The sequence below is a fragment of the Actinophytocola sp. KF-1 genome (assembly GCF_054661535.1).
Genome location: NZ_BAAFVK010000003.1, coordinates 401,253 through 516,595 on the forward strand (window position 1 = coordinate 401,253; position 115,343 = coordinate 516,595).

Here is a 115,343-nt window from a genome sequence, read left to right on the forward strand (position 1 = left end):
GCGGGCGTGACCGGCGACCGGGACCGCTACCTCGCGGTCCGCTCCTGGCGCCGGGCGCTCGGGCTGCCCGAGCAGGTGTTCGTCCGCGTCGACACCGAGCTCAAGCCCTGCTTCCTCGACCTGACCAGTCCGGTCTACACCCGGCTGCTGTGCACGCTGCTGCGGTCCGCCCGCGCGAAGGCGGGCGACGGCGCGGTCCTGACGGTCACGGAGCCGCTGCCGGGCCCCGGCGACGCCTGGCTCACCGACGCGGCCGGCGACCGGTACACCTCGGAGCTGCGCCTGCAGATCCGCGACCCCGCGCTACCGCTCCCCCGGTGACCACACGGCCGCGTCGGCGGGGGCGTCGGGGGTCAGGACGTCCAGCAGCCGGAGCCGCCGGAACCGGTACGCCCCGAGCGCCACCACCGCCAGCACCAGCCCCGCCACGATCATCGCGAACGCGAGCCCCCGGCCGGGCCCGGTGCCGATGACGGCGCCGACCGACCCGGCGAGCGCGCCACCCGGGGCGAACAGCGGCTCCAGGAACGCTCCGCTCGCGGGCACCAGGACGGCGAACCCGAGCGGCAGCGTCGCCCACGTCAGCGTCTGGATCGTCGCGAGGACCCGGCCGTGGAACCGTTGCGGCACCTTCACCTGGATGATCGACAGGTAGATGCCGTTGTGCAGGCCGAGTCCGAGACCGATGCCGAAGCTGCCGGCCGCGACCAGCAGCAGCTCGGGGCGCAGGCCGCTCAGCACGAGGCAGCACGCGACGCCGAAGGCGATGCCGATGATCGCGGGCATGCGGTGGCGGGTCGGGCCGCCCCACACGGCGATCACCAGCCCGCCGAGGACCGTGCCGGCGGCCTCCGCGAACGCCACCTGGCCGACCTGTCCCATCGTGCCGAACGCCAGCACCAGCGGCGGCACCAGCAACAGCGTGGACAGGCACAGGTTGTAGAGGGTGAAGAACCCGAGCATGGCGCGGAAACCGCGGTCGGCCCACGCCATCCGCACGCCGCCTGCCAGCTCCGCGAGGAAGGTCTCCTTGCGGCGGCGGCCCATCAGCGCCGGGAACCGCACCGCGGCGAGCACGCCGAGCGCGAACAGGTAGCTCACGATGTCGATCAGCAGCACGCCGGTCAGCCCGACCGCCGCCAGCAGACCGGCGGCCAGCAGCGGCACCGCGAGCGCGGACATGCCGCTCGCGAGCTGCGCGATGCCGTTCGCGTGGCCCAGGTACCGCTTGGGCATCACCTGCGGGATCGCGGCGAGGTAGGCGATGCGCTGGAAGACCGACGCCGCGCCGAGGACCGAGACGAGCACGTACACCGTGCCGAGGGAGTACCCGCCGGTCCACAGCAACACCGCCAGCAGGCCCTCGACCCCCGCGGACACCAGGCAGGCGAGGATCAGCACCCTGCGCCGGTCGTAGCGGTCCGCGACCGCGCCCGCGACCGGCAGGGTCAGCAGCGCGGGCAGGTACGCGATCAGCCCGGCCAGGCCGAACCACAGCAGCGAGCCGGTCGTCAGGTACACCCACACCGGCACCGCCCACTGCGTCAGCGCCGACCCGGTGAGCGAGATGAGCTGTCCCGCGGCGACCGCGAGGAACCGGCGCACCCCCGGCTGGACGTCCCCGGCGGGCGCGGTGGCGGTGTCCCCCGGCCTGCTGACCGCGGCGAGCCGCCAGCGCTCCCCGGCGGGCGCCGGGCCGTCCAGCTCCCGGTGGGTGCGCGTGACGATCTCCGCTAGCTCCTCGGCGCGGTGGTTGACGAAGTAGTGGCCCGCCTCGTCGAGCACCACCAGCGCGGTGGTCCCGCCGAGGAAGCCCCACTCCCGGTACCGCTCCTCGTGGTACTCGGTGAGCACGTCGTGGCTGCCGACCACCGAGATCACCGGGGCGCGCACGTCGACGGGCGGCTCGTCGAGCCAGCGCGTGAACACCTCCGCGCCGACGGCGGCCTCCCGCCGGACGTGGTGCACGAAGCGGTCCACCTGCGCCGGGTCCATGTCGCCGAGCTCGGCGCCGATGGACCGCAGGAAGTTCTCGTACCCCCGGTCGGCGCCGCGCTCGTCCACCCAGTCGACGAGGCGGCCGAGCAGCCCGCCGGGACGGGCGGTCGGGAACACCCCGCCCGCGTAGACCGCCTCGAGCGGGCGGCCCAGCGCCTCCAGCTCCCGCGCGATGCCCGCCAGCAGCGCCCCGCCGACGCAGTGGCCGTACAGCACCAGCGGACCGCGCACCCGCTCCTGGATCTCGGCGACGCACCGCGCCACCAGCTCGTCGAAGGGCAGTTCCTCGTCGGCCACGCCCACGTCGTGGCCGGGGATCGCCACCGAGTACAGCGAGTGCCCGGCAGGCAGGGCCTCGGCCAGGGGCTGGAAGACCGTCGCGAGCCCGCCGCCGTAGGGCACGCACACGTACGAGCACACCCGCCGCTCCGGGTCCACCGGCGGGGTCAGCTCGTACAGCAGCGGCCGCTCGCCGCGGTCGGGTCCGTCGGCGATGGCGGCGAGCCCGCGGACCGTCGGGTGGCCGAACAGGTCCATCACGGCGATCCCGGTGATGCCGTGGGCGTCCCGCAGGCGGGCCAGGACGGCGATGGCGAGCAGGGAGTGGCCGCCGAGGTCGAAGAAGTCGTCGTCGAGACCGACGGAGGTGACCCCGAGCACGTCCTGCCACACGCTCGCGACCACGCGCTGGGTGGCGGTCTCCGGCGCCGCGGTGCTCTCGGTGCGCACCGCGGGCGCCGGCAGCGCAGCGCGGTCGAGCTTCCCGTTGGGGGACAACGGGAGCGCGTCGAGGGTGACGAACGCCGAGGGCACCATGTACTCCGGCAGCCTGCGCCGCAGCGCCTCCCGCAGCTCGGTGACCGCCGCGTCGCCGGTGAGGTAGGCGACGAGCCGCTGCTCGCGCACGACCACGACGGCGGCGCCGACGCCGGGTTGTTCGCGGAGCACCGCCGCGATCTCCCCGGGCTCGATCCGCAGTCCGCGCAGCTTCACCTGGTCGTCGGCGCGGCCGAGGAACTCGAGCGTTCCGTCCGGCCGCCACCGGGCCACGTCACCGGTGGCGTACAGCCTGCCGCCCGGCGGCCCGAACGGGTCGGGCACGAAGCGTTCCGCGGTGAGCGCCGGGCGGCCGTGGTAGCCGCGGGCGACCTGCACGCCGCCCAGGTACAGCTGCCCCGCGACGCCCACGGGCACGGGTCGCAGGCGTTCGTCGAGGACGTAGGTGCGCACGCCGGTGATCGGTGCGCCGATCGGCACCCGGGACACCGAGGACAGCGCGGCGGGGGTGCAGTGCCAGGCGGTCACGTCGACGGCGGCTTCGGTGGGACCGTAGAGGTTGTGCAGTTCGGCGCCGGGGAGCAGCGCGACGCACCGCCGCGCGAGGTCCAGGGGGAGTTCCTCGCCGCTGCACACGATCCGCGCCAGGGCGGGGAGGTCCCCGGCACCGGCGGCGGACAGGAACGCGTCCAACATGGACGGTACGAAGTGGACAGTGGTGACGCGGTGCCGCGCCATGACCTCCCACAGGTGACCGGGATCGCGGTGGCCACCGGGCCGGGCCAGCACCACGCGAGCGCCGGTGGTCAGCGGCCAGAAGATCTCCCACACCGAGACGTCGAACCCGATCGGCGTCTTGTGCAGGACGGTGTCGTCCGGGCCGAGCGCGAACGCGTCCTGCATCCAGCGCAGGCGGTTCACGATGCCGGCGTGGGTGTTGACCACACCCTTGGGCCGCCCGGTCGACCCGGAGGTGTAGATGACGTAGGCGGCGTTCCCCGGCCCGGCGGGTCGCGGTGCCGCCTCCACAGCGTCCACATCGGACAGTGGCAGCGCGGTGGCTGGTACGTCCGCGCCGGACGGCAGCCCGTCGGTCAGGACGAGCGGCGCGCCCGCGTCGGCGAGCATGAACGCCAGCCGCTCCGCCGGGAGGTCCGGGTCGAGCGGCAGGTACGCGGCGCCCGCCTTGAGCACGCCGAGCAGGCCGGCCACCAGCGCCGTGGACCGCGGCGCGTGCACGGCGACGACGGTCTCCGGACCCGCGCCGTGAGCGGCCAGTCTGCGCGCCACGGCGCAGGCGGCCGCGTCCAGCTCGGCGTAGGTGAGCGCGCCGTCCTCGTCGACGACCGCGACGGCGCCGGGCGTCCGGCGGGCCTGTGCCGCCACCAGGTCGTGGAGCGTCGTGTCCGCTGGGAAACCGCCGGTGGCGTTCCACGCCACCACGACCCGCGCCAGCTCCTCCGGCGCGGCCACCGGCAGGTCGCCGACCCGCACGTCCGGGTCGGTGACGGCGGCGGTGAGCAGCCGCAGGTAGCGGTCGGCCATGGCCTGCGCGGTGGCGTCGTCGAACAGCGCGGTGTCGTACTCGAGCCGCACCTCGGTGCCCGCGACCTCCAGCGCCAGGTCGTCGGCGGCGACGCCGAACGCGGAGCCGCGGCCGGTGGGCAGGTGGTTGAACGTGATCTGGTACAGCGGCGGCACACCGGGCGCACGGCCGGGCGCGAGGTCCTCGACCAGCTTCTGGAACGGCATGTCCTGGTGCTCCCAGGCGTCCAGGACGGTCCGGCGGACGCGGCGGACCAGCTCGCGGAACGGCGGGTCCCCGGACACGTCGATCCGCAGCACCAGCACGTTGACGAACATGCCGAGCAACGGCTGTGCCTCGGCGCGGTCCCGGCCGGCGACCGGCAGGCCGATGACGATGTCGTCCCCGCCGCCCTGGCGGTGCAGCGTGGCCGCGAACGCGGACAGCAGCACCATGAACGGGCTGGCCGCCACCGCGCCGGCCAGCTCCGGCAGCGCCGCCCACACCCGCGACGGCACCTCGCGCCGCGCGTCCGCGCCCGCGAACGCACGCACGGCGGGCCGGGGGTGGTCGGTGGCGAGGGAGTGCACGGCGGGCAGCCCGGCCAGCGTGTCCCGCCAGTACGCCAGCAGCTCCGCCATCCGCGGGGTGCCGTCCCCGAGCCGCTCCCGTTCCCAGACGGCGTGGTCCGCGTACTGGACGGGCAGGTCGGGCAGTCGTGGTGCGCGGCGCTCGACGGCGGCCGTGCACAGCTCGAGCACCTCGGCACGCAGGTTGAGCAGCGCCGTGCCGTCGACGACGGCGTGGTGCGCGACGAGCAGCAGCCACCACGTGGTCTCGTCGAGGCGCAGCAGCCGGGCCCGCCACAGCGGGAAGCCGTCGACGGGCAGGTCGGCGCGGGCGTACCCGGCGATCGCGTCGGTGCACGCCGTCGCCCTGGCCTCGTCGGTCATGCCGGTCAGGTCCGTCACCGGCAGCTCCACCGCCAGGGCGGGGTGGACGACCTGGCTGAGTCGGCCGTCCTCGACCCGCAGTGCGGTGCGCAGCGTCTCGTGCCGGTCCACCACCTCGGCCAGCGCGGTGCGGGCGGTCCCGGCGTCGGCGCCCGGCGGCAGGATGATCCGGTCGACGACGTTGAACAGCGGTCGTCCCGCGCTGAGCTGGTCGGTGAACCAGACGCGTTCCTGCGCGTAGGAGGCCGGGACGACGAACAGGTCGTCCGCCTCGGCCGGTGCGGCGCCCGCCTCGACCTCGGTCACGACCGCCGCCCCGGGCGCGCGAGGCGCGGGATCGGCGTCTCCTCGGCGGTGGGCGCGGCGGGGGTGGTGCGGAGCCGCTCGATGCGAGCGGTCATCGTGGCGACGGTCGGGGCGTCGAAGAGCGCGCGCATGGACAGCCGGACCCCGACCGCCTGCCGGATCCGCAGCACGAGCTGGGCCGCGACGAGCGAGGTGCCCCCCGCGGCGAAGAAGTCGTCGTGCGGACCGACGTCCGCCACGCCGAGCACCTCGGCCCAGATCCGCGCGACGGTCCCCTGCAGGTCCTCCCCCGCCGCGGCGCTCGTGTCCACTGTGGCCGTGCCGGTGCCGAGCTGTGCCGCGACCTCCTGCTCGTGCTCGACGACCGCGGCGACCGGGTACGCCCCGATCGCGACCTCGGGTCCGCGGCCCGCGGCGAGCACCCGGTGCAGTGCCGCGACCGCGTCGGCCGGGGCGATGCCGTCCTGGTCGGGCAGCCCGGGTTCGCGCCACACGCCCCAGTCGACGGCCAGCACCCTGGTGCGCCAGCCGGGACCGCGGCGGGCGTGGGCGCCCAGGAACGCGTTCGCGGCGCAGTCGTCCATCCGGCCGAGGCCACCCGCGTGGGCGCTGACCGACGAGCACAGCACGGCGAAGTCCAGCGCCATGTCCCCGAACACGGCGCCGAGGGCGAGGGCCCCCACCACCTTCGGTGCCAGCTCGGCCGCCGCCTCCGCCCGGCGGTCACCCGCGACGACGCCGGTCTCGGGGCGGCGGGCGGCGTGCACGATGCCGTCCAGACCGCCGAGGGCGGCCTCGATCTCCGCGCGGACCTCCCGCAGGCGGGCCACGTCGGTGACGTCGGCCGCGACGTGCAGCACCTGCGCACCCGCGCGTTCGAGGCGGTCGACGGCCGCGATGGCGTGCAGGACGGGGCCGGCGTGCCCGTTGCCGTCGGGGGCGGCGAGCCACCGGGCCCACTCGGCGCGGGGCGGCAGCGCGGTCCGGGACAGCAGCACGAGCCGCGCGCCGTGCCCGGCCAACTGCTCCGCGATGGCGGTGCCGATCCTGCCGAGCCCACCGGTGATCAGGTAGCGGCCACCCGGGCGGACCGGCGGCGCGGCCGAGGGCAGGCCGACCGCGTCGAACCCGCGGTGCCAGCGCCTGCCCCGGCGCAGGGCCACCTGCGCGGGGCGCTCCGCCACGCACAGTTCGGCCGCCAGCGCGTCCGCCGCCGACGGGTCGCCGGTGGCGATGTCGGTCCACCGGACCGTGCTCCCCTGCCGTTCGAGCGGCAGCACCCGGACGACCCCGGCGAGCGTCGCGTGCTCGGGCCGCAGCAGGTCGCCGCCGAGCACGTCCTCGGTGTCGGCGGTGACCACGTCGACCCGCACCGGCGTGCCGGGCAGCGCCTCGGCGAGGGCGAGGAGGCTGAGATAGCCCAGCCGCTGGGCGGCCAGCACCGCGCCGGCGTCGTCCCCGGCGGGTTCGCCGGCCAGCGCCCAGGCGTGCACGACGTGGTCGGGCAGGCCGGGTCCCGCGCCGAGCGCGGCCAGCAGCCGCGTGCAGTCCGCTGGTTCCGCGGGCCGGATCCGGTACCCGTCGGGCCCGGCGGCGAACTCCGTGCCGGGCACCACGACCGTCACGGCGGTCCCGGCGTCGCGCATCCGGCCGACCAGCGCGTGGCCGCGGTCGTCGGCGGCGAACACCAGGCAGTGCCGGGGTGGTGGCCCGGCGACGGTGTCGGGCAGCTGGTGCCAGACCGGCACCTCGACCACCGTCTCCTGCCCGGTGGCCGCCGGCGCCGCCGCCGCGGGCCGCTCCTGCTCGGGGGCCGGGTCGACCCAGTGCCGGGTGCGTTCGTACGGGTAACCCGGGAGGGGGACGCGCCGCGCACCGCCGGCCACGCCCCGGTGGACCGGCACGCCCGCCACCCACAGCCCGCCGACCGCGTCCAGGCACGTCTGCTGGTCGGTGAGCCGCTCGTTCGCGGCGGGCAGGCTGCGCAGCGGGGCGCGGGCGCCGGCGGGCAGGTTCGTCCGCGCGAGGCCTGCGAGCTGCCTGCCCGGTCCGCACTCCAGCAGCAGCCAGTCCGCCGGGTCGTCACGCACGAGATCCGCCACCGAGGCGCCGAAGCGAACCGGGCCGCACAGCTGGTCCACCCAGTAGGCCGGGTCGGTGGCCTGTTCGGCGGTCACCGGCGCGGCGGTGAGGTTGGACCAGAACGGCACCTGCGGCGCCCGCAGCGCCACGCCGTCGAGGACCGCGCGGAACTCGGCACGCACGGGGTCGAGCACCGGTGAGTGCACGGCGTGGGTGGTGCGCAGCAGCGTGCAGCCGACCCCGCGTGCCCGCAGGGTCTCCTCGAACGCCGCGACGGGCTCCGGCGCACCGGCCACCACGCAGGTCCTGGGCCCGTTCACCACCGCGATCGAGACGCCGTCGGGCAACCAGGCGGCCACCTCGTCCGCGCCGTGCTGCACGGCGAGCATGCGTCCCGGCGGCGCCGCCTCGACCAGCCGTCCCCGCGCGGCCACCACCCGCAGCGCGCCGGGCAGGTCGAACACCCCGGCCACCGTGGCCGCGACGTACTCGCCGACGGAGTGACCGATCATCCCGGCAGGCCGCACCCCCCAGTGCTGCCACAGCACGGCCAGCGCGTACGCCACGGTGAACAGCGCGGGTTGCTGGTGGGCCGGCTCCTCGAGCCACGCGTCCACGTCCGGGCCGGTGGCCGACAACCCCTGCCGCAAGTCGTCCCCGAGGACGTCGGCGCACTCGTCGACCGCCCGCGCGAACACCGGCTCGCTCGCGTACAGGTGGGCCCCCATGCCCGCGTACTGCGCGCCCTGCCCGGGGAACAGGAACGCCACGCGTGGTGCCGTCGCCGCGTCACCGGTGACGCGGCGCTTCTTGTCGGTCAGCGCGGCGGCGGCGGCCCGGAGGTCCGCGGCGACCACGGCCGCCCGGTGCCGGTAGGCGGGCCTGCCGTCCGCCAGGGTGCCCGCGACGTCGCGCAGGTCCAGGCCGGGGTGCGCGGTGAGGTGCGCGGCGAGGCGCGTGCAGGCGGCGGTGAGCGCGGTCGGGGTGGCCGCGGAGACCTGGAGCAACTGGGGCCCGGCCGCCGCGGGTTCCGCCGACGGGGCCCTCGACGGCGCCTCCTCCAGGACCACGTGCACGTTGGTGCCGCCGAGGCCCAGCGAGTTGACCCCGGCCCGGCGCGGTGTCGTCCCGTCCGCCTCCCAGGCGGTGAGCGTCGAGACCACGTAGTACGGGCTCGCCGCGAAGTCGATCTCCGGGTTGGGGCGTTCGAAGCCCGCGGTCGGCGGGATCACCCCGTGCTCCATGGCGAGCACGGCCTTGATCAGCCCGATCACGCCGCCCGCCTGGCTGAGGTGGCCGATGTTCGACTTGACCGACCCGATGCCGCACCAGCCGCGTTCCCCGGTGCCGTCGCCGTACGCGGCGGACAGCGCGGCGACCTCGATCGAGTCACCGAGCACGGTGCCGGTGCCGTGCGCCTCGACGTAGCCGACCGTGCGCGGGTCGATCCCCGCGACGGCGAGCGCCTGCACGACCACCTCGAGCTGCCCGCCGACGCTCGGTGCGGTGAAGCCCGCCTTCGTGGCGCCGTCGTTGTTGACGGCGTTGCCGATGATCAGCCCGCGGATCGTGTCGCCGTCGGCCTGGGCGTCGGCGAGCCGCTTGAGCACGACGACGCCGACGCCGCTGCCGTACACGGTGCCGTCCGCGCGGGCGTCGAACGGCCTGCAGTGCCCGGCGAGGGAGGTGTAGCCCTCGTCGGCGACATACCCGGCGCGGTGCGGCAGTTCCACGCACACCCCGCCGGCCAGCGCCGCGTCGCACTCGCCCGCCCGCAGCGCCTCCGCGGCCAGGTGCACCGCCACCAGCGAGGACGAGCACGCGGTGTGCACGGCGAGGCTGGGTCCCCGCAGGTTCAGCCGGTAGGACACGGTGCTCGCCAGGTAGTCGGGCTTGTTGGCCAGCCCGATCCGCATGTCCCCGGCCGCGGCCACCACCCGCGGGTTCCGCCGGACGTTGAGCCAGTGGTACAGGTCGGTGTTGGTGCCCGCGTACACGCCCACCTCACCCGGGTAGCGGGCCGGGTCGCAGCCCGCGTCGAGCAGCGCGGCGTGCGCGTGCTCGAGGAACAGGCGCTGCTGCGGGTCGGCCAGGTCCGCTTCCTGCGCGGTCATGCCGAACAGCACCGGGTCGAAGTACTCCAGCCGGTCGAGCACGCAGGACACCGGGACGAACGCGGGGTCGTCCAGCACGGCGTCGGGGACGCCGAGGGCGGCCTGCTCGGCGCGGTCGAACACGGTCCTCGACTCGACGCCGTCGACGAGGTTGCGCCAGAACGCCTCGACCGAGTCGGCGCCGGGCACCTGGAGGCTGATGCCGACGATCGCGATCGGCTCCACTGCGTCGTCGGTCACCGCGGTGCTCCCTCTGGGTCGGCCGGATCGCGCACCTGCAGCCGCAGCTCGCTCACGTAGCGGCGGCCCCGCGCGTCGGGCAGCCACGCCTGCCCGGGTTCCGGCAGCGGCTCGGTGACCACCACCGGCACGTCGCCGCCACCCGCGCGGTGCGCGGCGCGCACCATCAGGCACAGCCGCGACGCGTACAGCGGACTGGTGAGGTCGACGTACGTGGGTTTGAGCTCGGTGGCGACGCGCACGAACACGCGGTCCGGCAGGCCGAGGTCCCTTCGCCAGCGGCGCACCGCGAGGTAGCGGCGGGCGGGGTCGGTGCCCTCGGCAAGGCCGGTCGCGGCGACCGTGGTCCGCCACGTCTCGCGGGCGAGCACGAGCCTGCCGACGGTGACCCGCGGCGTGTGCGGGCGGTCGGTCATGACCTTGAACGCCTCCGCGGCGTGCATGGCGACCAGTGCCGAGAACGCCTCGACGACGGGCCAGCGGTGGCCGTCGGGCGCGGTGACGACCAGCTCGCCGCCCACCTCGGACACGGTGGCCGCGGTCGCGGGCAGCAGCCGGGCCCGGTCGGCGCCCGGCGCGTCGGCGAAGGCCAGCTCCCGGTCGGCCGGCCCGGCCAGCGACGGCACCAGCCGTCCGCCGGTGCGGGGGTAGTCCGGCGGGTACAGCGGCCGCAGCCGGTGCGGCCCGAGGTCGGCCGCCAGCGCCGCGCGCAGGGCCGCGACGTCCGGGTGGCCGCCGGTGAACAGCGCGCCGTCGAAGGTGGGCCAGGCGGCGTGCAGCTCGCCGAGGACGGCCAGGACGTCGCCGCGTGCCACCGCGTCGGCCGAGTCGGCGCACAGCTGCAGGTCGGGGCTGTGGATCCGCCCGGCACTCCAGCCGGGGCGCGTCGCCGGGAACTCGGCGGCGACCCGTGGTGCCAGCTCCTCGGCGGTGAACGTCAACCGGGCCGTGCCCTCGGGCGTGCCCGCGAGCCCGAGCACCCGGTCCCAGCGGGCCGCGAAGTCCCGCGCCACCGCGTCGAGCGGCCGGTCACCGCTGCCGAACAACGGGCCCTGCGCGAGGAACCACAGGTCGGCGAGCCGTACCGGCCCGCCGTCGGCCGCCAGCTCGGCGTGCAGCTCACCCAGCGCGTCGCGGTACGCGGCGGCGAGGGCACCGGTGAGCCAGCGCGCCGCCCGCAGCGGCAGCGCGAGCGCCGGGGCCAGCGCGTCGAGCAGCCCGGAGCCGATGGTGACGTCCAGGTCGCGGACCGTTTCCTCGTGGCAGAGCGCCCGGCCGGCGTACGGCTGCCCGGCGCGGCGCCGGGGCGCCTTCCCGGTGAGCGCGGTGAACTCGGCGTCGAGCCCGGACAGCGCGGTGGTGAGCGCGGCCGCGTCACCGGCCGCCTCCGCGACCCGGGTCCTGGCGGCCGACAACCGCGCCAGCCCGGCCAGTGCCCGGTCGCGGACCTCGGGCTCGCCGATCGCGGCCAGCTTCGCGGCCAGCACCTGCTCCGCGTCGAAGCCCTGCGGCAGGTCGAGGTCCCAGCGCAGCAGGTGGCGGTCGACGAGGTTGGCCAGCAGCAGGTACCCGTCCGCGGGTTTGCGCACGCCCCCGCCGGGGTCCGCCTCGCCGTCCCGCAGGAACTCCTCGACGAGGGCGCGGGCCGTGCGGGTGCCGTCACACCGGCGCAGGAGCCGGGCCTCGGTGACCGACACGGGCGCCGGGGGCTGTGCGGGGCGCAGCACCGCGCGGTCGGTGACGGTCAGGTGCGGCGGCAGGACCGGCGCGAGCCACGGCCGCACCTCCGGGTCCGCCGCGACCCGGTCGGCGTACGCGGCGAGCGCCCAGTACTCGAGGTAGAGCCTGCGGTCGCGGACCAGACCGGGACCGGGGCGCGCGCACACGCCCGCCTGCCCTGGCTCGACCGTGCCCCAGCACACCGGGCCGAAGAACCCGATCGTCTCGGTCTTGGCGACGTAGCGCTGCCAGTACCCGGCGACCACGTTCTCCCGCTCCCGGCGCCGCACGTTGCGCGGGCCGGCGGGCCCGGCGGCCACGAGCCCGTCCAGCGCCACCAGGACACCCGGGTTCTGCCAGGCCACGGCCTCCCGGAACAGCGGGTCGGCGGCGATCGCGCACACGTGCGCCGCCGCGGCGCCGACCGCCTCGGCGTGGGCCTTGGCGAAGACGTCCTCGCCGACCTCGCCGGCCAGGTGCCGGTCGGCCGTGGCCGCGCAGTCGGGTGCCGCGAAGCGGGCGAGCCCGTCGGCCGGGAACCCGGCGCTGCGCACGAGCACGTCGCGCCACACCGACCAGCCGGTGTCCCCGAGCGGGACCAGGTGGGTCATGCCGGGCCTCCGGCCCGCCCCGGCTGTCCCCGCCGGGACCGCGCCCGCCGGACCGCGCCCCGGCTCGCCGCCTTGGCCACCGCCGGGTCCCTGGCCACGTCGCCGTTGCCGTCGTGCTCGGCGGCGTCGAGGTGTGCGGCGAGCGTGCGCACGGTCGGGTGGCGGAACAGGTCCATCACCCGCAGGTCGCCGCCGAGCACCCGGTTGACCCGCCGCTGCACCGCGGCCGCGGTCAGCGACGTGCCGCCGACGTCGAAGAAGTTGTCGGTGGCCCCGACGCCGGTCACGCCCAGCACCTCGCGCCACACGGCGGCCACCGCCCGTTCGGTCGGGGTGGCGGGCGCCACGGTGCCGAGACTGCCCCGGACGGCACGCGGCATCGCCCGCTCGACGCCGTCGAGCACGCCGTCACGCGGAACCGGCTCGGCACCCGGCAGGTCACGCACCGGCGTGTCCGGGTCGGCGACACCCGCGGCCACGACCCGCTGGACCGCGTCCAGCACGGCCGCCATCCGCGCGTGGTCGTAGACGTCGGTGCTGTAGAGGATCTCCAGCCGCAGGCGGCCGTCCCGTTCGACGCCGTAGAGGGTGAGGTCGAACGGCGAGCCGGGCGCGGTCACCGGGACGGGTTCACTCGCCACTCCGGGCAGCTCCAGCCGCGGCGCGGGGAAGGTGTACATGTTGAACAGCACCTGCACCAGCGGATTGCGGTCCAGCCTGCCGCCCAGGCCCAGCCCGTCGACGATCCGCTCCAGCGGCGCCTCCGGGTGGGCGAGCGCGGCCAGCAGCTCGTCCCGGGCGGCGCGGACGTGCCGGGCGAACCCCGCCTCGCCCGAGCACCGCAGCCGCAGCGGCGCGATGTCGATGAAGAACCCGACCATGCGCTCGAAGTCGGCGTGCCTGCGGTCCACCGCCGGGGTGCCGACCACGAGGTCGGGCAGCCCGCTCTGCCAGGACAGGACCAGGCCGAACGCGGCGAGCAGCACCGCGGCCGGGGTGGCGCCGAGCCGGGCGGCGAGGGCCGCGACCTCGGCGGTGCGGGTGGTGTCGAGCGCCGCGGTGACCGACGCGCTGGTGTAGGTCTGCTCGGCGGGCCGCACCCGCGAGCTGGGCAGCTGGAGCACCGCGGGCACGCCGGTGAGGTGGTCGACCCACCACGCCAGGTCCTCCGCGCCGCGCCGGGTGCTCCGGTCGGCGCGCCACGCCACGTAGTCGCCGTAGGTGGCGGGCAGTCCGGGCAGGTCGGCGGGCGCGCCGGTCCGGGCACGCGTGTAGGCGGCGGCCAGGTCGTCGTAGAGCAGCGCCTGCGACCAGCCGTCGAACACGGCGTGGTGGGCGTGGACGGCGAGGACGTGGTCCTCGGGCCCGAGCCGGTACAGCTCCGCCCGCCACAGCGTGTCGGTGGCGAGGTCGAACGGCCGCGCGACCCCGGCCGCGAGCAGCGCGGGCAGCTCCTCCGCCCGCGCGGGGACGACGGGCAGCGGTACCGGACCAGGCGGGTCGACGACGGCGTGCGGCCTGCCGTCGATGTCGGGGATGCGCCAGCGCAGCACCTCCTGGCGGGCGGCGACGGCGGCGAGCGCGACCGTCAACGCCGCGATGTCGAGTGGCCCGGTGAGTCGTTCCGCCAGCACCGCGTTGTAGGCCGCGCCCGCGGCGGCGGAGTAGCGGTCGAGGAACCACAGCCGCCGCTGCGCCGGGGACAGCGCGGGCGGGCGCCCGCGCACGGGTGGTTCGGTGCCTGCCGGCGCCGCGGCCCCGGCCTTGGCGGCGATCCCGCGCAGCGTGCGGCCGGTCAGCACGTCCTCGATCGCCACGTCGCGGCGCAGCCGGGCGCGCAGGTCGGTCACGAGCCGCATCGCGGTGATCGAGTGGCCCCCGCAGGAGAAGAAGTCGGTGTCGCGGTCCTCGGGCGGTGCGCCCAGCACGGCGGCCCAGCCGTCGGCGACCTGGGCCTCGACGGCGGTGGCGGGCGGCACCGGTGCCTGCCGCGCGGCCGGGGCCGCGGCGACCAGCTCGCGGACCTTCGCGAAGTCGACCTTGCCGTTGGCGTTCACCGGCAGCTCGGCGAGGACGTGGATCCGTGCCGGGACCGACGCGTCGGCGAGCCGTCGCGCGCAGTGGCCGCGCAGCTCGGCAGCGTCGACGGCCCGGCCGTCCGCGCCGCCGCTGACGTAGGCGACCAGTTCCGGTCCGGGGAGCGCCTCGACCGCGGCGTGGCGCACGCCGGGGTGCCCGCGCAGCACCGCCTCGACCTCACCCAGCTCGATGCGCTGGCCGCGGATCTTGATCTGCCGGTCGATGCGCCCGAGGAACTCCAGGTTGCCGTCCGGGAGCCGGCGGGCGAGGTCGCCGGTGCGGTAGAGCCGGGCGCCGGGCTCGCCGGAGAACGGGTCGGGCACGAACCGGGCGGCGGTGCGGGCCGGGTCACCGAGGTAGCCCCGCGCGAGACCGGGACCGCCGGTCAGCACCTCCCCCGGGGTGCCGTCGGGCACCTCGCGCAGCTCGGCGTCCACGACGTGCACGCTGTGGTTCGTGGCCGGGACACCGATGGGCAGCGGCCGTTCCCAGTGACCGCTCGCTTCGAACCAGGTCACGAGCACGGTCGCCTCGGTCGGGCCGTACACGCTGAAGAACCGCCGCCCGCCCGCGGTCCACCGCTCCACCTGCTCGGGCCCGGGTGCCTCGCCACCGGTCATGATCAACCGCACGTCGGGCAGGAGGGCCGGGTCCGCCACCGGCAGCAGCGCCGCGGGCAGGTACACCGTGTTGACGGCGTGGTCGGCGCAGAACCGGTGCAGCCGGGTGGGGTCGGCGCGGTGCGCGGCGCTCGCCAGCGCGACCGTCCCGCCCGCGGCGAGCGGCGCCAGGAGGTCGATGACCGAGGCGTCGAAGCTGATCGTGGCGAACCCGAGGGACCGGGTGTCGTGGTTCAGCCCGGCGAACGCGGCGAAGCTGGTGACGAACTCGGTGATGCCCCGGTGCTCGAGCACGGCCCCCTTGGGCCTGCCCGTGGAGCCCGACGTGAACAGCACGAAGGCGGTGGTGCCGAGCGTGGCGGGCCCGGACAGGTAGGGCGCCGGGTGCGCGGGCAGGGGCACCACCTCGACGTCCCCGCCGAACGGGTACTCCCCCACCACGGTCGTGAGCCCGGCCTCCTCCGCCATGGCCCGCAGCCGCTCGGGTGGGAGCGCCGGATCCAGGGGCACGCAGCCCGCGCCGGCGGCGAGCACGCCCAGCAGGGCGGCGGCCAGTTCCGGGCGGCGGTCCAGGCACACCCCGACCAGGTCGTCCGCGCGGACACCCCGCGCACGCAGAGCCGCGGCGACCGCGCCCGTGGCGCCGAGCAGGTCGCGGTAGGTCAGGCGGTGGTCGCCCTGTTCGACCGCCACCGCGTCCGGGCGCAGCCGCGCCTGGTCGGCGACGAGGTCGTGCAGGCACCGGCCGGGGTAGGCGAGCCGGGGACCGAACGCCGGTCCCGCCGGGTGCACCACACCGGTCGGTCCGGGGCCAGTCCGCTCACGCACGGTCGGAATCTACCTTCCCGAATGCGCGTTCCCGCTGGCTCGATTGGATCAAATTTCCGCCACATTTCACGCAGAACGGGCCGGGTGGGGCCATTTGGCTGATTGATCTCCCTTCCCTTTTCCTGGTCGTGTGTCCTGGTGCGCACCACCCCGGCCTCACCGGCCCGATGACCGACAGCCACCTCGTGCTCGTGGGCAGCGGCGCACTCGCCCGGTCGGTGTGCCTGTCCCTGGCCGCGCAGCCGTCGCGGACGCGGGTCACCGTCCTCGCGCGGAACGCGCGGGCCGCCGCCGACCTGGCGCTGGCCGCCGGGGTGCGGGCCGCGACCGCCGGGACGGGGGTCGCCTTCGCCGCGGAGCGGCTGGACACCGGGCAGGTCGCCGCGGCACTGGCCGCGCTGCGGCCGGACGTGCTGGTCTGCTGCGCGTCCGACCACTCCCCCTACGAACGGCTCACCCGTCCCTCCGCGTGGACCGACCTGGTCGCCAGGGCTGGGTTCGGCGTCACCCTGCCGCTGCAGGCCGGGTTGGTGGCCGATCTCGCCAGGGCGCTGCCCAGCGCCTGCCCGGACGCGGTGCTGGTCAACGGCTGCTTCCCGGACGTGGTCAACCCGCTGCTGGCGCGGCTGGGCCTGCCGGTGCTGTGCGGGATCGGCAACGTGGCGACGCTGGCCGCCTGCCTGCGAGCCGCTCTCGGCCGCCCGGCCGACCTCGCGGTGCTCGGCCACCACGCCCAGCTCGCCGCCCCGGCCGACGACGTGCTCGCCTGGGCCGGGGGTGTGCCGGTGGCGGACGTGACCGCGCTGCTGGCGCCGTACCGCGCGCTGCCCCGGCGCGAGCTGAACGCGCTCGGCGGGCACGCGGCGGCCGCGCTGCTCGTCGCGCTCGCCGAGGGCACCGGGACGTCCGCGAACCTGCCCGGCCCCAACGGCCTGCCGGGTGGCTACCCGGTCCGGGTGGCGGACCGCCGGGTCGAACCGGACCTGCCCGCCGGCGTGGCCCTGGCGGACGCCGTCGCGTGGAACCTGCGGGCCGGTCTGCCCGACGGGGTCGAGGTGGCCGAGGACCGGGTGTGCCACTCGGCGCGCACGGCCGCGGCGCTCGCCCCGCACCTGCCGGAGCTCGCCGACGGGTGGCCGCCGGCCGCGCTCGACGAGGTCGGCGACCGGCTGCGCGCCCTGCGCGACCACCTCCGCATGACCGAACCAGGCCCGGCCCACCCCTGACGGCCCGACGAGCACCGAGGGAGCGCGCACATGCTCGCACCGCACACCGACACCGGCGCGATCACCCGGAACCTGATCGTGGACTACTACGACACCATCGCGGCCGCCGCGGCGGCGTGCGGCGCGGAACCGGCCGGCGCCCCGGGCACGCCCGGGTTCGCACCCGCGTTCGCGCTGCCCGAGCCGGCCGACGACGTCCGGGCGTTCTTCGGGGCCGCGACCGCCACCTGGCGCGGGCTCGGCGAGTACCGGGGCCACCGGGTGTCGCTGATGGACCTGACGGGCAACCCGGGCACCCGCACGACGAAGACGTTCCCGTCGCTCGTGATCGTGGCCCGCGCGGTCGAGCACGTGCGGCGCACCGGTGACCGGGTCTGCATCGTCACCCCCACCTCGGCCAACAAGGGCGTCGCGTTGCGCGACGCGGTCGCCAGGGCGATCGCCGCCGGCCTCGTGACCGCCGAACAGCTGCGGGTCGTGGTGCTGGCACCCGGGTCGACCGCGCACAAGTTCCGCGCGGACGCCTTGAGCGCCGACCCGGTGCTGCGGGCCGCGAACCCGCTGCTGCGCTACCCGGGCAGCGACCCGGAGGGGGTCAAGCCGCTGGGTCGCGCGTTCGTCGACGCGCACGCCGAGCGGGCCTACCGCGAGCACGGGGTGGCGTTGTGGTTCTCCCTCGCTCTGCCGAACTACCTGGTGGCGGACGCGGCGCGGGCGGCGTTCGAGGCCGAGGTCGCGCCGACCGGCAGCGCCCCGCCGCGCTGGCACGCCCACGCGGTGTCGAGCGCGTTCGGCCTGCTGGGCTACAACCTGGGCCGGGACCTGCTGGAGGCGGTCGGCCGGGCCGACCCGGCCGACCGGCCCGGGTTCCTGCTGGTGCAGCACCTCGGCACCCCGGACATGGTGCTGAGCCTGCGGCACGGCTCGTTCTCCCGGGAGCACGTGCCCGCCTACCGGCAGGACGCGGCGGGTGCCGGGTGGACCCAGTCGGGTGACCGCCGTTTCCCGGCGGTCACCGACGACCCCGCCGAGGTGCTGGACCCGACGTTCTACACCCACCGCCCGGCGACCTCGCCCAGGATGAACGCGCTGATCGAGAGGTTCGGCGGCGACGGTGTGGTCGTCTCCCGCCGGGAGTGCCTCGACCGCTACCCCCTGGCCGCGCGGTGGCTGGCTGGCTCGGCCCTCGAGCTGCCCGCCGACCCGGCCGGACTGCGCGAGTGGTCGCTGCTCATGGCGCTGACGGGCGTGTGGAACGCGATCGACCGCGGTCTGGTGCCCGAGGACCGGGAGATCGTGGTGCACGGTTCCGGCAGCTACGCCGCGGACTACCCGCTGTGCCCCGCGGACGCCGAGGTGTCCACCGTGGACGAGATGGCCACCGCCGTGCTGGGAGGCTGACGTGCCGGAGGTCGTCGTCGACGCTGTCGCCCCGCTGGCCGCGCTCGCGGGCGAGGCGGGCAGGGAACGGGTCGTGCTCGCGGCCGTCGCGCTGCTGCTGCGCCGGTACACCGGCACGGCGGAGCAGGTGCTGTCCTGGGCGGACGGCACCGTGGCGGTGGACCTGACCGTGGACCGGCCGTTCGCCGACGTGCCGCCGCTGGTCCGGCCCGCTACCGGGCCGCCGCCCCCCGCCGAGCCGGGGCTGCCGCTGTCCGGTGTGGTGCGCTGCGCCCTGGAGGTGTCCGGTCCGGTGTGGACGGTGTCCGTGCCGGACTGCCCGGCCGGGCTGGCCGAGCCGCTGCACGCCGACCTCGCCGCGTTGTTCGCCGAGCTGGCCGCCGACCCGGCCCGGTCGACCGCGGACCTGCTGGCGGTCTGCGCGTACGAGCGGGCCCGGCCGGTGGTCGCGGACCCGCACCCGGACGCGGTGCTCCTGGCCGACCGGATCGCCGCGCACCGGTCGATCCCGGCCGCGTTCGCCGCGCAGGTCGCCGAGCACCCCGACCGGCCCGCCGTGCTGGCCGACGACGCGTGCCTGACCTACCGGGAACTCGCCACCGCGGTGGCGCGCACGGCGGCGGCACTGACCCCGGGCGGCGCGGCCGCGCTGCTGTGCGGGCACGGGGCGGCGACGGTGACCGCGCTGCTGGCCGCGCTGGCCGCGGGCAAGTCGTACGTGCCGCTGGACCCCGCCTACCCGCGCGCCCGGCTGGCCGACATCCTGCTCGACAGCGACGCGGAGGTGCTGCTCGTCGACGCCGGGCACGAGGGACTGGCCGCCGGGGTGCTCGCCGACACCGGCCGCGACCTGCCCATCGTCCACATCGGACAGACGGGGGACGCGGACCTGACCGGCCTCGCCGGCCCGGCCGCGCCGGACGACATCGCCTACCTGCTCTACACGTCGGGGTCCACCGGCAGGCCGAAGGGTGTGGTGCAGAGCCACCGCAACGTGCTGTTCGGGATCGCCAACCACGTCCGCAACTTCGGCATCACGCCGGAGGACCGGACCAGCGTCGTCACCTCGTTCGGGTTCGACATGGCCGTCACCGACACGTTCGGCGCGCTGCTCGCCGGCGCGGCCGCGGTGCCGGTGGACGTCAGGAACACCGGCCTGGACCACCTGACGTCCACACTGGACAGGCACCGGGTCAGCGTCTACCACTCGACGCCCACGGTGTACCGGTACCTGGCCGCCGGGCTCGGCGACACCGGGCGGCTGCCGCACGTCCGCGCGGTGCTGCTGGGCGGCGAGGAGGTCACCGCGCACGACGTCGCGCTGGCGCGGCGGCACTTCGCGCCCGACGTGGTGTTCGTCAACGGCTACGGCACCACCGAGGTCAGCTTCGTCGCACAGAACCACATCGGGCCGGACGAGCGGCCCGGACAGGCGGTGGTCCCGGTCGGCCACCCGATGGCCGGCATCGAGGTGGTGCTCGTGAGCCCGGCGGGGCGGCCTGCCTGCCTGCGCGGCGAGGTGCTGGCCCGCAGCCCGCACGTGGCGCCGGGCTACTGGCGCCGACCGGAGCTCACCGCGGCCCGGTTCGTCGAGCACCGGGGAACGCGGGCCTACCGCACCGGGGACCTGGCGGCCCGGCAACCGGACGGGCGGCTCGTCTTCCTCGGCCGCACCGACCGGCTGGTGAAGATCCGCGGGTTCCGGGTCGAACTGGGTGAGGTCGAGGCGCGGCTGGCCGCGCTGCCCGGCGTGGGACAGGCGGCGGTGGTGGCACGCCCCGCCACCGCGGGCGAGCGGGAGATCATCGGTTACGTGGTCCCAGCGGCGGGCCGGGACGTGGACGTCACCGAGGTGCGCACGCGGCTCGCCGCCGTGCTGCCGGACTTCATGCTGCCCAGGGCCGTGGTCGTCGTGCCCGCGTTGCCGATGACCGCGACCGGCAAGCTGGACGCCGCCGCGCTGCCCGCACCGGGGACACCCGCCGCGGAGTCCACAGTGGAGGGTACGGCGGACGGGCTGGAGCGCGTGGTGGGCGGGATCTGGTGCGCGGTGCTCGGTCTGCCGGCGGTGCCGCACGACGTGAGCTTCGCCGAGCTGGGCGGGCACTCGCTGCAGCTCGCCGTGGTGCAGCAGCGGCTGCGGGCCGCGCTGGGCACCGAGGTGCCGATGACGCGGCTGTTCGAACACCCGACGGTGGCCGGACTGGCCGCGTACCTGCGCGGCGCCCAGGCGGACACCGAGCACGCGGTGCGCAGGGCCGCGGACCGGATGCGCAGGCGGCGGGAGGCGAGGCGATGAGCGAGGACGACGCGGCCACCGACGGGATAGCCGTGGTCGGTCTCGCGTGCCGGGTGCCGGGCGCGGACGACGTGGCGGGGCTGTGGCGGAACGTGGTCGCCGGCGTGGAGTCGGTGCGCCGCCTCTCGCCCGACGAGGTCGCGGCCGCCGGTGGCCCGGACGGCGACCCGTCGTGGGTGCCCGCGTTCGGGGTGCTGGACGACCTGGAGGGCTTCGACGCCGGCCTCTTCGGCTACCCGGCGCCGGAGGCGGCGCTGCTCGACCCGCAGCACCGGCTGTTCCTGGAGGTGGCCTGGTGGGCACTGGAGGACGCGGGGTGCGACCCGGCGCGCTCCGAGGCGCAGATCGGGGTGTTCGCGGGCTGCGCCACCAACCGGTACCTGCGCCACCACCTGCTCGGCAACCCGGCACTGCGACCGGCCGGGGCGCTCGCCGAGGACTGGGACGACCTGCTCGTCGGCGGCACGTGCGACTACCTGCCGACCAGGGTCGCCTACGCGCTGGGTCTCACGGGCCCGGCGGTCGCCGTGCAGACCGCGTGTTCGTCGTCCCTGGTCGCGGTGTGCCAGGCCGCGCAGAGTCTGCTCGACTACCGGTGCGACCTCGCCGTCGCCGGTGGGGCGGCGGTCGTGTCGACCAGGCAGGCGGGTTACCGGCACCGCGTCGGCGGCACCCTCGCCGAGGACGGGGTGTGCAGGCCGTTCGACGCCGCGGCGACCGGGCAGGTGTTCGGCAACGGCGCGGGCGCGGTGGTCCTCAAACGACTCGCCGACGCACACGCCGACGGCGACCGGGTGCACGCGGTGCTGCCGGGCTGGGCGGTGAACAACGACGGCGCCGCACGGGCCGGGTTGCTGCTGCCGGGCGTGAGCGGCCAGGCGGCGGTGGTGGCCGAAGCGCTGGCCGCGACCGGTTGGCAACCGGCCGACCTCGGCTACGTCGAGGCGCACGGCAGCGGCACCCCGGTCGGCGACGCCATCGAGGTCGACGCACTGAGACGGGCCTTCGCGGGCAGCGGCCCGCGCGACGGCGCGTGGGTGCTCGGCTCGGTGAAGGCGAACCTGGGCAACCTGGACGCCGCGGCCGGTGTGGTGGGCCTGGTGAAGACGGTGCTCGCGGTGCGGGACGGGGTGTTGCCGCCGACGCCGCACTTCACCCGCGGCCACCCGGAGGTCAACCTGGCCACCGGCCCCTTCGAGGTGCTGACGACCGCCCGCGACTGGCCGGGCCCGCGGCGGGCCGGGGTGAGCTCGTTCGGCCTCGGCGGCACCAACGCCCACGTGCTGGTCGAGCAGGCGGCCCCGCGCCCGCCGTGCCCGGCCGGTCCGGAGTGGACGGTCCTCGCCCTCTCCGCCGCCGACGACCGCGCGCTGGCCGACCTCGCCCGCCGGCTGGCCACCCACCTGCGCGAGGGGCACGCGACGGTGCGGGATGCCGCCCACACCCTGGCCACCGGCCGCCGGGCCCTCCCCCGGCGAGCCGCGGTCACCTGCCGGGACGTCGACGACACGATCGCCGCCCTGACCGAGATCACGGCGGGCCGCGCGCCCGAACCGGACGGCCCCGCCCCGCTGCGGGAAGCCGCCCGCACCTGGCTGACGGGCGGCCCCGCCCCCGACGTGCCCGGCCGCCGCGTCGCACTGCCCGGCTACCCGTTCCACCGGGTGCGCCACTGGATCGAACCGCACTGAAGGGGCCGGACCGCAGACCACCGAAATGGATCGACCCGGCGATCCGCAGAAATCAAGATCACGCGGTGATTCACACCGGCGCCGCGACCGCAATTTCTCGTAAAATCTGCCGCTTCGAGCTTTCAGCGCGCCTGCGCGTGGAAGAAATACCAACAGACCACGGTATTCGAAACGCTTGCCCTTTGGGGAAGGCGGCTGAAGCGCACGTTCACCCTTTGAGGAGGCCGTCTTCGCGACACCGGGTGGTACTTTGCGTTGAATGTCCATCAACGGATCGACTCGCGCCGACGGGGTGGTGCGGCGGAGATCGAATCCGGTGTGAGGGGGCGGGCCGAATGGCCGACGAACGCGTCTTCCGGTTTTTGTCACTGAGAGCGGCGACGGCGGGTATCGATCGGGTGCCGCCGGGCGCCATCGAACTCAGGGTCAGCGAGACGAGCGGCACCGACCCCGTCATCACGCGCAGCGGTGCGGAGCGCGCGCGGGCGGCCGGCGAGATCGTCACCGACCCGGCTGACCTCCCGTTGAACCTGAAGCCGTTCCTGCGGTTCCTGATCGCCCAGGCGGGCCAGCAGCCGACGAGCGCCAAGATCACCGACGGAGTCCGGCAGGCGTTCAACCTCACCCCCGCCCAGCTGGTGGCCAAACCCGAGTTCGCGGCCACTCAGCGTGCGGTCGGGGACGCGATCGTCGCCCAGACGGTGGCGCCGGCCGCCGCCAGCCGACCTGACCAGCTGATGCTCTCCGCCAGAGCGTTGGCACTGGTGCAGGCGGTCGCGTCCGGGTCGGCGCCGGACGCGGCCACCATCGGCGACTACCTGGCCCGGACCCTCGTCGTGCTGCCCGAGCCGCCACCGCCCGCCCAGCCGGCAGGCGAGACGGACACCCCGGCCGGGGAACCGGACCGCCCGGGACCGCCCGCCCCGGGCGAGGCCGAGGACGACGACGAGGACGACGACGAGGACGACGACGAGGACGACGACGGGCGGCGGGATCGGCTGGCACGGGCGGTCGAGGAGCTCACCGTCCTGGGCCGCCGAGCCCGGACGACCTCGGCCGACGTGCCCGCACCCCCGCCGAGCGAGATGGCGGTGCTGCGCGAGAACGTCGAACGGATGCGCCAGGTCCTGGACGACGTCGTGGCCAACGCCCGTCAGGCGGGTGCGGACTATCCGGGCGGCGCACCCGAGCCGGGAGCGACCGGGCCGGTGAACGCCGTCCGCGTCACCCTGCGGGCGACGCCCGAGGACCTGGCCCGGCTGTCCGCGGACACCCGCACGGTGCTGGACGAACTGGGCCTGGACGTCGACGAGCTCGACCCGGACCGGGCCCTGCTGCGGGTCGCCGACGAGCTCGCCCGGCTCCCCGTCCCGAGCGTCGCGCAACCCGGCGTCATCCGGATCGCCGGCGCCGAACTCGACGCCGCCGTGCTCGCGGACGTCTTCGGCGGCGGCGCGGAACCGCTCGACGTCGCGCCGTTGGTGCAGCGCTGCCAGGCCGCCGCCAGCGTGGGCGACCTGCTGATCGTCAAACAGAAGCTGAAGTCCTACGAGGCAGGCGACTTCGCGCACGTGGAGAACGTGCTCTCCGGCGAGACACGCAGTCGCGAGCACCGGCGCCTCAACCGCACCGAAGAGACCACCACGACGGAGACCGAAACCGAGACCGAGAAGGAGCGCGACCTCCAGAGCACCGAGCGCGACGAGCTGCAGACCGAGGCCAGCAAGACCGTCGAGACGCAGACCAAGCTCGACGCCGGGCTGCAGGTGTCCGGCTCGTACGGGCCGGCGGTCAGCTTCAGTTCCAACCTGGACGTCGGTTTCTCCACCAGCACCACCGAGGCGCAGCGCAAGGCCGCCGCGTTCTCCCGCGAGGTGACCGAGAAGAGCGCGGAACGGACACGTGAGCGGGTCCGCACCGAGCGGGTGCGCAAGGTCGTGGAGGAGATCGAGGAGATCAACCGGCACGGCATCGAGAACACCGGCGCCGCCCCCAAGCACGTGCGCGGCATCTACCGCTGGCTGAACAAGATCTACGAGGCCCAGACCTACAACTACGGCCAGCGGATGATGTTCGACTTCGTGGTGCCCGAACCGGCGGCCTTCTGGCTCCACGCCCAGCTGAACCCGCTGCCCAAGGACGGGCAGCTGCCCAAGCCGCAGCCGCCGACCCTGAACGGCGCGCCGCTGCGGCCCGACCAGATCTCCGAGGAGAACTACCTCCAGCTGGCCGCGCCGTACCAGGTCACCAACGTGCCGGTGCCACCGCCGCTGGCCCAGTGGGTGACCTACTTCGACCGGCAGGACGGCACCACCAAGAACAACATGGGCCGAGCCGCGAAGATCGAGGTCCCCGCCGGCTACTTCGCGAAGACGATCACGGTGCACACCGCCTACCTGTGGATCGACGGCGACAACAACTCGTTCCACCTGATGGTGGGCGGGCGCGAGTTCAACCGGACGAACCTCTGGGGCGCGATCGCCGTCAACCTGCTGGACCAGCCGGAGAAGGAGATCAGCATCTCCTACACGATCCTGCAGTCGGTGGCGTTCGCGGTCGGCGCGGAAGTTCTGTGCATGATCACCCGGCAGGGCTGGCGCAAGTGGCAGCAGTCGGTCTACGACACGATCATCGAGGCGTACCTGCGGCAGAAGGCCGCCTACGACGAGCAGCAGCGGGTCGCCGCGATCGCCGACGCCAACCCGGTCACCGGCAAGAACCCGCTGGAGAACCTGCGCATCGTCCGGGACGAGCTGAAGAAGTGGGTCCTGATGCTGATGATCGGGAAGACCGACATCGCCAAGGACGGCTTCACCGAAGCGGACAAGCCGACGCTGGACCTCGCCGACGCCTGCGCCAACGGGTCCTACATCCGGTTCTTCGAGAACGCCTTCGAATGGCACAACCTGCTGTGGGTGTTCTACCCGTACTTCTGGGGCCGCGAGGCCAGGTGGGCGCCCGCACTGCACTTCACCGACCCGGACCCGGACTTCGCCGCGTTCCTCAAGGCCGGCGCGGCCCGGGTGCAACTCCCCGTGCGGCCCGGGTTCGAACGCGCGGTGGCGTACTTCATGCAGCAGGGCCAGATCTGGGAAGGCCAGGATCCGCCGCTGAGCGGCGGGAACGCCTACCTGCCGATCGCCGACGAGATCACCGAGAACCTGGGCAAGATCGAGGGCGGGGTGGTGTACCCGCCGGGCGCCCAGCCGTGGGAGGTCACCGTGCCCACGTCGTTGGTGCTGCTGCAGAACCTCAGCGAGGTCCCGGCCATCCGCGACATGCTCACCGGCCGGCCGATCACGGTCACGCCCACCCCGGGCGGCTGACGGTGGGTGTGTTCCACCTGGACGGTGACTGGGACCGCGACGGGAAGATCACCGGCACGCCTGCCGAGCGTTCCGCGCGGACCGCGGCACCGGGGCTGATCGTGCTGGCCAACCTGGACGTGGACGCGCGCCGCCTGCCCGCCTCGGTGAAACCCGAGAACACCCAGACGCCGGACGCCGAGCAGGCGTCGGTGCCCAAGGGCGACGACGACGCCCGGACCCTGCGCGTGGTGGCCGAGCCCGCCGCCCCGGGTGGGCCGTTCACCCTGTCGCTGCTGATCCCGGCCACGGCCGAGCAGACCTTCCGGCTGAGCACCGCGGCCGGGACCCGGATCGCCGGCCGCAAGGGCGGCCCCCTGGTGCGGTTTCCGGTGCCCACGGCCACCTCCGGCAAGCCCGCCTCGGTGCTGCTGGAGGCGCGGCTGCTGCCCGGGTCGCCGATCGCCGCGGCCGCGGGTGCGTCGATCGAGCTGGAGTGGATCGACGCGACCGGCCGGGTCGGCAAGGAGTCCGGCCTGGTCAGCGTGGCGCCGCTGGTGCTGGTCGGGGACCTCGCCACACCGGAGCGGCTGTACATGTGCGTCGACGAGGGTGAGAACGACCCGTCGGTGACCGAGGTCCGGGCCGCGTGCGGACTCGCCAGGGTGCCGTTCGTGCCGGTGCCCGCGAGCGTCCACGCCGGGGACACCTGGCTGCAGGACCAGTTCCAGATCGGGTACTGCCAGGGCCCGGACCAGCTCATGCGGGTGTTGCTGCACCTGCCCCGGGTGCGCAACGACTTCGTGCTCGGCCAGCTGGCGCCGAACCTGGCCGGCCTGGTCGAGGGCCACTTCCCGTCCACCGGGCTCGGTGTCTGCACCGACTTCTGGAAGCGCTCCGTCAAGGTCACCGACATCACCGGCACGGTGCGCGACCTGCCGTTCGCCGACACCGGCGAGCTGCTGTACAAGGTCGTCGGTGTCGGCGCCGTCTTCAGCCAGGTGTTTTTTCAGCTCGCGCTGCTCGGCGCACCGTTCACGGGCGCGATGCCGACCACGTTCTCAGCGGCGCGCCGGGCGCTGCCGCGCGCGCTCGCCGAGCTTCGGTCAGCGGTGGCGAAGGCCAAGTCCGGTGCCGCACCGCGCCGGGTGGCCGCGCTCGACGCGCGGCTGAAGACACTGGACACGTTGGTCAACGCCGTGATCAAGGCCATGCCGATCGTCGGCGGCGGGATCAGCCTGCCGGTCGGCGGCCAGGCGGTCGTGCTCAGCTTCTCCGAGGCCGACCTGTTCGCCACCAAGCTGGAGGTGCTGCACGACTCCCTCAACTACGGCGGCAACATCGAAGTGGGGCCGGCCGGCGCGAGCACGCCCCACGGGAAGATCGTGATCGGCGAGGAGCCGGCCGGGACGAGCACCACGGGGCAGCCCCGGGAGATCGACCCGCAGCTGTTCGCTTTCCTCACCGCGCAGGGCACCCAGCCGATCGTGAAGATCGACACGTCCTGGCTGGACGTGGGGCACGTGGACGAGCTGATCTCGTTCGTGCCGGACCGGCAGTCCGCCAACGGCACGGCCATCCTGCGGGCGTCCCCCCGGATCGCGCTGACGATCCTGCGGGAGCTGCGTGCCCGGTTCATCGCAGGCGGACCACTCGATCCGCCGCTGTGGGAGAACTACGTCTACCTGGGCATGCAACCGCGGCACACCACCAGCGGCAGCTTCCCGGTCACCCACCTGCTGCGCGGCAAGCTCTGGCGCCACGAGCACCGCACCGGCGACGCGTCGGCGTCCGAGCCGCCCCGGATCTACCGGCGCCTGGCCGAGGCCGACGAGAAGGAACCGATGTCCACGCACCGGATCGACTACGAGGTCGGCATGAACACCAGCCGCACCTACCCGGCCGGCATCAGCGTGTTCGAGCTGCTCAAGTTCGAGGGCGGCACGAACGACGACATCGAGAAGACCAGACTGGCCGGCGTGGACAAGGTCCTCGCCGCGGAGTTCCCCGGTTCCAGGCTGCTCGAGGTACCGGTGCTGTTCGACCAGAGCGACGACCTGAACACCACCCGCACCTCCGCGTTCACCCCGGACCTGGTGAACCTGCAGGTACTGGGCAGGGTGCTGGTCATGCCGCGGTCCTACGGCCCGCGGGTACCGCTCCCGGCGGCGGCGAACGTGCTGCGGGCAGTCCTGCCCGACGCGGTGAAGAGCCGGGCAACCACCGACGTCCTCGTCGGCAAGGGCCTGGACGTCACGGTGCACTGGGCCAAGTTCGGTCACGACATCGCGTTCGCCGAGACCTTCGCGGACGGCTTCCCCGGCGTCCCGACGACCGAGGTGGCCAAACGCATCCGGAAAGCGAACCCGGCACACTTCCTCAACGACGGCCGCCTGCGCGACGGGTGGCGACGGCTGATCATCCCCGAGCGGACGGTCGACCTGTTCCAGGCGTACACCACGCTGGTGCTCGAGCCGCTCGGCGTCACGGTCGCGTGGGTGGACTCGTGGTCCTACCACGTCCGTTTCGGCGGGATCCATTGCGGCACCAACGTGTTGCGCACACCGGCGCCGCCAGCCGTGCCCTGGTGGCGCACCCGGACCGCGCCCGCCGGCTGACCAGCGGCCCTGCAAGGACGTGACGTCGTCGCCGAAGGTGCAGTCTCCTGATCTGTCCCAGTTGATGGACCACGTCATCAGCCCCTTGAGTGCGCGGCTCAGCGGTCTGCCACCGGGTGCGCGGGTATCGCGTCAGCGACGACTGAGTCCAACACCGGGGAGCGGCCGCCGGACCAGACGACCCGTGGAATGCGGCTCCACCACAACCGTCGGCGACCATGGTCGCCCAGCACGCCGTCATCCTCCTCACCGACCTGCTATTGCGCGCGGCCGCCCCGTGCGCGGCTACCTGGAGGCCGCGTTCATCGAAATGGCGCGGCGGGAAACCGTCGAGCAGCCCTGAGCCGCACTCCTCCACACCTGTCGGCTCTCGCCATCAACTGCTGAGGCACGCCCACCGCGTCGTGCCGCTTGAGCCAGATCGGATAGCCCAACTGGCCTATTGTCCGTTGCGACAATCGAGATCGCATCCACGAAATGCCTTTCCGCGGTCTCCAAGCTGGATGACAAGATGCGGCAGAGTCACCGTGGGTAGTTCGCGTCCGGGCACATCAACGCACGTCGAGTCGCGCGTCGCCCGTTTGACGGATGTGCGCGGGATCGGCGGCATTCCACACTCGTAAGTATGGTCAACTCGGATCGCTCGCGCGGTGCCACGACGCAGCCAGCCATACGGCATTACCCGAGGCGCCGCGACGAGGATCTGGTTCCGCCACAGCTCACCGAACTTCTACGCCGAATCGCTCGCCAGGACCGCGCTCGGAGCGAAGCGACGCTCCAGGCGGACATCAGACAACTGCTGCTGACTGCCGACTTCGGTCTGACAGACGAAGATCTTACCGTCGATCTTGAAGCACCGGTCGGCGATGGAAGGCGTATCGACGTCGAGCTCGGTTGCGTGGTGATCGAAGTCAAGAAGAGCCTCGGGCGCCCCGGCACGCTGAAGAACGCCGTCGTCCAGTTGACCGGATATGTCCAGACGAGGATGGAGCGCACTGGGCAGCACTATCTTGGGGTTTTGACCGATGGTGCCGAATGGCGGGCCTATCACCTCGTATCCGATCGTCTGGTCCAGATTACTCGACACAAGGTGGCCGCCGCTCGACCGAACGCGATGGCCCTGTTCTTCTGGCTTGAGGGCGTGCTGGCAACCGGCCGAGGCGTGACGCCGACGCCGACCGAAATCGGTCGCCGCCTGGGTGCGGACAGCACCTCCCATGCCGTCGACCACGCAGCCCTCGCAGTCCTCTACAGGGAACACGCTGACAACCCGACCGTCGCCGTAAAGCGGCAACTTTGGGCACAATTACTACGCAGCGCACTCGGCACGCAGTTCATCGACGACGACAGCTTGTTCATCGAACACACGCTCTTGATGAACACGGCGGACGTGATCGCCCACCTGGTCGCGGGACTCGACGTGCTCGATCTGGAACCGGCCACCATCCTCAGTGGCCAACGTTTCGAGCGCGCCCAGATCCTGGGAGTCGTCGAGCCGGACTTCTTCGATTGGACAATTGAGGTCCCAGGAGGTGCCCCGTTCATACGCGGTCTGGCGCGCCGGATAGCCAGGTTCGACTGGTCCAAGGTCGAGCACGACGTTCTCAAGGTGCTGTACGAGTCCATCATCGGCCGTGAAACGCGCAAGCGGATGGGCGAGTACTACACACCCGACTGGCTTGCCGAACACGTCGTGGACACCTGTGTGCGCCAACCGCTCAAGCAGCGCGTACTCGACCCCGCGTGTGGCTCTGGGACGTTTCTGTTCCACGCAGTGCGGCGATACCTCGAAGAGGCTGAGCGCGAGGGCCTGCCGCTGGCGCAGGCACTGGCCAACCTGTCCTCCCAAGTGATCGGCATCGACCTACATCCGGTCGCGGTCGCGCTGGCTCGCGTGACCTATCTGCTGGCTATCGGGCACGAGCGCCTTGTCACGCCGAGCCGAGGCGCGGTGACGATTCCCGTATATCTCGGCGACAGTATGCAGTGGCGGGAGCGCCTGGACTTATTCACCGAGGACCACTTGAAGATCAGCGCAGGCCACGGCGAGTCCCTGTACGAGGATGTGCTGCGCTTCCCGGAAAAGCTGCTCGCTGACGCAGCGCAATTCGACCGGTTGGTATCTGGGCTGGCGAGCCTGGCGGCCAAGCCACGCGACCCCGGCACAGTGCCATCCCTCGCAGCCCTCTTTCGGCGACTTGCCGTCGCACCCGAGGACCAGCCGGTGATCTCCCAGACCTTCGCGGTGATGTGCCGGCTTCACGATGAGGACCGCAATCACATCTGGAACTACTACATCCGGAACCTTGCCCGACCGGTCTGGCTCGCAATGCAGGACAACCGCGTCGACATTGTGCTCGGAAATCCCCCTTGGCTGGCATACCGTCACATGCCGGCAGAAATGCAGGCACTATTCCAGCAACTGTCGAAGGAACGCGGATTGTGGCATGGCAGGCAGGTCGCAACACATCAAGACCTGTCAGCACTCTTTGTCGCGCGTGCTATCCAGCAATATCTAAAAGATGACGGCATGTTTGGGTTCGTGATGCCGAATGCCGCACTTGATCGTGACTACTACGGCGGGTTCCGCACCGGCTACTACGCGGACCCGGTTGAGCCAACGGCGGTAGCATTCACCAAGCCATGGGATCTTCGACGGTTGCGTCCTCATTTCTTTCCACGGGGAAGTTGCGTGGTGTTTGGTCACCGCACTGGCTACACCAGACGAAAGCCGATCCCGCAGATCGCACAGTGCTGGTCTGGCGTCCTGCCGGCAAGTGGTGGCTCTTGGGATGCGGTCAGCAAGTTCGTCAAGCGCACTGACGGTCGCCTCGTACGCGGGGAAGACAATGCAAGGCGATCGCACTATGCGACAAGATTCTCGCAAGGAGCTACGATCGTACCCCGTGTGTTGTTTTTAGTGGAAGGCGGCTCAGCTGGCCCACTCGGGCTTGGCGGAGGCCAACAGGTCGTACGCTCGGCGTCGAGCAGCTACGAGAAGCCACCCTGGAAGGATCTCCGGCGGCTCGAAGGAGCCGTGGAGGCTGAGTTTGTCCGGCCTGTACTGCTCGGTGAGAACATCGTGCCTTTCCGAGTCCTCGACGCTCGTGAGGCGGTGCTGCCAATCATCGATGACACTGTGGCCGACAGTGCTGATCCACGTATTGACTACTATCCCGGCCTATCGGAGTGGTGGCGACAGGCCGAAGAGACGTGGGAGAAGCACCGGAGCAGTAAGCGCTTCACCCTGAAGCAACAACTCGACTTCCGACAGAAACTGACAAATCAATTGCCACCGGCGAGGTTCCGCGTCGTGTACAGCAAGGCCGGCATGCACGTTGCCGCTGCCCTGGTGCAGAACAATCTCGCCATCATTGATCACAAGCTGTATTGGGCCGCTGTAACCAACCGCGACGAAGGCCACTACCTCTGCAGCGTGCTCAACACACCCGCGGTCACAGAACTGGTGCGGCCGCTGATGTCCTACGGTAAGGATGAGCGAGACATAGACAAGCACCTGTGGCGTCTGCCGATACCGCGGTACGACCCCAGCAACGCCGCGCACCGCCGTCTCGCCCAGCTTGGCGCTGAGCTCACCGAAGAGATCGCGGCGCGGCCGCTGCCCGACGCGAGCTTCGTCACCCTGCGTCGACGAATCCGCGAATTCCTGGCCGGTCACAGTACGGCCACCGAGATCGACCGGCTGGTACGCGGTCTCATCACCTAGAGCCGTGGCAAGGTGATCCTGGGTCTGCTGGCTGGGGTGGATGTTGATCCACGTCGTCGCCGATCCATCTTCGATGCAGAGCTGGTCCATGGGCGGGGGCAAGGATGCCCCCGGCCATACCGAAGTTCTGCTCCGAAAGGGGACCGCCCCACCATGTCCGATCTCATGAACAGCGTGCTCGGCCACGCCGGGAACGACCACCGGGAAGCCGGTGGCACCAGCACGATCGACGTCGAGCCGGCGGACGCGCTCACCCAGGAACCCGCCGACGCGGACGGCACGCCGGACGAGGCCGACGCGGACGAGACCGCGCAGTCCGCCACGGCCGACGTGCGTCCCGAAGCGGCGACGCGCGGCAACACCACCGTCAGCGACGCGGTCGTCTCGAAGGTCGTGACCATGGTCGCCGGCGAGGTGGACGGCGTGCACCGCCTCGACGACGAGGACAGCGAGGTCGCCGTCGACGGCCGCGTCGCCATGATCCGGATCTCGCTGGTGGTCGAGTACGGCCAGGCGGTCACGGCGCTGGCGAAGCACATCCGGACCGACGTGATCGACGCCGTGGAAGAGGGCCTCGGCCTCGACGTCGCGTCCGTGGACATCCACGTGGGCGACATCCACGTCCCCGACACCGACACCGAGACCGACACCGACGCCGAGACCGACGACGCCTACTGACAAGAGCCGGCAGCAGTGGCGGCCCTCCGGCGCTCGAACACCGCGGGCGCTGGCGAGTAGCGGCGGCAGCACCTCGATCTGCCCGAGCGGAACTTTCCCGCCCGGGCAGATCGACGTGGTTCCCGGCGCGACGTTCCTGGATCGACCCAGATGGTGCGTGGTCTAGACCTCTTCTGGCGTGACGGTTAACGTCAATGGTCTGGACCTCCTTACCCTGCAAAGGACCAGCCATGGGGCGCACCATGCTGCGGCTACTCAGTTCCGTCCTCTCCTTCCTCGTGGTGGCATCGGTTTCCGTCGCGGTCGGTCCGGCCGCGGCGGCCGCGGGCCCGCTCACCGCGACCTTCTCCGCAACCGGTTCCACCGGCTCGTACCAGGTCACGAACTCCAGTTCGGCGGCTGTCGCCAACTGGTCCATCACCTTCCGGTTGCCCGCGGGCGTGACCGCGTCCACCGGCGAGCACGGCACCGTCACGCAGACGGGCACCGAGGTGACGCTCACGCCCGCGTACTACATCGCGACGCTGCAGCCGGGCCGGAGCACCTATCCGTACAACCCGACCTTCCGGCTCACCTCGCCCGCGACCCCCACGGCTTGCCGGATCGCGGGCGCCAACTGCGACGGCTCGGCCGACACCACACCGAGCACGCCCGGCGGGCTTCGCGTCACGGTGACGACCACCAGGACGATCTCGTTGGCCTGGAACGCTGCCACCCCCGGCTCGCTGCCGGTCGCGGGCTACGACGTGCTGCAGGGTGGTTCCGTGGCCGCCTCGGTCACCGGCACGACGGCCACCGTGACCGGCCTCAGCCCGAACACCGCCTACAGCTTCACCGTCGTCGCCAGGGATACCAACGGCCTCGCGTCGGCACCGACGGCGCCGATCACGGCGCGCACCAACAACCCGGCTGACGACACCCAGCCCCCATCGGCGCCGGGCAACCTGCGGACCACCGGAAGTGACTCGGACAGCGTGGCCCTGGCGTGGAACGCGGCCACCGACAACACCGGTGTGGTCGCCTACGACGTGTACCGCGGTGGCGTACTCGCCACGACCGTCACCGGTACCACGGCGCGGATCGCGGGACTGTCGCCCGCCACGTCCTACACCTTCCTGGTCCGCGCGCGGGACGGTTACGACAACACCTCCCCCGCGAGCAACACGGTGACGGCCCGCACCGCTGACATCGTCGCCGGGTACGCGAAGGTCGGCTACTTCGTCCAGTGGGGGATCTACGGCCGCCAGTTCTTCGTGCGCAACCTCGACACGAACGGCGCCGCGGCGAAGCTCACCCACATCAACTACGCCTTCGGCAACATCGACCCGGTCAACCTGACGTGTCTGCAAGGCGTCACGAAAGGCACCTCGCAGAACCCGCAGGACCCCAACCAGGGCGACGGTGCGGGTGACGCGGACGCCGACTACGGCAGGCCGATGAGCGCGGCCCAGTCCGTCGACGGCGTCGCCGACACCGGCTGGGAGAAGTTGCGCGGGAACTTCAACCAGCTCAAGAAGCTCAAGGCGAAGTACCCGCACCTGAAGGTCCTGATCTCGCTGGGCGGGTGGACGTACTCCAAGTACTTCTCCGACGTGGCCGCCACCGACGCCGCGCGCAAGAAGTTCGTCAGCTCGTGCCTCGACATCTACATCAAGGGAAACCTGCCGGTCTACAACGGAGCGGGCGGTCCCGGCAGCGCGGCGGGCATCTTCGACGGCATCGACCTCGACTGGGAGTGGCCGGGTGCGGAGGGCCACGCGGGAAACCACGTGCGCGCCGCCGACAAGGCGAACAACACGCTGCTGATCGCCGAGTTCCGCAGGCAGCTCGACGCGCTGGGCGCCGCGCAGGGCAAGCGGTACCAGCTCACCGCGTTCACCCCGGCCGACCCGGCGAAGATCGCCGCGGGCTGGGAGCTCGGGCCGGTCGCGCAGCACCTCGACATCTTCAACGTGCAGGGCTACGACTTCCACGGCAGCGGCAGCGACAACTCCTGGGAGCCCAACCGGACCGGGCACCAGGGCAACCTCCACGCGGACGTCGACGACCCGTACAGCACCAGGTTCAGCGTCGAGAGCAGCGTGCAGGTCTACCTCGACGCCGGTGTCAGTCCACGGAAACTGACGGTCGGGCTGGCGTTCTACGGTCGTGGCTGGCAGGGCGTCGCCGACGGCGGGAAGCACGGTGAGTGGCAGCAGGCCACCGGTGCCGCGCCCGGTCAGTTCGCGGAGGAGGCAGGCACGCGGGGGTACGCCAACCTCGTCGCCTCGGTGCCGAACTGCGTGGTGTACCACGATGAGGCCGCCATTGCCTCCTACTGCCACACCGGCAACGGCGGGCAGTGGTGGACCTTCGACGACGTGTGGTCGATTCAACGGAAGACGGCCTGGATCAAGGCACAGGGACTGCTCGGCGCGATGGTGTGGGAGATGTCGGGTGACACCGGCACGCTCATGTCGGCGACGGATGCCGGGCTTCGGTGAAGGAGGCGGACATGCGTGTGCTCAGTGTGGTGCTGGCGGCGGTGCTGCTGGCGGCTCCCGTGGCGGTCGCCCCGGCGACCGCCACGGCGGCCGAGGTGTGCGCCGTGAAGTCCAAACCGGCCGGGAAGGTGCTGCAGGGCTACTGGGAGAACTGGGACGGCGCGGCGAACGGGGTGCACCCGCCGCTCGGCTGGATTCCCATCACCGACAGCCGGATCCGGCAGCACGGCTACAACGTGATCAACGCGGCGTTCCCCGTGATCCGCTCGGACGGCACGGTCCTGTGGGAGGACGGGATGGACTCGACCGTCAAGGTCGCGACCCCGGCCGAGATGTGCCAGGCCAAGGCGAACGGGGCGACGATCCTGATGTCGATCGGCGGCGCCGCGGCCGGCATCGACCTGTCCAACACGGCCGTGGCGAACCGCTTCGTCGCGACGATCGTGCCGATCCTGCGGACGTACAACTTCGACGGCATCGACATCGACATCGAGACGGGCCTCGTCGGCAGCGGGAACATCGGCACCCTGTCGACGTCGCAGGCCAACCTCATCCGCATCATCGACGGGGTGCTGGCCCAGATGCCGTCGAACTTCGGCCTGACCATGGCGCCGGAGACCGCGTACGTCACCGGCGGCAGTGTCGTGTACGGCTCGATCTGGGGCGCGTACCTGCCGATAATCAAGAAGTACGCGGACAACGGCCGCCTCTGGTGGCTGAACATGCAGTACTACAACGGAAGTATGTACGGTTGCGCAGGCGACTCCTACGAGGCCGGGACGGTGCGCGGCTTCACCGAGCAGACGAACTGCCTCAACCGCGGCCTGGTCGTCCAGGGCACGACGATCCGCGTACCGTACGACAAGCAGGTCCCCGGCCTGCCGGCACAACCGGGCGCGGGCGGCGGCTACATGTCCCCCTCGCTCACCGCCCAGGCATGGAACAGCGTCGGCGGCGCGCTCAAGGGCCTGATGACGTGGTCGATCAACTGGGACGGTTCCCGAAACTGGACCTTCGGCGACAACGTCAAGTCCTTGCAGGGCCGCTAGACGAGCAGTGCGTACGTCGAGGCCGTGGCTGAAGACGGGCGAAGGGTGTTCACGATCGGTTTGTGACGACCGACCTGAGCACCCTTCTGCCCGCACGCTACCGACCGTCCTACCGCAACCGAGGTCGTTGGTCGGTGTGACAGGTGCGGTACTGCCGTCCCGGTGGTCAGGCGCGCAGAGCTTCGGGCCTGCGGGCGGTCCGGTACAACCACCACTCCGCGATCGCGAGGTTCAGCAGCCAGGGCGCCCAGCCGACCACTGTCTGCAGCACTGCGAGATCCCCGGCCCACCCGGGAACCGCGAACGCCACGGTGAACGTCGGCCGGGTCCACAGGATGGCGATGCCCAGTGCGAAGCTGCGGATCATCCACCGGCGGTGTTCGGGGTACCTGCGCTGACGACCGGTGCGGAACCCGAGGAGCGTCGTGGACAGCCACAGGGTGGACAGCAGCACAGCGCCCAGGGTGCTGGCGTTCCAGACACTGGCGACCCCGAGCAGGGCAAAGATCAGAAGGGTCGTCGGCACCACCCCGGCGAAAACGTAGACCTGGCCGCTCACCCGGTGAATCGCGGGATATCTCTTCCGCAGCCACGGCCACATTTGCAGGCACAACGTCGCTATCGCCACCGTGCCGGAGACAATGTGCAGGACCAGAATCGTGTAGTGCGGCGCGAATCCCTCGCGCAACACGATCTGCGCCTTGGCCGGGTCGAAGGAAATGTAGTCGGGCCAGATGTAGTAGACCAGAAACGCGACCACGGCCACCGACAGGGGTATCGCCCAGGAGCGCCACCAGGCGCGGGTGTCCAGGGGCCGTTCGCTCGCATCGGAGCGCGACCGGGGACGGTGGTCGACCAGTTCGCGTTCGGCTGTCGTGTCGTCATTTCTGTGGATCGTCATACTTCCCCATCAAATGCGAAGAAGAAAGCCGCGATCTCAGGGTCGCGCGTGGCACGCGGAGTGACAACTCTCGGAATGCGATTTCCCCGCACTCGACGGTTATGTCGACTGCAGTGCCGGGCGCACGGCGTCCGGGAGGTCGTGTTCCACCGACATCAGGCTGCGCGAGCGCAGGGCGATCAGGTTGCCCGCCACGCAGGCCACGCCCAGCACGACGAACAGCAGACCGAGACCCCGCTGTGGGCCGACGCCGACGACGGCGCCCGCGGTGGTGGACAGTGCGCCATCCGCGCGGAGGAGGGGGATGAACACGTGGTCGGCGAGCGGGCCCGCCAACAGGTAACCGACCGGCGTGCTCGCCTGCGCCAGCATCCGGCGGATGGCGAACGCGCGGCCCTGCAGTTCCGGCGGGATCTTGAGCTGCCAGATGGCCTGACTGCAGGCGTTCACCACCGGCACGAGGAAGTGGAACGCGAACAGGCCCGCCACGGTGAGCACCACCGACGGCCGGGCACCCGCCGCGAGCAGGGCGCAGCCGATTCCCATGCCGCACAACACGATCGCGCGCACCCGCCGTGCCGGACCGCCCCACGCGGTCATCAGCACTCCCCCGGCCAGGAAACCGGCGGTGGCGAGGGAAACGGTCAGGCCGAGGTGGTCCGGTGTGGTCAGGGACAGCACCAGCGGCACGACCAGCACCGGCACGAACGAACACAACAGGTTCATCATCGCGAACTGGGTCAGCAGCCGGAGCAGGCCCGGGCGTTCGGACAGGTACCGCCATCCCACGCGCACGTCCGCGAGCAGCGACCCGTGTGGCCGCGGCGCCGGGTTGGGCACGCGCATCCCCAGCAGGCACGCGGCGGCGAACGCGAACGTCGCGCAGTCCACCAGCAGCACCGGGCCGAGGCCCGCCCCGACCACCAGCGCACCGCCGAGCAACGGTGAGATCGCCACCGAGGCCGCGCGGGCCAGTTCCGCCATCCCCGCCGCGCGAGTGAGGTGGTGCTTGGGCACCATCAGGGTGCTCGCCGCGGCGTAGGCCGGCCAGTGGAACGCACCCGCCAGCGCGGCGACGGCGCTCGCCACGTACACGTGCCAGATCGCCAGCCCGCCCGTCACGTGCAGCGCGTACAGTCCGGCCACCGCGGCCGCGGTGACGAGGTCGGCCGCCAGCATCGTGTACCGCCGGTCCCACCGGTCCACGAGCGTGCCCGCGAGCGGCGACAGGAACACCAGCGGGGCGCTCGACAGCACCGACATCAGCGCGAACTGCGTCACCGACCCGGTCTCCTGGTACACCCAGACACCGAGCGCGAACGTGGTCAGCCCGGTGCCGACGACCGACACGGCCTGGCTGAACCACAGGACCAGGAACACCATCAGGGCAACCAACCGCGGCGGGCGAGGTAGCGCATCGTGGTGGCCACGTAGCCGTCGTCGACCGGCACGCCCCGGTAGGGGCCCGCGTTGCGGGTGTCCACACGGGACATCGTGCGGTCCGCGGGACCGGCGAGGTCGTCGACCAGCGGTTCGAGCGGGTTGCCCTGCGCGTTGGCGGCGAGCGCGGCGTGCCACTCGTCGTACGGCACGCTCCGCACGTCGTACCCGGCCGCGCGGACCCGGTCGAACAGCGCGTTCCACGGCAACGGCTCGGGATCGACGAGGTGGAACGTCCCGGGTGGACCGAGCGACAGCGCGACCACCGCGGCGGCCACGGCGTCGACCGGCGCGACCGACAGCGGGTAGTCCCGCAGCGGCGCGAGTCCCAGCCGCACGCACCCGGTGATCATCTTGAGCACGTAGTCCTCGCTGTTCGCCACCCCCGTCCGGGAGTCCGGGAGCACGACGCCGGGCCGGTACACCGACACCGGGATCCCGCGTTCGCGGGCGAGCGCCACGACCCCCTCCGCGACCCACTTGCTCTCGCTGTAGCCGGTATCGTGCCCGGTCGGTGGCGGCAGCGGGGCGTCCTCGAACACCTCCGCCGCGCCGCCCGTGAACGCGCCGGCGAGGACGGCGAGCGTCGACACGTGGTGCACGGGCGTGACCCGGTGCCGGGTCGCGAGGCGCAGGACCTCCTGCGTGCCGCCCACGTTCGCCGGCTTGAGCGTGTGGTACGGCCGGGCGAAGTTCACCCACGCACCGCAGTGGTAGATCGCGTCGACCTCGTCGGCGAGCGCGTCGAACTCGCCGGGTGCGACCCCGAGCAGCGGCCGGGCCAGGTCGCCGGGCACGGCGTCGTACCGGTCGGGGTCCACCGCGAGACCGTACTCGGCGAACCGCGCGGCCAGCCGCTCCCGCCCGTCGGCCGCGGACTCGGCGCGGACGAGGCACCGGATCCGCGCGCCGGTGCGGGCGGCCAGCTCGGCGGCCAGGAACGGGCCGACGAACCCGGTCGCGCCCGTGAGCAGCACCGTCCGAAGTGGACCGGGGCGGGCGGGTGGCAGGCCTGCCGCGGTGATGTCCGCCGCCAGCTCGGGTTCGGCGGCCAGGTCGACGGCGGGCGCGACGTAGACGCCACCGGTCGCGCGGGCCTCGATCAGCTCGGCCAGCTGGGCGATGGTGGACGCCCGGTACACGTCGCCCGGGGTGAGCGGCACCCCGGCCGCCGTGCGCAGCCGCTTGACCATCTCGGAGAGCGCGAACGAGTTGCCGCCCACGGCGAAGAAGTCGGCGCCGGGCCCGAGCTCCGCGACGCCGAGCACCTCGGCCCAGGTGTCGCGGACGACCAGCTCCCGGGGCGTCAACGGTTCGGCCGCCACGGGCGCGGGGGCGTCCGCCTCGGGGTCCGCGGGGATCCAGTGCCTGCGGCCCTGGAACGGGTAGGTGGGCAGCGGCACCCGGCGGGGCACCGCGTCTCCGTGCACCGCTGCCCAGTCCGGTGCGCACCCCGCCTGCCACAGCCGGCCGACGGCGCCGAGCAGGTGCGCCACGTCCGACCCCGGGTCGCGCGGGTGGCGCATCGACGCGACCGCGACCGGCAACGGCGCGAGCCGCTGCGCGCCGACGAGCGACGTCAGCGTGTTGCCGGGGCCGACCTCCAGGAACACGCGGCCGGGCACGGCGGCGGCCTCGCGGACCGCCGAGGCGAAGCGGATCGGCTGCCGCAGGTGCCGCGCCCAGTAGGCCGGGTCGGTGGCGTCCGCCGGGGTGATCCACGTGCCGGTCACGCCGGACGTGAACGGGATCGTCGGCTCCCGCAGCTCGTAGCGGGCCATCTCGGCGGTGAACTCCGCGAGGTACGGCTCGACCAGGTGGGAGTGGCTCGCCAGCGCGATGTTGATCCGCCGGTGCTCCACCCCGGCCGCGGTGAGCGTGGCGGCCAGGTCCTCGACGGCCGCGCCCTCCCCGGAGACCAGGCTGAGCCGTGGCGCGTTCAGCGCCGCCAGCGAGAGGTCGTCGCCGAGCAGCGGCAGCACCTCGTCCTCGGACAGGCCGACCGCGAGCATCCGCCCGGTCGGCGCCCGCCCGAAGATCTCGCCGCGGGTGACGGCGAGGTCCAGCGCGTCGGCCGTGGAGAACACCCCGGCGACGCAGGCCGCCGCGTACTCGCCGAGGCTGTGCCCGACCATCCCGCTCGGCCGCACGCCCCAGGACAGCCACAGCCGGGCCAGTGCCAGCTCGACGGTCAGGATGCCGGCGAGCACCAGCCGCACGTCGTCCGGGTCGATCCCGTCCGGCGGGAAGAGCGACGGGAACAGGAACGCGCGCAGGTCCACGCCCAGCCTGCCGCGCACCAGGTCGGCGCACTCGTCCACGTCGCGGCGGAACCCCGCCTCGCCGCGGTACAGCTCGAGCCCCATGTCCGGGTACTGGCTGCCGCCGCCCGGGAACAGGAACACCACGTCGGAGCGGTGGTCCGGGGCGGTCGCGGTGGGCAGCGCGCGGTGGTCGCGCAGTGCTGCCGCCGCCTCGGCCGGGGTGCGGCACACCGCGAACCGGCGCACGTCGAACGCGTGCCTGCCGGCCTGCAGCGTGTAGGCGACGTCCGCGAGCCGCGTGCCGGCGTCGGTCACCCGGTCCGCGAGCCGCTCGCAGGCCTGGTCGAGCGCGCGGCGGTCGCGGGCCGACACCGTCAGCAGCTGCCACTCGCGTGCCGGGCCGGGGGCCGGCGGTGGCGGCGCCTCGCCGAGCACGGCGTGCGCGTTGGTGCCGCCGACGCCGAGCGAGGTGACACCGGCGACCCGCGGCGAGGCCCACGGTGTGGCGGCGGCAGGCACGTGGAACGGGCTGTCCTCGAGCTTCAGCTCGGGGTTGGGGCTCGTGAACCCCGCGACGGGCGGGATGACGCCGTGCTGCACCGCGAGCGTCGCGCGGATCAGCCCCGCGACCCCGGCCGCCGCGTCGAGGTGGCCGATGTTGGCCTTGACCGACCCGAGCGCGCACCAGCCGGTCCGGTCCCGTTCGCCCGCGGCGCGGAACGCCTGCGTCAGCGCGGCGACCTCGATCGGGTCCCCGACCGAGGTGCCGGTGCCGTGCGCCTCGACGTAACCGACCGCGCGGGCGTCGACGCCCGCGACCGCCTGCGCGGTGGCGACCACCTCGGCCTGCGCGTCGACGCTCGGCGCGGTGAAGCTGACCTTGCCGGAGCCGTCGTTGTTGATGGCGGAACCGCGGATGACCGCGCGGATCGTGTCCCGGTCGGCGACCGCGTCGGACAGCCTGCGCAGCACCACCGCGGCGCCGCCGTAACCGGGCACGGTGCCCCGCGCCCGCGCGTCGAACGGGCGGCAGTGCCCGTCCGGGGCGAACATCCCGGCACCGTCGGAGAGGTATCCGGTGTGCAGCGGGATGTTCAGGCAGACCCCGCCCGCGAGCGCCGCGTCGCTCTCGTACGCCCACAGCGACTGGCAGGCCAGGTGCACGGCGACCAGGCCGGTCGAGCACGCCGTCTGCACCGACAGCGCGGGCCCGCGCAGGTCCAGCAGGTACGACACGCGGGTGGCGAGGAAGTCCTTGTCGTTGAACGTCCGCGCGAGCGGCGCGTGCGGCGAGCGCATGAACGCCGCGTCGGCGTACAGGTTCAGCGGCAGGTACTTGTTCATGAAGCAGCCCGCGAACACCCCGACCGGCCCGCCGAACCCGCCCGGCGCGTGCCCGGCGTCCTCGAACGCCTCCCACGCGATCTCGAGGAACATCCGGTGCTGCGGGTCGGTGATGTCGGCTTCTCGTGGGCTGTAGCCGAAGAACTCGGCGTCGAACCGGTCCGCGTCCGGCACGACGGCCGAGGCGGGCACGTAGTCCGGGTCGGTGGCGGCCGGGTCGGCGAGTTCGGCCGGGTCGAACCAGGTGACCGACTCCACGCCCGCGCACTGGTTGCGCCAGAACTCGTCGAGGTCCCGCGCCCCGGGCAGCCTGCCCGCGATGCCGACGACGGCGATCGGCTCGATCTCGTCAGTCATGCGCTCTCCCGCCCTGCCGCGCCCTGGCGTGCCGGGCGAGCCCGGCGCGGCGCCGCCCGGCCAGCTCCGCGGCCTTGCTCGCGGCGTCGGCCGTGGCGGGGCCGGTGCGCTCCAGCGCGGCGGCGAGCGTGCCGATCGTCGGGTACCGGAACATGTCCACCAGCGACACCGGGGCGGGCAGCCGGTCGAGCAGCTCGGTGCGGACACCGAGCAGCAGCAACGAGTTGCCGCCCAGGTCGAAGAAGTTGTCGTCCAGTCCCACCCGGTCCAGCCGCAGCACGGTGCGCCAGACGTCGGCGATGGTGCGGGCGAGCCCGCTGTCCGCGGGCCGGAACACCGCCCGCACCGGCGTGTCGCCGTCGGGCAGCGCGGCCCGGTCGAGCTTTCCGTTGGGGGTCAACGGAAGCCTGTCCAGGACGGTGAGGCGGGCGGGCACCATGTAGTCCGGCAGCCGGTCGGCGAGGTGCGCACGCAGGGCGTGGGGGTCGGCGGTGCCGGTGTACCAGGCGGCCAGCGTCGCCGCGGCGCCCTCGCCGCGGACGGCCGCGACGGCCTGGCCGACGCCGGCGTGCTCGGCGAGCAGCGCCTCGATCTCGCCGAGCTCGATCCGGTGGCCGCGCAGTTTCACCTGGTGGTCGAGGCGGCCGAGGAACTCGAGCGTGCCGTCCGGTCCCCACCGCACCAGGTCACCGGTGCGGTAGACGCGGTCGCCGTCCGGGCCGGTGATGAACCGTTCGGCGGTGCGGGCCGGCCTGCCGAGGTACCCGGCGGCCACGCCCGGCCCGCCGAGCAGCAGCTCCCCCGGCACCCCGATCGGCGCCGGCCGCAGCTCGCGGTCGACGACGTGGGCGCGCACCCCGGCGAGCGGCCTGCCGATGCGCACGTCCGTGCCGTCGACCGGCGCCGACGTGGCCCAGATCGTGGCCTCGGTCGGGCCGTACATGTTGTGCACCGGTCCCGGGTGCGTGGCGAGCCGCGCGGCGAGGTCCTGCGGCAACGCCTCCCCGCCGACCAGCAGCGTGCCGACCGTCGCCAGCGCGGCCGCCGCGCCGGGGTCGTCGGTGAGCGCCCGCGCGAGCGACGGTGTGCACTGCAGGTGCGTGACGCCGTGCTCGCGGATGACGGCCGCCTCGGGCCGCCACGCCGCGCCCGCCCGGTGCCGCGCCTCGGCGAGGTCACGCAGCTCGGCGATCAGGGGCAGCGAGGCGAGCACGGCGTCCTCGTCGACGCCGAAGTCGACGAGGCAGGCCACCTCGTCCACGTCCGCCGCGGCGAGCCGTTCGACCACGGCGACCGCGTCCTCGGGGGTGCCGAGCAGGGCGGCGTGGCTGAAGAACCGGTCGAACGCGCGGTCCACCAGCGCGGTCAGCTCGTCGTCGGGCAGCGTCGCGATGTCGCGGTCGAGCCCACCGAGGTTGGACAGCAGGTCGATCGAGGTCCGCAGGTACGCCGAGAGGGGGCCGCGGACCCGTGCGCGCACCGCGTCGCGGTCCTCGCCGAGGAAGGTGTGCAGCATGACGGTGACGTGCGGTTCGCCCTCGCCGCGCCAGGAACGCCGGTACAGCGCGATCTTCTCGGCGAGCTGGTCGACGTCGTGGCCGAGGAGGTGGGTCAGCAGCCCGGCGCCGATCTCACCCGCGGTCCGGAACGTCTCCGGCGACTTGGCGCTGGTGAGCCACACCGGCAGCGACCGCTGCAGCGGGCGCGGGTACACGCGCAGCTCGACGTCCTCGCCGGTGCCGCTCCTGCGGTGGACCGGTTCGCCCCGCCACAGCGCCCGGACCTCCTCGATCGCGCGCAGCATCGCGGACCTGCGGTCGTCGTAGCGGTCCGGGGCGAGCGCGAAGTCACGTGCGTGCCAGCCGGACGCGAAGGAGATGCCGACGCGGCCGCCGGAGAGGTGGTCGACCACCGACCACTCCTCGGCCACCCGCAGCGGGTCGTGCAGCGGCGCCACCACCGAACCGGCGCGGACCGCCACCCGCTCGGTGATCGCGGCGACCGCGGCGCCGGTGACCGACGGGTTGGGGTAGAGCCCGCCGAAGGAGTGGAAGTGCCGTTCGGGCGTCCACACCGCGGTGAAGCCGGTGCGGTCGGCGAAGCGCGCGCCCTCCATCAGCAGCCGGTAACGCGGTCCGTCCCCCGCCGACTCGTTGCCGAAGTAGAACAGGCTGAACTCGGGCACCTTCCCGGGCGCGCCGGCGGCGGGCCGGTCGGCCTGCAGCACCACCCGGTAGCCGCGGGCCAGCGTCCACAGCAGCTCCAGGACGGAGATGTCGAAGGAGAAACTCGTCAGCGCGAGCCACACCCCGGGCTCGGTGCCGAGCAGTCGGTCCACGCCCGCGCCGAACGCGCCCAGGTTCCGGTGGGTGACCTGCACGCCCTTCGGTCTGCCGGTGGAACCGGAGGTGTAGATGACGTACGCGAGCCGGCCGGGATCGGCCACCGGGGACGGAGCGGTGCCCGCGGGCAGGTCGTCGACCGCCAGCACCGGCGCGGGCAGCGCGCGTGCTCGCCGGGCGAGGCCGCGACGCGTCAGCACCAGCGGGCAGCCGGAGTCGCGCACCATGAACGCGAGCCGCTCATCCGGGTAGGCCGGGTCGAGCGGCAGGTACGCGGCCCCGGCCCGCAGCACGCCGAGGATCGCGACGAGCAGCTCCGGCGTGCGGTCCAGGTACACGCCCACGACCGTGTCCCGGCCGATCCCGTCCGCGTGGAGGCGAGCGGCGACCGCGTCGGCGGCGGCGAGCAGTTCACCGCGGGTCATCGTGCGGTCGCCCGCGAGCAGCGCGGGCTCGTCCGGCGCCGCGGCCGCGTGCCGGGCCACGAGGTCGGTCAGATCCTCCACATCGGACAGCTCCGGCCCGCGGGACCACGAGGCGAGCAGCTCGCGCTCGTCCGGTGGCAGCAGGTCCAGCTCGGCGACGGGGATGTCCTGGTGCGCGGCGACGGAGCCGAGCAGCGTCCGGAACCGGGCGGCCACACGCTCCGCGGTGTCCGGCCGGTACAGGTCGGTGCAGTACTCCAGCCGCGCCGAGATCTCGTCGCCGGTCCTGGTCAGGCTCAGCGTGAGGTCGAACTTGGCCGTGTCGGTGTCCTCGTGCTCCTCGGTGACCGCGCAGCCGGGCAGCACGAGTGCCACCTCGTCCTCGTCCCGCAGGCTGAACAGCACGCCGAACACGGGGTTGTGCGCGAGGTCGCGGTCGGGGTGCAGCTCCTCCACGAGCCGCTCGAACGGCAGGTCGGCATGGGTGATCCCCGCGGCGACCTCCGCCCAGCACCGCCGCAGCAGCTCGGTGAACGTCGGCCTGCCACTCAGGTCGAGCCGCAGCACCAGGGTGTTGGCGAAGAACCCGGCCAGCCCCGTGTACTCCGGCCGGTCCCGCACGGCGACCGGCACACCCACCACCACGTCGTCCTCGCCGGAGCAGCGGGCCACCAGGACGCCGAACACCGCGAGCAGCGCGGTGAACAACGTCGTGCCTTCCCACCGGGCCAGCGCGGCGAGCGCCGCGACGGCGTCCGGTGGGAGCGGCACCGTCACCTGCCCGCCGCGGAAGGTCTGCACGGTCGGTCTCGGCAGGTCGGCGGGGAGACCGGACGGTGTGGCGCCGCCCAGGCGTTCCCGCCAGTACCGCAGGGTTTCCTCGGCCACCGGCCGCGCGACCTGCGCCGCGGCGAAGTCGGTGTAGCGGGCGGGCAGGGGCGGCAGCGGGGTGCCCGCGTAGAGCGCGGACAGGTCCCGGCACAGCACCCCCACGGTCGCGGCGTCGCACGCGATGTGGTGCAGGTTCAGCAACAGCCGGTGGTCCTCCGGCCCGTGCCGCACCAGCGCCGCGCGGAACACCTCACCCTCGGCGAGGTCGAACGGCTCCCGCGCCAGCGCCGCGGCGTCCCCGTCGGACACCACGGGCAGGGCCACCGCACGCGGTGGCAGGACGAGCTGGCGCGGCTCCCCGGCGACGACCCGGTAGGCGGTGCGCAGGACCTCGTGCCGGTCGACGAGCGCGGACAGCGCGGCACGCAACGCCGCGACGTTCAGCGGACCGCGGATGCGGTAGCCCAGCGGCACGTTGTACACCGGGAGGCCGGGCTGGAGCTGTTCGAGGAACCACAGTCTGCGCTGCGGGTAGGACAACGGGTGGGTCGGCGTGGACATCAGGCGCCTGCCGGGGTGAAGTGCCAGTCGGCCTCGCCGCCGCGCACGTCCAGCACCGAGCTGCCGCCGTAGGACTCCGTCGCACTGTCCACTTCGGAGGCCGAGACGCGCACCCGGGTGACACCGCTGGGTTCCCCGCGTGCCAGCCGGATCGACACGCCGGGGCCCACCAGCTCGTCGGCGGCGGTCTGCTCCCAGCCCAGCGCGGTGAGCGTCCTGGCCAGCCGGTCGGCCAGGTCGGCACGCAGCCGCAGCGCGATCGCGGTGACGTCACCCATCGGCAGGTCCGGCGGCGGCGCGCCGCCCAGCTGGGCGTCGAGGTAGCCCGCGCGGCTGAGCGACCCGTCCTCGGACACCGCGCCGATGTGCGCGTAGTACTCGGTGGTCACCTCCGCGACCATCAGCAGGAACGGGTTGTCCGGCCCCAGTTCCGGCCGGATCAGGTGGTACCACGGGCGCATCCCGGACTCGCCCTCCACCTGCCGCTCGACCAGCTCGTAGGTGAACGGGACCCCGGCGGCGGTGAGCGCGTCGCGCGCGGCGGCCGACGAACCGGGTTCCTCGAACGACAGCACCAGTCCCCCGGTGACGTCGGGCAGGGGCGGAGCGGTCACGTCGAACAGCTCGACCATCGTGCTGTGCCCCACCACCGTGGCACACGAGTAGCGGCCGGCGAGCGAACTCTCGGACTCCTTGACCGAGAACCGGCTGAACCCCGGGAGGAGGGCGGACGCCAGCACGTCGCGGTAGGCGTCCGGGTCGAGCATCACGATCACGTGGTCGAGGTGCGCGGTCAGCGTTGTCGTGGGCATGGCTCTCCTCAGGCTCGGACCGGCAGCGCGCGCAGCACCCGCAGGGACACCATGGGGTTCCACTCGGGCGTGCCGTCGGCGGTCAGGTCCGGGAAGCGTTCGAACACGGCCCGCACCGCGACCTCGCCCTCCAGCTGTGCGAGCGGTCCGCCGAGGCAGTAGTGGACGCCGACACCGAACGAGTGGTTGGCCCGCTGCGGCCGGGTGATGTCGAACCGCTCCGGGTCGGCGAACACCTCGGGGTCGCGGTTGGCGGCGGCGAACATCACGAGCACCGAGTCGCCCTCGGCGATGTGCCGCCCGGCCACCTCGACGTCCTCGTGCGCGATCCGGTTGGTGGCCTGCACGGGTGGCTCGTAGCGCAGCGCCTCCTGGACCGCGCCGGGCGCGAGGTCCCAGTTCGCGGTCAGCAGGGCGCGCTGGCCGGGGTTGGTGAGCAACAGGTGCAGCGCGCTGCCGATCAGCCCGGTGGTGGTCTGGAACCCCGCGCCGGCGACGAACAGGAACATGATGTTCGCGACCAGTTCCTCGTCGTCGAGGATCCCGTTGTCGTTCCCCGCGATCATCGCGGAGATGACGTCCTCGCCCGGGTTCCTGCGCCGCTCGCCGACCAGGCCCGTCAGGTACCCGGCGGCGCGGTCGATCGACGCACCCGCCCGGCGCCAGGTCTCGTCGCTGGTGAGCACGTCCACGGCCTGCCAGTCGCGGGAGCACTCGACGAGCAGCGCGCTGCCCTCGTCGGGTAGCCCGAGGATCTCCGTGATCACCCGGACCGGCAGCGGGTAGGCCAGCTCCGCGATGAGGTCCGCGCTGCCCCGCTCGGCGAGCCCGTCGAGCAGCTCGTGCGCGATCTCGGCGACCCGCGGGCGCAGCGCCGCGACGGCGGAGGCGGTGAAGTACGGCTGGAGCAGCTTGCGCAGCCGGGTGTGGTCGGGCGGGTCGCGGTGCACGATCCACAACCCCGAGGTGTCGAAGAACGTGCGTGCCGCCTCGGGCACGGCCGGAGCGTCCTCAGTGGACTCCGCGAACGTGACCGTCTTGCGTTCCTTGCCGAAGCGCGGGTCGCGCAGCACCGCGATCGCGTCGGCGTGCCGGAACAGGTACCAGGCGCCGGCGTACCCGGCGAGGCTCGTGTGTCCCCAGTGGACGGGGTCGGCCGCGCGGTAGCGGGCGTAGGTCGGGTAGGGATCGGTCTTGAGCACGTCGGCGCCCATGTCGAACCGGGCGAGGTCGGTCGAGGTCATCGGTGGCCTCCTGCAGGGGTCAGCGCGGCGGCCAGCGCGGCCACGGTCGGCTTCGTGAAGACGTCGGCGATGGTGATCTCGCCACCCAGCTCGTGCACGACCTTCACGGCGTTGAGCGAGTGGCCGCCGAGCGCGAAGAAGTTGTCGGCGCGGGACTCCACCCGCACGCCGAGCACGACCCGGAAGGCGGACGCCACCCGGTGCTCGGCCGGACCGTCCGGTGGGCCGTCGGTGCCTGCCGGTGCCTCCTCCGGCGCGGGGAGGGCGGCGCGGTCCACCTTGCCGTTGGCGGTCAGCGGGAGCCGGTCCAGCTGCTGCCACAGCGCGGGCACCATCACCGACGGGAGCACCCGGCCCAGGTCGTCGGCGAGTGCGCGGGTGTCGACCGGCCCGGCGGCCGGCACGAGGTAGCCGACCAGCCGCTTCCGGTCCGGGTGCACGAGCACCGCGGCCGCGCGCACCGCCGGGTGGGCGACCAGCGCGGCCTCGACCTCGGCGGGCTCGATGCGCACCCCGCGCACCTTCACCTGGTCGTCCAGGCGGCCGAGGAACTCCAGCGTGCCGTCCTGGCGCTGCCGGACGCGGTCGCCGGTGCGGTACACCCGTACGCCGTCGACGGTGGTGAACGCGGCACGCGTCGCGTCCGGCCGCCCGTGGTAGCCGCGGGCGAGGCTCTCGCCGGTGAGGCACAGCTCGCCGGGGACACCGGCGGGCACGGGCCGCAGGCGGGCGTCGAGCACCAGCGTCCCCACACCGTCGATGGCGGTGCCGATGTCCGGCAGCCCCGCACCGTCCGGCGACACCGGTCCCGCGGTGGCGACGACGGTGTTCTCGGTCGGGCCGTACTGGTTGGTGACCGTGAACGGCAACCCGGCCGGCGGGCGGCGGGTGAGCCGGTCGCCGCCGGTCATCAGGTGGCGCAGCGCGTAGCCGGCCGGCCAGTCGAGGCCGAACAGCAGCTCCGCGACGGGCGTCGCCACGAACGCGACGGTGATGCCCTGCGCGCACAGCCAGTCGCGGACCGCGGGCGCGGTGGCCCGCGCCTCGTCCGGTGCCAAGTGGACGGTCGCACCGGCCGCGAGCGCCGGGAAGATCTCCTCGACGATCGCGTCGAAACCGAGCCCCGCCAGGTGGCTCACCCGCTCGCCCGGCCCGAGGTCGTAGGCCCGGCGGTGCCAGCGCACGAGGTTGGCGAGCCCGCGGTGGGTGACGGCCACGCCACGCGGCTCGCCGGTGGAGCCGGACGTGTAGAGCACGTAGGCGAGCTGTTCCGGCGCCACCTCGGGCAACGCGGCGGCCGCGCGTGCGCCGGGCCGCAGCCACCGCACGTCCGTCCCGAGTGGAGCGTCGACGGTGATCCCGACGGTCGCGCCGCTGTCGGCGAGGATGCGTTCCCGCCGGGCGGCGGGCTGTGCCGGGTCGAGCGGGACGAACGCGCCACCGGCCCGCAGGACGGCGAGCAGCGCGACGATCCAGTCCGGGGTGCGGTGCAGGGCGACCGCGACCGGGGTGTCGGCGCGGACGCCCTCGGCCACCAGCGCCGCCGCCGTGGCGGTCACCGCGGCCGCCAGCTCCGCGAACGTCAGGGTCTCGCCCGCGGGCCCGGACACCGCGACCGCGTCCGGCCGGGTGGTGGCGTGCCGGGCGACCAGCTCGGCGACCGGCGGGCCGGGATCGGTCACCGCGGGCACCGCGCGGGCCGGGGACCCGGCTTCGAGCGGTAGGTCGCCGATGGCGGCGTCCGGGGTGGCGACGATCGCGCGCAGCAGCGCGACGTAGTGCCCGGCCATGCGCTCCACGGTGGCGCGGTCGACGACGTCGGTGCTGAACTCCCACCACAGGTAGGCGTCCTGTCCGGCGACGTCGTGCAGGCCGACCCGCTGTTCGGGGCGGGCCACCACGATCACGTTGAGGTCGGCCTTCGCGGTCCGGTTGGCGAAGTCGACCAGCTCGCCACGCACACCGGGCAGGACGAGGTCGGGCATCGCGGCGTCGTGGAAGCTGAACAGCACCTGGCTCAACGGGTTCACGCTCAGGTCCCGGTCCAGCCGCAACGCCGCGACCACGTCACCGAACGGCGCGTCCTGGTGGGCGTACGCGTCCTCGGTGACCCGGCGGACCCGGTCGAGCAGCACCGTGAAGCTCGGGTCGCCGGACGCGTCCAGCCGCAGCGCCACGGTGTTGACGAACATGCCGATCAGCGGCTCGGTCTCCGGCGTGCGGCCCGCGACACCGGTGGCGACGACCATGTCGGTCGCGGCGGTGTACCGGTGGAGCAGGACCTCGAACGCGGCGAGCATGACCATGAACGGCGTGGCGCCGTGCCGCACCGCCAGGTCACGCAGCGCGTGGAACAGCGGGCCGTCGAGCGGCACCGAGCACGCGTCGCCCGCGTGGGTGGGACGCGGCGGGCGCGGGCGGTCCAGCGGCAGCTCCAGCAGCGGCGGTGCGCCGCGGAGCCGCTCGACGAAGTAGGCGACGTCCTGCGCGTGGTGCCCGGCCGCGTGCCTGCGCCGCTGCCAGGCCGCGATGTCCGCGAACTGCAGGGGCAGCTCGGGCAGGACCTCGCCGCGGTAGTGCTGGGTCAGCTCGCGCAGGAACACGCCGAGGCTCCAGCCGTCGTGCACGAAGTGGTGTTCGACCTGGACGAGCAGGTGGTCACCGTCATCGAGCCGGTACAGCCGCCAGCGCACCAGCGGCAGCTCGCCGGGGTCGAGGCGGTCCCGGACGAACGCGTCGATCTCGCCCGCCGGGGCGTGCTCGACCACCGGCAGTTCGACCGGGAACGGCGGGTGGATCACCTGCCGGAGTTCGCCGTCGATCTCGGTGAAGGTGGTGCGCAGGATCTCGTGGCGGCGCACGATGGCCGTCAGCGCCGCGGCCAGCCGTGGGACGTCGAGGTCGCCGCGCCAGCGGATGCCGAACTGGTACTGGTAGGCGGCGGAGCCGGGTACGAGTTTCTGGAGGAACCACACCCGTTCCTGCACGAGCCCCACCGGCAGCGGCCGGTCCCTCGGCACGCGCACCGGCGGCTCGGGAGCGGGGCGGTCGTCCCGCTCGGCGACCGCGAGGAGCCCGGCGACCGTGCGCCGCTCGAACACGTCGGTGACGGTGAACCGCAGCCCGAGCCGGGTCCGTGCGAGGCCGACGAGGCGGGTCGCGAGCAGGCTGTGCCCACCCGCGGCGAAGAAGTCCTCGTGCTCGCCGACCTCGGCGCCGAGCAGCTCGGCGACCAGGCCGTGCAACCCGTCACCCGTGGGTGTGGCAGCGGTGGCGGGTTCGGGCAGCGCCGCCCGGTCGACCTTGCCGCTGGGCAGGCGGGGCAGCTCGGGCAGGGTCGTCAGGTAGGCGGGCACCAGGTGCTCGGGCACGCGCGCCGCCAGGTGTGCGCGCAGTGCCGCCGCCGACGGCTCGGTGCCCGCGCGGGGCACGACGTAGGCGGCCAGGCGGGTCTCCCCCGCCCGCGTCACGGGAACCACCGCGGCGACCCCGACATCGGGGTGACCGAGCAGTGCCGCCTCGACCTCCGACGGCTCGACCCGCAGGCCGCGCAGCTTCACCTGCTGGTCGACCCGGCCGAGGTAGCTCAGCGCGCCGTCCGGCCGTTCGCGCACGAGGTCGCCGGTGCGGTAGAGCCGCTCCCCCGGCGTGAACGGGTTCGGGACGAACCGTTCCGCGGTCAGCGCCGGTGCGCCGAGGTAGCCGCGGGCGAGCTGGACGCCGCCGACGCACAGCTCCCCGGGCGTGCCCGGCGGCACCGGCGCGAGCCGGTCGTCGAGCACGTGGGCCGTGGTGCCCGGGCCGGGGTGCCCGATGGGCACGTCGCCGCCGGGCCGGCACATCCAGGCGAGCACGTCGACCGCGGTCTCGGTCGGCCCGTAGCGGTTGGCCAGCTCGCACCGCGGGTGGCGGGCGAAGAACCGGTCGGCCAGCACGGGGTCGAGCGCCTCGCCGCCGGAGATCACCAGCCGCAGCGCGGGCAGGTCGGCGAACGACTCGTGGTCGACCAGCACGGCCAGCATCGACGGCACCAGCTGGACCACCGTGACCCGCTGCCGCGCCATGACCGCGACGAGGTAGTCGGCGTCCTTGTGGCCGCCGGGGGCCGCGAGCACGACGGTCGCGCCCACGGCGAGGGTCCAGAGCAGCTCGGAGATCGACACGTCGAAGGTCGTGGCCGTGTGGTGCAACATCCGGTCGCCGGCCGTCAGGTGGTGATCGTCCTGGCTCCACGCGACCTGGTTGGCGATCGCCCGGTGCTCGACGACCACCCCCTTCGGCCTGCCGGACGAGCCGGAGGTGAACAGCACGTACGCGGCCTGCTCCGGCCGCACGGCCACGGAGCCCGCCACAGGCAGCCCGTCGAGCGCGGTCAGCCGGTCGTCCACCTCGAGCACCGGCTGACCGGTGATCGCGCGCACCCGTTCGGCGAGGTGGGGCTGGGTCAGCACGAGCGAGGCACCGGCCTCCGCGAGGAACTCGGCCGAACGGGGATCGTCGACGTCCACCGGGAGGTGGCAGCCGCCTGCCCGCAGCACCGCGACCACCGCCACCGGCAGCGCCGCGCCCCGGTGCATGGCCACGCCGACCACGGTCTCGGCGCCCACCCCGGCGGACGTGAGCAGTCCGGCGAGCTGCGCGGCCCGGTGGCCGAGCACACCGTAGGTCAGCCCGGGACCGGGACCGTCATCGACCACCGCGAGCCGCTCGGGCTCCCGCGCCGCCCACCCGTCGACGGCCGCGGGCAACAAGCGGATCATCGGCCGTTCCCTCCCGCGCCCGCGCGTGCCCGCCGGGTATTCCGCTGGAGAAGCAGCCCGAGTTCTCGTGAAAACACCGCTGACACCGTTCCGGTGCCCATTTTCCCGAACGCGCCCGAGCCACCGCACATCACAGCCGAAACCATCCCGCCGCCGTCCCTGTCATTTCCGGAGCACGCGCCTGCCTGCGACAACGCAGCAGGCAGCGCGGCCGCTCCAGGCCTCCGCGACACAAGAATCCCGAAATCGCGCACGACAAATAAAGTCGTCTGCACCTCCGGGATAACGAGCCCCCCACACACCCGCCGATTTCGGGCGCCACAACTCAACCTAGTAGGACGGAGTGCCCGGGCAATCCTCCATTCGGGGGCAAAGCGGGGGGCGGCGACGAGGATTCCCGGAATCCCTCACATGCAGTAAGGCCACCCGATTCGCATCACGCTCGGTGACACCACGAACGCGCGAGTCCTCAGTGGACATCCCGGGCCGGCGACGGGAGGACCGGCCGTCAGTCCGTTGAGGACAGTGCGTGCTACCCCTTCACCGCACCGGTCAGGCCGCTGACGATGCGGCGTTCGAAGATCGAGAAGAAGACGAGCGCGGGGATCATCGACAACGACACGAACGCCAGCACGCGGGCGGTGTCGATCGAGTACTGCGACGCGAACGCCTGCACTCCCAGCGGCAGGGTGTACAGGTCGTTGTCGCTGAGCAGGAACAGCGGCAGCAGGTAGCTGTTCCAGCTCGCCACGAACGCCAGGATCCCCACGGTCATCACGCCGGGCAGGGACAACGGGATCACCATCCGGACGAAGAAGCCGAGCCTGCTCGCGCCGTCGATGAGCGCGGCCTCCTCCAGTTCCTTCGGGATGGCACGCAGGAACGGCACGAGGATGATCACGGTGGTCGGCATGGCGAACGCGATCTGCGGCAGGACGACCCCGGCCAGGGTGTCGGTCAGCCCGAGGTCGCGCACCATGATGTAGAGCGGGGTGATCGCCACCGTGACGGGGAACATGAGGCCCGCGGCGAACAGCGAGTACATCAGGTGCTTGGCCTTGAACGGGTAGCGGGCGATCACGAAGCTGGCCATGAGACCGAGCACGACGACACCGGCCGTGGTGCCCACCGCCGCGATCACCGAGTTGACCAGCTGCTGCCAGAAGACCTCGCCGGTCAGCAGCCCGGTGTAGTTGCCGACCTCCCAGGGGTCCGGCAGCCCGGCCGGTGACCGGATGATCTGGGAGTTCGTGCGGAACCCGCCCAGGATGATGTAGACGGCGGGCGCCAGGCACACGCCGACGAGGGCGAACGCCACCAGGTAGGCGGCCAGGCTCCCCCGCCCGGTCACGCCCGAGCGGTCACGCAGGCGAGCGACAGCAGCAGACATCAGGCCACACCTTCGGTCAGCGCGCCCTCGGTGTCGCGGCGCAGCACGAACCGCTGGTAGACGAGCGCGATCACCAGCGACACCAGGAAGATCACCACGGCGACGGCACTGCCGTAGCCGTACTCGCCGGACGTCCTGCCGTTGGCCACCATGTAGGTCGCCATCGTCGACGTCCCGGCCGTGTCGGCCACGTACTGGCCCCAGATCACGAACACCAGGTCGAACACCTGCAGCGAGCCGATGATGGACAGGAACGCCCAGATCCTGATGGTCGGCGCGAGCAGCGGCAACGTGATGTGCCACTGCGTCTGCCAGTACGACGCGCCGTCGATCGCGGCCGCCTCGCGCAGCTCGTCCGGGATCCCCTGCAGGCCGGCGAGCATGAGGATGACCGCGAACCCGATGTACTTCCACACCAGGATCAGCATCAGCGACCAGATCGCGACGTCCGGGTCGGCGAGCCAGTCCGTCGCCAGGCCACTGAGCCCGATCCGGTCCAGCACGTCGTTGACCGCGCCGGTCGGGTGCAGCATGAGGCTGAACCCGATCGCGACGATGACCTCCGAGATCACGTACGGCACGAAGATCAGCACACGGATGAGGGAACGCCCGCGCATCTTCCTGTTCAGCAGCAGCGCGATCCCGATGGCCAGCGGTCCCTGCAGGATCAGCGACATGACCAGGATGAACCCGTTGTGCGACATCGCTTCGAGGAACGCGGCGTCGGTGAGGATCAGCCCGTAGTTGCGCAGGCCGACGAACTCGGTCGGGACCCCGTACCCGCTCCAGTCGAAGAAGCCGTAGTACCCGGCCATGAGGACGGGCACGATCACGAACGTGACGAAGACGACGACCCCCGGGCCGGCGAGCAGCGCGATCTCCGCCCACCGCCGCCAGGGCACCCGGCGTCCCCGAGCCCGCCCGCGGGCCGGGGGCAGCGCCCCGGCCCGCGGGCTGTCCGGCACGGCGTGTTCCACGTGCGCGGCTGTCTCCATGTGGCCGGGCCCTACTTCCGGCCTGCCGCTTCGGTGATCGCCGAGACGAACCCCGCGGGATCGGTCTCCCCCGTCAGCAGCTTCACGACCGACTGGTTCAGCACGGTGCCGACCTTCTGGCCGTAGTTGGTGTCCAGGAAGTCCAACACGTAGGTCGCCTCGTTGAGGGCCTCGATCATCTGCTTGTCGTAGTCGTTCTTCACCACGTCCTGGGCGTCGACGTGCAGCGGTATCGACCCGAACGCGGTGTAGAAGCTCTCCTGGTTCTTCTCCGAGTTCATCAGCGCGAGGAACTCCCCGCACAGCTTCTTCGGCGCGCTCGCCGAGCAGGAGAAGCCGCCCTTGCCGCCCATGAGCGCGTTCGCGTCCCCCTGGCCGGACGCCACCTGCGGGAACGGGAACCAGCCCAGGTCGGGCAGCGGTTCCTTGTTCGGCGTGAGGTCCTTGACGACCCCGGGCTCCCACGAACCCATGAGTTCCATGGCCGCCTTGTGGTTGGCGAGCAGGCCGGCCGAGCTGCTGGCGCCCTGCTGCGCGGACGTGTTCAGGAAGCCTTCGTTGAACGGCTCGAGGGCGGCCAGGTCGACCACGTTCTTGGCCGCCTTCTCGTAGCACGGGTCGGCGAAGTCCAGCGACTGGTTCGTCGCCTCGAGGGTGTCGGCCGAGCACTCGCGCAGCGCGAAGAAGTAGTACCAGTGGGCGGCGGGCCAGGCGTCCTTGCCGCCGAGCGCGATCGGGGTGATGCCGGCGCTCTTGAGCTTGCCGATCGCGGCGGCCAGGTCGTCGACCGTCGTCGGGACCTCGGTGATGCCGGCCTGGGAGAACAGGTCCTTGCTGTACCAGATGCCGCCGGGCTGCACCAGCTGCGGCGCGGCCAGCAGCTTGCCGTCGACGGTGAGCGCGTCGTACGGCGCGTCGCCGAGCTTCTCCCGCAGCTCCGGCGAGTCGACCGCGCTGCCGGTGAGGTCGAGGAGCTGCTTCGCCTCGGCCATGTCCCGCATCTTGCCGCCGCCGCGCTGCAGGAAGATGTCCGGTGCGTCACCGGAGTTCAGTGCCGTCTGGAGCTTGCCGTCCAGCTCCTCGTTCTGGATGTGCTGGGCATCGACGGTGACGTTCTCGTGCGCCGCCTCGAACTCCTTGGCGACGCTGTCGAACCAGGCCAGGCCGGCCTCGCCGGTGTAGTTGGTCCAGACGGTGAGGGTGTACGGATCGCCTTCCTTGTAGTCGCTGGCTTCCGGGCCTTCCGAGCAGGCCGACAGCGCGAGTGCTGCCGCCATCGTGCCTGCCAGCACGCCGAGCGTCCTGTGCCTGCGTGTCATCATCGACGACTCCTTTGGTTGGTCGATGTCCGTCATCGGGTCAGGTGAGCTGGAGGTCGGCTGTGACGTAGGAGTGCGGCGGCAACTCGACGAGCAGGCCGCGCGGGTGCGCCCGCACCCCGTCGAACGCGGCGGGCGCCACAGTGGACGGTGCGTGCGGGGTGTTGTGTGACGCGGGCGCCGGTGCGGTGAGCACACGCGCGCCGCGGCACCGCGCGCCGCGCCCGCGCAGGTCCAGGACGACCTCGACCGGGGCGGCGACGTCCAGGTTGGCCAGCGAGACGAGCGCGCCGTCGTCCTTGGCCGACGCCGTGACCGAGACGAGGCCGAGCTCGCGCCCGTCCGACTCGACGACCGGCACGTCGCGCAGGTGGACCGCCAGCGACGCCGCGTCGTGGTGGCCGGTGCTCATCTCGAACACGTGGTAGGTCGGCGTGCGCACGAGCGCGCCGGAGTCCGGGTCGGTGAGCAGCACGGCCTGGAGCACGTTGACCGTCTGGGCGATGTTGGCCATGACCACCCGGTCGGCGTGCCGGTGGAAGGCGGCGAAGTGCACCGCGGCCACCAGGGCGTCGCGCATCGTGTTCTGCTGGTACAGGAAGCCCGGCTCGGTGCCCGGCTCGACGTTCCACCAGGTGCCCCACTCGTCGACCACGAGCCCAACCTTGCGGTGCGGGTCGTAGCGGTCCATCACCGTGCTGTGCCGGGTGAGGTACTCGTCCACGCGTGCGGCGCGGGACAGCGCGACGTACCACTCGTCGTCGGTGAAGTCGGTCGCCGCGCCCTTGTCCGACCAGGATCCGGTCATCGTGTAGTAGTGCAGCGACAACGCCTGGAACGGCGCCGCGGGCGCGGCCGGGTCGGCGGCGAGGTCGTCGAACGAGCGCATCATGGTCTCGGTCCACGCGTAGTCGCCTTCGCCGGGGCCGACAGCGATCCGGTAGACCTCGTTGTCGCCGTGGTCGCGCACGAACGTCGCGTAGTGGCGGGCGAGGGACGCGTACTGCTCGGCCCGCATGTTCCCGCCACAGCCCCAGGCCTCGTTGCCGATGCCCCAGAACGGGACGCGCCACGGCTCGTCGCGCCCATGCGCCCGGCGCAACGCGGCCATCGGTGCGTCACCGGGACGGGTGAGGTACTCGACCCACTCGGCCATCTCCCGCACCGAGCCCGAGCCGACGTTGCCTGACACGTACGGCTGGGCGCCCAGCAGCTCGCACAGATCGAGGAACTCGTGCGTGCCGAAGGAGTTGTCCTCGACGACGTCACCCCAGTGGGTGTTCACCATCCGCGGGCGCTGGTCGCGCGGCCCGACGCCGTCGCGCCAGTGGTAGGTGTCGGCGAAGCAGCCGCCGGGCCAGCGCAGGTTCGGGATCCGCAGTGCCTTGAGCGCCTCGACGACGTCCGCGCGGAGGCCGCGGACGTGGGGGACCGTCGCGTCCTCGCCCACCCAGAACCCGCCGTAGACGCACCTGCCGAGGTGCTCGGCGAAGTGGCCGTACACGTGCCGGGAGATGACCGGACCGGGCAAGTCCAGATTGATGATCGCCGTCGTGGTCATGGCGCCTTCCGGGGTGCGGCCCTTGAACTGCGAAACTTTCGGGTTTATCGTTACACTTGTTGGCGGGAAAGAATCCCGATCCGGCACTCCGCCGTCAACCCGAGCGCCGCGCATCGTCGCCGTTTCGTGACTGATCGACACCCGCACCACTGCCCGAGTCCCCCGCTCGGGCTGAGAGAGTGACCGCCATGGGACGACGCCCCGTCACGATGAGCGACGTGGCACGCGAAGCAGGCGTGTCGGTGATGACCGTGTCCAACGTGCTCAACGGCCGGTCCAACGTCGGGGCCGGCACCCGGCTGCACGTGCTCGACGTCGTCGACCGCCTCGGCTACGAGATCAACCTGACCGCCCGGCGCCTGCGCTCGGGGCGGACGGGCACGGTCGGCCTGATCGTGCCCAGGTTCGACCTGCACTACTATGGCGAGCTGGCGGCCCTGATCTCGGACGCGCTGGCCGCCGACCGCATGCACCTGGTCGTCGAACAGTCGAGCGCGAGCCGGGAGCGCGAACTGTCCGCACTGTCGCTCGCCCGCCTCCAGCAGTACGACGGCGTCCTGCTCAGCGCGGTCGGCCTGGACACGGCCGACCTCGACCGGATCCACCCGGACCTGCCGATCGTCCTGCTCGGCGAACAGGACGTGCCGGACCGCTACCACCGCGTCCAGATGGGCAACGTCGCGGGCGCACGCCTGGCCACAGAACACCTGATCGCCGGCGGCGCGCGCAGAATCGCGGTCCTGGGCGGGAAGCTGACGGCCCCCCACCCGGAGATGGCGACCTACCGCGCCACCGGCTGGTCGGAAGCACTGGCCGCCGCGGGCCTGACACCCAGCCCGGACCTCGTGATCCCACTCCACGACTACTCGATCGCGGAAGCCCGGACCACCGTCACCGAAGCCCTGGCAGCGGGCCTGACGCTCGACGGCATCTTCGCCGTCACCGACGAGGTGGCCATCGGCGCCCTGTCCGCCCTCCACGACGCCGGTCTGCGCGTGCCCGACGACGTCCAGCTGGCCGGGTTCGACAACCTCGAGATCTCCCGCCACCTCACCCCGGGCCTGACGACCGTCGACCCCGACCGCCCGACCATGGTCGCCGAGGCGCTGCGCTTGCTCCGCCGACAGTTCGAGGACAAGAACGCCGAGCCGGAACACATCGTCAGCACCGTCTCGCTCGTGGCCAGGGGTAGCACGAGAAATCGGCCCCCTGCACGCCGACAACGACGAACGCCGAAGGCTTGACGCTGCTGACCGTGAGCCGATGCGCTCTCGCGATTCCGGATCAGGATCGGTTCGGTGTGGTGTGGCGGTCCTCTCGTTCTGACATGGCGACAGCGCAGGAATACGACCGGGTTCTCGCGAAAGCGGAACTGAGTGGACCGTCCTCGTTGAACAGTCAGGAGAAGGAACTGTTCAAGCGCATGCTGAACGAGGCGGGTTCCCGGGGGAACCAGGCCCGTCGCATCATCAACGGCTGAGCGCGGACCGCACATGGGCTTCTTCACCAGCGACGAGACGGTCGTCCCCGTCCCGTCCGACGACATCAGCGTCGACCCGAGGGTCGTGGCGGCGCTGCCCGATCCCGGTGACTACCTCATGGACCTGCTCGGCGACCTGTCCCAGGAATCGCTGGACCTGGTGGCGGGGGAGATCGCGCGGGTCCGGCACCCCAACGGCGCGATCCCCTTCGATGCGCTCACCGGCGTCGGCGTGGCTGACTGGAAGAGCGGGCCGCTCACACTGCTCGTGTCGATCCACGCAGGGGAACTGATCGCGACGTCCGTGTGGGCGTCGTTCGGCCTGCCGAGGCGGCAGCGGAAGGCGTTCGAGAGCACGGTCGAGGAAATCGTCCGCGGGCAGGGTGTCCCCGCCGCCGCGACGTGGGCGTTGATGAGCCGTCCCGATGCGAAACCGCACCTCGATTTCCTCGCCGAGTCACTCCTCTCCTCCTACGGTGAAGCACGTCTCACGAACGGCGACGTGATCAAGGCGTTCCGGAAATGGCGGCGATGACGGAATGACCGCGGCGGCCGTGACCGATGTAGGTCACGGCCGTTGTCGTGTTCGGGACGTCAGTCGTCGATGTTCAGTTCCGGGCAGCGGCGCAACAACCGCTCGACGAGCAACGCGATGTCCCGCCGGTCCGCGTCTCCGGTGAGCTGCATCGACTGTTCGCTGGCGACCCATGCCAGCTCGGCGGGCAGGTCCTCGGCCCGCAGCCGGTTGCGCTGGCCGACCAGCACCGGCACGACCCGGACGCCGCTGTCCCTGGCGTACAGCAGTTCCTTGCGCACCCAGTCCTCGGGGTCGTCGAGGCACCGGGTGCCGGACACGGTGGTCGCGGCCTCCCACGTCGGGCCCACGACCGCCAGGAGCACCTTCGCACCGGCGACGTTCCGCATGATCACCGGTTCGAACTCGACGCCGAGCGGGATCGACGTGATGTCCCGGAACACGCCCCGTTCCCCGAACCGCGTCACGAGTTCGTCGTGCAGCAGCAACACCATCTGGTCCGCGATGCCCGTGCGGTAGTTGAGGAACACGCGGGCGGTCGTCGAGGGGCCCGGCCCGAGCTGCACCCCCCACCGGCCCAGGGTGTCGGCGAGCCAGTCCGGTGTGCCGGGCGCGCCGAGGTCGACGGTGAGGCCGGGCATCGCGGTCAGCGCGCCGGCACACCGGTCCTCGAACAGCACGAGCGTCGTGCTGGGCAGGTCCAGGATCGACGTCCACAAGATCCCCGCCGCCCACGGCGCCTGCGCACGCAACCACCCGGCCCACTCCCGGATCGCCGGGTAGTGCCCGTCCCGCTCGGTGAGCAGCCAGCTGCCCGCGTGCACGGACGCCAGGTCCGGGGCGGACGTCAGGCGCAACAACGGAAGGTCCCTGGTGGTGCGCACCGAGGAGAGGTGGAGATCCGCGAAGGAGGCCCGGGTGAGGTACCGGGGCGCGGACGGGCTGGCGTCGAACGCGGGCAGCACCTCCTCCGCGATCGCGGTCGCCCGGTCGGGGGACGCGTAACAGCACCGGTGCGGGCTCGCCGCCGTGCCGTCGAACCGCCTGCCGCCGAACACGTCCGAGGCGGGCGGGTCGAACGTCAGCGCCGTGTGGGGCCCGCGGTGCGTGCGCCAGAGCTGCGTGTGCGCGGGCAACGTGAACCGGACTGGAGTACCGGTGAGCCGGGCAGGCGGCGCGACGGGCATCATCGCGCACCTCCCACCGCTGCGCGGGCGGCGGCGAGGAGGTTGTCCTCGTCCGGCCCGTCCAGCAGCTCGACCGGCGCGTCGTGCAGCCAGACGTTGCTGCTGAGCCACCAGTCCGCGACACCCCACGGGTCGTCGTAGGCGTCCAACAGCACGTTGATCCGCAGCACGGTGGCGCGCGGCCGGCCGTCGTCCGCGAACTGGAACAACGGCACGACCACGGAGCCGTCCTGCCGGTCGAGACGGATCAGCGGCGGGAAGTCCGGGTCGATGCCGCGTCCGCGCAGCGCACGTGGCGTCTCCCAGTCGGCCATCAGTATCCGGTCGGCCGCCGGCAACGGCGCCTGTTCCGCAACTCGCATGCGCAACAACGTGAAACGTCCGATCGACGACCGGGTGTCCGCCGGCGCGGTGGTGAGCCGGTTGCCCATGACCACGACCGGGTGATACGCCGGAAGGCTGTCGAACAGCAGGAGGGCGATCCGCTGGCTCACGGCGAGCCGCGCCGGTTCGTCGGCTGCCTCCGCGAGATCCACGACGAGCTCTCGCAACGTGCGCTGCCGGTCCGGCGGCAGCAGCGGCACGACGTCGTCCCACCGCTGCGCCAGCGCGTCGATCATCTCCGGGACACTCACACCCCGGATTGTGCCCGCGGCACGACGAGTTCTCCCGTCAGTGACGACTTCCTGTCAAAGACAACATCCCTCCACCCGAGGTCGCCCTGTCGTCGTAACGGAGTCCGGTGGCACGTCGATGCGGGGGGCAACATATCTCGTCCAGCAGAAGGAAGTCGATGAGTTCCTCGGCCGGCTACTACGTGTCCCCCGTCGACCTCGCCGCCCAGCGCAGGCGGGAGCTCCGCGGCGAGATAGCGGCACTCCGGACGAGACTCGCGACGCTCGAACGGCGGGCCCGCGCCGTCCGCGTGCGCACCGAACAGGTCCACGGCGACGACGCGAGCGAGGACAACACCGTTCTGGAGAACACGGTCGAGCGGCTCCGTGACGCGATCTCCTCGGCACAGTCGCGGATCAGCGACGCGTGGACGAGCCGCTGGCAGGAAGAGATCGCCGCGGTCGCTCCCGCGGAACGGGCCCGGTCGCGTTCCGCGACCGCGGAGCTCCACGACAGCAGGCAACGACAACAGCCCGCCGACACCGGCGCGACGCGCCGCCGCGCCGCCATCGACGACGTGGCACGGTTGATGCGATCCGCGGGACCTCGGTGTGAGCCGGCCGACCTGGCGGAACTGAGCGGAAAACTCGCCGAGATGTCCACAATGGACAACCTGGGCGCGGTGCGGGCCGCCGCGCTGGACCTGTCGGTGACGATCCGGGATGCCGTCGAACGCCACAAGATCCGCGACGCGGGCGACGAACTGCGTTCCCGCCTGCTCGACCTCCTCGGCGAGGCACTGCCGGCGGACCAGGACCGGCTGCGCACGGAGATCGAGTCGGCGGACGACTGCCGCCCCCTGCGGGACCGGGTCCACCAGGCGGTCGAACGCGCGGATCTCCGCAAGCACCAGGATGTCATGGTGCAGGCGGTGGCCGACGCGCTCACCGAGGCAGGATGCGTGGTCGACAAGGCTTTTTCCGGCATGTTGCTGGCCCACGGGGAGGCCGTGGCCGGGCTTCGCGAGCCGGACGACGACTACGGTCTGCTGGTCCGGCTGCCCGCCGACGGCGGCAAGGTGCTCACCTCGGTTGTCCGCGGCGAGGACCTGCCACCGGATCCCGCGCACGACGTGCGGGTGCAGCAGACGTTCTGCGCGGCGACGCTCCCCGCGATCACCGCCTCGCTGGCCGAACGCGTGACGGTCGACCCGCATCCGTTCCTCATGATCGACCCCGGCCGGATGCCCATGGCCGCCGCCCCGCTCCCCTCCACCCGGCGCAGGCGGTCACCCGCGAAGCCGGCGGTCGCGCAGACCCTCAGGGAGCGCGGGCGGTGACGGTGGAACTCCCCGCGTGGATCAGGGAACTCGACCTCTCGCTGGTCACCCATCCGCAGATCCTGCTGGTCGGCAACGTCCGCGACCAGTACCTCCTCCCCGCCGAGAACGGCTCCGCACGGGCGCTGCCGCTCAGGCTCGTCGACGTCATCGAGCGAGTGTGCAGAAACCGGGAGTACGCCGCGCTCACCATGTTCGATCTCGTGCACGACCGGCTCGAGTCGTGGCCGTTGCGGGAGGAACCGGGGCAGCTGCCGGACTCCCTGTCCGCCATGGCGCTCGACGACGCGCTGTCCGGCCGCTCGCGCGAGGACGCCGACACCGACGTCGAAGGGCTCATCCAGCGCCGTCTGCGCCGGGTGCTGCGTGACGTGGTCGAGCATCGGGGCGCACCCATCGGACTGGTCTTTCCCTACGCCCACCGGCTCGGCTCACCGCGGGCGGAACTGGCGGGCGAGGCGAAGCTCGTCATGGGCGCGGTCGAGGTGCTCGGCCACGTCGCCCGCCAGGCGCTGGGCCCGGCCCCGGTGATGCCGTTCAACACGGTGTTCTGGGCCGCGGACCGGGAGGAGCAGCTGCCGACGGAGTTCCCGCTGGCCTCCACGTCGTTGCGGGTGATCAGCATCCCGCCCGCACCGGCGGACCAGCGCCTGGCCGCGGCGACCCACGCGGTCGAACACGTGCTGCGCGCGAACGGCGCCCCGGACCAGCCCCGGGAGGACGTCGCCCGTCACGCCAAGAACCTCCTCGCCGCGACGCACGGCATGACGAACGCCGAGGTCCTCACCGTCGGCCGGATCGCCATCGACCGGGCCATCCCGCCTGCCCGCCTCGACGAGGCCGCCCGTCTGTACCGGGTCGGTGTCCGCGACAACCCGTGGGCCAGCGCCGACATCCGCGAACGCATCGTCGCGGGCGAACGGGTGCTCACCGGTCAGGGCGGCGGGGGCGACGGTGACCCGATCGGCGTGCTCGGCCAGGAACGGGCGGTCCGCAAGGCGGTCGAGATCTTCATGCGCTCGGCGGCGGGCCTCACCGGGGCGCAGTCGTCCAGCTCACCCAACCGGCCCCGCGGCGTCCTCTTCCTGGCCGGACCGACGGGGGTGGGCAAGACGGAGCTGGCGAAGGGCGTCGCACGCATGTTGTTCGGCCGCGACGCCGAACCCATCCGGTTCGACATGAGCGAGTTCGCGCAGGAGCACGCGCGGGAACGCCTGATCGGCGCGCCACCGGGGTTCGTCGGCTTCGACGCGGGCGGCGAGCTCACCAACGCCGTGCGGGCCAACCCGATGAGCGTGCTGTTGTTCGACGAGATCGAGAAGGCGCACCCCCGGCTGTTCGACTTCTTCCTGCAGATCCTCGAGGACGGCAGGCTCACCGACGGCCGGGGGTCGACCGTGTACTTCACCGAGACCGTCCTGATCTTCACGTCGAACCTGGGCATGTCCGAGCCGGGGCCGGGTGGCCGTCCGGTGTCGGCCCTGTCGCACAAGACCGCGCCCGACGACGTCCGCCGGGTCCTCGAGGAGGCGTTCCGCCAGTTCTTCGACACCCAGATCGGCAGGCCGGAGCTGCGGAACCGGCTCGGTGACTCGTTCATCGCGATGGACTTCATCCAGCCCGAGGTCGTGCCCGCCTTGCTGGACAAGGCCCTCGCCTCGGTCGCCCGCCGGGCCGCGAACGTGCACGAGCTGACCCTCGAGGTCGCCGAGCAGGCGTACAAGGTGTTGCACGACAGGGCCGTCGAGAACCTCGACCACGGCGGGCGCGGGGTGAACAACGTCGTCGAGACGTTGCTCATCAACCCGCTGTCGCGGCACGTGCTCATGCACCCGCCCGCCCCGGGTGACGTGTGGACGGTCAGCAGGATCGTGCCCGGCGACACCGACTGCGAGCTGGAGGTGGACCGGTGCTCCGGGTGAGCCGCGTGCACTTCCCGGTCACCACACTCGGTCCCGGCAGCAGGCTCGTGATCTGGGTGCAGGGTTGCCCGCTCGCGTGCCGTGGCTGCATGTCGCGGGACACGTGGGACGAGGGCGGCGGCGCCGATCTGACGGAGCACGCGCTGCTCGGGCTGTGGTCGGACGCGTTGCGGCGGGGCGCGGACGGCATGACCATCAGCGGCGGGGAGCCGCTCGCACAAGCGGAACCGGTCGCCGCGTTCCTGCGTGCCGCCCGGTCGTGCCCGGCGCCGCCCGGCACCGAACCGGACTTTCTGCTGTACACGGGGTTCGAGCTCGACGAACTCGACCCCGCGCAGGACGCCGCGGTCGCGGCCGCCGACGCGGTCATCACCGGCCGGTACGAGGCGGGCAGCCCGACCCGCCTGATCTGGCGTGGCTCGGCGAACCAGCGGCTGCGCGCGACCACCGACCTCGGCAGGCGGCGCTACACGCCCTACCTCGGCGCCGAGCCCGACCGAGCGCCGGTGCAGATCGGCGTCGACGGCGAACGGCTGTGGGTCATCGGCGTACCACCGCCCGGTGCGCTGTCCCACATGGAACGTGCGCTGCGGGCGCGCGGCGTCCGGATCCAGGGAGCGACATGGCGGCCATGACCTACCGGTGCCCGGTGGATCCGGACGGGTGCGGTGACCACAGCGAACCCGGCTACTGCGACGTGCACGCCGGGACGGTGCTCGAGGCGGTCCGGTCGGCTGTGCAACCGCAGGCGCCGGACACCCCGCAGGCGCCGCCGGTCGACGTCGTTCCCCTGCGACGGCCCCACATCACGCTCGAGCTGCTGGGCAGGAGCGTCCAGGTGCCCCCGGACGGGGTGGTGCTCGGCAGGGAGGAACCACCGCTCGAAGCCCTCCCGGGCATGGCCGAGCTGACGCAGGTCTCCCGGACCCACGCGCGGCTGTACTGGCTCGCCGACCAGCTGTACGTCGCCGACTGCGAGTCCACGAACGGGACTTTCGTCGACGGGGAGAAGGTCACCACCGCGCGACGGCTCGCACCGGGCCAGCGGCTGCGTCTCGGCCTGGACGTGGACATCCAGGTCACCGCCGTCGAGGTCGACGAGTTCGGACTGCCACGATGACGCCGCCCACCGTCACGGTGACGGCGATGAGCGCACGCGGCCTCGTGCGGCCGGGCAACGAGGACCGCGTCGGTGTCTTCGGCTGGCTGGCACCGGCCGAGGCGTCCGGACCGGTCACGGTGCGCCAGACCGTCGAGGCTCCCCTCGTCGTCGCGGTCGCGGACGGCCTCGGTGGTCACCTCGCGGGTGAGGTGGCGAGCACGCGGGCCGTCGAGGCGTGGCAGGTCGCGCCGCCGGCCGACGACGACGCGGTCGCCGACCGCTTCCGGAGCATCCACGCCGATCTGCTGGCGGCGGGTGCGTCCCGCCCCGACTGGGACGGCATGGCCACCACGCTCGTCGTCGCGGTGGTGTGCGCGGACGAGGTGTTCGTCGCAGGCGTCGGTGACAGCCGCGCTTACCACGTGGAACCGGGTTTCGTCGAACAGCTCACCGCCGACGACCTCTCCCCGTCCGGCTCCGGCGAACTCACCCAGGTGCTCGGCGGACGACCGGGCCAGGAGATCTCACCCGGGGTCATGCGGTCGGAGCTGCGGGACGGGATGCGCCTGCTCCTCTGCACCGACGGCCTCCACTCCTACCTGGAACAGGCGACGTTGCGTGCGCTCGTGTCGCTGCCCGACCCCACGTCGGCGGTGCGCGAGCTGCGCGACGCGGTCTACGCGGAAGGCGCGCCCGACAACGTCTCGATATGCCTGGTCGACATCACGACGAACGGCTCACGGAGCGCGCCATGACCGAACCACACCGCCGTCCATCGACGCCCACCGTGCAGCAGGGACAACGCAGGACCGGCGTGCCGACCGTCCAACAAGGACACCCGCGTCACGGGGTCCGCACCACGCGGCAGGGCACACCGACCGTCCAGCAGGGTGTGCCACTCGCCGGCGGCGAGGATGCCGGCGACACGTTCCCCGCGCAGCTGCTCGACCGCTTCACCCCGCACGAATGCCGAGGGCGTGGCACGGAAGGCTCGGTCTGGCGCTGCACACGGGTGGGCGACGGCGCCGAGGTCGCGGTGAAGGTGCACTGGGCAGGCCGTCCCATGGACGCGAACCTGCTGGAACACCTGCGTGCTCCCGGCTTCCGCAGGCACGTCCCCGAGATCCACGACAACGGCACGCTCGTCACACCGCACGGCGAGATCGCGTGGGTCGCGATGGAGTACTTCGAGACCACGTTCGCCGAACTGGTCGACGGCAACGGCGTCGCTCCGGACCGGGCGAAGGAACTCCTCGCCGAACTCGCGGCCGCGCTCGACTTCTGGCAACGGGTCGTCGGCAGGAACCCGCTGGACTTCAAGCCCGACAACCTCATGGTCCGGCAGGGCGAGCACGAACAGATCGTGATCGCCGACTTCGGCGGCGTCTCGGCGTTCACCGCGAGCCAGCAGCAGGGCGGCACGTTCATGGCCGCGGTCGCGTACTCCCCTCCCGAGGAGGTGTGGCAGGAAAAGCGTTCCCCGTGGCCGTGGTGGAGCCTCGGTGAGATCGCCTACCTGCTGGTCACCGGCCACACCCGCTTCCAGCGGCCGGACGGCGGGTTCCTGCCCGACGCGGTGATCCGCCGCATCCGCCACGTCGGCGACCTCGAGCTCGACACGGTGCCGGACCCGCGCTGGCAGTTGTTGATCCAGGGGCTCCTGACCAGGGACCCGTACGACCGCTGGACCTACGACGAGGTCAGCGCGTGGCTGCGCGGCGAGAACCCGCCGGTGGTCGCGGCCGCCGTCCGGCTCCAGCCGAACACGCACCGCCCGATCACGTTCGTCGACGGCAGGACTTTCGTCGACCCCGGCGACCTCGCCGCCGCCATGCTCGACGACTGGCGGGCCGCCGAGGAGTGGCTCTCCTCGACGGGCAGGCAGGAACTGCTCGACTGGCTCACCAAGGAGGACCTCGACCGCCGGTTCGACACCAGCCACCTGCGCGGGCTCACCGGCGACAACTCCCGCGCGCACCGGGCGATCCTCGCGTTCGGCGCCGCGTTCGCGCCCACGGTGACGCCGAAGGTGCGTGGCCGGGTCGTGGACGCGGACGGGCTGGTCGCGCTGCTCGGCACCGGTGACCGGGGGTTCGCCGAGGCCGGCGGGCTGATCAAGGCGCGGATGCTGGGGCTCGCGGCGGGATACCGGTGCGGCCACGCACAGTGTGCCGGTGATCGGTGTGCGGTCCTGGCGCGCGCCGAGGCCGATCTCACCGGGCTGGTCGACGACGTCGAGGCGATGATCGCCACGACGGGTGCCGGGGCGAACGCCGACGGGTGGACGGCACTGTCCGAGGGCGAGCGCGACCGCGTCAACGGGCTCGCACTCCTCGCCGTGCTGCGCCCGGACCTCATGCCGGGCAGCGTCCGGCGTCCGGCCCACGAGCTCGTCGGCACGCCCCGGTGGTGGCGTGACCTGTACACCCGCGTGCGCACCGCGGATCCCCGCACCCACGCCGGCCGGGTCGTCCTCGTCACGGCCGGTGTCCTGTGGGAGCGTGCGTTCGCCGAGCGGGTCACGACACTCGACGGGGCACGTGGCAGGCTCGGGCTCGGCGCCACACGCATCGCCCGCGCGGTCGCCTGCTGTGCCCTGACGTTCGCGGGTCTGGTGCTCGTCGCGTGGCTCGTCGGCGCGTTCGGCCTGTCGGCCCTCGCCTTCCAGGAGGATCCGGTGGCCTCGGCACGGGCGCTGGCCGAGGAACCGGCGTTCTTCCGCCGGCTTGCCCCGGCGTTGCTGGTGCTGGCGGTCGACGTCGTGGTGCTGGCACGGGGCCGGGGTGCGTGGATCGTGGGCGCCGTGGTGCTCACCGCCGCACTCGCCGTCGTGGCGCCCCGGCTGCCGGGATTCACGGCGGTGGAACTGCCCGGTCCGGTCGAGGACCTCGTCGGCACCCTCCACGGCGCGTGGCAGGACAACCTGACCCTGGGCGCCGTGATCATGGGTGCGGTCGCGCTCGGCTGTCTGATCGGCGCGGCGCGGCTGTTGCCGGGCCGCGCACAGCGCCCGGCCGGGCCGTGGCTCGCGACGGCGCCTGCCGGGACGCGCAGACTGATCGCGTTCGGCCTGTTCGCGCTGCTGCTGCCCGCGGCGCTGTGGGCGGCCGCGGTGCTCCGGCTGACCGTGACCGACGGCTCGGCGACCACGTCGTGGATCGGCCAGCGGGCCGCTGGTGAGCAGTCCGCCTACCTGCTGGTCCTCCTGCTGGCCGCCGCGATCGCCGCGATCGGGTGGCAGCACACCAAGCCGGTGCTCGTCATCGCGCTCCTCGCGGCCGTGGCACTGGGACTCTGGGCCCAGCCCGTTCCCGGGATCGACGAGATCCGCTACCCGGTGGCGACGGACCTGCTGACCGGGATCGCCGGGCTGTGGGACGGCGGCGCGTTCTGGCTCGCCCTCCTGGTCCACGTGCCGCTGTGCGTGGCGACGTACCGGTCGGCACTCCGGTTGCCGGGCCGATGACCGTCCTGGGACCGGCGGAGGAGCCGTCGCCCGAGTCCGCCGACATCCACTCGTTGCGGCAGCTCCTCGTCCGGGCCGAGCCCGGGTCCGACGACGAGGCCGGCATCCGCCTGCGGCTGGCCGACCACCTGATCGACCGCTTCGAGTCGGCGGCGGGCGAACGGGACGTCGCGGACCTGGACGAGGCGATCTACCACGCGACGTGGGTGCTGGGCGACGTCCGGCCGATGACCCAGACGTGGTTCGACGCCCGGTTCGCGCAGCTGTGGGCGCGGATGGACCGCTGGGACGCGCTTTCCGAACGCGCGGACCTCGACCACGCGATCGAACTCGCCGAGGAGCTGGCGACGATGGTCGGCAGCGCGTTCCTCGAGCTGACGCACGGGGAGTTCCGCGTCCAGCGGTACGAACAGACGGACGACGCCGAGGACCTCGCCGAGGCGGAGCGCGCCTTCCTCCGCGCGCTAGACGCGGACCCGACCACCGAGCAGTACCACCAGGCCAAGGCACGGCTGGGGCTCATCGCGCTCGACCGCGTGCGCGCCGGGTACCGCGTGACCACCACGGTGCACGATCTCGCGGAGCCGATCAGCGTGCTGCAGGCCAGCATCGGGCAGCTGCCACCGTCCCTGCCGGTGCGGAACCTGGTGCTGTACCGGCTGGGCGAGGCGCACACGTTGCGTTACGTGAGCAAGGAGTTCGCCGAGGCCGGTGGCGACCCGGCGGCCGAGCTGACCGAGGCGATCGACTACCTGCGCGACGTGCGGCACGCGGGGATCCGCTCCCCGGAGGTCGACTACGAGCTCGTGCAGGCGCTCGTCATGTACCACGACGAGCGCCCCGACCCCGCCGACCGGGAAGACGCGATCACGCTCCTGCACGAGCTCGCCGACGAGATGGACACGGCGGGTCTCGGGGACGAGCACGCCGAGTTGCTCGGGCAGCTGTACCTCGCGCGAGCGGTCACCGACGATTCACCGGACGAACTGTGCACCACCATCCGTTTCCTGGAACGGACCGCGGACGGTGCCGGCGCGGTGAGCGAGACCATCACCTCGCTCCTGCTGGAAGCCTACGGCCGCTGCAAACTCGCCTCGTCCACCGAACGCGCGCGGGAACGGCGCATGGTCGCGCGCATGCTCGACGACGAGGCGGCCGCGGCGGCGATGGGTGTGCGATCGGGGCTCGGCGCGCTGCACGCGCTGGAGACCATGGCGCCTGCCGCCCTCGACGAGGCCGGCGCGCGGATACGTGCCGACATCGGCAGCGGCAGGGCGGACGACGACCTGGTCGTGTCGACGACGCTGCTCGGCCTGCTCGCCGTCGCGCGGTACGTGGGCGATCTCGTGCCCGCGGCCCTGCGCCCGACACGCCTGTTGTTCGAGCTGGACGACGACCTCGGCGCCGACCTGGTCGACTGGCTGGAGCGGTACCGGGACAGGGTGCCCGGCCCGGGCGCCGTCTGCCACCTGCTGGCGGTGGCCGTGCTGCGCATGCGGACGGTCGGTGACATCGACGCGCCGCCGGTGCCCGGCGACGAACCGGTGCAGCTGGCGGTCGTCGGTGATCTGGAGCGCGTCCTCGCCGCGCCGGACTGCGACGACCTCGCGTTGGTGGCCGCCACGCTGCTCGGCGCGCAGCACCTCGCGCTGCTGCGGCGCCGTGGGCACCCGGAGCACGCCAGGCGCGCGACGGAACTGCTCGAGGGTGTGCTCGCCGGCGCCGCGGCGGAACGCCCGATCCGCACGGACGCCGCGTTGTCGTTCAGCCTGACCGTGGTGCTGGCCAAGGTGCTGGGGTTCGCCACGTCCCGCCACGAGGCCGCCGCCGAGGCGTTGACGCGGCTCGCGGCCGACCGCGACCTGCCGAGCGACCGGCGCGCGGTGTTCCGCTACGTCCTCAGCCTCCTGAAGACGCTCAGCTGGCTGGACGGGTCGCCGGACCCGGACCTCGCGGGCCCGGTCGAGGACTGCATGGCGGCGGTGGCGCTGCTCCCGCCCGGCTACCCGGGACGCGACTTCTTCACGTTCGGGACCGCGCTCATCCTCGCCGACCGCTTCCTGCTCACCGGCGACCTCGCCGACCTCGACACCGCGGCCGCGTACCTGGACTCGTTGCCCGCGAACGGTGAGATCGCCGGGCATGACGTCGACGAGGCGCGCATGCGCATCGGCTTCCTGCGCTGGCAGTCCACGAGGGACGGCGACGCGACGACGGCCCTCGCGGACCACCTGCGCGCCCAGATCCGCAGGCAGGCCGCGCTGCCGACGGTGCCGGAGAACGCGGGGACGCTGGCCATGACGCACTGCCTCCTCGCGCAGGTGCTCATCGCGCAGCTCGCCTTGTCGGACGACCAGCGGCTCCTCGACGAGGCGGCGGACCACGCCTCCTCGGCACTGCGGTTGCTTCCCGGCAACAGCCCGCTCCGCGGCCGCGTCGAACTCACCTCGGCGATCCCGCAGGTCGCGCTCGCGGTGAGCCGCAGGGACCGGGGACTCTTCCTCGCCACGGTGCGGCGGCTCGACGACGTGCCCGTGCTCGAGGGCAGTCATCCGCTGACGCTCGACCGCGCGACGCACCACCTCGGCATGGCCATCGTCTGGCTGACCTGGGCGGTCGGCACCGACGACGCCGCTGCCCTGGACAACGCGTTCGACTGGTTCCGGCGGGGGACCGCCCCGGACGCGGGACCTCCCGGGCACATCGGCGCCGCGGTCGCCGATCTCCACCAGGCGTTCGCGGACGCGGCGTGGCGGCGCGGGCACGCGCGCGACGTCCCGTTCGCGCTGGCGACCGGGATGGCGGCGCTGCACACCCTGCTCTGGCGGGTGCTCGGCCAGTCGAGCACGGAACTCAGCCTCGAACAGGCATCGGAGGCCGCGGACCGGGCGCTGGCGATCGCCGTGCGCTGCCTGGTGGTCGGTGAGCTGGGCACCGCGGTCGAGGCGCTCGAAGGCGGCCGGGGGCTGGTCCTGCGGGCAGGGGCGGCGGCGGTGGGGTTCGGGGCGCTGTTGCGGCGCGAGGGGTTCACCGAGCTCGCGACGGAGTGGGAACAGGCGGGCGGGGACGACGCACCGGACCACGCTCAGCCGTCGGCGAGCGCCGCCAGACCGGACGCGTTGCGCCACCGCGTGCTGCGCACGTTGCGGTCGACGCCGTCCGCGCGGGAGCTGACCGGCACGTTGGACACCGGCGCCATCGCGGCCGCGCTCCGCGGGCTCGACATGGACGTGCTGGCCTATCTGGTGCCCGCTCGCGGCGCGAACTTCGGCCGTGCGCTGCTCGTGCACGCGGGCGGCGAGCTGGACCAGATCCTGCTGCCCGGTCTCCGCGCGGACGGCCACGGGCAGGTGACCGACTACGTCACCGCCCGCCGTGCGGTCGACGCGCACCCCACGATGCCCGCCGCGCTCGCCGCCTGGCACCGGGAGCTGGACTCGGTCGGCACGTGGGCGTGGCGGCACGCCGTCGGACCGCTGCGGGACCGGCTCAGCGGACTGGGCAGGCCACCCCGGGTGGTGCTCGTGCCGTGCGGTGAGCTCGGCGTCGTGCCGTGGCACGCGGCCCGGCAGAACCTGCTGTCCGGTCCCCGGTACGCACTCGAGGACATGGTCCTGTCCTACGCCGGCTCGGCGCGCCAGCTCGTGGAGCTGTCCCGTCGTCCTCGGCGCGTCCCCGGCGAACGGCCGGTGGTGATCGCGAACCCCACCGGGGACCTGCTCTCGGCACGGGTGGAGACCCGCTTCCTCGCCGGGTTGTACCCGTCGGCGCGGTTGTTCGGGTTGGTCGACGACGACCTGCCCGTGCTCGGTCGCGGTACCCGTGACGAGGTGCTCGACGAACTCGCGACGGCCTCACTGCTGCATTTCGGGTGCCACGCCGAGGGGCGTGCCACCCCGGCCGCGTCCATGCTCCGGCTGGCGGACGGGCAGGTGCTGACGGTCGACCGTCTCCTGCGGCGCGGGCACCGCGGCGGCGGCGCGACCGGCGCGACGGTCGTGCTCGCCGCGTGCCAGAGCGATCTGACCGAGGACGTCCACGACGAGGCCCTGACCTTGAGCAACGCCTTCGTGGCGGTCGGCGCGACCAGCGTGATCGGCACCCGGTGGGCGGTGAACGATCTCGCGTCCAGCGCGCTCATGTGCCAGTTCCACCTGGTGCTGCGGACACCCGGCACGCGACCGCTGGACGCGTTGCGGGCGGCCCAGTTGTGGATGCTCGATCCCGCCCGGTCGTTGCCGCCGGACCTGCCCGCGGCGGTCGTGGAACACCTGGCCGGGATCGACATGACCGCCCCGGCGCTCTGGGCCGGCTTTGTCCACTGTGGATGGTAGCGGGTCAGACCCACTTCCTCCTGGCCGCGGCGATGCCGGCCGCGAACCGGTTGTTGACGCCGAGCAGACCGTAGATCGCCTTGATGTGCCTGCGCACGGTCGTGACACTCACACCGAGCCTGCGCGCGATCGCCTCGTCGCCGCCGCCGTCGAGCATCAGCGTGAGGACGTCCCGCTGAGCCGGGCTGAGCGCGGGACCGGCGCCGCCGACCGGGTGCCGCAGCGTGGCCGGGTGGTCCCACAGGAGGTCGAACCAGTCCCCGAGCAACTCGACCACCGGCGGCGACCGCACGAGCAACGCGGTCGTCGCCGTGCGGTCGGTGGTCACGAGCGCGACCCGGTCGTCGACGTGCAACAGCCTGACCGGCAGCCGGGCACGCAGCCGGACCTCCTCCCCCGAGGCGGGTGGCCAGACCGCTGAGTCCCCACCCACCAGGTGTGACTCGCAGAGGACCTGCCGGACGATCGTGGCTGACCGGGTCCCCGCGGCCCGCAGGGCGGGGAAGTCGTCTGTCTCCATCGACCGCATCCTGGAGCCCACCGAGGACCGCAGTTCGGTCATGATCGCGACCACGTCATCGACGCGGCTGATCACCCGGACGCCGTCCCCGCCACCCGGGGCGCCGAACGCCGACGGCAGCATTTTCGACAACTGGTGCCACCCGTCGAGAATGCGGCTCTGCGCGTCGAGCACCTCGTGCTGCCGAGCGGCGAGAAGAATCCGCAGCGCGGCCGCCGGGTCGACCGCCCGGACTTCCCCGCCGACCCGGAAAATCACCCCACATTCGAGAAGTTCGGCAAGCCCCACCGGTCCGCCGGGACCGTCGTCCGAGTTGACACGCAACGATCCCGCGGCCAGGAGACGTCGGTAGAGTTCCTCGGCCTCGGCACTGACGAGGCCCGCCAGGTCCGACGTGCGCACCGCGTGACTCATCGCCCCAAATCCATCCGTCGATCCCGCTCCCGGCGCACAGTGAGTCTTCCCGGCCGCCATTTCTGTTACCGCTCCGGGCCCCGATCACCCGTGCGGACAATCATCGGCGGCATGGCCGCATCGAGACTGGACCAATTCCGCATGCGTCGGTCCGGGCCGCGGCCTCGCTCAGCCGGTGGCGATCCGAGGTTCGTGCGGCAGCGCGGGGGTGGCGGCGAGGAAAGCGCCGTACGGTTCGCGCCGGGGCAGCCGATGCGGTTCGCCCGGACCGAGAGGGGCGGACTGCGGACGCCTCACCGGCGGTTCCGCACGGGGTGCAGCGGCCTCGCGACCGCGCGCGGGGCGGTGGCCCGCGCGGGGCGGCGACGGACGTTGATCGCCAGGAGCCACACCGCCAGCAGTGCCGCGCCGATCGTGCCCGTCCACGTGGTCGCGCCCATGGCGCCGGTCAGTGCCAGCACCGGCGTCAACATGAGCAGCACCGTGCTCGCGACGGCCGAGAAACCGATCACCAACCCTTGCGCGCTGACCGTACGCATGACCGACCTCCCTGGCGCGAACCATTCCCACGCCAGGGGTGCCCCGTCCTCGATCGCTTCAATCGTCGTGACCTGCTGTCACGTTCCTGCCGGGCGGGCCAGGGACGCGGGCGCGGACATGGTGCGTGTCGCGACCCACTGCACCGAGGCCGACGTGTCGCCGCAGCACTTCGCCGCGGCCCGCGACCTGGGCATGGAGACGGCCGGTTCCTGATGGTGGCGCACCGGACCACGCCCGAGGACCTGGCGAAGCAGGCACGCATCATGGTCGACGCGGGGTGCCGGTGCCCGTACGTCACCGACTCGGCAGGCGCACTGCTCACGCACGAGGCGATCGCGCTCGCCGCGCGGTGAGGTGCACAGTTGCGTGCCCGAAAGGACAGCCGGAACGGGCATCGGCCGGTGGCCGTGCGCACCCTAGGTTCGAACCATGGCGTTCGACTGGGGCCCTTTCGAGAAGCTCGTGGACGACCTCGCCCCCGTCTGCGCGGGGGCGACGTCGTTCGAGTCCTTCGACAGCGCGGTGCGCGGCGGGCGCGGCGACCTGGTCGACGGCGAGTACGGCTACGACGCGCTGATCTCCGGGTTGACGGACGCGGGCGACCACTCGGGCGTCGACGTCCTCTTCGAGCACCTGCGCCTCGTGGCGCTCGCGGTGCCCGCCGAGCGGTACGACATGGGCCCGGAGTGGGCGGGGCTGTGGATCAGCACGGACCAGCAGGGCGCCCAGGTGTGCGCGGACCGGCGGTTCGCGGCGCTCGCCGAGTGGGCGCCGCTGCCGTTCGAGGGCGGCGACGAGGAGCCCGATCCGGCCGGGCAGCGGTTCGACGAGGCGACCGGCCGGTGGCGCCGGTACGCGGAGCAGGACGGCGAGTACGAGTACCACCACACCGCCGACGACGTGTGGGAACGCACCCGCAACGGCCTCTGGTACCGCTTCCACGACGGCGCGGGCCGCTGGCTCGCCTACGACGAGCCCTCCAGCACCTGGCTGGACGGCGACCGGTGGCGGCCCTTCGAGGAGGTCGGCGCGGCACCGGACGTGCCGGCGGACGTGGCAGCCGACGTGCCGGCCGAGGTGACGGCCGACGACGAGCCGTCGGCGGGTGACGTGGTCGTCGCCGCGATGGCGGCCGAGTTCCAGACCGTCGTCGCCGGTGTGCGGGACATGGGCATCACGCCGGACGAGCTGTCCGACGACGAGATCTTCGAGCTGTTCGGGCAGCGCGCCGGGCAGCTGCTCGCCGAGCAGGTGCCGGACATGGGCAAGCAGGGCTGAGGGAAGGGCACCGGCAGTGACATCCTCGTTCCCCACCGGGGACAGCACCGGCGACGAGACCGGCGCCGCGGGCGACGGCGAGGCCGTGGAGACGATGACCGTCGACGAGGAGCCCGCTCCGCTCCCGCCGACCATGGGCTACCGGCAGCTGGCACGCAGGCTCAGCGGCGTCGACCCCCGCGTCGTCGACCTGATCGAGCGCGGCTCCCGGGCGTTCGCCGACAACGTGAAGTCCTACCTCGCCACCGACGCGACGACCCGCGACACGCCGCTGACCGACGCGGTCAAGGAGAAGAAGCGCAAGCGGGTCGCCGAGGTCAGCGAGAAGCTCGACGAGGTGCGCAAGGAGCGGCGGCTGCTCGACGCGCACCTCGGCTCGAGCACGCCCGCGCAGGCCGACGGCACGCTGCCGAGGAACCGCAAGGTGACCAACAAGGCGATCAAGGACAAGACGACGACCCACATCCTGGGCGAGGACGAGAACTACGCGCGGCCGTTCGGCCACCAGAAGGGCGCGTTCAACCTCAACCCCGGCGGGGTCCTCGCGGCCTACCCGGAGATGAAGATCGGCGAGCAGACCCGTCAGTACCTCGGGAACCTGTCGAACCTGCTGTTCGAGCGGGTGTCCACCATGGAGGTCGAGGCGATGCTCGCCAACGACCGCGTCCTGGTGAGCACCAACGAGACCGACACCGTCACCAGCCTGGCGGGCCTCGACCTCGGCGCCGCGCTGCAGGGCGCCGCAGGCGCCGTGGTGGCCGACAACTCCGACCACGCACTGCTGCGGCGCTACAAGATCGGCGTCGTCGGCGAGGCGCTGCGGGCCGTGCCCGCCGACGCGGAGCTCACGCCGGGACACCTCGCGGGCGCGAAGGAACTCGCGGAGCTGGAGACCGGCTTCCGCGCCGACCACGACGGCAGGCGGGAGCTGGAGAGCTTCCTGCGGGTGCTGAAGAACCACGTGCAGAACGCGCTGACCGTGCAGGGCCCGTTCTCCATCGACGAGGCCGCGCAGCGCCTGGTCGACCCCGCGTACAAGCACAAGGTGCTCGCGGTGAAGGCGCTGGACGGCGGCAAGTCGCACGCGGAGCAGCACCTGGTGCTGGCGCTCATCAAGTCCGGGCACACGGGCAAGGCGGTCGTCGCGGGCACCAAGCGCCCGTGCGCCATGTGCTGGCTCACCCTGGCACTGGCGCACCAGAACGGCTGGAACGTCGAGTTCAACAACGAACCGGGCGGCTTCTGGGACACCACGGTGATCCGCGGCCTGGCGGCGGTCGCGCAGGAGCTGGGCGTCGGCGACATCACCGACCTGTGGAACATGTTCGTGCACACCAACCGCATCCAGCCGGGCGGCACGCAGTTCGTGCAGTACCTGACGTCGCTGCGCGAGGGCACGAACCTGATCGTGAACGTCCCGGAGACCGGCGGCGGACTCGCGGGCCAGGGCCTGACGCAGGACATCTCCGGGCTGCACAAGGACTTCATGGAGGCCACCCCGGACTCGCCCATGGGCTCGCCGTTCGAGGACCCGCCCGCCAGCCCGCCCGGTTACTGGGGCACGCCGCCCGGCAGCCCGTCCCGCCAGGAGGCGGAGGAACAGCAGGAGCGCTACGACCGGTGGCTCGCGGACCAGTCCGCGAAGCCGGCCGAGGAGGGCACGTCGTCCGGCAAGAGCGACGAGACCTCCGACTGACCGCCATGCGCTGACACCACCGCGCGGACCACGATCGCCGGATCCGGACCTCGTCGCGGTGCCGTCGTCTGGCACCTCCTCGTCCGGTCGAGGAGGATGGGCGGTGCCGCTGTCCATCGAGCGGGAGGTGGCGGGCGTTGGCTGACGACTTCTTCGGCTTCGGGTCCAATCCGCTGGAGGACCTGGTCGGCCGGTTGTTCTCCGGGCTCGGGCTGCCCGGCTCGCAGACCCGCCGGGCGGAGCGCTTCGGGCGTGACCTGACGGCCGCCGCCAGGGACGGGGAGCTGGACCCCGTGGTGGGGCGCGACGACGTGATCGACGAGATCATCGAGGTGCTGTCGCGCCGCAGCAAGAACAACCCCGTCCTGATCGGCGACCCCGGGGTGGGCAAGACGGCGATCGTCGAGGGGATCGCGGCGCGGATCGCGAGTGGTGACGTGCCGCCCACGCTCAGTGCCCGGCGGCTGATCTCCGTAGACCTGCCCGCGATGCTCGCCGGCTCGAAGTACCGCGGGGAGTTCGAGGAGCGGCTGCAGGGCGTCATCGACGAGGTCACCGCGACCAACCGGATGGTCGTGCTCATGATCGACGAGCTGCACACCGTGGTCGGCGCGGGCAGCGCCGACGGGGCGGTGATGGACGCGGCGAACATCCTCAAACCCGCGTTGACCAGCGGCCGGTTGCAGGTCATCGGCGCCACCACGGTCGAGGACTACCAGCGGCACGTCGCGAAGGACGCCGCGCTGGAGCGGCGGTTCCAGCCCGTGGTGGTCGACGAGCCGTCGGCGCCGGAGGCCGTGGCGATGCTGAAGGGCCTGCGCGCGCGGTACGAACGGCACCACGTCGTCCGCATCACCGACGAGGCCGTGGTGGCCGCCGTGGAGCTGTCGGCGCGGTACGTCACCGAGCGGTTCCTGCCGGACAAGGCGATCGACCTGCTGGACCGCGCGGGCGCGCGCGTGCGGCTGCGGCAGAAGTCCGCGGCGCCGGACATCGTCGCGCTCGAGGACCGGGTGCGCAGGCTGCAACAGGAGGACCACGAGCGGCTCGCCGAGGCGGTCGCCGAGCTGAACGCCGCCAGGGCCGCGCTGGCGACCGCGCCGGAGGTGCGCGCGGACGACGTCGCGGAGGTCGTGTCCCGCAGCACCGGCGTCCCGGTCGCGCAGCTCACCGAGAGCGACCGGCACCGGTTGCTGCAGCTCGAGGAGCAGCTGCACCGGCGGATCGTCGGGCAGGACGAGGCGGTCGAGGCGGTGGCCGACGCGGTGCGGCGGAGCCGCACCGGGCTCAAGCACCCGCGGCGGCCCATCGGGTCGTTCCTGTTCCTCGGCCCGACCGGGGTGGGCAAGACGGAGGTCGCGCGGGCGCTCGCCGAGGCGCTGTACGGCTCGCCGGACCGGCTGATCCGGTTCGACATGAGCGAGTTCGCCCAGGAACACACGGTGACCCGGCTGACCGGGGCGCCACCCGGGTACGTCGGCTACGAGGAGGGCGGGCGGCTCACCGGCGCCGTTCGCCGCACCCCGTACTCGGTCGTGCTGCTCGACGAGATCGAGAAGGCGCACCCGGAGGTCTTCAACACGCTGCTCCAGGTGCTCGACGCGGGCCGGCTGACCGACGCGCACGGCCGCACGGCGGACTTCGCCAACACGGTGATCATCATGACGAGCAACATCGGCGCCGACCAGCTGCTGGCCGCCGCGCTGTCCGGGGTCCCGGTCGAGCAGGTGCGCGACCCGCTGCTGGCCGCCGTCGGCCGCCACTTCCGGCCCGAGTTCCTCAACCGGCTCGACGAGATCATCCTGTTCCGCGGGCTGGACGCCGAGCAGCTGCGCCGGATCACCGCGCTGTTGCTGGAGGACACCCGCGAACGCCTGCGGGAACAGGACATCACCCTCGAGGTCACCGAGGAGGCGCTGACGTGGCTCGCCGCGTGCGGCTACGTCCCGGAGTACGGCGCCCGCCCGTTGCGCCGCACCATCGCCAGGGAGGTGGACCGGCGGCTCTCCCACGCGCTGCTGTCCGGTGAGCTGCGCGGCGGGCAGCACGTCACCGTCGGCGTCGAGGGCGACGCGCCGGTGCTGACCATCACGGACCGGGCTGTGCCGGTGGATCCGGACTGAGCACCGGTACTCGGTGCGATCGGCCTTCGTCGCCCTGGACGGACACGACGCGGCGAGGTCGGTGGGTGTGCTGCGGGCCGCACCGGGTAGCCCGCTGTGTCGCTCCGAGACGAGGAGGTAGACCGCGATGGCTCAGCTGGTACGAGAGATCATGACGTCGAACCCGGTCGCGCTGCCGCCGGACACGCCGGTGCGGGAGGCAGCACGCGCGATGCGTGAACAGGACATCGGCGACGTGCTCGTCGTCGACGGCGGCGAGCTGCGTGGCATCGTCACCGACCGCGACATCGTCGTGCGGGGTGTGGCCGACTGGGACGACCTGTCCACGTGCTCGCTCGGCGACGTCTGCAGCGACCAGGTGATCAGCGTGACGCCGGACGAGGACGCCGAGGCCGCGATCGCCCGCATGCGCGCGGCCGCCGTGCGCCGCATCCCGGTCGTCGAGAACGGGCGGCCGGTGGGGGTGCTGTCCATCGGCGACGCCGCCGTGGCACGCGACCCTAGCTCCGCGCTCGCCGACATCAGCGCCGAGGAGGGCAACACCTGATCGTCCTGGCGCAGGGACGGGTTGCCCGTCGCGTGGTGGCTTAAGACCCTGCTGCTCCCTTCCGGATCGGACGACCGTGGGACTGACGCGTTCGGCACCTCCGGAAGAGTTGACCATGAACATCGCGATGCCCGGCCGTGAGCACCTCCGCACGGCGATCGCCCTCGCCGTGCGGGCTCCCTCGGCGCACAACACCCAGCCGTGGCGGTGGCGGATCGACGACGGGTCCGTCCACCTGTTCGCCGACTGGGCCCGGCACGTGCCCGCCGGCGACCCCGGCGGGCGTGACCTGCTGATCAGCTGCGGCGCCGCCCTCCACCACTTCCGGGTCGCGGCCGCGGCGCTCGGCTGGGCCACCGCGGTCCACCGCCTGCCCGACCCCGCCGCACCGGAGCACCTGGCCGCGCTCGAGTTCCGCCCGCACCAGCCGTCCGACCGGGACATCGCGGCCGCGGCGGCGATCCGGCGACGGCACACCGACCGCAGGCGCATGTCGTCCTTGCCGGTGCCGCCGGACCACCTGCGGCTCATCGCCGCCCGCGCACGCGCGCACGGCGCCCTGGCGGTCCCGGTCGTCGATCCGGCCGCCCGGTTCGCACTCGCGGGCGCGATCGCCCAAGCGGCGGTGATCCAGGCGAACGCGTTCCCGCGCGGCACGCTCACCGCACCGCCCGGCAAACGCTACGGACAGCAGACCGAACTGGTCGTCGTCGCCACCGCCGGTGACGACGTCCTGTCCCGGCTCCGGGCGGGCGAGGCGACCAGCGCCGCGCTGCTCGCCGCGACCGAACTCGGCCTCGCCACGTGTCCGTTGTCCGAGCCGCTGGAGATCGCGGGCAGCCGCGGGCACCTCCGCGACCGCGTCCTCGGCGGTGCCGCCGAACCCCAGCTCGTCATCCGGCTCGGCTGGGCGCCGACCACCGCCGCACGCCTCCCGGCCACCCCGCGCCGGACCGTCGACGAGGTGATCCGCGCCGACGCCGGCGGGTCGAAGGTCCCTGCCTGCAGTGGCCCAAGGGTGTCCCGATCACGACCTTTCTCCTCCGGACGGGACCGTCGCCGCCGCGAAGACTGATGGCGTACGGACACGACAACGGAGGCGACGATGGCCATCAAGGACCACCCCCAGCACCACATCCCGGCGCAGCGCGTGACGATCACGGCGCCGCCGGCCGCCGGCGCCGTGATGGCCGCGGTGCTGCGGATCGCGACCGGCCTGGTTTTCCTGTGGGCCTTCCTGGACAAGACCTTCGGCCTCGGCTACGCCACCCCGGCCGAACGCGCGTGGCTCGACGGCGGGTCGCCCACCAAGGGCTTCCTCGGCGGCATCGACCACGGCCCGTTCGCGGCGGTGTTCCGCGGCATGGCGGGCGCGTGGTGGGCGGACTGGCTGTTCATGCTCGGCCTCGCCGGCATCGGCCTCGCCCTGGTCCTCGGCATCGGCCTGCGGGTCACGGCGGTCGCGGGCACGCTGATGATGCTGCTCATGTGGGCGGCGGAGTGGCCGCTCGACCGCGTCACCGACGCCGGTGAGCCCACCATGTCGAGCAACCCCGTGCTGGACTACCACCTCGTCTACGCCATCGTGATGATCGTTCTCGCGCTCACGGCCGCGGGCAACACGTGGGGCTTCGGCAAGGGGTGGCAGCGCCTCCCGATCGTCGAGAAGAACCCCTGGCTCCGCTGAACCCCCCGCTGCCGGTCACCTCGTGGAGGTGGCCGGCAGAACCGTGTCCACCGCGCCGGTGCACGCGTGCCGCTACGGGAGCGTGACCCAGGCCGGGTGTTCCAGGACGACCGAGTGGTACTGCTCGATCCGGGAGACGATCTCCTCTCGCGGACCGGTCCGCCACGCGTCGCTGCGGTAGAAGCGGTCTTCCTGTTCCCGGTGCTGGGCCAGCGAGTCGAACGCGCGCACCAGCAGCGCCTCCTCGTGGCCGTCCTCCGCGACCGTGGACCTGGCGACGTCGACGACCCGGATCCCCGCGGCCCGCAGCAGCGGCACGACCTTCTCGCGCATGGTGGTGACGAAGTCGTCCGCTGTTCCCGGTCGCAGCCGGTACGTGCGGATCTCGATGATCATGTGGGGATCGTCTCACACGCCCAGCACCGTCGTGGTGGCTTCGCCTGGCGAGGGCCAGCACGAGATCAACAGCCTGCCGCTCGCCGCGCTGAGTGGTGGTGGGTCGGTCGCGAGGTTCGTCCCGCACGGGACCGGGGCGCTGCGCGCCGCCACCGTCAGCGAACCCGGGTCCAGCCGGACCACCTCGACGGTGTGGTCGTCCAGGCGGTGGATGCGGTACCAGCCCGTGTCCGGGGTGACCTCGCTGCCGTCGCCGGTGCCCGGCAGCGGGGCGAGCGATCCGATGACCTCACCGGTGTCGCCGTTGAGCACGGTCGTGCCCGTCGGTGTCTCGACGACCACCCTGCTCTCGCCCACCGCGGTGACCTGTGCCCCCTCGGGCACCGACACCGTCCACAGTGACCGGTCGCGGGCGAACGCGTGCAGTTCGCCGCCCACGTCGACCACCAGCCGACCGGCGGCGGCCGACACGGCCGGGCCGTCGCACTCGGGGTCGGTGCAGGTGGTCGCCGCCTGTTCGACGGCGGGCAGGTCGAAGGTCGCGACGACCCGCTCCCCCGCCATCGAGAGCACCGCGGGCTTTCCGCATCCCCGGCCGGCGCGGACGACGAAACTGTCCACCGTGGACAGACCGGCGGGCTGGTAGTGGCACTCACCGCCCGGTGCGCGGTCCGCCGTGCGCACCTTCCCCGTCGTCAGGTCGACGCTCAGCAACATGGCGACGCCCTCGCCGTGCGCCGCGAGATAACCCACCGGCCGGCCGCTCAGCTGGATCACCGCGCGGTCGCCGCGCACGGGTGAGTCGGACAGCACCCGGTACCGCGCGTCGCCTGGCACGTGGGGCAGCGCGAAGCGGTTCGTCACCTCCCCGGTGCCCAGGTCGAACAGGACGGCCACGTTGCTCACCACCGCCAGCAACGTCCCGGTGCGCGTACCGGCGACCACCCCCATGAAGCCGCCCGCGGAGGTGTTCTCGGTGGACCGGATGCGGTAGTGCCACCGCTCCTCGCCGGTCCTGGCGTCGAGCACGAACAGCCCGTAGCCGGAGCCCACGCCCGCCGGGAACCCCAGCGTCACCGCCAGGTCGGTGCCGGGGACCAGTGCGGCCTGGTCGCCGTACCGGACGTCGTCGCCCTGGCGCCACACCTCGGCGAGTTCGCCTTCCGGGCCACGGGGTGGTTCCGGCCGCGGATCCGGCACCTCGGCGGCCGTCGTGTGGTCCTCCGAGTCGGCGAGGACGGCCGCCGCGGTACGCCCGGCCCAGACGCCGCCGCCGAGCCAGGCCCCGCCGACCAGGACGGCCCCCGCGACCAGCGCGGCCACCGGCCGGCGCGGCACCGGTACGCGGCGCCACGCCAGCACGATCGCGCCCAGGGTGCTCAGGGCGAGCAGCAGCAACGTGGTGTAGCGGGCCACGCCGGGGACGTTCACTCCGAGCAGCCGGTCGGCGACGTCGACCGGTGGCGCCGGCGACCACAGCCCTCGCCCCGCGAACCACGTGGCCACCCCGAGCAACGCGGCTGCCGGCAGCGCCCACGGTCTTCTGCCCGGCCTCTCCGTCACGAACGGTAGGACGACCATCCGCCGAGCCGGGTTCCCGGATCGTTCCACTGGCGAGGAACGACGGGCGCGGACGGGAGTGAGTGCTCGCCGCCCGGGGTAGTCCGAGGACGAGGACCGCACGCGTCCCGAAGGAGTGCCCCATGTCCACCCACGACCACACCCGGCCCGACCGGGACCCCGTCCCCGACGCCGACGACGAGGACCTGAGCCCGGGCGTCGGCACCGACGGCAGCGCACACACGCACCACCACCACAACCGCACCGACCGGCCGGGCGTGGGCACCGACGGCAGCCTGCACAGCGCCCACACCGCGGACACGGACAACGACTCCGACCGGTAGGCCTCAGCCCCGCCGTCGCGCTTTTGTGCTGCGTCCCTTCAGCGGCATCGACAACGCCGCTGCGCCAGTACTTTGGACGGTATGGCAGTCGTTTCCGAATTGGTGTGCTATCCCATCAAAGAATGCGCCGGGGTCGTTCTCGAGCGCAGCGAGGTGACGTCGGCGGGGTTGACGCACGACCGGACCTACGCGGTCGTCGACCGGTCGGGGGAATGCCTGTGGCAGGGCGCGGTGCCGCGGATGGCGACGGTCCGCGGGCGGGTGCTGGACTCGGGTGCCGTGATCGTGTTGAGCGCTCCCGGCGCCGATGATCTCGTCGTGGAAACGCGCGCCGATGGGCGGTTCCTGGCGGTGGCGGTGGAGAAATGGCCGGGTACCGGAATCGACCAGGGTGACGAGGCCGCGGGGTGGCTTTCGGAATTTCTCGGACTTCCGGTCCGCCTCGTGCGCGAGCCGCCGGGGTCGCGGCGCGGTGTCGATCCGACCGCGCTGCTCGTCACGTCGGAGTCCGCGCTCGACGGGCTCAACACGCGGATACTGGCGCGGGGCGCGGCGCCGGTGCCGATGAGCCGCTTCCGCCCCAACGTGGTGGTCTCCGGCTGGCCCGAGGCGCACACCGAGGACCGGGTCAGCCGCATGACCGTCGGCACCGCCGAGCTCGCGTTCGGCGAGCTGGCGATCCGCTGCGCGGTCACCCTGGTCGACCAGCGAGCCGGCGTGCGGGCCGGTCCCGAACCGCTGCGCACGCTCGCCGACTACCGCCGCGAGCCGGACGGGGTCGCGTTCGGCATGAAGGCCGCCGTGCTCACCCCCGGCCACATCGCCGTCGGGGACGAGGTCACCGTCACCGAGCTGCGGTAGGCCGTGGCGGTGGTGGCGCGCCGTGCGGTTCAGCGGTGGCGCACGATGACGGGCGCGCGGAGCGCGGTGCCGGGCCGACCCGGCTGTCTACTGAGGACTGGTCACCAGGTGGTCCATGACGTTCGGCAGTTCGGCGCGCAGGCGCGCCACGGCCTCGGTCATCCCGGTCAGGTGGTGCAGCAGGGCGCCTGTTCCGCGCCGGCGTGGCCGAGGTCGTCCAGGATGTCGAGCGCCTGGCGCCACGTGGCGTTCGCCGCCTCGACGTCGCCCGCGGCGTGGTGCTGACCATGGCGTGCCGGTCGTCGACGACTTCTACGACCGGGTCGTGGCCGACCCCGAGCTGACGGCGTTCTTCACCGGCGTCAACCTGCCCCGGCTGAAGGGCATGCAGGTCGAGTTCTTCGCGGCGGCGCTCGGCGGCCCGCACGAGTACCGCGGCCGGTCGATGAAGGACGTGCACCGCGGCCTCGGCATCACGCCGCGCCAGTTCGACCGGGTGGCCACCCACCTGCGCGACGCGCTGACCGCGGCCGGTCTCGCACCGGGCACAGTGGACGCGATCATCGGCGTCGTCGCCCCGCTGGCGGCCGACATCGTCTCGACCGCTCGCTAGCTCTCCGTGCGGGGCTGCGGGGTGGCGCGCCTGCGCTCGTAGGGCAGGAGTTCGCCCGCGGTGACGGCGAACGGCAGGTGGTTGCCCGCCGGCGGCAGCGGGCAGGTCGCGAAGTCGGTGAACGCGCACGGCAGGTTCCGCGCGCGGTTGAAGTCGAGCAGGACCGCGCCGTCGTCGGGCGCCGCGACCTCGACCGCCCGGTTTGCCGCGTAGGTGGTGACACCGCTCGTGGCGTCGGTGAACAGGATGCTCAGCCCGTCGCCGCGCAGGCCGTTGAACGCGGTCAGCGTGTACGTCGCGCTCTCGTGCTCGAACCGCACGACCCCGGGTGCGGCGTACACGTGGCTGAGCCCCTCGACCACGGCGCCGACGGTCACGGGCCGCGGCCGGCCGAACGGCTCGAACCGCGCGGGGATCACCCACGCCGGGTCCGGGTCGTACGTCGGCACACCCGCGAAGGCCGAGAGCGCAGGCGCGCTCGGGTCGTGCACGCGGATGAGGTAACCGGACCGGCGGGCGACCTCGACCTCGATGTCACCGGCCACCACCCGGGCCCCGGGCCCGCTGTCGACCAGCTCGAACCGCCGCACGTCCGGCACCGGCACGCCGTCGACGGTCAGCTCGGCGCCGCCGGGGTCGAGATAGGCGGCGTCCCGGTCCTGCCACCACGTGCCCGGCACGGCCGGGTACCGCCGCGGGGTGTCCGACAGCCAGTCCAGGGACACGAGCGCCAGCCACCCGTACGGGTGGGCCAGTTCGCGTTCCCTGGCCACTCGCCACTGCTGCCATCGGTACAGGAAACGTGCGGGACTGCCGTGGCGTGCGGTGTCCGTACCCATCGTTCCTCCCGCGATGTCGCCCTTGACCGAGAATGCGGCTGCCGCCACCCCGCGGCAACGTCGATCGCATGGTGAGACGGCGCGCTCACCGACGGGGTGATTTCACGATGTGGAAGCTGTTGCCACAGTTCGTCCACTGACCGACGCTGGTGGCTCAGCCACGACACCGGGGAGCAACGGATGACCGTCGAAGCAGGCACGCTGAACAACGTCGACCTCGCCGCCGTCGGCGCACTGGTCTCGGCGATCCAGGAGGACGCCGCGAAGGCGGGCACCACCTGGGCCGCGCACGTCACGTGGACCGGCGGCTTCCAGTCCACCGCCCGCGTCCGCGGCTTCGACCCCGTGCCCTCCGACGAACCGCCGGGCCTCGGCGGCGCCGACACCGCGCCCAACCCGGTGGAGCAGTTGCTGTCCGCGCTGGGCAACTGCCTCGCCGTCGGCTACGCCGCGAACGCCTCCGCGGCCGGCATCCAGCTCGACGAGCTGACGGTCGACCTCAAGGGCGACATCGACCTGCGGGTGTTCCTCGGCCTCGCGGAGGGGCACGCGGGCTTCGACTCGATCACCGCGAAGGTGCGGATCTCCTCCCCCGCGCCGCGCGCCGACCTCGAGGCCCTGCACGTCAAGGTCACCGCGTCGTCGCCGGTGGGGCACACCATCGCCGCGGCCGTACCCGTCACCGTCGACCTGGACTGACCCCGACGTCCACGCCGACCGCCGCGCACGAGCAGACATGTCCTCGGTGTCGCACTCATCGCGGTGCCCGATCGCCGAAAGGTTCCTGACGGCCGGGGAAACTGACAGGTCATGCGCTGTCGGCGGCTGGGAGGGTCACCGTCACCACGAGGCCGCCTTCCTCGCGGGCGCGGGCGGTGGCGGTGCCGCCGTGGGCGGTGGCGACGGATCGCACGATCGACAGGCCGAGGCCGACGCCCTTCGCGGTGACGAGGCGGTCCGCGGTGTGGCGGCGGAAGGGTTCGAACAGCGCCGGGACCTCGTCCGCCGGGACGTGGGGGCCGGTGTTCTCGACCTCCAGCTCGGCACGGTCCGCCGTCGCCCGCGTGGTCACCCGGACCCAGCCGCCGGGGCCCGTGTTGTGGCGGATGGCGTTCTCGACCAGGTTGTGCACCAGCCGTTCCAGCAGCAGCGCGTCGCCGGTGGCCGGGGTTTCCCGGGCGTCCTCGTGCACGACGACACCCGCCGCGGCGGCTTCGGCCGCTGTCTGTTCCACGACGTGGCCGACCAGGTCGGCCAGGTCGACCGGGAAGCGGTCGTCGAGTTCGTGGTCGGACTTCGCGAGCAGCAACAACCCGCTGATCAGCTGCTCGTGCCGTGCGTTGATCTCCAGCAGCCTGCTGCCGAGCGCCTTGACGTCCGCCGACGCCGACCTGCGGTGCATGGCGACCTCGACCAGCGACCGGCCCAGGGTGAGCGGGGTGCGCAGCTCGTGGGAGGCGTTGGCGACGAACCTGCGCTGCCCGTGGAACGACCGGTCGAGCCGCGCCACCATCGTGTCGAACGTGTCCGCGAGTTCCTTGACCTCGTCGTCCGGGCCGCGCAGGTTGATGCGTTCCGCCAGGCCCTGGTTGGCGCCGGGCGCGGCCGCGATCCGCCGGGCCGTGTCGGTGACCCGGTGCAGGGGCGCGAGCACCCGGCCCGTGACCAGCCAGCCGAGGCCGGCGGCCACGGTCGCGACCACGCCGAGTGCGATGGCGCCCTGCGTGAGCATGGAGGTGGTGGTGGCGTCGCGCAGCGCGGCCGACTGCTCGTCCACCCACCGCTCGGCGTCCGCGCCGGTGAGGCGGTCGCCGGTGGCGGTGATGACGAACAGCTTCCTCGGGCCGGAGCCGGCCACCTCGGCCTGCCGGGTCTGGTTCGGGTCGGCGGTGAGGATCTTCGGGCTGGTCTGGTCGATCTGCCTGCCGAGCAGGAGATACGTCACCGCCAGCAGCGCGATGCCCGCGACCAGGAACAGCCCGCCGTGGATGAGGGTCAGCCGGACCCGCAGCGTGATCCTCACGCGATGCGGTAGCCGACGCCGGTGACCGTCTCCACCACCGGCGGGTCGCCGAGTTTGCGGCGCAGCTTCAGCACCGTCAGCCGGACCACCCCGGTGAACGGGTCGATGTGCTCGTCCCACGCCTTCTCCAGGAGGAACTCGGTGGAGACCGCGGCGCCGTCGGCGCGCAGCAGCTCGGTGAGGACCGCGAACTCCTTCTTCGACAACGGGACGTACCGGCCGTCGCGGAACACCTGGCGGCGGGCCGGGTCGAGGGTGATGCCGGACCGGCGCAGCACCGGCGGCGCGGCGGGCCTGCAGCGCCTGCCGAGCGAGTGGATGCGGGCGGCCAGCTCCGGGAACGCGAACGGCTTGGTCAGGTAGTCGTCCGCGCCGAGCCGCAGCCCGTCGACGCGGTCGGTGACCTCGGCGGCCGCGGTGAGCATCAGCACCCTGGTGGGCGCCGCCGACTCGACCAGCGAGCGGCACACGTCGTCGCCGTGCACCACCGGCAGGTCCCGGTCGAGCACCACGACGTCGTAGTCGTGGACCCCCAGCCGCTCCATGGCCGCCGCCCCGTCCAGCGCGACGTCGACCGCGTGCGCCTCCTCACGCAGCCACTCCGCGATCGCCTCCGCGAGCATCGGCTCGTCCTCGACCACCAGCACCCGCATACCCGCATGATCGCCGACCACCGTGTTTCCTCCCGGTTAGCGCGGGCGCAAACAGCCGGGAAACCACCCGTCGCGTTGCATCGCCTCCCGTTCCGGCACGACGAACGAGGAGAAGGACCGTGCGACGACCGACCCGCGTGACCCTGGCGGCGCTGCCGCTGCTGTGCGCACTCGCCATGACCGGCTGCGCCGCCGACGAGCAGGCCGCCGACGACGTCGCCTCCGCGGGCGGCACCAGCTCGGCGGCCGCCGCGGACGACGAGGTCAGCCAGGAGGAGCGGGACGAGATGGGCCTGAAGTTCGCGCAGTGCATGCGCGAGAACGGTGTCCCCATGGACGACCCCGAACCGGGCAAGGGCATCCAGCTGAAGATCGGGCCGGAGACCACGCAGGAGACGGTGCAGGCGGCGATGGAGGCGTGCCGCGAGTTCAACCCGCAGGAGAACGGCACGGGCAAGCCGGATCCGCGGCGGGAGGCGGCGGTCCGCGAGTTCGCGCAGTGCATGCGCGACAACGGCGTCGAGGCGTTCCCGGACCCGGAGCCGGGCAGCGGCGGTCTCAAGATCACCGGTGAGGTGGGCCAGGACCCCGACTTCCAGACCGCCCAGCAGACCTGTCAGGACACGCTCACGGGCGCCGGGGTCAAGTGATGACCGATGACACGATCGGGCACACCCCGAACGAGAGTCCCACTCGTGCGCCCGGGGGTCCCCCGATGTCCACGCTACCGGCGAGCACCGACAGTTCCGGGGCCGTCGAGCCCCGGCGGGCCCGCCCGCGGCGCCGACGTCGCGGGCGGGTGCTCGTCGCCGCCGTACTCGTGGTGGCGGCGGGCGGTGCGGCGGCGTTCGTGCTGCTCGGCAGGCCGCAGGCGAGCACAGCCGAGGACGGTGCCGCCGACCTGCCGCCCGGCCGCGCCACGGTGACCCGCCAGACCCTGCGCGACAGCCACACCGCCGACGGCGAACTGGGCTACGGCACCGACACCACCGCGGTGAGCCGCCTGGCCGGCACGCTCACCGCGGTGCCCGACAGCGGCACCGTCGTGGCGCGGGGCAAACCGCTGTACACAGTGGACGGCGCGCCGGTGGTGCTGATGCACGGGGCGATGCCCGCCTACCGGCCGCTGTCGGCGGGCGCCGAGGGCCCGGACGTGCGGCAGCTGGAGGAGAACCTCGCCGCGCTCGGCCACACCGGGTTCACCGTGGACGAGGAGTTCACCGCGTCGACCGCCGACGCCGTCGAGCGGTGGCAGGCCGGTCTCGGGCTCGAGGAGACCGGCGTGGTCGAGCTCGGGCGGGTGGTGTTCGCGCCCGGCGACGTGCGGGTCGACAGCGTCGCGGCGGGCGCGGGCCGGCCGGTCCGGCCCGGCGACACCGTGCTGACCTACTCCGGGACGGCGAAGGCGGTGACCGTCGAGCTGGCGGCCGCCGACCAGCGGGTGGCGGTCAAGGGCGCGGCGGTGGAGATCACGCTGCCCGACGGCACCACCACCGCCGGGAAGGTCGCGCGGGTGTCCACGGTGATCGAGCCGGCGGCCGCCCCGGGCCAGGAGCCGGCCACGAAGGTCGAGGTGGTCGTGGCGCTCACCGACCAGAAGGCGGCCGCGGCCTACGCGCTCGCGTCGGTGGACGTCACGTTCACCGCCGAGGAACGCGCGGACGTGCTGGCCGTGCCGGTGGCCGCGCTGCTCGCGCTGCGCGAGGGCGGCTACGGCGTCGAGGTCGTCGAAGGCAACCGCAGCCGGTACGTGCCGGTCGAGACCGGCCTGTTCGCCGACGGGCTGGTGGAGATCTCCGGCGCCGGGATCGAGGAGGGCATGACCGTGGGGATGGCGAAGTGATCGTGCTCGACGACGTCACCAGGGTGTACGCCGACGTGGTCGCGCTCGGCGGGGTGTCCCTGCGGATCCACCGCGGTGAGCTGGTCGCGATCGTCGGCCCGTCCGGCTCCGGCAAGTCGACCGTGCTCAACGTGCTGGGCACGCTCGACCGGCCGTCGTCCGGCCGGGTGTCGATCGACGGGCACGACGTGTCCCGGCTGTCCGACGCCCAGCTGTCGGCGCTGCGCGCGAGCCGCATCGGGTTCGTGTTCCAGCAGTTCCACCTCGCCGCGGGCGTGCCGGCGCTGGACAACGTCGCCGACGGGCTGCTGTACACCGGGATGCGCGCGGGCGAGCGGCGCCGCCGGGCCACGGTCGCGCTGGAGCGGGTCGGGCTCGGCCACCGCATGGACCACGAGCCGCACGAGCTGTCCGGCGGCGAACGCCAGCGGGTGGCGATCGCGCGGGCCGTCGCGGGCGAACCGCCGCTGCTGCTGGCCGACGAGCCGACCGGTGCGCTCGACTCCGCGTCCGGCGCGGGCGTGATGGCACTGATGCGAGACCTGCACGCGGCGGGCACCACGGTCGTCATCATCACGCACGACCGGGACATCGCCGCGTCGCTGCCCCGCCAGGTGTCGATGCGCGACGGCCGGATCGTCGCGGACCGGGTGGGGGTGCCCGCATGACGACGCTCAAACCGGCACGCATGTGGCCCCGCGACGTGGTCAAGGTCGGCGCGGTCGGCCTGCGGACCCGGCCGCTGCGAGCGTTCCTGTCCGCGCTCGGCATCGCGATCGGGATCGCCGCGATGGTGTCGGTGGTCGGGATCTCCTCCTCCAGCCGTGCGGAACTGGACCGGACGCTCGCCGCGCTGGGCACCAACCTGCTGACCGTGTCGCCCGGTTCGACGTTCACCGGCGCGGCGGCGCGGCTCCCGGACACGGCCGAGGCGATGGTGCGGCGGATCGGTCCCGTCGAGTCGGTGTCGGCCGTCGGGCGGATCGGGCACGCGAAGGTGTACCGCACCGACCGGATCCCCGAGGAGCGGACCAACGGCATCGCCACCTACGCCGCCCGCACCGACCTGCCCGCCACCACCGGCGTGCGGCTGCGCAGCGGAACCTGGCTCAACGAGGCGACGAACCGCTACCCGGCGACCGTGCTCGGCGCCGCCGCGGCGGAACGGCTCGGGATCGGTCACCTCGGCGCGGACACCCGGGTGCTGGTCGGCGGCCGCTGGTTCACCGTGATCGGCGTCCTGGCGCCCGCGCCCCTCGCGCCGGAGCTGGACGACGCCGCACTGGTCGGCTGGCCGGTCGCCGAGACCGCCCTCGGTTTCGACGGCCGCCCCACCATGATCTACACCCGCTCGGCGGAGTCCTCGGTCGAGTCGGTGAGCGGCGTCCTCGGCGCCACCGCCAACCCGGAGGCACCCAACGAGGTCGAGGTGTCCCGCCCGTCGGACGCGCTCGTCGCGCAACAGGCCGCCGACGAGGCGTTCACCGGGCTGCTGCTCGGCCTCGGCGCGGTGGCGCTGCTCGTCGGCGGCGTCGGCGTGGCGAACACGATGGTGATCTCCGTGCTCGAACGCCGCGCGGAGATCGGGCTGCGCCGCGCGCTCGGCGCCACCCGCGGACAGGTGCGCACCCAGTTCCTGGCGGAGTCGCTGCTGCTGTCCGCACTGGGCGGCACCGGCGGCGCGGCACTGGGCGCGGCCGTCACCGCGGTCTACGCGGCCTACCGCGCCTGGCCGACGGTCATTCCACTGTGGGCGGTCGCGGGCGGCGCGGCGGCCACGCTGGTGATCGGCGGGCTCGCCGGCCTGTACCCCGCGGTCCGCGCCGCGCGCCTCTCCCCCACCGAGGCACTCGCCACACCGTGACGCCGGGCTGGTCGGCCCCGACCGCACCGCGCCGGTGCTCCCGTCGAGATCCGGTCTTCGCCGACCGGTGGAAGCGCGAGCACCGGCGGCCGACCAGCGATCGCGGGCACCTGTCCGGCAGGGCATCGAGACAACGCGCACCTCATCGGCCCGAGTTACTTCGAGTACCGGCAGGTGGTCGCGTACGAGTACGTCATGAATCCCGGCGGCACTTTTCCGATCGGCAGCCACGCCCAGCTCTGCTTGCTGAGGTTCACGGGTGGCTGGAAAGTCGACCGGTCCCGGGCGGGTGGACGCCGACACCCGGAGGGGTCCAACCGCTGATCCTCGCGCAGGCCCCCGACGGCAGCCTCGTCGACGACTCCGATCCCCTGCATCCCCTCGGTCAACCGTACGACGGATACCTCCTGACCGATGGCAGCTTGATGCTGGACGACAACGCGCTCGGACAAATGCCGCGGTCGCTTCACCACACGGGGTCTCGCCCTGTTGGCGAATGCGCTGAACCTCTAGCCGAGTAACTCCTCCGTCTGGGGAGTCGGTAGCCCTGGCTGTGAGGCGGGCCTTGCTGGGATCTGTTCCGGGGCACGCTGGTAGCGGTGATTCGGCCCCGGTCGAGTGCGGCCGCTCGAGGAAGACCGCGAACCGCTCCGAGCTGGGAGGGTGGTCGGTCTTCGTGAACACCGGCACACCGGCCTTCGTCACGCGGTCCCAGCACATCAACTGTCGGGAACGACGGCGGCACCGGCGTTCGGGGTCAGTCGTCGAGCAGGCGCCACGTGGTGAGGGCGAGTCGCGCCCGCGTCAGGCCTGCGGGGTCGGTCAGCTCGATGCCCAGCGCCTGCCCGATCTGCTCGAGGCGGCGGGCGACGCTCGTGTGGTGCAGGTGCAGCAGGTCCGCCGCGCGGCGCAGTGATCCGGTCGCGCAGTAGGCGTCGAGGGTGTCGACGTCGGTCCCGGCCAGCCGGGCGACCGCGGCCACGTCGGCGTTGTCGCGGGCGGTCTCGCGGGGCACGTGTGCCAGCAACGCCAGGGCGCCCAGCCGTTCGTACTCCACGACCGGCTGCCGCGCGGTGGCGAACCGCAACGCGGTGCGGGCCTCCTGCCACGACCGGTCGGGGCTCGCCGCGACGCCGATCCCCGCCAGCACGCCGGCCGGGAACCGCGCGGGGTCCATCGTGGTGGCGAGGATGACGCCGACGTCGGCGAGCGGCGCCGCCTTCACCGGGCGGCCGGGGCAGACCAGGCCGCCGACCCGGTCCAGCGGCACGTCCGACCGCACGGCCGCGACCCGGATCGGCAGGTCGGCGGCGAACCCGAGGAGCCGCAGCGCGCGGTTGCGGCCCGCCTCGTCGCTGTCGCAGCTGATCGCCAGTTCCACCAGCGCGGGGTCGGCCATCGTGGTGCGGGCCGGGCCGTAGCGCTCGACGACCGCGGCCGCCGCGATGGCGAGCCGGTCCAGCACCACCTCGTCGAGCGGGCCCGGCTCCCCCGGCCGTTCCAGCCACGCGGTGCCGATCTCCTCGTCGTCGAGCGTGATCGGCACGGTGAGGGACGGCGTGCCCGGCGGGCCCGCCTCCGTGCCGTGCGGCGAGTAGCGGACGACGCGTCCCGTGCCGTGCAGCCGGATGCCCGCGACGCACTCGGCGAGGCCGGCCGACGACCGGGCGAGCGCGGGCAGGTCCACGCGCCTGCGCATGAGCGTGTCGTAGAACATCACCACCCGCAGCGCACCCTCGACGTGCGTGTCCAGCTGCGACAACCGCTCGGCCAGTGCCTCCATGTCCGCAGGATAGCGACGATCGGTGCGTGCGCCGGCCGGGATGCGCGACGCGTGGCGGACGACCTCGGGCGTGGCGCCCTCCAGGATGGTCGGCATGGATCCCGAACTCGAAGCGTTCATCCCGCTGTTCCCGAAGGCCGACCTGACCGACCCGGTCAGCTCGCGCGCCAAGTTCGCCGAGCTGGCCGTCTCCGTGCCCGCCCCGGACGTGTCGCGCATGTCGGTCGAGGACCGCACGGTGCCCGCCGACCCCGCGGTGCCGGTGCGGATCTACCGGCCGCACGAGGCGCACGGCGCGATCGTCTGGCTGCACGGCGGCGGCTTCGTCATGGGCAACCTCGACACCGAGCACCCGTGGGCCGCCCGGCTCGCGGACCTGTCGGGCGCGGTGGTCATCTCGGTCGCCTACCGCCTGGCGCCGGAACACCCGTTCCCCGCGCCGTTCGACGACGCCTACGCGGTGCTGACCTGGGCAGCCGAGCACGCCGCCGAGCTGGGTGTCGACCAGGACCGGATCGCGGTCGGCGGGCACAGCGCGGGCGGCGGGCTCGCGGCCGCGCTCGCGTTGCGGGCACGCGACGAGCAGGGCCCGCGGATCTGCTTCCAGCTGCTCAACCAGCCGGGCCTCGACGACCGCCAGGAGTCGTGGTCGGCGCGGACCTTCACCGACACGCCGTGGATGAACCGCGACAAGGTCGCCGCCGCGTGGCGGCACTACCTCGGCGGCGCGGCCGCCACGCCGTACGCGGCGCCGTCCCGGGCCGAGGACCTGTCCGGCCTGCCGCCCGCCTACGTCGCCACCGCGGAGCTCTGCCCGAACCGCGACGAGGACATCGAGTACGCGACGCGCCTGCTGCGCGCGGGTGTCCCGGTCGAGCTGCACCAGTGGGCAGGCACGTTCCACGGGTCGCAGGCCATCGTGTCCGCCGAGGTGTCCCAGCGGCAGCTCGCCGAGCTGGGCGCGGCGCTGCGCCGCGGGCTGGCCGGGTGAGGCGGCCGTGCTGACATCCGCGCTGGCAGCCGTCCACCGCGCCGGGGTGCCCGGCGTGGCCGCCGAGGTGCGTGCCGGGGACGAGGTGTGGCGTGGCGCCGCCGGGGTCGCCGACCTCGAGACCGGCCGCCCCATGACGCCCGACATGCGGCTGCGCGTCGGCAGCATCACCAAGACGTTCGTCTGCGCCGCGGTCCTGCGGCAGGTCGAGCAGGGGCAGATCGACCTCGACGCGCCCGTCCGCCGGTACCTGCCCGAGCTGGTGCCGGACGAGGCGGTGACCGTGCGCATGCTGATGAACCACACCACCGGGTTCGTGGAGTACCTCCCGTACGCGTTCCCGTCGCTGCGCGGGCTCCCCGGCGGCCAGGTCTCGGCGGCGAGCATCGACCAGAACCGGTTCCGCCGGTTCGACCCGCTGGAGCTGATCGGGATGGGGCTCGCCGCGCCCGCCGCGAGCGAGCCGGGCAGTCTCCCCGGCACCTACTCGAACACGAACTACCTGCTCATCGGGCAGCTGCTGGCGAAGGTCACCGGCGCGACGGCCGAGGAGTACGTCACCAGGGACGTCATCGAGCGGGCCGGGCTGAAGCACACCTGGTTCCCGGACGGGCCGGAGATCGGCCAGCCGCGGCCCCGGATGTACGAGGCGCTGTTCGGGCTGATCGACCCGCCGCACGACTACAGCGTCTACGACATGTCGTGGGTCGGGCCCGCCGCGTCGCTCGTGTCGACGCTCGCCGACCTCAACCGGTTCACCGGGCTCCTGTTCGCCGGGGAGGTCGTGACCCCGGCGTCGCTCGCGCAGATGCGGCGGACCGTCCCCGTGATCAGCCAGGTCGGGCAGAAGATCGACTACGGCCTCGGCCTGCAGCGGTCCACGCTGCCCGACGGCCGGACCGTGTGGGTCAGCGACGGCACGGTGTGGGGCGCCTGCGCCACGGCGATGGTCAGCGAGGACGGCTCGCGCAGGCTGGCGGCCGCGTTGAACCTCGTCCGGTGGCGCACGCCGAGCCCCATCGACGACGCGCTCCCCGCCCTCCACGTGACCGCGATGAGCGCCGATGGCTGACACCGCCGGGCTGCTCCGCCCGCACCTGGGGGGTTTCGCGGCCGTGGTCGTGCTGCGGGTGATCGGCGCCGTCGCGGGGCTGGCGCCGCTCATCGCGGTGGTCGAGCTGGGCCGGGTGCTGCTCGCGCCCGGCCCGGCCGACCACGACCGCGTCTGGTTCGCCGTCGGCGCGGGCGCCGCGGGCCTGTTCGTGCGGCTGCTGTTCACCACCGCGTCGTCCGGCGTCGGGCACCTGCTCGACGACCGGGTGCAGCTGTCGTTCCGCCGCGAGCTGGCCGCGCGGCTCGCGCGCGTGCCGATCGGCTGGTTCTCCCGGCGGCGCACCGGTGAGCTCGCGAAGGTCGTCGGCGACGACGTGAGCGCCGTGCACCCGTTCATCGCGCACTCCCCCGGCGAACTGTCCGCCGCGTTCGTGGTGCCCCTGGTGTCGCTCGCCTACCTGTTCACCGTCGACTGGCGGCTCACGCTGATCACGCTCGTGCCGGTGGCGCTGGCCGTCGCCGCGGTGCCCGTGATGACGCGCCCGGCCCGGCTGCGCGAACAGGAGGAGTTCGACGCGGCCATGGGCCGGATCGCCGACTCGGTCGTCGAGTTCGTGCAGGGCATCGCGGTGGTCAAGGCGTTCGGCGGCACCGGCAAGGCACACCGCGGGTTCCGCACGGCCGTCGACGACTTCGTGCGCACCTTCTACCGGTGGGTCACCGGCCTCGCGCCGGTCGCGGCGGCGATGCAGCTCGCGCTGTCGCCCCCGTTCGTGCTGCTCGTCGTGCTGATCGGCGGCGCGGCCCGCATCACGGGCGGTGGCATGGCCCCCGCCGACCTGCTGCCGTTCCTGCTGCTCGGGCTCGGCCTGACCGCGCCGGTCGCCGCGCTCGGCCACGGGTTCGACGACCTGCAGGCGGCGCGGCGCGCGGTCGGCCGGATCCGCGAGGTCCTCGGCGTGCCGCCGCTGCCGGAGCCGGAGCACCCGGTCACGCCGGTCGGCCACCGGGTGGAGCTGCGGGACGTCCGGTTCGGTTACGAGGACGGGCACGAGGTGCTGCGCGGCGTCGACATGGTGCTCGAACCCGGCACGGTCACCGCGGTCGTCGGCCCGTCGGGCAGCGGGAAGTCCACACTGGTCCGGTTGCTGCCGCGGTTCTTCGACCCGGCGCACGGGTCGGTGACCATCGGCGGCGCCGACCTGCGCTCGGTGGGCAGCGCGCGGCTGCACCGGCTGGTCTCGTTCGTGTTCCAGGACGTGCGCCTGCTGCGCGCGTCGGTCGCCGACAACATCGCGCTGGCCGTGCCGCACGCCGGGCACGACGACGTGGTCCGCGCGGCCCGGCTCGCGCACGTCCACGACCGGATCCTCGAGCTGCCACACGGCTACGACACGGTCATCGGCGACGACATCACCCTGTCGGGCGGCGAGGCGCAGCGGATCGCCCTCGCACGCGCACTGCTCGCCGACACCCCGGTCCTGGTGCTCGACGAGGCGACCGCGTTCGCCGACCCACCGACCGAGCACGCCGTGCGCGCGGCACTCGCGACGCTCGCGGGCGAGCGGACGATCCTCGTCATCGCGCACCGCCTGACGACGGTCGCCGCCGCGGACACCGTCGTGGTGCTGGCCGACGGCGTGGTCGTCGAGCGCGGCACGCCCGCCGAACTGCTGGACCAGGACGGGACGTTCGCCGCGTTCTGGCGAACCCACGCGGAAGGCGCGATGTCGTGATCCGGACGTTGCTGCGGGTGCTGGGCACCGAGTACGCCCCGCCGGTGCGCCGCGCCATGGCGCTGATGACGGCGACCGCGGTCGCCGAGGGGCTGTCGTACGCGCTGCTCGTGCCGGTGCTGCGAGCGCTGTTCGGTGACACGCCGGGTGCCGCCTGGCCGCCGCTGATCGCGTTCGGCGCCGCGGTCGCCGGGTACGCGGCGCCGCGCTACCTGGCCGACCTGGCGGGGTTCCGCGCCGGGACGACGTTGCTGCACGGCATGTTCCACCGGTTCGGCGACCACCTCGCGCGGCTGCCCATCGGGTGGTTCAGCCCAGCCCGCGTCGGGGAGCTGTCCGTGCTGGCGGGCAGCGGTGTCCTGCGGGCGATGGGCGTGATCGCGCACCTGCTGGCCCCGTTCATCGCCGCGAGCGTGACGCCGTTGACGATCGTCGCCGTCATGCTGGCCCACAACTGGCAGCTGGGTCTCGCCGCGCTCGCGGCCGCGCCGGTGGTGGCCGCGATCCAGGTGTGGACGGGCCGGTCGATGGCCGCGGCCGACGCGGACCGCGCCGCCCGCGACCACGAGGCGACCGGCCGGGTGATCGAGTACCTGCAGGCCCAGCCCGTGCTGCGGGCAGGCGGGCGGAGCACGGAACGGTTCCGGTTGCTCGACGACGCGCTGCGCGAGCTGCGGCGCGCGTCGCGCCGGACCGTCGTGTCGGCGCTGCCGGGCGCGGTGGGGTTGGCGTTCGTGGTGCAGGCCGTGTTCACCGGGCTGCTGGTGCTGGGCGCGTACCTGGCGCTGGGCGGACGGATCGGCGGCGCCGAGGTCGTCGCGATCCTGGTGCTGGCGGCCCGCTGCGCGGACCCGTTGCTGTCGCTGACCGACATCGGCGGCAAGCTGCGCGGCGCCCGCGCGGAACTCGCCAGGCTGGACGCCGTGCTGCGCACGGAACCGCTGCCCGCGCCCGCGTCACCCGAGCGGCCGTCGCGGCACGACCTGGAGTTCGACGCGGTCGCCTTCCGGGCGCTCGCGGACGTGTCGCTGACCGTGCGGGACGGACAGCGGCTGGCCGTGGTGGGCCCGTCGGGTGCGGGCAAGACCACGTTGCTGCGGTTGGTGGCGCGGTTCCACGACGTGTCGTCGGGTGCCGTCCGCGTCGGCGGCGTGGACGTGCGTGCCATGGACCCCGAGGAGCTGATGGCGAGGATCGCGTTCGTGTTCCAGGACGTGTACCTGTTCGACGGGACCATCGAGGAGAACGTCCGCCTCGGCCGCCCGGACGCCGACGACGCGGCGGTGCGTGCGGCGGCGACGGCGGCCCGGCTGGACGAGGTGGTCGCGCGCCTGCCGGACGGCTGGTCCACGAACGTCGGCGAGGGCGGCGCGCTGCTCTCGGGTGGCGAGCGCCAGCGCGTGTCGATCGCGCGGGCACTGCTGAAGGACGCGCCGATCGTGTTGCTGGACGAGGTCACCTCCGCCCTCGACCCGGCGAACGAGGCCGCGGTGCACGAGGGCGTCGAACGCCTGGCGGCGGGCAGGACGGTCGTGGTCGTGGCGCACCGGCTGCACACCGTCCAGCGGGCGGACCGGATCGCCTTCCTCGAGCACGGCCGGATCGTGGAGGAGGGCACCCACGACGAGCTGCTGCGCCTCGGCGGCCGCTACGCCGACTTCTGGTCCCTCAGCCCGGCCCCTGGTCGTCCACAGTAGACTCCGCGGCGTCCTCGGCGGCCTGGTACAGACCGGGTCCGGTGATCACCAGGTCGTCGAGGAACGCCGACACCGCGGTGTGCGCGCCGTGGATCAGCTCGTCGGTGTGGTCGAAGTCGAACGGGGAGACGCGGACGTACTCCGGGCCGGGCAGGTACACGACCGGCACGTCGCGGGCGGCGACCGGCGCCTCGAGGCGGGCCTGGACCCGCATGGTGACGATGGCCGTGAACAGCAGCGCCTCCGCCAGGGTGGCCGGGGCGCCGGGGATCCGGCCGGGGAACGTCGCGTCCAGCACCACGAGGGACCGGGCGCCCATCGCCAGCGCCTGGATCAGCGGGACGTTCGCGACCACCCCGCCGTCGTAGAGCTGCCTGCCGCCGACCTCGACGGCCGGGTAGATGCCGGGGATCGCGGCGCTGGCGAGCAGGGCGGGAGCGAGGGGGCCGTCGCGGACCACGTGCGCGGCCGCGGTCGTCACGTCCATGGTCACCGCGCCGAACGGCACCGCGAGGTCGGCGAAGGTGGCGTCCCGGGGCAGGTGGGCGTCGATCACCGCGTGCAGGCCGGTGTTGGGGAACAGGTGGGTCCGCCCGCGCCGCAGCGTCCTGGCCTGCGAGAGCGGTCCGCCGGGGAACACGGCGCGGCGTGTCATGGCCGACCACACCGGGGTGAGCCGGTCGACGGCGTCGGCGGGGTCGAGCGCCACGAGCGCGCCGTTGAGCGCACCGACGGACGTGCCGACGACCAGGTCCGCGACGATCCCACGCTCGGTGAGCGCGCGCAGCATCCCGACCTGGGCGGCGCCGAGGCTGCCGCCCCCGCCCAGCACGAACCCGACCGGCCGCGGCAGGTCGTCGACCACGCTCATGGGCGTTGAATCTACGGCCGGGCAGGCGCGGGCTCATCTCAATCACTGATTGAATCGGTGCTTGAGGTGTGTTGTGCTGGACCGGTGACCGAACTGACCGAGGCGTCGACGCGGGCCAGGCTCCTCGCGGCCGCCGAGCAGGAACTGCTGGCCACCGGCTACGACCGGCTGTCGGTGCGGGCGGTGAACGCGGCGGCGGGCATGAACCCGGCCGCGGTGCACTACCACTTCGGGTCGAAGGAGGCGCTGGTCGCGACGCTGCTGCAGGAACGGCTCGGCCCGCTGTGGCAGCCGCGGCTCGCCGAGCTGACCGGCACGCCGTCGGTGGCGGAGCTGGTCGACGCGGTCATCGGTCCGCTGACCGGGCTGGCGGCGGACCCGGTGGGCCGCATGCGGCTGCACCTGCTGGCCCGGTTCGTGCTCGGCCGCCGGGCGCCGGCGTTCACGGACCGGTGGTTCGCGCTGCCGCCGTGGGTCGAGCTGCTCCGCGCGGCGCGGCCGGACCTGACCGCGCGGGAGGCGCGGCGGCGGTGGGCCATGGCGTTCACGCTCGTCCTGCACCACTACGGCGACCCGCTCGCCGACGTGCCGGGCGAGCCGTCGCCGCCCGGCTCGTTGCGCGCGTTCGTGCTCGCGGGCCTGGACGGCCCGTGATGGCGCCCGACCCGTTCGCCCCGGCGCGGCTCGGCCCGGTGACGCTGCCGAACCGGATCGTCAAGTCGGCGACGTTCGAGGGCGTGACCCCGGACGCCCTGGTCACCGACGCGTTGATCGACTTCCACCGCGCGCACGCCCGCGGCGGCGTCGGCATGACGACGGTGGCGTACCTCGCGGTGTCGCCAGAGGGCCGCACGCACCGGCGGCAGATCTGGCTGCGCGAGGAGGCGGTCCCGGGGCTGCGCAGGCTCACCGACGCCGTCCACGCGGAGGGCGCCGCGGTCGCCGCGCAGATCGGCCACGCGGGCCCGGTGGCGAACGCCGCCTCGAACCGCGCCGCGGCGATCGCCCCGGGAAAAGCACTGTCCCCACTGGGTTTCCGCATGACGAAGGCGGCGACGGAAGCGGACCTGACCCGTGTCGTCGAAGCACACGCGAACGCGGCCCGCCTGGCGGCCGAGTCCGGCTTCGACGCCGTGGAGGTCCACTGTGGACACAACTACCTGGTCAGCGCGTTCCTGAGCCCCCGCCTCAACCACCGCGACGACGCGTACGGCGGCGGCCTCGCGAACCGCGCCCGCCTGGCACTGGCCGTCACCCGAGCCGTCCGCGACGCGGTCGGCGACCGCATGGCGATCACCGCGAAACTCAACATGGACGACGGCGTGCGCGGTGGGCTGCGGGTGGAGGAGAGCCTGCGGGTGGCGTCGTGGCTGGCACGCGACGGCAGCGTGGACGCACTCGAACTGACCGCGGGCAGTTCCCTGCTCAACCCCATGTACCTGTTCACCGGCGACGCCCCGGTCCGCGAGTTCGCCGCGGCGTTCCCGGCCCCGCTGCGGTGGGGTCTGCGGTTGGCGGGGCGCACGTTCCTGCGCGCATACCCGTTCCGGGAGGCGTACCTGCTGGATCGGGCCCGCCTGTTCCGCGGGGAACTGTCGTTGCCGCTCATCCTGCTGGGCGGCATCACCCGCCGGGAGACGATCGACACCGCCATGGAGGAGGGGTTCGCGTTCGTCGCCATGGCGAGGGCGCTGCTCCGCGAACCCGACCTGCCACGCCGCCTCGCCGCCGCACCCGGCACCCCGTCCCTCTGCACCCACTGCAACAAGTGCGTGCCCACCATCTACAGCGGGACCCGCTGCGTGCTCACGGACCCACAGCACCCGGGCCATGCCCGAGGTGTGGGGTAATCCACAACGGGGTGGCGGCGGGCGCCGCGGCGAGACGTGGTCGACCGCGCGACACGGGCGCAGACCTGCGCTGACCCGCTCGACATCGGTCTTCCCTGATTACGAACCCGGAAATCACTTCAGGAACTTCAAAGTGTCGAACTTCCCCGGCAATTTGCATTGTTCAAGGTGCTCGACAAAGGTTGTGACCAGTAACCACCTCATTGCCGGTTGACCCGGCGAGAGGCGGTCGGTACGCAGGAACTATCGGGGTGTGTGCGGGCGTGGGAGGTGGCGTTGGCGCGCGAACTTTTCTCGATCACGAGACCTCGCCGTCGTGGCGGGAGACAGTAGGCATGGAGGTCGAGGCGGACTGGCTGCTCAAGGACGCGGACGTCAACGTCGCGCTCGGCGCGGAAGTGCGGTCGGCGCGCGAAGCGGCCGGGCTCACGCGGCCGGAACTCGTGGCACAACTGCCGTTCAAAACCACGGTGCCCACGCTGTTGAACTGGGAACTCGGCCACCGGGCCATTTCCTATGCGCGGCTCGTGGAACTGAGCAGGACGCTCAACTGCTCGGGCCATGAACTGTTGCGCCGCGCGATCGAGCGCGTCGACGCGATCCAGTCACTGCTGGTCGAGCTTGATCTCCGCCCACTTCTCGAGAACCAGGATCCCCAATTCGGGATGCTGAAGACGTGGGCGGAGAACAAACTCCGCGCCAAGAGCGACGAAGGGACACGTGTCACGGTCCATCACTCGGTCGTCCGGGAATGGGCGATCCTGCTCGGGATGCGCCTGGACGACCTGGTGGACCACTTGACGGCAACGGCTTCCCTTCGTCAGGTCAGTGGACGTTGAACCACGTCGACCTGTGCTTGGCACCGCTGGGCGAGGACGCCGTGCGGACAGTCCCGGCATCCCGCGGATCGCAGACGGAGGTACCGGCCGACGTCGCGGATCCGTACAGCGCGCCGGTCATCCCGTGGACGTTGAACCACGCGGACCTGTGTTCGGCGCTCTGCGGACCGCGGTCGCAGAAAACGGTGGCCGGGGCGGACGCGTGCTCGATGCGCGCGTCCGGCGATGTCGCGAATCCGTACGAGACGGCGGCTGTCACAGCGAGCCCGCCCACGTAGGCGGCAACCAGCCTCACAGCCTGGTCGCTCCTTTCCGGTGTCGATGCGACACCCCCGTGGGCATCGCGTGGCGAGCCGGGGTCACCGGCTGGGGGTGCCGATCTTGGACCATCCTCTGGGTGAGGTCAACGCGGTGAATCACCGATCTACGCGATTCGACAAACTCCCTGCCAGGGTCCGTGTCCGGTCGACGCTGGTCACGCCGCCGGGACGTCCTGACCCACATGCACGACAACTCCGTCAGCAACAAACCAGATCCACCCGATCGAGTACCGATATCGCAGACCGTGACGGCTTGCCCGGGACCCTTCCCCGGTTCGAGGGTCACATCGTGCGATGGCGGAACGTCCGCTCTGCACGCAGTGGGCAACCGGACTCAAGCCGGGAAAGGCGCCGTTCAGGCGGCATGGGCGCCGCCGTGTCGCGGCACCTCGGTGGCCGAGCGTTATGTGAACGTCACCCTCGGCGACTATAAGGAAAAGTGGGCGAATCGCGGACGGGGGACACATGACCGAGCGGGATGCGGGCGCGACCCGCAACGTCGTCTCCGGCCAGTTGACCGGGCAGGCGGTGCAGGCCAGTTCGATCGACCAGGTGCACTTCCACGCCGCCGCGCCGCGGGGCGGGAGCCGTCAGTTCGACGTCCCCGAGCAACTTCCCATGCGCCCGCGCCGGTTCGTCGCCCGCGACGAGGAGCTGGCGACCTTGCGACGCTGGCGCGCCGAGCAGGCGGACGGGCCGCTGGTCGTCGTGCTGACCGGGACGGGAGGCGTGGGCAAGTCGGCCCTCGCGCTCCGGTGGTTGCACGAGATCAGCGCCGACCTGCAGGACGGCACGCTGTTCGTCGAGCTGGGTGGCGACAGCGCCGAACCGGTCTCCCCCGGCCAGGCGCTGCAGTGGTTCCTGGAGTCGTTGGGCGTGCCCGGCAAGCGCATCCCGGCCGAGCCGGCGCAGCGGGCCGCGCTGTTCCGGTCGGTCACCGCCGACCGGCGGCTCGCGGTGTGCCTCGACAACGCGGTCTCCGCGGCACAGGTCCGCGCGCTGCTGCCTGCCGGAGCAGGCACGGTCGTCGTCGCGACGAGCCGGTCGCGGCTGTCCGGCCTGGCGCTCGACGGCGCGCACTTCCTCGAGGTCGCCCCGCTGCCCGACACCGACGCGCTGACCGTGCTCGAGGAGCTGGTCGGCCGGGAACGGGTCGCCGGGGACGTCCCCGCCGCGCGCCGGATCGTGGCGCTGTGCGCGGGCTTACCCCTGGCCGTGTCCATCGTCGGGGCACGGCTCGCGGCACGGCCACGGCGCAGGCTCGACGACGAGGCCCGGTCACTCGCCGACGACCGGCACCGGCTGGCCGTCACCGTGACCGGCGACCGGTCGGTCGGCGCGGTGTTCACCTCGTCGTACCTCGAACTCGACGACCGCGCTCGGCAGGTCTACCGGGCGTGCGCCGCCCATCCCGGCCGCGAGTTCACCGCGGCGCCCGTCGCCGCCGCGCTCGCGTGGGACGCCACGGCGACCGGGGACGTGCTCGCGGCGCTCATGGACGTCAACCTCCTCGTCGAGGTCGACGACGAGCGCTACGCCTACCACGACCTGGTGCGCGCCCACGCCAGGCACTGCGGCGAGACCGAGGAGGGCGTGGCGGAGACGACCGCCAGGACCCGGCGGATGGCGGACTGGTACCTGAGGCACACCGTCGCCGCGGACACGGTGATCCACCCGTTGCGCCCGCGTGTGGGTCCGCTCTACCAGGGCGACCACCCTCGGGTGTTCACCGGCGAACAGGCCGCCATGTCCTGGCTGGAGCGGGAACGGGCCAACCTCCGGTCGGTCGTCGAACAGTCCTGGACCCACGGGTGGGACGACATCGCATGGCAGATGTGCGAGGCGCTGTGGGGCCTCTTCCTGCACACCCGGCGGTACGGGGACTGGATCGACATCCAGCGCACCGGGATCGCCAGCGCGCAGCGGTGCGGCGACCAGCGCGCCGAGGCCCGGCTCCGTTCGCAACTGGGTTTCGCCTACGCCAAGGTCGAGCGCTTCGCCGACGCGGTCCGGGAGAACACGACGGCGCTGGAGATCGCCGACGCGGTCGGTGACAAGCAGGCCAGGGCGACCGCGCTGTCCCAGCTGGGGCGCGTGGCACGCGGTACCGGCGACCTCACCGGCGCGCTGGACTACTTCCGCCGGGCACGGGCCGCGCACGAGGAGCTCGGCCGCCCGGCCGGGATCGCGCTGAACCAGCGGCGCATCGGTGACGTGCTGACGCGGATGGGGGAACTGGACGCCGCCGTGATCGAGCTGCGGACCGCGGCGGACACCATGGCGGCGCTGGGCAACAAGACCCAGCACGCCCGCAGCCTCCAGTTCCTCGGCGTTGCCCACCGGCTCGCGGGCCGGCTCGAACTCGCCGTCGCCGTGCTGCGTGAGGCGTGGGCGGCGATCCGCGACCTCGACTCGCCCTACTACCAGGCCGAGGTGCTCGCCCAACTGGGCGAGGTGGCGGAACAAGGCGGGGACCGCCCTGCCGCCACCGACGCCTACCGGCAGGCGGGAGACCTCTACGCCGCCGTCGAGGATCCCCGCGCCGACCTCATGCGGTCCCGCGTCACGTCGCTGACGACGCCCTGACCGCACGGGCCAGCACCGCGCGGTACCGCGCCACGACGGCGGGCAGCACCGCGGCCCAGTCCCCCGTGCCCCACGTCACCGGCCCCCGCACGAGCACGTCGGCCACCTCGCACCACCGCGCCGAGGCGACCGCCACGTCGACGAGCAGCCCGTCCCCGCGGTCGTCCCCGGCGGTCCACGCGAACGCGACCACGCCGGGCGCGAGGCACCTGTGGGTGACCACCACCGCCCCGGTCGCCATCCCGCTCACCGCCACTCTTCCGGTCGTGGCAACGGAACGGGCGACGCGTGCGCGGGCCACGGCGGTGGGTCGATGCCGAGCAACCGGTACATGACCGCGCGCAGTTCCCGTGCCGCGCGGCCCGGTCTGCTGGAGATCGCGGCACGCATCGCCGCCTGGCAGGTGACCGCGCGGTCGAGCTGGGGCAGCAACGGCCGGTCGTGCTCGAGGAGGGGCGCCCGCTCGGCCAGGCTCGCGGCGATGCTGCCTGGCCGCAGCACGCCGTGCGGCACCGTCGCGAGGCAGACGCGGCGCCCGATCGCCGCCGCGTAGGCGGTCGTCGAGCCGTGGTCCCCGATCACGACGTCGGACGCGACCATCACGGCACGCCACCCCTCGTCGGGTGGCACGACCGAGATCCCGTCGTGCCGGGTCGCCGCGAGCCACGAGCGGACCTGCCACCGGCCGTGTGCCGCGAACACCGCGGGGTGCACGACCGCGAACACGCGCGTGCGGGTGTTCCCCGGCCCGAGTTCGTCGAGGAGCCGACCGTAGAGCTCGGGGTGGGCGCCGACGGTCGAGTCGGTCGACCACGTCGAGCTCACCGTCACGAGGGTCTGGTCGGCCGCGATGCCCAGGGCCGCGCGGTACTGGTCCCGCAGCGGGAGGCTCGCGGTCATGCGGTCGAGGCAGATGTCGCCCGCGACGACCGCGACGGGTGCCGCCTCGGGGCACGTGTCGCGCAGCACGGCGAGCTCCGCGTCATGGCTCAGCGCCAGCGCACTGGGCACCAGGCGGCCGCGGTGGGTGAGCAGTTCCCGGTCCAGGCCGGTGGTCGGTCGTGTCGCGCCACCGCTCTTGCGGCTGAAGCGCCGTGAGCGCGTGGCGCCCGCCCCGTGGGGCAGGACGAGGACACGCCCGTGCACCTGGTCGAGGTGGCGGTGGCTCGCCGCCAGCACGAGGTCCCACTCGTGCTGGACCGCCTGCTGCCACGGGATCGCGAGGATCCCGGTGCCGCGCACGAACTCGTCCAGCCCGTGCCACGCCTGCCCCGCGTGCGGGACGGTGACGGCCAGCTGGAGCCGGAAGTCGGCCTCCAGCAACGGAACCAGGTCGAGCAGCCGGGTTCCCGCCGCCATGGTCGGAACCATCAGCAGCACGGTGCGGAATCCCGTGCGGGTTATTCGGGTGCCGGCGTCGAGACCGACAGGACCGCGCACCCAACCGCCTTCACATCCCGTCCAGGACATCCTCGTCTCCCCTCGCCGGGCACCGGCGGAAGGTGTCCGCCCCGAGGCCGCTCCCCGTGTCGCACCGGCGGGACCAAGCGTGCGACGGGGATTTGGCAATGGAATGTCACTGATCTGGCAAGGACCTGTCATGTCTTTCTGACGTGCGCGAACCGGCTTCGACGGCTCGGCGGGGACTTTCCGCGGCCCACCCCCGGTCCGGCCGTGGATCAATCGAGCGCCGCACGAATTTCAGGGCGCTGTCACGCGTCATTCAGACCGCTTTCGGCCAGGTAACGAGTCGGCCACAGGTTCTCTTTACCGAAGGCCGGTACGTACTATCCAGTGGGGGAGAACTCCTCTTCCGGACGTCATTTCGACGCACCCAGCTTCGGGGGTGAAAGCTGGTGGACACAGGCTTTGGCATCCTGGGTTCAACGGAGATATTCATAGCGGGGGACACGGTCGGCGGCTGGGGCCGCCGACGGGAGAAAGCCCTCCTGGCAGCACTTCTCACCCGCCCGGACACCCCGTTCTCCGCCCGGGAGCTCGCCGACTGGCTGTGGGGCGCCGACAACCTCCCGCAACGTCCGGCCGCGGCCCTGTCCACGAACGTGTCGCGGCTGCGCAAGGCACTCGACCACCTGCCCGTGGACGCGGATCTGCTGGGCACCAACGGCACCTATCGCGTCGTGGTGGCACGGGAGTCGATCGACTACCACGTATTCCGCGAGCTGATGGGTGCGGCGCGGGAACGGTCCCGGCGCGGCGACCACCGTGCCGCGGGCGACATCTCGGCACGCGCGCTGAGCCTGTGGCGCGGCGAGCCGCTGGCCGACCTGGCATCCGAACGTGCAAATGCGTGGCGCGTCCGCATCGTGCAGAACGAGTGGCTGCCCGCGAATATATTCTTGATCGAAAATCGGCTCCGCGATCATTCCCACGACGACGCCATCTCCATTTTGGACGAACTGCAGGGAAAACATCCGCAGGAAATCAGACTGGTTGCGTTGCGGATGTCGGCGCTGCACGGCCTCGGCCGCGGTGACGAGGCGACGGACCTCTACCTCGCCACCGCGCGGCGGCTGCGCGCCGACGGGGACGACCACGCGGCGCTGTACCTGCGCAGGCACCAGGACAGCCTCGCCGCCACACTGAGCAGGCCTGCGGGCGGTGCTCACACCACCGACGGCGCCGGGGTGCTGACCACACCACCGCGCCTGCTCCCGCCCGCGATCTCCGGGTTCGTGGGCCGGGCCGACCAGTTGCGGGACCTCGACACCGCGGCCTCGGCCGCCGACGGCGACCACGGGATCCGCGGTGTCGTCGCGGTGGACGGCATGGCCGGGGTCGGCAAGACGGCCCTCGTTCTCCACTGGGGTCACCAGGCGCGGGACCGCTTCCCCGGCGGCACGCTCTACGCCAACCTCGACGGCTTCTCCGACCGCGACCCCATCGGCCCCGGCACCGTGGTCGACGACTTCCTCATCGCCCTGGAACACCCACCGGGACCCGACAGCAGCCCGCGGCACCGGCAGGTGCAGCTCGGCAAGCTCCTGTCCGGGCGGCGAACGCTCGTCGTCCTCGACAACGCCCGCAACACCGACCACATCCGGGACCTGCTGCCCGTGCTCGCGAACACCTTCCTCGTGGTGACCAGCCGCCAGCACCTGACCGCCCTCACCACGCTGACGGGGGCGCGGCGCGTCCACGTGGAACCGATGGACCCCGCGGAGTCGTCCGCGTTGCTCACCCGGCACAGCGGGCTCGGCACGCTCGACGAACGCACCGCCACCCGCGCACACGACCTGTGCGCGGGCCTGCCGCTGGTCCTCCACCTGCTCGCCGACCACCTCGCCCAGAACAGCGACCGGGCCCCGGCGGCCGTGCTCGACCAGCTCAACCGGTACCGGCTGATCACCACGCTCGGGGACACCGGCGACGGGACGATCAACGCGTCCGCGCTCTTCCGCCAGTCCTACCTCGCGCTCCCGCCACCGGAACGGCGGCTCATGCGGCTCCTCCCGGTGTGTCCCGGGCCCGACTTCAGCGCGTCCGCCTGTGCCGCGTGCGACGGCCGGACACCCGACGACACCGCCCGCAGCCTGGCGATCCTCGTCGGGGCGCACCTCCTCGAAGGTCCCGACCACAGCGACCGCTACCACTTCCACGACCTGCTGGCGGAGTTCGCCGCCCACTGCCTCGTCACCGACGAGACGGAGATCGCGAGGCGGGACGCCGAACGCCGCGTCCTGACCTTCTACCTGCGCAGTGCCGACCTGGCGGCGGGCATCCTCTACCCCGGCCTGCCGACGCCGCCGCCGCTCCCCGGCGCCGACACGGACCCACCGCCCGCGCCGATCGCCGACCGTGAGCAGGCGCGCCGCTGGTTCGACCAGGAGCGCACGGCGCTCGTCCTCGCCGTCGCCATGGCCACCGACCACGGTCACCACCAGCTCGCCTGGCACCTCGCCGATCCCGTCGCCACCGACTTCGGCCGGTGCGGGTACCTGCACGACAGCCGGGCCGTCCGCGAGCACGCGGTCGTCGCGGCCCGCGCCGACGGGCACGCGATCGCCGAGGCGTCCGCGCTCGTCGGCCTCGGCATGGACTGCATGCTCGAAGCCGACCACCAGCGGGCCCGCGACTGTTTCACGACCGCGTTGCGACTGGTCGAGGAGCACCACCACGAACGTGGCCAGGCCACCGTCCTGCACCAGCTCGGCAGGCTCGAGGCGCTGCAGGACAACCACAGCGCCGCCATCGACCTGTTGCGCCGCAGCCTGGCGATCGCGACCCGCACCGGTGACGCCGAACTGCAGTCCTGGACCGACTGCCGCATCGGAGAACTGCTCCGCGCGCTCGACCAGCCCGACGCCGCCGTCGTCCACCTGCACCGCGCCGCGGCGCTCGCCCAGACCATCGACGAACGGTCCGCCCACGCGAGCAGCCTCACCGGGCTCGCGGGCATCTTCCTCGACCGAGGCGACCTCGGCGCCGCCACCGCCCACTGCGCGCAGGCCCTCGCGCTCGCCGAGTCGGTGCCCGATCCCGGTGTCGTCGCCACGATCCTCCTCGCGATGGCCGACATCGCGCTGACGGCACGCAACGCCGCCGCGGCCGTCACGCACGCCGAACGCGCTCTGCGGCTCTGCGAACGGACCCACAACGTGGCGACCGAGGCCAGGGCGCACCACAAGCTCGCGACCGTCCTGTGCGCGGAAGGCAGCGTCGACGACGCGCTCCCCCACTGGCAGACCGCCGCGCGCCTCTACCGCCGCACCGGCAACCACCACCGCGCGGACCACGTGCAGCACACGGCCGCCACGTACGCGACGTCGGCAGCCCGCCTTCCCACCACGCGCCCGGCGGAACCACCGGACGCGGGCCCGCGCCACGACACCAGCGCCGACAAACCGCCACCCGGCCACCGGGCCGGCGACCCGACCGGCTCGACGGCCCGCGGCGTCCGCTGACCACGCCTGCCGAGCGAGCCCGGCACGGCGAGTCCCGCGCCGGTCCGGCGCGTCAACGCCTTGGACGCCGGGTGGTGCCCGAGCCGGACGGGAGTGCGAGGGCTGAGCTGCCCGCCCGGCTCGGGAGGACGGACCCGGTCGTGTGGCGAGCGGCCCGTCCGGCGGGATCGTCACGCCCGTGCTCCAGTGTTCCGGGCGGGCGTGCGCACCCGCATCGGTGAAACACGGAGGAATACATCCGGCGGCCCGTGCGCTGCACGCTGTACCGAGCAGGGCATGGAGGTGGAGCGGATGGACGCCGATCGGACTCAGCTGGTCACCAACTGCGGCCGGCGACTGAGCGCCGGACGCTTCAGGATCCCGTCGAGCCCGTGCATCGAGCGGGTGGTGCTGCGCATCGACCCGGACGACGAGCACCGCGACACCGTGTGGGCGAGCTTCACCGCCGACGAGGCGGTCGCCGTCGCCCGTGCGCTCCTCGCGCAGGTGGACAAGATCCGCCCGAACTGACCGACGGCGTCGCCGCGGCGACTACGGTCAGGCGTCGAGCACCCGGCCCAGCAGACCCGCCGCGCCCGCGCTGCCGAGCGCGATGCTCCAGCCCACGGGGCCCAGCGGCGTGCACCCGAAGAACTGGCTCAACCCCGGCGTCTGGATGATCGCCGCCAGCAGCACCGCCGAACCCAGTCCCGCCGCGAGCACGGTCCGGTCGCCGCCGCCCGCGGACAGGGTCTGCGCGAGCTGGGTGCCCACCAGCGCGGCGAGCGCCACCGTCGACGCCCGGCGGCCCCGGCCCGTCAACCGGGCCGCGGTCCACGCCGCCCCCGCGCCCACCGTGGTGACCACCGCGCGGGTCGTCACGTCGCGGGTCAGTGCCTTGCCCAGCGACGCGCTCGGGCCCTCCTGCAGCAGGTCCGCCACCGACTGGCGCTCCGGGTGGGACAGCGCGATCGCCAGCGCGGGTGCGAGGTCGGTGAGCAGGTTGACCAGCAGCAGCTGCCGCGCGGTCAGCGGGGACCGCCCGGTGAGCACGGACGCGAGCACCGTGAACGCGATCTCGCCGACGTTGCCGCCCAGCAGGATGCCGAGCGCCTCCCGGACCGACGCCCACATCGCACGGCCCTCGACGAGGGCGGCGATGATCGTCTCCAGCCGGTCGTCGGTGACGACCAGGTCCGCCGCCGCGCGGGCGGCCGGGGTGCCGCGCCTGCCGAGTGCGATGCCGACGTCCGCCAGCCGGATCGCGGGCGCGTCGTTGGCACCGTCGCCGGTCATCGCGACGACCTTGCCCAGTCCCTGGTAGGTCTCGATGATCCGCACCTTCTGCGCCGGGCTGCAGCGGGCGATGACGTCCACCGACGGCAGCACCCCGGCGAGCTCGTCGTCGGCCAGGTCGTCGATCTCCGCGCCGGTCAGCACGGTGAGGTCGGCGTCCGCGCCGTTCACGCGGCCCGCCACGGCCTCCCCGGTGGCCGGGTGGTCGCCGGTGATCATCACGATCTGCACGCCCGCGTCCCGCAGCGTCGCCGCCGCGGGTGGGGCGCTCTCGCGCACCGGGTCGGACAGCGCGACGAAACCCAGCAGCGTCAGGTCCGCCACCGTCTCGTCGTCGACGTCCCCGTCGGCGCGGGGCACGGTGCGTTCGGCGACCGCCAGCACGCGGTGCCCGGCGCCCGCGAGCTTCTCGAACCGGTGCTCGAGCCGTGTGCGCGCCCGTTCGTCCAGCGGCTTCCCGTCGCCGTGCCTGGTGCAGCGGGGCAGCACGACCTCCGGCGCGCCCTTCACGCTCAGCACCGCGTCGCCGTTGGCCCTGCCCGCCGCCGCGTGGTAGCCGCGGGACGGGTCGAACGGCACCTCGCCCGCCGGCCGCCAGCCCTCGCCCGCGCTGACCCCGGCCCGCTCCGCGCCCGCCACGACCGCGCGGTCGGTCTGGTGGCTCATCTCCTCCGGGTCGTCGGCGTGCGGGGTGGCGCGGACCGCGGCGGCCAGCACCGCGCGGTGGGACTCCCGCAGGTCGTCGACGGGTGCGGTGGCGC

Annotated in this window: 75 protein-coding genes and 1 pseudogene (2 of these 76 cut by a window edge); 46 read left to right on the plus strand and 30 right to left on the minus strand. The window is 73.0% G+C overall.

What is annotated here, in order from left to right:
- Nucleotides 1–321, plus strand: partial view of a lantibiotic dehydratase gene (locus ACYQ77_RS11765; protein WP_459710279.1) — the end only. The gene continues 2,013 nt to the left of window position 1, outside the view; 321 of the gene's 2,334 nt are visible here — the last part of the coding sequence; the start codon falls outside the window, past its left edge; the stop codon is at nucleotides 319–321.
- Here ACYQ77_RS11765 and ACYQ77_RS11770 read toward each other — a convergent pair.
- From ACYQ77_RS11770 to ACYQ77_RS11785, 4 genes are read right to left on the minus strand one after another with little or no spacing between them, the layout of a single operon-like run.
- Nucleotides 304–5,559, minus strand: coding sequence for a non-ribosomal peptide synthetase/MFS transporter (locus tag ACYQ77_RS11770; RefSeq protein ID WP_459710281.1), 5,256 nt, complete (start codon nucleotides 5,557–5,559; stop codon nucleotides 304–306). The genes ACYQ77_RS11765 and ACYQ77_RS11770 overlap by 18 nt on opposite strands.
- Nucleotides 5,556–9,995 carry a type I polyketide synthase gene (locus tag ACYQ77_RS11775; protein WP_459710283.1) on the minus strand — a complete coding sequence of 1,480 codons (4,440 nt, stop codon included), beginning with the start codon at nucleotides 9,993–9,995 and terminating at the stop codon, nucleotides 5,556–5,558. Before ACYQ77_RS11775 ends, ACYQ77_RS11770 begins: the two co-directional genes overlap by 4 nt.
- Nucleotides 9,992–12,325 (minus strand): lantibiotic dehydratase, encoded by a 2,334-nt coding sequence (locus ACYQ77_RS11780; protein ID WP_459710285.1) that lies wholly within the window; start codon nucleotides 12,323–12,325, stop codon nucleotides 9,992–9,994. Before ACYQ77_RS11780 ends, ACYQ77_RS11775 begins: the two co-directional genes overlap by 4 nt.
- Nucleotides 12,322–15,852 (minus strand): amino acid adenylation domain-containing protein, encoded by a 3,531-nt coding sequence (locus ACYQ77_RS11785; protein ID WP_459710287.1) that lies wholly within the window; start codon nucleotides 15,850–15,852, stop codon nucleotides 12,322–12,324. The genes ACYQ77_RS11780 and ACYQ77_RS11785 overlap by 4 nt, the downstream gene beginning before the upstream one ends.
- Nucleotides 15,853–16,019: 167 nt before the next feature.
- On the opposite strand from ACYQ77_RS11785, the gene ACYQ77_RS11790 reads away from it, so the two are divergent.
- From ACYQ77_RS11790 to ACYQ77_RS11835, 10 genes are all read left to right on the plus strand, one after another.
- On the plus strand, nucleotides 16,020–17,078 hold the full coding sequence (locus ACYQ77_RS11790) for a hypothetical protein (RefSeq protein ID WP_459710289.1): 1,059 nt from the start codon (nucleotides 16,020–16,022) through the stop codon (nucleotides 17,076–17,078).
- A gap of 30 nt (nucleotides 17,079–17,108) precedes the next feature.
- Nucleotides 17,109–18,479 (plus strand): DUF6002 family protein, encoded by a 1,371-nt coding sequence (locus ACYQ77_RS11795; protein WP_459710290.1) that lies wholly within the window; start codon nucleotides 17,109–17,111, stop codon nucleotides 18,477–18,479.
- A 1-nt stretch (nucleotide 18,480) separates the two neighbouring features.
- A complete protein-coding gene (locus ACYQ77_RS11800; protein ID WP_459710292.1) occupies nucleotides 18,481–20,778 on the plus strand; it encodes a non-ribosomal peptide synthetase in 2,298 nt (765 codons plus the stop codon).
- Entirely contained in the window at nucleotides 20,775–22,469 is a 1,695-nt protein-coding gene (locus ACYQ77_RS11805) for a beta-ketoacyl synthase N-terminal-like domain-containing protein (protein WP_459710294.1), read from the plus strand. The genes ACYQ77_RS11800 and ACYQ77_RS11805 overlap by 4 nt, the downstream gene beginning before the upstream one ends.
- Nucleotides 22,470–22,804: 335 nt before the next feature.
- Entirely contained in the window at nucleotides 22,805–25,795 is a 2,991-nt protein-coding gene (locus ACYQ77_RS11810) for a serine/threonine-protein kinase (protein ID WP_459710296.1), read from the plus strand.
- A gap of 8 nt (nucleotides 25,796–25,803) precedes the next feature.
- Nucleotides 25,804–28,392: a protein-arginine deiminase family protein gene (locus ACYQ77_RS11815; protein WP_459710298.1), complete on the plus strand. Its 2,589-nt coding sequence runs from the start codon at nucleotides 25,804–25,806 to the stop codon at nucleotides 28,390–28,392.
- A 625-nt stretch (nucleotides 28,393–29,017) separates the two neighbouring features.
- The gene (locus ACYQ77_RS11820; RefSeq protein WP_459710300.1) at nucleotides 29,018–32,119 is read left to right on the plus strand and encodes an N-6 DNA methylase; all 3,102 of its coding nucleotides are present in this window, start codon (nucleotides 29,018–29,020) and stop codon (nucleotides 32,117–32,119) included.
- Nucleotides 32,120–32,272: 153 nt separating this feature from the next.
- Nucleotides 32,273–32,797, plus strand: coding sequence for an Asp23/Gls24 family envelope stress response protein (locus tag ACYQ77_RS11825; RefSeq protein ID WP_459710302.1), 525 nt, complete (start codon nucleotides 32,273–32,275; stop codon nucleotides 32,795–32,797).
- A gap of 230 nt (nucleotides 32,798–33,027) precedes the next feature.
- Entirely contained in the window at nucleotides 33,028–35,280 is a 2,253-nt protein-coding gene (locus ACYQ77_RS11830) for a glycosyl hydrolase family 18 protein (protein WP_459710304.1), read from the plus strand.
- A gap of 11 nt (nucleotides 35,281–35,291) precedes the next feature.
- On the plus strand, nucleotides 35,292–36,329 hold the full coding sequence (locus tag ACYQ77_RS11835) for a chitinase (RefSeq protein ID WP_459710306.1): 1,038 nt from the start codon (nucleotides 35,292–35,294) through the stop codon (nucleotides 36,327–36,329).
- Nucleotides 36,330–36,495: 166 nt separating this feature from the next.
- On the opposite strand, the gene ACYQ77_RS11840 is transcribed toward ACYQ77_RS11835, so the two are convergent.
- From ACYQ77_RS11840 to ACYQ77_RS11890, 11 genes are all read right to left on the minus strand, one after another.
- The gene (locus tag ACYQ77_RS11840) at nucleotides 36,496–37,230 is read right to left on the minus strand and encodes a DUF2306 domain-containing protein (RefSeq protein ID WP_459710307.1); all 735 of its coding nucleotides are present in this window, start codon (nucleotides 37,228–37,230) and stop codon (nucleotides 36,496–36,498) included.
- 99 nt (nucleotides 37,231–37,329) lie between these two features.
- A complete protein-coding gene (locus tag ACYQ77_RS11845; protein WP_459710309.1) occupies nucleotides 37,330–38,613 on the minus strand; it encodes an MFS transporter in 1,284 nt (427 codons plus the stop codon).
- Nucleotides 38,613–42,635 (minus strand): type I polyketide synthase, encoded by a 4,023-nt coding sequence (locus ACYQ77_RS11850; protein ID WP_459710311.1) that lies wholly within the window; start codon nucleotides 42,633–42,635, stop codon nucleotides 38,613–38,615. Before ACYQ77_RS11850 ends, ACYQ77_RS11845 begins: the two co-directional genes overlap by 1 nt.
- Entirely contained in the window at nucleotides 42,628–46,794 is a 4,167-nt protein-coding gene (locus ACYQ77_RS11855; protein WP_459710312.1) for a MupA/Atu3671 family FMN-dependent luciferase-like monooxygenase, read from the minus strand. The genes ACYQ77_RS11850 and ACYQ77_RS11855 overlap by 8 nt, the downstream gene beginning before the upstream one ends.
- A complete protein-coding gene (locus ACYQ77_RS11860; RefSeq protein ID WP_459710314.1) occupies nucleotides 46,794–47,606 on the minus strand; it encodes a DUF5829 family protein in 813 nt (270 codons plus the stop codon). Before ACYQ77_RS11860 ends, ACYQ77_RS11855 begins: the two co-directional genes overlap by 1 nt.
- 8 nt (nucleotides 47,607–47,614) lie before the next feature.
- Nucleotides 47,615–48,850, minus strand: coding sequence for a cytochrome P450 (locus ACYQ77_RS11865; RefSeq protein ID WP_459710316.1), 1,236 nt, complete (start codon nucleotides 48,848–48,850; stop codon nucleotides 47,615–47,617).
- Nucleotides 48,847–53,610: an amino acid adenylation domain-containing protein gene (locus tag ACYQ77_RS11870; protein ID WP_459710317.1), complete on the minus strand. Its 4,764-nt coding sequence runs from the start codon at nucleotides 53,608–53,610 to the stop codon at nucleotides 48,847–48,849. The genes ACYQ77_RS11865 and ACYQ77_RS11870 overlap by 4 nt, the downstream gene beginning before the upstream one ends.
- A 532-nt stretch (nucleotides 53,611–54,142) precedes the next feature.
- Nucleotides 54,143–55,000 (minus strand): carbohydrate ABC transporter permease, encoded by an 858-nt coding sequence (locus tag ACYQ77_RS11875; RefSeq protein WP_459710319.1) that lies wholly within the window; start codon nucleotides 54,998–55,000, stop codon nucleotides 54,143–54,145.
- Complete coding sequence (locus tag ACYQ77_RS11880; RefSeq protein WP_459710320.1) at nucleotides 55,000–55,995, minus strand: carbohydrate ABC transporter permease; 996 nt, start codon at nucleotides 55,993–55,995, stop codon at nucleotides 55,000–55,002. The genes ACYQ77_RS11875 and ACYQ77_RS11880 overlap by 1 nt, the downstream gene beginning before the upstream one ends.
- Before the next feature lie 11 nt (nucleotides 55,996–56,006).
- Nucleotides 56,007–57,350, minus strand: coding sequence for an ABC transporter substrate-binding protein (locus ACYQ77_RS11885; RefSeq protein WP_459710322.1), 1,344 nt, complete (start codon nucleotides 57,348–57,350; stop codon nucleotides 56,007–56,009).
- Nucleotides 57,351–57,354: 4 nt separating this feature from the next.
- Nucleotides 57,355–58,875 (minus strand): alpha-N-arabinofuranosidase, encoded by a 1,521-nt coding sequence (locus ACYQ77_RS11890; RefSeq protein ID WP_459710324.1) that lies wholly within the window; start codon nucleotides 58,873–58,875, stop codon nucleotides 57,355–57,357.
- A 188-nt stretch (nucleotides 58,876–59,063) separates the two neighbouring features.
- Between ACYQ77_RS11890 and ACYQ77_RS11895 the strand changes: the two genes are divergently transcribed.
- From ACYQ77_RS11895 to ACYQ77_RS11905, 3 genes are read left to right on the plus strand one after another with little or no spacing between them, the layout of a single operon-like run.
- Nucleotides 59,064–60,119 carry a LacI family DNA-binding transcriptional regulator gene (locus ACYQ77_RS11895; protein WP_459710325.1) on the plus strand — a complete coding sequence of 352 codons (1,056 nt, stop codon included), beginning with the start codon at nucleotides 59,064–59,066 and terminating at the stop codon, nucleotides 60,117–60,119.
- Entirely contained in the window at nucleotides 60,116–60,355 is a 240-nt protein-coding gene (locus tag ACYQ77_RS11900) for a hypothetical protein (RefSeq protein ID WP_459710327.1), read from the plus strand. Before ACYQ77_RS11895 ends, ACYQ77_RS11900 begins: the two co-directional genes overlap by 4 nt.
- Nucleotides 60,356–60,368: 13 nt before the next feature.
- Nucleotides 60,369–60,890 carry a hypothetical protein gene (locus ACYQ77_RS11905; protein WP_459710328.1) on the plus strand — a complete coding sequence of 174 codons (522 nt, stop codon included), beginning with the start codon at nucleotides 60,369–60,371 and terminating at the stop codon, nucleotides 60,888–60,890.
- Between the two features lie 59 nt (nucleotides 60,891–60,949).
- Here the strand turns inward: ACYQ77_RS11905 and ACYQ77_RS11910 are convergent, their stop codons facing one another.
- Complete coding sequence (locus ACYQ77_RS11910; protein ID WP_459710330.1) at nucleotides 60,950–62,080, minus strand: RES family NAD+ phosphorylase; 1,131 nt, start codon at nucleotides 62,078–62,080, stop codon at nucleotides 60,950–60,952.
- Nucleotides 62,077–62,712 (minus strand): hypothetical protein, encoded by a 636-nt coding sequence (locus ACYQ77_RS11915; RefSeq protein ID WP_459710332.1) that lies wholly within the window; start codon nucleotides 62,710–62,712, stop codon nucleotides 62,077–62,079. Before ACYQ77_RS11915 ends, ACYQ77_RS11910 begins: the two co-directional genes overlap by 4 nt.
- Before the next feature lie 158 nt (nucleotides 62,713–62,870).
- Between ACYQ77_RS11915 and ACYQ77_RS11920 the strand changes: the two genes are divergently transcribed.
- Genes ACYQ77_RS11920 through ACYQ77_RS11950 form a run of 7 tightly spaced genes read left to right on the plus strand, consistent with a single transcriptional unit; the run spans nucleotide 62,871 to nucleotide 74,855 of the window.
- Nucleotides 62,871–64,031: a hypothetical protein gene (locus ACYQ77_RS11920; RefSeq protein WP_459710334.1), complete on the plus strand. Its 1,161-nt coding sequence runs from the start codon at nucleotides 62,871–62,873 to the stop codon at nucleotides 64,029–64,031.
- Nucleotides 64,028–65,953, plus strand: a complete 1,926-nt coding sequence (locus ACYQ77_RS11925; RefSeq protein WP_459710336.1) for an AAA family ATPase — start codon at nucleotides 64,028–64,030, stop codon at nucleotides 65,951–65,953. Before ACYQ77_RS11920 ends, ACYQ77_RS11925 begins: the two co-directional genes overlap by 4 nt.
- Nucleotides 65,941–66,588, plus strand: a complete 648-nt coding sequence (locus tag ACYQ77_RS11930) for a 4Fe-4S single cluster domain-containing protein (protein ID WP_459710338.1) — start codon at nucleotides 65,941–65,943, stop codon at nucleotides 66,586–66,588. The genes ACYQ77_RS11925 and ACYQ77_RS11930 overlap by 13 nt, the downstream gene beginning before the upstream one ends.
- Nucleotides 66,576–67,073, plus strand: coding sequence for an FHA domain-containing protein (locus tag ACYQ77_RS11935; RefSeq protein WP_459710339.1), 498 nt, complete (start codon nucleotides 66,576–66,578; stop codon nucleotides 67,071–67,073). The genes ACYQ77_RS11930 and ACYQ77_RS11935 overlap by 13 nt, the downstream gene beginning before the upstream one ends.
- Entirely contained in the window at nucleotides 67,070–67,810 is a 741-nt protein-coding gene (locus ACYQ77_RS11940) for a PP2C family protein-serine/threonine phosphatase (protein WP_459710341.1), read from the plus strand. Before ACYQ77_RS11935 ends, ACYQ77_RS11940 begins: the two co-directional genes overlap by 4 nt.
- Nucleotides 67,807–70,521 carry a protein kinase domain-containing protein gene (locus tag ACYQ77_RS11945; protein ID WP_459710343.1) on the plus strand — a complete coding sequence of 905 codons (2,715 nt, stop codon included), beginning with the start codon at nucleotides 67,807–67,809 and terminating at the stop codon, nucleotides 70,519–70,521. The genes ACYQ77_RS11940 and ACYQ77_RS11945 overlap by 4 nt, the downstream gene beginning before the upstream one ends.
- Complete coding sequence (locus ACYQ77_RS11950; RefSeq protein ID WP_459710344.1) at nucleotides 70,518–74,855, plus strand: CHAT domain-containing protein; 4,338 nt, start codon at nucleotides 70,518–70,520, stop codon at nucleotides 74,853–74,855. Before ACYQ77_RS11945 ends, ACYQ77_RS11950 begins: the two co-directional genes overlap by 4 nt.
- 4 nt (nucleotides 74,856–74,859) lie before the next feature.
- On the opposite strand, the gene ACYQ77_RS11955 is transcribed toward ACYQ77_RS11950, so the two are convergent.
- Both ACYQ77_RS11955 and ACYQ77_RS11960 read right to left on the minus strand, forming a co-directional pair.
- Nucleotides 74,860–75,789 (minus strand): helix-turn-helix transcriptional regulator, encoded by a 930-nt coding sequence (locus ACYQ77_RS11955; RefSeq protein ID WP_459710346.1) that lies wholly within the window; start codon nucleotides 75,787–75,789, stop codon nucleotides 74,860–74,862.
- A 293-nt stretch (nucleotides 75,790–76,082) separates the two neighbouring features.
- Nucleotides 76,083–76,328 carry a hypothetical protein gene (locus ACYQ77_RS11960; protein ID WP_459710348.1) on the minus strand — a complete coding sequence of 82 codons (246 nt, stop codon included), beginning with the start codon at nucleotides 76,326–76,328 and terminating at the stop codon, nucleotides 76,083–76,085.
- Between the two features lie 97 nt (nucleotides 76,329–76,425).
- Here ACYQ77_RS11960 and ACYQ77_RS11965 point away from each other — a divergent pair.
- The 7 genes and pseudogenes from ACYQ77_RS11965 to ACYQ77_RS11995 all read left to right on the plus strand — a co-directional run.
- A pseudogene (locus ACYQ77_RS11965) lies at nucleotides 76,426–76,661 on the plus strand (4-hydroxy-2-oxovalerate aldolase); the annotation flags it as partial.
- Nucleotides 76,662–76,758: 97 nt separating this feature from the next.
- Complete coding sequence (locus tag ACYQ77_RS11970) at nucleotides 76,759–77,607, plus strand: hypothetical protein (protein WP_459710350.1); 849 nt, start codon at nucleotides 76,759–76,761, stop codon at nucleotides 77,605–77,607.
- A gap of 16 nt (nucleotides 77,608–77,623) precedes the next feature.
- Complete coding sequence (locus tag ACYQ77_RS11975; RefSeq protein ID WP_459710352.1) at nucleotides 77,624–79,303, plus strand: hypothetical protein; 1,680 nt, start codon at nucleotides 77,624–77,626, stop codon at nucleotides 79,301–79,303.
- 137 nt (nucleotides 79,304–79,440) lie between these two features.
- Nucleotides 79,441–81,426: an ATP-dependent Clp protease ATP-binding subunit gene (locus ACYQ77_RS11980; protein WP_459710354.1), complete on the plus strand. Its 1,986-nt coding sequence runs from the start codon at nucleotides 79,441–79,443 to the stop codon at nucleotides 81,424–81,426.
- Between the two features lie 127 nt (nucleotides 81,427–81,553).
- Nucleotides 81,554–81,973 (plus strand): CBS domain-containing protein, encoded by a 420-nt coding sequence (locus tag ACYQ77_RS11985; protein WP_459710356.1) that lies wholly within the window; start codon nucleotides 81,554–81,556, stop codon nucleotides 81,971–81,973.
- 115 nt (nucleotides 81,974–82,088) lie between these two features.
- A complete protein-coding gene (locus tag ACYQ77_RS11990; RefSeq protein WP_459710357.1) occupies nucleotides 82,089–83,048 on the plus strand; it encodes an Acg family FMN-binding oxidoreductase in 960 nt (319 codons plus the stop codon).
- A gap of 30 nt (nucleotides 83,049–83,078) precedes the next feature.
- A complete protein-coding gene (locus tag ACYQ77_RS11995) occupies nucleotides 83,079–83,660 on the plus strand; it encodes a hypothetical protein (RefSeq protein WP_459710359.1) in 582 nt (193 codons plus the stop codon).
- 72 nt (nucleotides 83,661–83,732) lie between these two features.
- Here ACYQ77_RS11995 and ACYQ77_RS12000 read toward each other — a convergent pair whose 3' ends face one another.
- A complete protein-coding gene (locus tag ACYQ77_RS12000; protein WP_459710361.1) occupies nucleotides 83,733–84,056 on the minus strand; it encodes an NIPSNAP family protein in 324 nt (107 codons plus the stop codon).
- A 12-nt stretch (nucleotides 84,057–84,068) separates the two neighbouring features.
- Nucleotides 84,069–85,619: a hypothetical protein gene (locus ACYQ77_RS12005; protein ID WP_459710363.1), complete on the minus strand. Its 1,551-nt coding sequence runs from the start codon at nucleotides 85,617–85,619 to the stop codon at nucleotides 84,069–84,071.
- A 140-nt stretch (nucleotides 85,620–85,759) separates the two neighbouring features.
- Here ACYQ77_RS12005 and ACYQ77_RS12010 point away from each other — a divergent pair, with 140 nt between their 5' ends.
- The 3 genes from ACYQ77_RS12010 to ACYQ77_RS12020 all read left to right on the plus strand — a co-directional run bounded on the left by ACYQ77_RS12010 (nucleotide 85,760) and on the right by ACYQ77_RS12020 (nucleotide 87,434).
- Nucleotides 85,760–85,960 (plus strand): hypothetical protein, encoded by a 201-nt coding sequence (locus ACYQ77_RS12010; RefSeq protein WP_459710364.1) that lies wholly within the window; start codon nucleotides 85,760–85,762, stop codon nucleotides 85,958–85,960.
- 81 nt (nucleotides 85,961–86,041) lie between these two features.
- Nucleotides 86,042–86,821: an MOSC domain-containing protein gene (locus tag ACYQ77_RS12015; protein ID WP_459710366.1), complete on the plus strand. Its 780-nt coding sequence runs from the start codon at nucleotides 86,042–86,044 to the stop codon at nucleotides 86,819–86,821.
- A 292-nt stretch (nucleotides 86,822–87,113) separates the two neighbouring features.
- A complete protein-coding gene (locus tag ACYQ77_RS12020; RefSeq protein WP_459710368.1) occupies nucleotides 87,114–87,434 on the plus strand; it encodes a group I truncated hemoglobin in 321 nt (106 codons plus the stop codon).
- On the opposite strand, the gene ACYQ77_RS12025 is transcribed toward ACYQ77_RS12020, so the two are convergent.
- Nucleotides 87,431–88,273: a DUF1684 domain-containing protein gene (locus ACYQ77_RS12025; protein ID WP_459710370.1), complete on the minus strand. Its 843-nt coding sequence runs from the start codon at nucleotides 88,271–88,273 to the stop codon at nucleotides 87,431–87,433. The genes ACYQ77_RS12020 and ACYQ77_RS12025 overlap by 4 nt on opposite strands.
- A gap of 180 nt (nucleotides 88,274–88,453) precedes the next feature.
- Here ACYQ77_RS12025 and ACYQ77_RS12030 point away from each other — a divergent pair, with 180 nt between their 5' ends.
- Nucleotides 88,454–88,972 (plus strand): OsmC family protein, encoded by a 519-nt coding sequence (locus ACYQ77_RS12030; RefSeq protein WP_459710372.1) that lies wholly within the window; start codon nucleotides 88,454–88,456, stop codon nucleotides 88,970–88,972.
- Nucleotides 88,973–89,081: 109 nt separating this feature from the next.
- On the opposite strand, the gene ACYQ77_RS12035 is transcribed toward ACYQ77_RS12030, so the two are convergent.
- Both ACYQ77_RS12035 and ACYQ77_RS12040 read right to left on the minus strand, forming a co-directional pair.
- Nucleotides 89,082–90,296 carry a sensor histidine kinase gene (locus tag ACYQ77_RS12035; protein WP_459710373.1) on the minus strand — a complete coding sequence of 405 codons (1,215 nt, stop codon included), beginning with the start codon at nucleotides 90,294–90,296 and terminating at the stop codon, nucleotides 89,082–89,084.
- Nucleotides 90,293–90,949, minus strand: a complete 657-nt coding sequence (locus ACYQ77_RS12040; RefSeq protein ID WP_459710374.1) for a response regulator transcription factor — start codon at nucleotides 90,947–90,949, stop codon at nucleotides 90,293–90,295. The genes ACYQ77_RS12035 and ACYQ77_RS12040 overlap by 4 nt, the downstream gene beginning before the upstream one ends.
- 119 nt (nucleotides 90,950–91,068) lie before the next feature.
- Here ACYQ77_RS12040 and ACYQ77_RS12045 point away from each other — a divergent pair, with 119 nt between their 5' ends.
- From ACYQ77_RS12045 to ACYQ77_RS12060, 4 genes are all read left to right on the plus strand, one after another.
- On the plus strand, nucleotides 91,069–91,599 hold the full coding sequence (locus ACYQ77_RS12045) for a hypothetical protein (RefSeq protein ID WP_459710376.1): 531 nt from the start codon (nucleotides 91,069–91,071) through the stop codon (nucleotides 91,597–91,599).
- Between the two features lie 65 nt (nucleotides 91,600–91,664).
- Nucleotides 91,665–92,792: a peptidoglycan-binding protein gene (locus tag ACYQ77_RS12050; RefSeq protein WP_459710378.1), complete on the plus strand. Its 1,128-nt coding sequence runs from the start codon at nucleotides 91,665–91,667 to the stop codon at nucleotides 92,790–92,792.
- Nucleotides 92,789–93,460 carry an ABC transporter ATP-binding protein gene (locus tag ACYQ77_RS12055; protein WP_459710380.1) on the plus strand — a complete coding sequence of 224 codons (672 nt, stop codon included), beginning with the start codon at nucleotides 92,789–92,791 and terminating at the stop codon, nucleotides 93,458–93,460. Before ACYQ77_RS12050 ends, ACYQ77_RS12055 begins: the two co-directional genes overlap by 4 nt.
- Complete coding sequence (locus ACYQ77_RS12060; protein WP_459710381.1) at nucleotides 93,457–94,656, plus strand: ABC transporter permease; 1,200 nt, start codon at nucleotides 93,457–93,459, stop codon at nucleotides 94,654–94,656. The genes ACYQ77_RS12055 and ACYQ77_RS12060 overlap by 4 nt, the downstream gene beginning before the upstream one ends.
- A gap of 757 nt (nucleotides 94,657–95,413) precedes the next feature.
- Here ACYQ77_RS12060 and ACYQ77_RS12065 read toward each other — a convergent pair.
- On the minus strand, nucleotides 95,414–96,535 hold the full coding sequence (locus ACYQ77_RS12065; RefSeq protein WP_459710383.1) for a PucR family transcriptional regulator: 1,122 nt from the start codon (nucleotides 96,533–96,535) through the stop codon (nucleotides 95,414–95,416).
- On the opposite strand from ACYQ77_RS12065, the gene ACYQ77_RS12070 reads away from it, so the two are divergent.
- Genes ACYQ77_RS12070 through ACYQ77_RS12085 form a run of 4 tightly spaced genes read left to right on the plus strand, consistent with a single transcriptional unit; the run spans nucleotide 96,534 to nucleotide 101,916 of the window.
- Nucleotides 96,534–97,430: an alpha/beta hydrolase gene (locus tag ACYQ77_RS12070; RefSeq protein ID WP_459710385.1), complete on the plus strand. Its 897-nt coding sequence runs from the start codon at nucleotides 96,534–96,536 to the stop codon at nucleotides 97,428–97,430. The genes ACYQ77_RS12065 and ACYQ77_RS12070 overlap by 2 nt on opposite strands.
- Nucleotides 97,431–97,437: 7 nt before the next feature.
- Nucleotides 97,438–98,502 carry a serine hydrolase domain-containing protein gene (locus ACYQ77_RS12075; RefSeq protein WP_459710387.1) on the plus strand — a complete coding sequence of 355 codons (1,065 nt, stop codon included), beginning with the start codon at nucleotides 97,438–97,440 and terminating at the stop codon, nucleotides 98,500–98,502.
- Nucleotides 98,495–100,219, plus strand: coding sequence for an ABC transporter ATP-binding protein (locus ACYQ77_RS12080; RefSeq protein WP_459710389.1), 1,725 nt, complete (start codon nucleotides 98,495–98,497; stop codon nucleotides 100,217–100,219). The genes ACYQ77_RS12075 and ACYQ77_RS12080 overlap by 8 nt, the downstream gene beginning before the upstream one ends.
- Nucleotides 100,216–101,916: an ABC transporter ATP-binding protein gene (locus tag ACYQ77_RS12085; protein WP_459710390.1), complete on the plus strand. Its 1,701-nt coding sequence runs from the start codon at nucleotides 100,216–100,218 to the stop codon at nucleotides 101,914–101,916. The genes ACYQ77_RS12080 and ACYQ77_RS12085 overlap by 4 nt, the downstream gene beginning before the upstream one ends.
- Here ACYQ77_RS12085 and ACYQ77_RS12090 read toward each other — a convergent pair.
- Nucleotides 101,888–102,787 carry a patatin-like phospholipase family protein gene (locus ACYQ77_RS12090; RefSeq protein WP_459710392.1) on the minus strand — a complete coding sequence of 300 codons (900 nt, stop codon included), beginning with the start codon at nucleotides 102,785–102,787 and terminating at the stop codon, nucleotides 101,888–101,890. The genes ACYQ77_RS12085 and ACYQ77_RS12090 overlap by 29 nt on opposite strands.
- A gap of 84 nt (nucleotides 102,788–102,871) precedes the next feature.
- Here ACYQ77_RS12090 and ACYQ77_RS12095 point away from each other — a divergent pair, with 84 nt between their 5' ends.
- From ACYQ77_RS12095 to ACYQ77_RS12105, 3 genes are all read left to right on the plus strand, one after another.
- Nucleotides 102,872–103,441 carry a TetR/AcrR family transcriptional regulator gene (locus ACYQ77_RS12095; RefSeq protein WP_459710393.1) on the plus strand — a complete coding sequence of 190 codons (570 nt, stop codon included), beginning with the start codon at nucleotides 102,872–102,874 and terminating at the stop codon, nucleotides 103,439–103,441.
- The gene (locus ACYQ77_RS12100) at nucleotides 103,441–104,637 is read left to right on the plus strand and encodes an NADH:flavin oxidoreductase (protein WP_459710766.1); all 1,197 of its coding nucleotides are present in this window, start codon (nucleotides 103,441–103,443) and stop codon (nucleotides 104,635–104,637) included. Before ACYQ77_RS12095 ends, ACYQ77_RS12100 begins: the two co-directional genes overlap by 1 nt.
- 335 nt (nucleotides 104,638–104,972) lie before the next feature.
- Nucleotides 104,973–105,476, plus strand: coding sequence for a helix-turn-helix domain-containing protein (locus ACYQ77_RS12105; RefSeq protein ID WP_459710395.1), 504 nt, complete (start codon nucleotides 104,973–104,975; stop codon nucleotides 105,474–105,476).
- On the opposite strand, the gene ACYQ77_RS12110 is transcribed toward ACYQ77_RS12105, so the two are convergent.
- Nucleotides 105,463–105,771, minus strand: a complete 309-nt coding sequence (locus tag ACYQ77_RS12110; protein WP_459710397.1) for a hypothetical protein — start codon at nucleotides 105,769–105,771, stop codon at nucleotides 105,463–105,465. The two genes, ACYQ77_RS12105 and ACYQ77_RS12110, sit on opposite strands and share 14 nt — an antisense overlap.
- 490 nt (nucleotides 105,772–106,261) lie before the next feature.
- On the opposite strand from ACYQ77_RS12110, the gene ACYQ77_RS12115 reads away from it, so the two are divergent.
- On the plus strand, nucleotides 106,262–108,382 hold the full coding sequence (locus ACYQ77_RS12115; protein ID WP_459710399.1) for a tetratricopeptide repeat protein: 2,121 nt from the start codon (nucleotides 106,262–106,264) through the stop codon (nucleotides 108,380–108,382).
- Here ACYQ77_RS12115 and ACYQ77_RS12120 read toward each other — a convergent pair.
- Both ACYQ77_RS12120 and ACYQ77_RS12125 read right to left on the minus strand, forming a co-directional pair.
- Nucleotides 108,360–108,623: a hypothetical protein gene (locus ACYQ77_RS12120; protein ID WP_459710401.1), complete on the minus strand. Its 264-nt coding sequence runs from the start codon at nucleotides 108,621–108,623 to the stop codon at nucleotides 108,360–108,362. The two genes, ACYQ77_RS12115 and ACYQ77_RS12120, sit on opposite strands and share 23 nt — an antisense overlap.
- Nucleotides 108,624–108,628: 5 nt before the next feature.
- The gene (locus tag ACYQ77_RS12125; RefSeq protein ID WP_459710403.1) at nucleotides 108,629–109,753 is read right to left on the minus strand and encodes a hypothetical protein; all 1,125 of its coding nucleotides are present in this window, start codon (nucleotides 109,751–109,753) and stop codon (nucleotides 108,629–108,631) included.
- Between the two features lie 485 nt (nucleotides 109,754–110,238).
- Here ACYQ77_RS12125 and ACYQ77_RS12130 point away from each other — a divergent pair, with 485 nt between their 5' ends.
- Nucleotides 110,239–113,307 (plus strand): AfsR/SARP family transcriptional regulator, encoded by a 3,069-nt coding sequence (locus tag ACYQ77_RS12130; RefSeq protein ID WP_459710404.1) that lies wholly within the window; start codon nucleotides 110,239–110,241, stop codon nucleotides 113,305–113,307.
- Between the two features lie 291 nt (nucleotides 113,308–113,598).
- Nucleotides 113,599–113,817 (plus strand): hypothetical protein, encoded by a 219-nt coding sequence (locus ACYQ77_RS12135; protein ID WP_459710406.1) that lies wholly within the window; start codon nucleotides 113,599–113,601, stop codon nucleotides 113,815–113,817.
- Between the two features lie 27 nt (nucleotides 113,818–113,844).
- On the opposite strand, the gene ACYQ77_RS12140 is transcribed toward ACYQ77_RS12135, so the two are convergent.
- Nucleotides 113,845–115,343 carry the 3' portion of a cation-translocating P-type ATPase gene (locus tag ACYQ77_RS12140; protein ID WP_459710408.1) on the minus strand. It continues 2,815 nt past the right edge of the window, so the window shows 1,499 of its 4,314 coding nt (coding positions 2,816–4,314); its start codon lies off the right edge, out of view — the gene reads right to left on this strand; the stop codon is at nucleotides 113,845–113,847.

What these genes read in the sequence shown, in the direction of transcription:
- ACYQ77_RS11780 (WP_459710285.1), bottom strand. Translation starts at nt 12,325, where the DNA reads ATGACCCACCTGGTCCCGCTCGGGGACACCGGCTGGTCGGTGTGGCGC.
- ACYQ77_RS11790 (WP_459710289.1), top strand. Translation starts at nt 16,020, where the DNA reads ATGACCGACAGCCACCTCGTGCTCGTGGGCAGCGGCGCACTCGCCCGG.
- ACYQ77_RS11795 (WP_459710290.1), top strand. Translation starts at nt 17,109, where the DNA reads ATGCTCGCACCGCACACCGACACCGGCGCGATCACCCGGAACCTGATC.
- ACYQ77_RS11805 (WP_459710294.1), top strand. Translation starts at nt 20,775, where the DNA reads ATGAGCGAGGACGACGCGGCCACCGACGGGATAGCCGTGGTCGGTCTC.
- ACYQ77_RS11810 (WP_459710296.1), top strand. Translation starts at nt 22,805, where the DNA reads ATGGCCGACGAACGCGTCTTCCGGTTTTTGTCACTGAGAGCGGCGACG.
- ACYQ77_RS11820 (WP_459710300.1), top strand. Translation starts at nt 29,018, where the DNA reads ATGGTCAACTCGGATCGCTCGCGCGGTGCCACGACGCAGCCAGCCATA.
- ACYQ77_RS11825 (WP_459710302.1), top strand. Translation starts at nt 32,273, where the DNA reads ATGTCCGATCTCATGAACAGCGTGCTCGGCCACGCCGGGAACGACCAC.
- ACYQ77_RS11830 (WP_459710304.1), top strand. Translation starts at nt 33,028, where the DNA reads ATGGGGCGCACCATGCTGCGGCTACTCAGTTCCGTCCTCTCCTTCCTC.
- ACYQ77_RS11835 (WP_459710306.1), top strand. Translation starts at nt 35,292, where the DNA reads ATGCGTGTGCTCAGTGTGGTGCTGGCGGCGGTGCTGCTGGCGGCTCCC.
- ACYQ77_RS11840 (WP_459710307.1), bottom strand. Translation starts at nt 37,230, where the DNA reads ATGACGATCCACAGAAATGACGACACGACAGCCGAACGCGAACTGGTC.
- ACYQ77_RS11845 (WP_459710309.1), bottom strand. Translation starts at nt 38,613, where the DNA reads ATGGTGTTCCTGGTCCTGTGGTTCAGCCAGGCCGTGTCGGTCGTCGGC.
- ACYQ77_RS11850 (WP_459710311.1), bottom strand. Translation starts at nt 42,635, where the DNA reads ATGACTGACGAGATCGAGCCGATCGCCGTCGTCGGCATCGCGGGCAGG.
- ACYQ77_RS11855 (WP_459710312.1), bottom strand. Translation starts at nt 46,794, where the DNA reads ATGTCCACGCCGACCCACCCGTTGTCCTACCCGCAGCGCAGACTGTGG.
- ACYQ77_RS11860 (WP_459710314.1), bottom strand. Translation starts at nt 47,606, where the DNA reads ATGCCCACGACAACGCTGACCGCGCACCTCGACCACGTGATCGTGATG.
- ACYQ77_RS11865 (WP_459710316.1), bottom strand. Translation starts at nt 48,850, where the DNA reads ATGACCTCGACCGACCTCGCCCGGTTCGACATGGGCGCCGACGTGCTC.
- ACYQ77_RS11870 (WP_459710317.1), bottom strand. Translation starts at nt 53,610, where the DNA reads ATGATCCGCTTGTTGCCCGCGGCCGTCGACGGGTGGGCGGCGCGGGAG.
- ACYQ77_RS11875 (WP_459710319.1), bottom strand. Translation starts at nt 55,000, where the DNA reads ATGTCTGCTGCTGTCGCTCGCCTGCGTGACCGCTCGGGCGTGACCGGG.
- ACYQ77_RS11880 (WP_459710320.1), bottom strand. Translation starts at nt 55,995, where the DNA reads ATGGAGACAGCCGCGCACGTGGAACACGCCGTGCCGGACAGCCCGCGG.
- ACYQ77_RS11885 (WP_459710322.1), bottom strand. Translation starts at nt 57,350, where the DNA reads ATGACGGACATCGACCAACCAAAGGAGTCGTCGATGATGACACGCAGG.
- ACYQ77_RS11890 (WP_459710324.1), bottom strand. Translation starts at nt 58,875, where the DNA reads ATGACCACGACGGCGATCATCAATCTGGACTTGCCCGGTCCGGTCATC.
- ACYQ77_RS11895 (WP_459710325.1), top strand. Translation starts at nt 59,064, where the DNA reads ATGGGACGACGCCCCGTCACGATGAGCGACGTGGCACGCGAAGCAGGC.
- ACYQ77_RS11905 (WP_459710328.1), top strand. Translation starts at nt 60,369, where the DNA reads ATGGGCTTCTTCACCAGCGACGAGACGGTCGTCCCCGTCCCGTCCGAC.
- ACYQ77_RS11910 (WP_459710330.1), bottom strand. Translation starts at nt 62,080, where the DNA reads ATGATGCCCGTCGCGCCGCCTGCCCGGCTCACCGGTACTCCAGTCCGG.
- ACYQ77_RS11920 (WP_459710334.1), top strand. Translation starts at nt 62,871, where the DNA reads ATGAGTTCCTCGGCCGGCTACTACGTGTCCCCCGTCGACCTCGCCGCC.
- ACYQ77_RS11935 (WP_459710339.1), top strand. Translation starts at nt 66,576, where the DNA reads ATGGCGGCCATGACCTACCGGTGCCCGGTGGATCCGGACGGGTGCGGT.
- ACYQ77_RS11940 (WP_459710341.1), top strand. Translation starts at nt 67,070, where the DNA reads ATGACGCCGCCCACCGTCACGGTGACGGCGATGAGCGCACGCGGCCTC.
- ACYQ77_RS11945 (WP_459710343.1), top strand. Translation starts at nt 67,807, where the DNA reads ATGACCGAACCACACCGCCGTCCATCGACGCCCACCGTGCAGCAGGGA.
- ACYQ77_RS11950 (WP_459710344.1), top strand. Translation starts at nt 70,518, where the DNA reads ATGACCGTCCTGGGACCGGCGGAGGAGCCGTCGCCCGAGTCCGCCGAC.
- ACYQ77_RS11955 (WP_459710346.1), bottom strand. Translation starts at nt 75,789, where the DNA reads ATGAGTCACGCGGTGCGCACGTCGGACCTGGCGGGCCTCGTCAGTGCC.
- ACYQ77_RS11960 (WP_459710348.1), bottom strand. Translation starts at nt 76,328, where the DNA reads ATGCGTACGGTCAGCGCGCAAGGGTTGGTGATCGGTTTCTCGGCCGTC.
- ACYQ77_RS11970 (WP_459710350.1), top strand. Translation starts at nt 76,759, where the DNA reads ATGGCGTTCGACTGGGGCCCTTTCGAGAAGCTCGTGGACGACCTCGCC.
- ACYQ77_RS11985 (WP_459710356.1), top strand. Translation starts at nt 81,554, where the DNA reads ATGGCTCAGCTGGTACGAGAGATCATGACGTCGAACCCGGTCGCGCTG.
- ACYQ77_RS11990 (WP_459710357.1), top strand. Translation starts at nt 82,089, where the DNA reads ATGAACATCGCGATGCCCGGCCGTGAGCACCTCCGCACGGCGATCGCC.
- ACYQ77_RS11995 (WP_459710359.1), top strand. Translation starts at nt 83,079, where the DNA reads ATGGCCATCAAGGACCACCCCCAGCACCACATCCCGGCGCAGCGCGTG.
- ACYQ77_RS12000 (WP_459710361.1), bottom strand. Translation starts at nt 84,056, where the DNA reads ATGATCATCGAGATCCGCACGTACCGGCTGCGACCGGGAACAGCGGAC.
- ACYQ77_RS12010 (WP_459710364.1), top strand. Translation starts at nt 85,760, where the DNA reads ATGTCCACCCACGACCACACCCGGCCCGACCGGGACCCCGTCCCCGAC.
- ACYQ77_RS12015 (WP_459710366.1), top strand. Translation starts at nt 86,042, where the DNA reads ATGGCAGTCGTTTCCGAATTGGTGTGCTATCCCATCAAAGAATGCGCC.
- ACYQ77_RS12025 (WP_459710370.1), bottom strand. Translation starts at nt 88,273, where the DNA reads ATGGGTACGGACACCGCACGCCACGGCAGTCCCGCACGTTTCCTGTAC.
- ACYQ77_RS12030 (WP_459710372.1), top strand. Translation starts at nt 88,454, where the DNA reads ATGACCGTCGAAGCAGGCACGCTGAACAACGTCGACCTCGCCGCCGTC.
- ACYQ77_RS12040 (WP_459710374.1), bottom strand. Translation starts at nt 90,949, where the DNA reads ATGCGGGTGCTGGTGGTCGAGGACGAGCCGATGCTCGCGGAGGCGATC.
- ACYQ77_RS12050 (WP_459710378.1), top strand. Translation starts at nt 91,665, where the DNA reads ATGTCCACGCTACCGGCGAGCACCGACAGTTCCGGGGCCGTCGAGCCC.
- ACYQ77_RS12060 (WP_459710381.1), top strand. Translation starts at nt 93,457, where the DNA reads ATGACGACGCTCAAACCGGCACGCATGTGGCCCCGCGACGTGGTCAAG.
- ACYQ77_RS12070 (WP_459710385.1), top strand. Translation starts at nt 96,534, where the DNA reads ATGGATCCCGAACTCGAAGCGTTCATCCCGCTGTTCCCGAAGGCCGAC.
- ACYQ77_RS12065 (WP_459710383.1), bottom strand. Translation starts at nt 96,535, where the DNA reads ATGCCGACCATCCTGGAGGGCGCCACGCCCGAGGTCGTCCGCCACGCG.
- ACYQ77_RS12080 (WP_459710389.1), top strand. Translation starts at nt 98,495, where the DNA reads ATGGCTGACACCGCCGGGCTGCTCCGCCCGCACCTGGGGGGTTTCGCG.
- ACYQ77_RS12090 (WP_459710392.1), bottom strand. Translation starts at nt 102,787, where the DNA reads ATGAGCGTGGTCGACGACCTGCCGCGGCCGGTCGGGTTCGTGCTGGGC.
- ACYQ77_RS12100 (WP_459710766.1), top strand. Translation starts at nt 103,441, where the DNA reads ATGGCGCCCGACCCGTTCGCCCCGGCGCGGCTCGGCCCGGTGACGCTG.
- ACYQ77_RS12105 (WP_459710395.1), top strand. Translation starts at nt 104,973, where the DNA reads ATGGAGGTCGAGGCGGACTGGCTGCTCAAGGACGCGGACGTCAACGTC.
- ACYQ77_RS12115 (WP_459710399.1), top strand. Translation starts at nt 106,262, where the DNA reads ATGACCGAGCGGGATGCGGGCGCGACCCGCAACGTCGTCTCCGGCCAG.
- ACYQ77_RS12120 (WP_459710401.1), bottom strand. Translation starts at nt 108,623, where the DNA reads ATGGCGACCGGGGCGGTGGTGGTCACCCACAGGTGCCTCGCGCCCGGC.
- ACYQ77_RS12125 (WP_459710403.1), bottom strand. Translation starts at nt 109,753, where the DNA reads ATGGTTCCGACCATGGCGGCGGGAACCCGGCTGCTCGACCTGGTTCCG.
- ACYQ77_RS12135 (WP_459710406.1), top strand. Translation starts at nt 113,599, where the DNA reads ATGGACGCCGATCGGACTCAGCTGGTCACCAACTGCGGCCGGCGACTG.